This window comes from Sphingomonas sp. PvP018, assembly GCF_017876865.1.
In the GTDB taxonomy this organism is placed as follows: Bacteria; Pseudomonadota; Alphaproteobacteria; order Sphingomonadales; family Sphingomonadaceae; genus Sphingomonas; species Sphingomonas aerolata.
Map to the genome: position 1 here is coordinate 1,042,501 of NZ_JAGIOU010000001.1, position 115,343 is coordinate 1,157,843.

87 protein-coding genes and 1 tRNA gene (2 of these 88 only partly in view) are annotated in these 115,343 nt (G+C 65.1%); 45 read left to right on the forward strand and 43 right to left on the reverse strand.

The features are described 5' to 3' along the window. The 9 genes from bamA to rpsB form a co-directional block, all read right to left on the reverse strand. Positions 1–2,569: the 5' portion of an outer membrane protein assembly factor BamA gene (gene bamA / locus J3A66_RS04345; protein ID WP_209570392.1), read on the reverse strand. The gene continues 152 nt to the left of window position 1, outside the view; only the first 2,569 of its 2,721 coding nucleotides appear in the window; its start codon is at positions 2,567–2,569; its stop codon lies off the left edge, out of view. 118 nt (positions 2,570–2,687) lie between these two features. Next, positions 2,688–3,821 (reverse strand): RIP metalloprotease RseP, encoded by a 1,134-nt coding sequence (gene rseP / locus J3A66_RS04350; RefSeq protein ID WP_209567405.1) that lies wholly within the window; start codon positions 3,819–3,821, stop codon positions 2,688–2,690. Beyond that, complete coding sequence (locus J3A66_RS04355) at positions 3,818–4,975, reverse strand: 1-deoxy-D-xylulose-5-phosphate reductoisomerase (RefSeq protein WP_209567407.1); 1,158 nt, start codon at positions 4,973–4,975, stop codon at positions 3,818–3,820. The genes rseP and J3A66_RS04355 overlap by 4 nt, the downstream gene beginning before the upstream one ends. Further along, complete coding sequence (locus J3A66_RS04360) at positions 4,972–5,727, reverse strand: phosphatidate cytidylyltransferase (protein ID WP_031394215.1); 756 nt, start codon at positions 5,725–5,727, stop codon at positions 4,972–4,974. The genes J3A66_RS04355 and J3A66_RS04360 overlap by 4 nt, the downstream gene beginning before the upstream one ends. A gap of 65 nt (positions 5,728–5,792) precedes the next feature. Continuing rightward, entirely contained in the window at positions 5,793–6,485 is a 693-nt protein-coding gene (locus J3A66_RS04365) for an isoprenyl transferase (RefSeq protein WP_037533279.1), read from the reverse strand. A gap of 71 nt (positions 6,486–6,556) precedes the next feature. After that, entirely contained in the window at positions 6,557–7,114 is a 558-nt protein-coding gene (gene frr / locus J3A66_RS04370; protein WP_031394213.1) for a ribosome recycling factor, read from the reverse strand. Position 7,115: 1 nt separating this feature from the next. Beyond that, complete coding sequence (gene pyrH / locus J3A66_RS04375; RefSeq protein WP_031394212.1) at positions 7,116–7,844, reverse strand: UMP kinase; 729 nt, start codon at positions 7,842–7,844, stop codon at positions 7,116–7,118. A gap of 409 nt (positions 7,845–8,253) precedes the next feature. Beyond that, entirely contained in the window at positions 8,254–9,186 is a 933-nt protein-coding gene (gene tsf / locus J3A66_RS04380; RefSeq protein ID WP_056405630.1) for a translation elongation factor Ts, read from the reverse strand. A 90-nt stretch (positions 9,187–9,276) separates the two neighbouring features. After that, positions 9,277–10,128 (reverse strand): 30S ribosomal protein S2, encoded by an 852-nt coding sequence (gene rpsB, locus J3A66_RS04385; protein WP_031394210.1) that lies wholly within the window; start codon positions 10,126–10,128, stop codon positions 9,277–9,279. 325 nt (positions 10,129–10,453) lie between these two features. On the opposite strand from rpsB, the gene J3A66_RS04390 reads away from it, so the two are divergent. Beyond that, positions 10,454–10,696, forward strand: coding sequence for a hypothetical protein (locus tag J3A66_RS04390; protein WP_244651776.1), 243 nt, complete (start codon positions 10,454–10,456; stop codon positions 10,694–10,696). Between the two features lie 138 nt (positions 10,697–10,834). Here J3A66_RS04390 and pssA read toward each other — a convergent pair whose 3' ends face one another. Continuing rightward, positions 10,835–11,623 (reverse strand): CDP-diacylglycerol--serine O-phosphatidyltransferase, encoded by a 789-nt coding sequence (pssA, locus tag J3A66_RS04395; protein ID WP_209570393.1) that lies wholly within the window; start codon positions 11,621–11,623, stop codon positions 10,835–10,837. 143 nt (positions 11,624–11,766) lie between these two features. Next, a complete protein-coding gene (locus J3A66_RS04400) occupies positions 11,767–12,495 on the reverse strand; it encodes a phosphatidylserine decarboxylase (RefSeq protein ID WP_031440639.1) in 729 nt (242 codons plus the stop codon). A 196-nt stretch (positions 12,496–12,691) separates the two neighbouring features. On the opposite strand from J3A66_RS04400, the gene J3A66_RS04405 reads away from it, so the two are divergent. Further along, entirely contained in the window at positions 12,692–13,912 is a 1,221-nt protein-coding gene (locus tag J3A66_RS04405; protein WP_031394019.1) for an NADP-dependent isocitrate dehydrogenase, read from the forward strand. 607 nt (positions 13,913–14,519) lie between these two features. Then, the gene (locus J3A66_RS04410) at positions 14,520–16,298 is read left to right on the forward strand and encodes a cation:proton antiporter (protein ID WP_209567431.1); all 1,779 of its coding nucleotides are present in this window, start codon (positions 14,520–14,522) and stop codon (positions 16,296–16,298) included. A gap of 7 nt (positions 16,299–16,305) precedes the next feature. On the opposite strand, the gene J3A66_RS04415 is transcribed toward J3A66_RS04410, so the two are convergent. The 7 genes from J3A66_RS04415 to J3A66_RS04445 form a co-directional block, all read right to left on the reverse strand. After that, the gene (locus J3A66_RS04415) at positions 16,306–17,898 is read right to left on the reverse strand and encodes a long-chain fatty acid--CoA ligase (protein WP_209567434.1); all 1,593 of its coding nucleotides are present in this window, start codon (positions 17,896–17,898) and stop codon (positions 16,306–16,308) included. An 18-nt stretch (positions 17,899–17,916) separates the two neighbouring features. After that, positions 17,917–21,474, reverse strand: coding sequence for a DNA polymerase III subunit alpha (gene dnaE, locus J3A66_RS04420; RefSeq protein WP_209567435.1), 3,558 nt, complete (start codon positions 21,472–21,474; stop codon positions 17,917–17,919). Positions 21,475–22,151: 677 nt separating this feature from the next. After that, positions 22,152–22,628, reverse strand: coding sequence for a glutathione peroxidase (locus tag J3A66_RS04425; protein WP_209567437.1), 477 nt, complete (start codon positions 22,626–22,628; stop codon positions 22,152–22,154). Further along, the gene (locus tag J3A66_RS04430; RefSeq protein ID WP_209567439.1) at positions 22,625–23,221 is read right to left on the reverse strand and encodes a GNAT family protein; all 597 of its coding nucleotides are present in this window, start codon (positions 23,219–23,221) and stop codon (positions 22,625–22,627) included. The genes J3A66_RS04425 and J3A66_RS04430 overlap by 4 nt, the downstream gene beginning before the upstream one ends. Next, the gene (locus J3A66_RS04435; RefSeq protein ID WP_042467156.1) at positions 23,218–23,931 is read right to left on the reverse strand and encodes an ABC transporter ATP-binding protein; all 714 of its coding nucleotides are present in this window, start codon (positions 23,929–23,931) and stop codon (positions 23,218–23,220) included. Before J3A66_RS04435 ends, J3A66_RS04430 begins: the two co-directional genes overlap by 4 nt. Next, complete coding sequence (locus tag J3A66_RS04440; protein ID WP_031396032.1) at positions 23,924–25,174, reverse strand: lipoprotein-releasing ABC transporter permease subunit; 1,251 nt, start codon at positions 25,172–25,174, stop codon at positions 23,924–23,926. Before J3A66_RS04440 ends, J3A66_RS04435 begins: the two co-directional genes overlap by 8 nt. Before the next feature lie 478 nt (positions 25,175–25,652). After that, positions 25,653–28,127: a TonB-dependent receptor gene (locus tag J3A66_RS04445; RefSeq protein WP_209567441.1), complete on the reverse strand. Its 2,475-nt coding sequence runs from the start codon at positions 28,125–28,127 to the stop codon at positions 25,653–25,655. A gap of 242 nt (positions 28,128–28,369) precedes the next feature. On the opposite strand from J3A66_RS04445, the gene J3A66_RS04450 reads away from it, so the two are divergent. Continuing rightward, the gene (locus J3A66_RS04450; protein ID WP_209567443.1) at positions 28,370–28,834 is read left to right on the forward strand and encodes an Hsp20 family protein; all 465 of its coding nucleotides are present in this window, start codon (positions 28,370–28,372) and stop codon (positions 28,832–28,834) included. Positions 28,835–29,331: 497 nt separating this feature from the next. On the opposite strand, the gene J3A66_RS04455 is transcribed toward J3A66_RS04450, so the two are convergent. Then, positions 29,332–30,966, reverse strand: coding sequence for a CTP synthase (locus J3A66_RS04455; RefSeq protein WP_031395051.1), 1,635 nt, complete (start codon positions 30,964–30,966; stop codon positions 29,332–29,334). A gap of 84 nt (positions 30,967–31,050) precedes the next feature. Next, the gene (gene secG, locus J3A66_RS04460; RefSeq protein WP_031395050.1) at positions 31,051–31,443 is read right to left on the reverse strand and encodes a preprotein translocase subunit SecG; all 393 of its coding nucleotides are present in this window, start codon (positions 31,441–31,443) and stop codon (positions 31,051–31,053) included. Positions 31,444–31,678: 235 nt separating this feature from the next. Here secG and J3A66_RS04465 point away from each other — a divergent pair, with 235 nt between their 5' ends. The 8 genes from J3A66_RS04465 (at position 31,679) to eda (ending at position 39,213) form a co-directional block, all read left to right on the forward strand. After that, positions 31,679–31,996, forward strand: a complete 318-nt coding sequence (locus J3A66_RS04465) for a MarR family transcriptional regulator (protein ID WP_031395049.1) — start codon at positions 31,679–31,681, stop codon at positions 31,994–31,996. After that, the gene (locus J3A66_RS04470) at positions 31,935–32,366 is read left to right on the forward strand and encodes a hypothetical protein (protein ID WP_236559043.1); all 432 of its coding nucleotides are present in this window, start codon (positions 31,935–31,937) and stop codon (positions 32,364–32,366) included. The genes J3A66_RS04465 and J3A66_RS04470 overlap by 62 nt, the downstream gene beginning before the upstream one ends. After that, entirely contained in the window at positions 32,363–33,292 is a 930-nt protein-coding gene (argC, locus tag J3A66_RS04475; RefSeq protein ID WP_209567446.1) for an N-acetyl-gamma-glutamyl-phosphate reductase, read from the forward strand. The genes J3A66_RS04470 and argC overlap by 4 nt, the downstream gene beginning before the upstream one ends. A 23-nt stretch (positions 33,293–33,315) precedes the next feature. Continuing rightward, positions 33,316–34,779: a glucose-6-phosphate dehydrogenase gene (gene zwf / locus J3A66_RS04480; RefSeq protein ID WP_037528659.1), complete on the forward strand. Its 1,464-nt coding sequence runs from the start codon at positions 33,316–33,318 to the stop codon at positions 34,777–34,779. Between the two features lie 251 nt (positions 34,780–35,030). Beyond that, the gene (pgl, locus tag J3A66_RS04485) at positions 35,031–35,735 is read left to right on the forward strand and encodes a 6-phosphogluconolactonase (protein ID WP_031396120.1); all 705 of its coding nucleotides are present in this window, start codon (positions 35,031–35,033) and stop codon (positions 35,733–35,735) included. A 1-nt stretch (position 35,736) separates the two neighbouring features. Then, positions 35,737–37,551 carry a phosphogluconate dehydratase gene (gene edd / locus J3A66_RS04490; protein ID WP_209567448.1) on the forward strand — a complete coding sequence of 605 codons (1,815 nt, stop codon included), beginning with the start codon at positions 35,737–35,739 and terminating at the stop codon, positions 37,549–37,551. Between the two features lie 88 nt (positions 37,552–37,639). Further along, complete coding sequence (gene glk, locus J3A66_RS04495; RefSeq protein WP_056681283.1) at positions 37,640–38,608, forward strand: glucokinase; 969 nt, start codon at positions 37,640–37,642, stop codon at positions 38,606–38,608. Next, complete coding sequence (eda, locus tag J3A66_RS04500; protein WP_031440818.1) at positions 38,605–39,213, forward strand: bifunctional 4-hydroxy-2-oxoglutarate aldolase/2-dehydro-3-deoxy-phosphogluconate aldolase; 609 nt, start codon at positions 38,605–38,607, stop codon at positions 39,211–39,213. The genes glk and eda overlap by 4 nt, the downstream gene beginning before the upstream one ends. 251 nt (positions 39,214–39,464) lie before the next feature. Here the strand turns inward: eda and mltG are convergent, their stop codons facing one another. The 6 genes from mltG to fabD form a co-directional block, all read right to left on the reverse strand. Beyond that, a complete protein-coding gene (mltG, locus tag J3A66_RS04505; RefSeq protein ID WP_209567450.1) occupies positions 39,465–40,433 on the reverse strand; it encodes an endolytic transglycosylase MltG in 969 nt (322 codons plus the stop codon). A 100-nt stretch (positions 40,434–40,533) separates the two neighbouring features. Beyond that, entirely contained in the window at positions 40,534–41,796 is a 1,263-nt protein-coding gene (gene fabF / locus J3A66_RS04510) for a beta-ketoacyl-ACP synthase II (RefSeq protein ID WP_031440820.1), read from the reverse strand. 121 nt (positions 41,797–41,917) lie between these two features. After that, positions 41,918–42,154, reverse strand: coding sequence for an acyl carrier protein (locus J3A66_RS04515; RefSeq protein WP_031393971.1), 237 nt, complete (start codon positions 42,152–42,154; stop codon positions 41,918–41,920). A 161-nt stretch (positions 42,155–42,315) separates the two neighbouring features. Further along, positions 42,316–43,053 (reverse strand): 3-oxoacyl-[acyl-carrier-protein] reductase, encoded by a 738-nt coding sequence (fabG, locus tag J3A66_RS04520; protein ID WP_031440821.1) that lies wholly within the window; start codon positions 43,051–43,053, stop codon positions 42,316–42,318. Between the two features lie 13 nt (positions 43,054–43,066). After that, a complete protein-coding gene (locus tag J3A66_RS04525) occupies positions 43,067–43,486 on the reverse strand; it encodes a GxxExxY protein (protein ID WP_209567452.1) in 420 nt (139 codons plus the stop codon). Between the two features lie 33 nt (positions 43,487–43,519). Continuing rightward, on the reverse strand, positions 43,520–44,479 hold the full coding sequence (fabD, locus tag J3A66_RS04530; protein WP_209567454.1) for an ACP S-malonyltransferase: 960 nt from the start codon (positions 44,477–44,479) through the stop codon (positions 43,520–43,522). Positions 44,480–44,673: 194 nt separating this feature from the next. Between fabD and J3A66_RS04535 the strand changes: the two genes are divergently transcribed. From J3A66_RS04535 to J3A66_RS04575, 9 genes are all read left to right on the forward strand, one after another. After that, positions 44,674–45,030 (forward strand): RcnB family protein, encoded by a 357-nt coding sequence (locus J3A66_RS04535; RefSeq protein WP_031440824.1) that lies wholly within the window; start codon positions 44,674–44,676, stop codon positions 45,028–45,030. Between the two features lie 301 nt (positions 45,031–45,331). Further along, a complete protein-coding gene (rpsF, locus tag J3A66_RS04540) occupies positions 45,332–45,766 on the forward strand; it encodes a 30S ribosomal protein S6 (RefSeq protein WP_031393977.1) in 435 nt (144 codons plus the stop codon). Between the two features lie 2 nt (positions 45,767–45,768). Then, entirely contained in the window at positions 45,769–45,993 is a 225-nt protein-coding gene (gene rpsR, locus J3A66_RS04545; protein ID WP_031393978.1) for a 30S ribosomal protein S18, read from the forward strand. Positions 45,994–46,004: 11 nt separating this feature from the next. Next, positions 46,005–46,601, forward strand: a complete 597-nt coding sequence (gene rplI, locus J3A66_RS04550) for a 50S ribosomal protein L9 (protein ID WP_209567456.1) — start codon at positions 46,005–46,007, stop codon at positions 46,599–46,601. Between the two features lie 379 nt (positions 46,602–46,980). Further along, positions 46,981–47,292, forward strand: coding sequence for a hypothetical protein (locus J3A66_RS04555; RefSeq protein WP_031393980.1), 312 nt, complete (start codon positions 46,981–46,983; stop codon positions 47,290–47,292). Between the two features lie 76 nt (positions 47,293–47,368). Further along, positions 47,369–48,169 (forward strand): hypothetical protein, encoded by an 801-nt coding sequence (locus J3A66_RS04560; RefSeq protein WP_209567457.1) that lies wholly within the window; start codon positions 47,369–47,371, stop codon positions 48,167–48,169. Further along, a complete protein-coding gene (locus J3A66_RS04565; protein WP_042466865.1) occupies positions 48,166–48,528 on the forward strand; it encodes a Rap1a/Tai family immunity protein in 363 nt (120 codons plus the stop codon). Before J3A66_RS04560 ends, J3A66_RS04565 begins: the two co-directional genes overlap by 4 nt. A gap of 268 nt (positions 48,529–48,796) precedes the next feature. After that, a complete protein-coding gene (locus J3A66_RS04570; RefSeq protein ID WP_209567459.1) occupies positions 48,797–51,877 on the forward strand; it encodes a TonB-dependent receptor in 3,081 nt (1,026 codons plus the stop codon). A gap of 206 nt (positions 51,878–52,083) precedes the next feature. Further along, complete coding sequence (locus J3A66_RS04575) at positions 52,084–52,395, forward strand: hypothetical protein (RefSeq protein WP_031440198.1); 312 nt, start codon at positions 52,084–52,086, stop codon at positions 52,393–52,395. A gap of 135 nt (positions 52,396–52,530) precedes the next feature. Here J3A66_RS04575 and J3A66_RS04580 read toward each other — a convergent pair whose 3' ends face one another. Both J3A66_RS04580 and mutL read right to left on the reverse strand, forming a co-directional pair. After that, the gene (locus J3A66_RS04580; protein ID WP_209567461.1) at positions 52,531–52,833 is read right to left on the reverse strand and encodes a hypothetical protein; all 303 of its coding nucleotides are present in this window, start codon (positions 52,831–52,833) and stop codon (positions 52,531–52,533) included. Positions 52,834–53,367: 534 nt separating this feature from the next. Then, positions 53,368–55,182 carry a DNA mismatch repair endonuclease MutL gene (gene mutL / locus J3A66_RS04585; protein WP_209567463.1) on the reverse strand — a complete coding sequence of 605 codons (1,815 nt, stop codon included), beginning with the start codon at positions 55,180–55,182 and terminating at the stop codon, positions 53,368–53,370. A gap of 149 nt (positions 55,183–55,331) precedes the next feature. Between mutL and J3A66_RS04590 the strand changes: the two genes are divergently transcribed. From J3A66_RS04590 to J3A66_RS04640, 11 genes are all read left to right on the forward strand, one after another. Then, a complete protein-coding gene (locus J3A66_RS04590) occupies positions 55,332–56,375 on the forward strand; it encodes a rod shape-determining protein (RefSeq protein ID WP_031439534.1) in 1,044 nt (347 codons plus the stop codon). Between the two features lie 101 nt (positions 56,376–56,476). Then, the gene (gene mreC / locus J3A66_RS04595; protein WP_056405613.1) at positions 56,477–57,364 is read left to right on the forward strand and encodes a rod shape-determining protein MreC; all 888 of its coding nucleotides are present in this window, start codon (positions 56,477–56,479) and stop codon (positions 57,362–57,364) included. A 46-nt stretch (positions 57,365–57,410) separates the two neighbouring features. Further along, positions 57,411–57,932, forward strand: coding sequence for a rod shape-determining protein MreD (mreD, locus tag J3A66_RS04600; RefSeq protein ID WP_031440173.1), 522 nt, complete (start codon positions 57,411–57,413; stop codon positions 57,930–57,932). Positions 57,933–57,945: 13 nt separating this feature from the next. After that, positions 57,946–60,018 carry a penicillin-binding protein 2 gene (mrdA, locus tag J3A66_RS04605; protein ID WP_209567465.1) on the forward strand — a complete coding sequence of 691 codons (2,073 nt, stop codon included), beginning with the start codon at positions 57,946–57,948 and terminating at the stop codon, positions 60,016–60,018. Continuing rightward, positions 60,015–61,124 carry a rod shape-determining protein RodA gene (rodA, locus tag J3A66_RS04610; RefSeq protein WP_031392826.1) on the forward strand — a complete coding sequence of 370 codons (1,110 nt, stop codon included), beginning with the start codon at positions 60,015–60,017 and terminating at the stop codon, positions 61,122–61,124. Before mrdA ends, rodA begins: the two co-directional genes overlap by 4 nt. Before the next feature lie 117 nt (positions 61,125–61,241). Beyond that, positions 61,242–61,317 (forward strand) — tRNA-Lys (locus J3A66_RS04615). Positions 61,318–61,758: 441 nt separating this feature from the next. Beyond that, positions 61,759–64,731 (forward strand): type I restriction endonuclease subunit R, encoded by a 2,973-nt coding sequence (locus J3A66_RS04620; protein WP_209567468.1) that lies wholly within the window; start codon positions 61,759–61,761, stop codon positions 64,729–64,731. 37 nt (positions 64,732–64,768) lie between these two features. Further along, the gene (locus J3A66_RS04625) at positions 64,769–66,028 is read left to right on the forward strand and encodes a restriction endonuclease subunit S (protein WP_209567470.1); all 1,260 of its coding nucleotides are present in this window, start codon (positions 64,769–64,771) and stop codon (positions 66,026–66,028) included. After that, positions 66,025–67,167, forward strand: a complete 1,143-nt coding sequence (locus tag J3A66_RS04630) for an AAA family ATPase (RefSeq protein ID WP_209567472.1) — start codon at positions 66,025–66,027, stop codon at positions 67,165–67,167. Before J3A66_RS04625 ends, J3A66_RS04630 begins: the two co-directional genes overlap by 4 nt. Then, the gene (locus J3A66_RS04635; RefSeq protein WP_209567474.1) at positions 67,164–68,798 is read left to right on the forward strand and encodes a type I restriction-modification system subunit M; all 1,635 of its coding nucleotides are present in this window, start codon (positions 67,164–67,166) and stop codon (positions 68,796–68,798) included. Before J3A66_RS04630 ends, J3A66_RS04635 begins: the two co-directional genes overlap by 4 nt. A 131-nt stretch (positions 68,799–68,929) precedes the next feature. Beyond that, positions 68,930–71,347 carry a DUF4062 domain-containing protein gene (locus J3A66_RS04640; protein WP_209567476.1) on the forward strand — a complete coding sequence of 806 codons (2,418 nt, stop codon included), beginning with the start codon at positions 68,930–68,932 and terminating at the stop codon, positions 71,345–71,347. A 309-nt stretch (positions 71,348–71,656) separates the two neighbouring features. Here the strand turns inward: J3A66_RS04640 and J3A66_RS04645 are convergent, their stop codons facing one another. Beyond that, entirely contained in the window at positions 71,657–72,064 is a 408-nt protein-coding gene (locus J3A66_RS04645) for a hypothetical protein (RefSeq protein ID WP_209567478.1), read from the reverse strand. A gap of 347 nt (positions 72,065–72,411) precedes the next feature. Here J3A66_RS04645 and J3A66_RS04650 point away from each other — a divergent pair, with 347 nt between their 5' ends. The 3 genes from J3A66_RS04650 to J3A66_RS04660 are packed head-to-tail and all read left to right on the forward strand — an operon-like array spanning position 72,412 to position 78,606. Next, on the forward strand, positions 72,412–73,644 hold the full coding sequence (locus J3A66_RS04650; protein ID WP_209567479.1) for a DUF6361 family protein: 1,233 nt from the start codon (positions 72,412–72,414) through the stop codon (positions 73,642–73,644). Beyond that, entirely contained in the window at positions 73,637–75,436 is a 1,800-nt protein-coding gene (locus J3A66_RS04655; RefSeq protein ID WP_209567480.1) for a phospholipase D family protein, read from the forward strand. Before J3A66_RS04650 ends, J3A66_RS04655 begins: the two co-directional genes overlap by 8 nt. Next, positions 75,400–78,606: a helicase-related protein gene (locus tag J3A66_RS04660; protein WP_209567482.1), complete on the forward strand. Its 3,207-nt coding sequence runs from the start codon at positions 75,400–75,402 to the stop codon at positions 78,604–78,606. The genes J3A66_RS04655 and J3A66_RS04660 overlap by 37 nt, the downstream gene beginning before the upstream one ends. 365 nt (positions 78,607–78,971) lie before the next feature. Here J3A66_RS04660 and J3A66_RS04665 read toward each other — a convergent pair whose 3' ends face one another. The 4 genes from J3A66_RS04665 to J3A66_RS04680 form a co-directional block, all read right to left on the reverse strand. Next, positions 78,972–79,181 carry a helix-turn-helix domain-containing protein gene (locus J3A66_RS04665; protein WP_209567484.1) on the reverse strand — a complete coding sequence of 70 codons (210 nt, stop codon included), beginning with the start codon at positions 79,179–79,181 and terminating at the stop codon, positions 78,972–78,974. A gap of 197 nt (positions 79,182–79,378) precedes the next feature. Next, positions 79,379–80,527: a site-specific integrase gene (locus tag J3A66_RS04670; RefSeq protein WP_209567486.1), complete on the reverse strand. Its 1,149-nt coding sequence runs from the start codon at positions 80,525–80,527 to the stop codon at positions 79,379–79,381. A 97-nt stretch (positions 80,528–80,624) separates the two neighbouring features. Next, positions 80,625–81,080, reverse strand: coding sequence for a hypothetical protein (locus tag J3A66_RS04675; protein ID WP_209567488.1), 456 nt, complete (start codon positions 81,078–81,080; stop codon positions 80,625–80,627). A 266-nt stretch (positions 81,081–81,346) separates the two neighbouring features. Next, the gene (locus tag J3A66_RS04680; RefSeq protein ID WP_209567490.1) at positions 81,347–81,673 is read right to left on the reverse strand and encodes a hypothetical protein; all 327 of its coding nucleotides are present in this window, start codon (positions 81,671–81,673) and stop codon (positions 81,347–81,349) included. 549 nt (positions 81,674–82,222) lie between these two features. Between J3A66_RS04680 and J3A66_RS04685 the strand changes: the two genes are divergently transcribed. Together J3A66_RS04685 and J3A66_RS04690 are read left to right on the forward strand one after the other, a co-directional pair. Then, entirely contained in the window at positions 82,223–83,851 is a 1,629-nt protein-coding gene (locus J3A66_RS04685) for a DUF5906 domain-containing protein (protein ID WP_209567492.1), read from the forward strand. Between the two features lie 155 nt (positions 83,852–84,006). Then, positions 84,007–85,188 carry a hypothetical protein gene (locus J3A66_RS04690; protein ID WP_209567494.1) on the forward strand — a complete coding sequence of 394 codons (1,182 nt, stop codon included), beginning with the start codon at positions 84,007–84,009 and terminating at the stop codon, positions 85,186–85,188. Positions 85,189–86,332: 1,144 nt separating this feature from the next. Here J3A66_RS04690 and J3A66_RS04695 read toward each other — a convergent pair. Beyond that, positions 86,333–86,509: a hypothetical protein gene (locus J3A66_RS04695; RefSeq protein ID WP_156363390.1), complete on the reverse strand. Its 177-nt coding sequence runs from the start codon at positions 86,507–86,509 to the stop codon at positions 86,333–86,335. A 374-nt stretch (positions 86,510–86,883) separates the two neighbouring features. Between J3A66_RS04695 and J3A66_RS04700 the strand changes: the two genes are divergently transcribed. Next, positions 86,884–87,393 carry a DUF6265 family protein gene (locus J3A66_RS04700; RefSeq protein ID WP_209567496.1) on the forward strand — a complete coding sequence of 170 codons (510 nt, stop codon included), beginning with the start codon at positions 86,884–86,886 and terminating at the stop codon, positions 87,391–87,393. Between the two features lie 626 nt (positions 87,394–88,019). Here the strand turns inward: J3A66_RS04700 and J3A66_RS04705 are convergent. The 4 genes from J3A66_RS04705 to J3A66_RS04720 all read right to left on the reverse strand — a co-directional run bounded on the left by J3A66_RS04705 (position 88,020) and on the right by J3A66_RS04720 (position 91,834). Continuing rightward, the gene (locus tag J3A66_RS04705) at positions 88,020–88,712 is read right to left on the reverse strand and encodes a hypothetical protein (protein WP_209567498.1); all 693 of its coding nucleotides are present in this window, start codon (positions 88,710–88,712) and stop codon (positions 88,020–88,022) included. A 102-nt stretch (positions 88,713–88,814) separates the two neighbouring features. Then, the gene (locus tag J3A66_RS04710; protein ID WP_209567500.1) at positions 88,815–89,588 is read right to left on the reverse strand and encodes a hypothetical protein; all 774 of its coding nucleotides are present in this window, start codon (positions 89,586–89,588) and stop codon (positions 88,815–88,817) included. Between the two features lie 485 nt (positions 89,589–90,073). Continuing rightward, a complete protein-coding gene (locus J3A66_RS04715; RefSeq protein WP_192140123.1) occupies positions 90,074–91,291 on the reverse strand; it encodes a hypothetical protein in 1,218 nt (405 codons plus the stop codon). A 288-nt stretch (positions 91,292–91,579) separates the two neighbouring features. Next, positions 91,580–91,834 (reverse strand): hypothetical protein, encoded by a 255-nt coding sequence (locus tag J3A66_RS04720; RefSeq protein WP_209567501.1) that lies wholly within the window; start codon positions 91,832–91,834, stop codon positions 91,580–91,582. A 254-nt stretch (positions 91,835–92,088) separates the two neighbouring features. Here J3A66_RS04720 and J3A66_RS04725 point away from each other — a divergent pair, with 254 nt between their 5' ends. Continuing rightward, the gene (locus J3A66_RS04725) at positions 92,089–93,081 is read left to right on the forward strand and encodes a glycoside hydrolase family 5 protein (RefSeq protein ID WP_209567504.1); all 993 of its coding nucleotides are present in this window, start codon (positions 92,089–92,091) and stop codon (positions 93,079–93,081) included. A 62-nt stretch (positions 93,082–93,143) separates the two neighbouring features. Here J3A66_RS04725 and J3A66_RS04730 read toward each other — a convergent pair whose 3' ends face one another. Next, the gene (locus J3A66_RS04730; protein WP_209567506.1) at positions 93,144–94,352 is read right to left on the reverse strand and encodes an ROK family transcriptional regulator; all 1,209 of its coding nucleotides are present in this window, start codon (positions 94,350–94,352) and stop codon (positions 93,144–93,146) included. A gap of 395 nt (positions 94,353–94,747) precedes the next feature. Here J3A66_RS04730 and J3A66_RS04735 point away from each other — a divergent pair, with 395 nt between their 5' ends. Both J3A66_RS04735 and J3A66_RS04740 read left to right on the forward strand, forming a co-directional pair. After that, on the forward strand, positions 94,748–96,226 hold the full coding sequence (locus tag J3A66_RS04735; RefSeq protein WP_209567508.1) for a glycoside hydrolase family 125 protein: 1,479 nt from the start codon (positions 94,748–94,750) through the stop codon (positions 96,224–96,226). A gap of 35 nt (positions 96,227–96,261) precedes the next feature. After that, positions 96,262–98,574: a GH92 family glycosyl hydrolase gene (locus J3A66_RS04740; protein ID WP_348633989.1), complete on the forward strand. Its 2,313-nt coding sequence runs from the start codon at positions 96,262–96,264 to the stop codon at positions 98,572–98,574. 21 nt (positions 98,575–98,595) lie between these two features. Here J3A66_RS04740 and J3A66_RS04745 read toward each other — a convergent pair whose 3' ends face one another. Beyond that, positions 98,596–99,834 (reverse strand): amino acid deaminase, encoded by a 1,239-nt coding sequence (locus tag J3A66_RS04745; RefSeq protein WP_209567512.1) that lies wholly within the window; start codon positions 99,832–99,834, stop codon positions 98,596–98,598. 121 nt (positions 99,835–99,955) lie between these two features. Here J3A66_RS04745 and J3A66_RS04750 point away from each other — a divergent pair, with 121 nt between their 5' ends. From J3A66_RS04750 to J3A66_RS04760, 3 genes are read left to right on the forward strand one after another with little or no spacing between them, the layout of a single operon-like run. After that, positions 99,956–101,401, forward strand: a complete 1,446-nt coding sequence (locus J3A66_RS04750; protein WP_209567513.1) for a D-aminoacylase — start codon at positions 99,956–99,958, stop codon at positions 101,399–101,401. A 12-nt stretch (positions 101,402–101,413) separates the two neighbouring features. Then, complete coding sequence (locus J3A66_RS04755) at positions 101,414–101,806, forward strand: RidA family protein (protein WP_192070096.1); 393 nt, start codon at positions 101,414–101,416, stop codon at positions 101,804–101,806. Further along, entirely contained in the window at positions 101,807–103,144 is a 1,338-nt protein-coding gene (locus J3A66_RS04760; protein WP_209567516.1) for a gluconate:H+ symporter, read from the forward strand. A 1-nt stretch (position 103,145) separates the two neighbouring features. Here J3A66_RS04760 and J3A66_RS04765 read toward each other — a convergent pair whose 3' ends face one another. The 3 genes from J3A66_RS04765 to J3A66_RS04775 form a co-directional block, all read right to left on the reverse strand. Then, complete coding sequence (locus tag J3A66_RS04765; protein ID WP_209567518.1) at positions 103,146–106,622, reverse strand: LamG-like jellyroll fold domain-containing protein; 3,477 nt, start codon at positions 106,620–106,622, stop codon at positions 103,146–103,148. A gap of 30 nt (positions 106,623–106,652) precedes the next feature. After that, positions 106,653–109,238 carry a glycoside hydrolase family 3 protein gene (locus J3A66_RS04770; RefSeq protein WP_209567520.1) on the reverse strand — a complete coding sequence of 862 codons (2,586 nt, stop codon included), beginning with the start codon at positions 109,236–109,238 and terminating at the stop codon, positions 106,653–106,655. Positions 109,239–109,308: 70 nt separating this feature from the next. Next, positions 109,309–112,341, reverse strand: a complete 3,033-nt coding sequence (locus J3A66_RS04775; protein WP_209567521.1) for a TonB-dependent receptor — start codon at positions 112,339–112,341, stop codon at positions 109,309–109,311. 540 nt (positions 112,342–112,881) lie between these two features. On the opposite strand from J3A66_RS04775, the gene J3A66_RS04780 reads away from it, so the two are divergent. Beyond that, positions 112,882–115,343, forward strand: the 5' portion of a protein-coding gene (locus J3A66_RS04780) for a TonB-dependent receptor (RefSeq protein WP_209567522.1). 778 nt of this gene lie beyond the right edge of the window; only the first 2,462 of its 3,240 coding nucleotides appear in the window; its start codon is at positions 112,882–112,884; its stop codon lies beyond the right edge, outside the window.

Genomic DNA, 115,343 nt, shown 5'->3' on the forward strand with positions numbered 1-115,343 from the left:
CAAGGAAGGTCTCCTTGAACGGCGCAATCGCGCTGGTCGCAATGACATTGGCCTCGGCACCCGCGCAGGCGCCGCCGAGCGTATCGGAATAGCCCGTCTGACACGTCGTCGCCCGCTGCGCCGTTTCGGTCGCGCCGGTCGGCGTGTAGGTGTTGAAATAGAGCTGGCGGCCTGCGCTGTCGAACAGCGGCGTGTTGATCGGCAACACGGTGACATTGCCGGCCGCGTCGACCGACGTTGGGAAAACCGCGGTTGGCAATGGCTTGGTGATGCCGAACAGGCTGCCGATCTGCGCGTAGATGGTCGGGCGAAGCCCCAGTTCGCGCGCGCCAGAGCCCAGCGGAATCTCGATTTCGGCACGAGCCAGATAATAAGCCCGGCCGCCGAGCGCGTCGTCGACGATCTGATTGCGATCGGTCACCACGGTCTGCGTACCATCGGCCGCAGTGACATATTGCTGGCGCAGGACCCGCGGACCGACGCCGCGAATGTCGAAACCACGGAATTGCGGCTCGCCGAGATAGAAGCGGTCGGTGATACGGACGCGATCGACGCCTTCGCCACGGCTCTTCTCAAGCGAGTGGATATAGCCGCCCTCAGCGATGATCGAACCGATAAAGCCGCTGCCGAGGTTCCAGAATTTGGATCCTTCGGCGCGCGTACGGATATACTTCACGTCGCCGCCCAGACCGGCAAAGTCCTGGCTGAACGAGAAGCGCTGCCCGGCGGTCGGGCGCAAACGGCTGTTCAGCGTATCGTAGATCAGCGAATAGCCGATCGACGACGTCCAGCGATTGCCAAGTGCCTCACAGAGGTAGCGCCCGGCCTTGAGCGGGTCGCAGACGCCGTTGGTGAAATAGGAGGCCTGATCGAGGCCGACCTCGTCATAGGACAGGCCGTAGCGGCCCGACAGCGACCAGAACTCCGTCAGCGGCACGCCGGCACGGATCTGGAAGCCCGTCGAGACCTGTGAATAGGTCGTCTGGCGGTCGTTCCCGACATAGTTGAAAGAATTGTAATCGCGCCGGAATATGTCGCCACCGAGCGCGATGTTCTTGTCGAACAGATAGGGCTCGGTGAAACCAAGCTCGATCGACTTGGAATAGCTCGAATAGTTCACGCCGGCGCGCAGTTCCTGGCCCTTGCCGCGGAAATTGCGCTGCGTGATGTTCGCCTGAATGATGAACCGCTCGAGACTCGAATAGCCCGCCGACAGCTGCAATTCGCCCGTCGAGCGCTCTTCCAGATTGGTTTCAAGGATCACGCGATCGGGCGCGGAGCCCGGCGTCTGCTTGATCTCCATCTTGTCCTGGAAATAACCGAGCGAGTTGATGCGATCCTGCGAGCGCTTCACCTGGAAGCTGTTGAACGCGTCGCCCTCGGCAAGACGGATCTCGCGACGCACGACCTTGTCCTGCGTCTGCGAATTGCCGTTGATCTCGACCCGCTCGACATAGGTGCGCTTGGCTTCGGCGATGTTGAAGTTGATACCCATGGTCAGGGTATCGACGTCCTTCTGGAACTCCGGGTTCACCTCGGTGAACGCATAGCCGAACAGGCCCGCGGTCTGGCTCAGATTGTCGACCGAATCCTCGACGAGCTTCGCGTTATACCACTCGCCCTTCTTGAGCGGCAGCGTCGAGGCAAGTTTCTTGTTGTCGAAGTCGCGGATCTGGCTGTCGACGGTGACGTCACCGAACTTGTAGCGCTTGCCCTCCTCCACCACGTACGTGATGATGAAGTCCTTCTTGTCCGGCGTCAGCTCAGCGACCGCGGACGTGACGCGGAAATCGGCATAGCCCTCGGTCAGGTAAAACTGGCGCAGCTTCTGCTGGTCATAGCTCAGACGATCCTGGTCGTAGCTGGTCGCCGAGGACAGGAGGCGGAACAGCCGCGCCTGCTTGGTCGCCATCTGGCCGCGAATCTTGTCGTCCGAGAACACCTCGTTGCCGAGGATGTTGATCTGGCGGACCTTGGATTTCGGGCCTTCGCTGATCTCGAACACGACATCGACGCGGTTCTGGTCGAGATTGACCATCTTCGGATCGACCACCGCGGCGAAGCGGCCCTGCCGGCGATACAGCTCGATGATCCGCGCGATGTCCTGGCGGACCGCGGTCCGCGTGAAGATCTGCCGCGGCGCGAGCCTGATCTCCTTGGTGATCTTGTCCGCCTTGAGCGCCTTGTTGCCCTCTAGAATCACGCGGTTGATGATCGGATTCTCGCGAATACGCAGGACGATATTGCCGTCCTCGACCCCGGCGATCGAATAATCCGCAAACAGGTCGCTGGCCTGCAGGTCCTTGAGCGCCTGATCGAGCGTCTCGGCCGTGTAAGGAATGCCGACGCGCAGCTTGGTGTAGCTCAGCACCGTCTCGGGCTCGATGCGCTGCGAGCCTTCGACACGCAAAGTCTTGATCAGAGTCTGGGATACAGGCGCCGCTACGGGCGTTGTAGGAGCATATGCAGGGGCAGCCGCCTGTGCACGCGGCGGACCGGATCGTGCCTGAGCCGCGGGCGCGGCCCCCGTAGGCGCGACCTGTGCCCAGACCGGCACGCCGGACAGCATCGTACCTGCCAGGAGCAGGGCGCCGTTACGCGCCAAAGTGTAACCGTTGATTGCTGTCACCAAACCCACCCCAAGAAACTTGCATACGCAAGGGCGCGCCCGCCCTGCCCTAACCGCGTCAGCCGATCAAGCCGGCCAGATTCTTCCACAACCCGAAATTGCCGAGATCGTTGAAGGTCACGAGAAGCATCAGTGCGAGGATCGCCGCAAGACCGCCGCGATACGCCCATTCCTGAACGTCGGGACCGACTGGCTTTCGCCGGACTGCCTCTATCGCATAAAATAGCAAATGTCCGCCATCAAGCATCGGCACTGGCAGCAGGTTGATGAACCCCAGATTGATGGACACCAACGCAATCAGAAAGACATAGGCATCAAGGCCGAGCGACATCTGCTCGCCCGAGACCTTGGCGATACTGAGCGGTCCGCCGAGTTCCTTGACGGAGCGGCGGCCCGAAATCACCTGGCCAAGCGTCTCGACCATCATCGAGACGATCTCGCCCGTCCGCTTCACCGCGACGGCCGGTGCTTCGAGCAAGCCGACGCGAACGACGATGGGTTTGCCACCGGCGATCCCGAGCCGGCCGATCCGATATTCATTCCCGAACCGGTCGCGCTGTAGCTCGGTACCGATCACGACATCGCGCGACACCAGTCGTCCATCACGCAGTACATCAATGCGGGTGCGCTCTCCCGCACGGATGCGGGCGTAGCGTGCCATGTCGTCGAAGGTTTCGACCGAACGCCCGCCCAGCGCGGTGACCCGGTCGCCCTGTTGCAGACCGACGAGTGCCGCCGCGCTGCCCGGAACGGTCGCCCCGATCACCGGCGGCATCCGGACGTCACCATAAGCGAGCGCGAACCCGGCGAGGATGACGATTGCGACGACGAAATTGACCACCGGGCCTGCGGCAACGACGATCGCGCGCTGCCAAACCGGTTTCGACTGGAATGTCCGCTGACGTTCCTCGGCAGGCAAGGCAAGCCACTCAGCGGAAGGCTGGCTTGCCGGGGTCATGTCCCCGGCGAATTTCACATAACCACCCAGCGGCAGCCAGCCGAATTTCCAGCGTGTGCCGCGACGATCCGTAAAGCCCGCGATCTCGCGGCCGAACCCGATCGCAAAGGCGTCGGCCTTGATCCCGAATATCCGTCCAGCGAGATAATGGCCCATCTCGTGAACGAACACGAGCGGTCCGATGACGAGCATAAAGGACAGGATCGTCAACAGGATACCGGGCGTTTCGATCAAACCACGCAATCCTTCACACGCTCGCTCGCAAGGCGCCGCGCGTCGGCGTCGATGGCCAGAACGGCATCGACGCTATCCGGTGCGGCCGGATCGTAGCGTATCAGCGTATCCTCCACGATTGCGGCAATTTCGAGGAAGCCGATCCGGCGGTTGAGAAAGGCTTCGACCGCCACCTCGTTCGCCGCGTTGAGGATCGCCGGGCGCGCCCCGCCCGCGTCCAGTGCTTCGCGTGCCAGCCGCAATGCGGGAAACCGGACCGGATCGGGCGCTGCGAAATCGAGTCGGCCGATGCCGACGAGATCGAGCGGCGCCATCGGTGTCGCCATCCGGTCGGGCCAGGCCAAGGTATGTGCGATCGGCGTGCGCATGTCGGGCGGGCCGAGCTGTGCGAGAACCGAGCCATCGACATAGTCGACCAGGCTGTGGATCACCGACTGCGCATGGATGACGATCTCGATCCGGTCGGGAGCGATCGGGAACAGCCGGGCGGCCTCGATCAGTTCGAGCCCCTTGTTCATCATCGTCGCCGAATCGACCGAAATCTTGGCGCCCATCGACCAGTTGGGATGCTTGACCGCCTGTTCGAGCGTCACGCCGCGCATCTGATCGGTCGTCCAGTCGCGGAAGGGCCCGCCGCTGCACGTCAGGATAATCCGCCGCACGCCTTCGGGCCGCGCGGCATCAAAGCATTGGAAAATCGCGTTATGCTCGGAATCCGCCGGGAGCAGGGTCGCGCCGGACCGCGCAGCTGCGCGCAAGATGACGTTGCCCGCGGAGACCAGCGGCTCCTTGTTCGCGATGACGACCGTCCCGCCCTGCTCGATTGCCGACAGGACGGGCTTGAGGCCCGCACAGCCAACGATCGCCCCCATCGTCCAGTCGGCGCCCGATGCGGCGGCTTCGGCGATCGCGTCGGGGCCACCGCTGGCGCGGACACCGGTGCCCGCCAGTGCCGCCTGCAACTCTGGCAGGCACTGCTCGTCGGCAACCACCGCGAATTCGGCGCGGGTCCGGATCGCGGCCGCGGCGAGCCGCGCGACGTCACAATTTGCGGTCAGCGCGACGACGCGAAAACGATCGGGCTCGCGTTCGACGAGATCGAGCGTCGACGTACCGACCGACCCGGTCGCACCGAGTATCGTGACGCTTTTCATGAGTATAAGCTCGGCAACATGATGAGTAACGCCGCGACCGGGGCGACCGGGACGAGCCCATCGAGACGGTCCATCACGCCACCATGCCCGGGCAGCGTATTGCCGCTGTCCTTGACGCCTGCGACGCGCTTCAACCAGCTTTCGTACAGGTCCCCCATCTGCGCCAGCGCCGCGAGAAACGGCGTGGCGAGCGCAAGGTGGAACGGCAGCGCATATTCAACGTGAAGGATCGCCGCAACGATGCCCGCGAGCACCACGCCGCCAATCAGGCCCGACCAGGTCTTGTTCGGGCTGATCACGGGAGCAAGCTTGGGTCCGCCGAGCGAGCGTCCGGTGAAGAACGCGCCGATATCGCACGCCCATACCAGCGACAGCGCCCAGAGCGTCAGCAGCACGCCGTCCTCCTGACGCCGGATGATCATCAGCGCGAGCACGGGTAGCCCGCAATAGATAATTCCGAGCGCCAGCGGAGGCTTACGCGTGGTGATGACGACGAAGAACGCCGCCCCGGCAAGCAGGCCGAGCGTGAAGAAGTCGTGCACGACGAGGATCAGCGAGGCCGGCGCCATCAGCGCGAGCGGCACGGACAACGCGAACTGCGTCATGCGCCTGGTTTTCGCGTCGGCGCCCTGCAGCATCGCCCATTCGGCCATCATGAACAGCGCGGCCACCACGCCGAGCAGCCAGAAGGCGATGCCGCCCAGCGTCAGCGCGATGCTCGCGACGACGATCATGCCGACGCTCGCGATCATCCGGAGCTTGAGGTTGGATGGTGTGCGAAGCGCCTGATCGGGAGCCCGTTCGGGATCGGTAAGCGTCACAGCCCACCGTAGCGGCGTTGCCGCACGCCAAAGGCCGCAACGGCCTCGGCCAGCGCGTCGCCATCGAAATCGGGCCAGAGCGTGTCGACGAACAGCAGTTCGGCATAAGCCGCCTGCCACAACAGGAAATTCGACAGGCGTTGTTCGCCCGAGGTGCGGATCATCAGGTCCAGCGGGGGAAGATCGCGCGTGTCGAGTTCGCCCTCGACCATCGCCGCGTCGATGCTTGCCGGATCGAGCACCCCGTCGCGCGCGCGTTCCGCAAGCCTGCGGGCCGCGAGCACGAGTTCGGCATGGGCGCCATAGTTGAGCGCGATCGCGAGCAATGGACCGGTATTGGCCGCGGTCCGCGCGATCGCATCATCGACCATCGCGACCAGATCGGGCGAAAAGGCATGATAGTCACCGATGACGCGCAGACGGACATTCTCGCGCGTCAGCTCATCGAGATCGCTGCGGATGAAATGCCGCAGCAAGCCCATGAGATCGCTGACCTCTTCCGCAGGACGGCGCCAGTTTTCGGACGAGAACGCATAGAGCGTCAGCGCCTCGATCCCCATCGCCCGCGCCGCGCGGGTGACGTTTCGCACCGCATCGACGCCCGCCTTGTGGCCGGCAAAGCGGGGGAGGAAGCGCTTCTTCGCCCACCGCCCATTGCCGTCCATGATGATCGCGACATGACGCGGCACCGCGCCGCCCCCAGGAACGGCGACGAGCGACGCAGCCTGGGAGGCTCCGGCCGAAGCAGCGCCAAGCGGCCTCACTTGCCCAGGATTTCCTTTTCCTTGGCGCCCGCGGTCGCATCGAGATCGGCGATCGTGCTGTCGGTGAGCTTCTGCACCTCGACTTCGTGACGCTTGCGCTCGTCCTCGCCGAACACGCCCTTCTTCTCGTCGACCTTCAGCGAATCCATCCCGTCGCGGCGGACGTTACGGACTGCAATACGGGCCTTTTCGGCATATTGGCCGGCGAGCTTGGCGAGTTCCTTGCGACGCTCCTCGGTCAGATCGGGAATCGGCAGACGCAGCGTCTGACCGTCGACGATCGGGTTGAGACCCAGCCCAGCGGAGCGGATCGCCTTGTCGGTCGGGCCGACATTCGACTTGTCCCAGACCTGCACCGACAGCATCCGCGGCTCCGGCGCCGACACGGTCGCGACCTGGTTGAGCGGCATCGACGAGCCGTAGACCGTGACCATCACCGGATCGAGCAGCGCGGTCGACGCGCGGCCGGTGCGAAGCCCGGCCAGATCATGCTTCAGCGCTTCGACGGCACCCGCCATGCGGCGTTCCAGGTCGCTCTTGTCATACGCTGCCATCTTAACTCTCCTGCTCGTTCTGGACGATCGTCGACACGCCATCACCCGCCAGCACCGCGGCAAGATTGCCGGGTTCGCGGATGTTGAAGACGACGATCGGGATATCATTGTCACGGCACAGAGCGATCGCGCTCGCGTCCATGACCTTGAGGTCCTCGGACAGCACCGTGCTGTACGAGATCGTCTCGTAGCGCGTTGCGTCCGGGTCCTTTTTCGGATCGGCGCTGTAGACGCCGTCGACCGACGTGCCCTTGAACAGCGCGTCGCACTTCATCTCGGCAGCACGCAGCGCGGCGCCCGAATCGGTGGTGAAATAGGGGCTGCCGACACCGGCGGCGAAGATCACGACACGGCCCTTTTCGAGGTGCCGTTCGGCGCGACGCCGGATGAAGGGTTCGCAGACGCTCGCCATCGGGATCGCCGACTGGACTCGCGTGTCGATGCCGATCTGCTCGAGCGCGTTCTGCACCGCGAGCGCGTTCATCACGGTCGCGAGCATGCCCATATAATCGGCAGTCGCGCGCTCGAAGCCCTTGGCGGCAGCGGCGAGGCCACGGAAGATGTTGCCACCCCCGACGACGATGCAGATCTCATAGCCCTTGGCGCGGACGTCGGCGATCTCGCCGGCGACACGTGCGGTGACGGTGGGATCGATCGAAAGACCGGCGGGTCCCATCAGGACTTCGCCCGACAGTTTGAGCAAAATGCGTTTGAAGCGCGGAGGCGTCATAAATCTCGAATTGTGATTGGCGGGGCGGCGCGGACCTTAGGCGGCGAGGCCGGGGATGTGAAGCGCTGCGACGTGCCTGTGTGGACTCTGAGCGGTCAGGAGACGGAAAATCGTCGACCGCAGGAGGGCGCGCGAGGGGAAATGCCGTCATTTCCGCGGAGATGGAGGCCCGGAAGGGGGCGGCGTCGCGAACGAACACCGATTGCATAGGGCCTGGATCCCCGTCTGCGCGGGGATGACGGGGTAGTACGCGGTTACTCCGCGATCCTTCTCCCCTCGGGGAGACGGTGGACCAGAGGGGACGGATGAGGGGCGTGAGGTTCGAGACCTCGCCACTCCCCTCACCCTTCCCACGGCCGAGTGGCCGTGGGCCCCTTCCCTCTCCCCGGACGGGAGAGGGAGGGCGTTGTTACGCCTGCGGAACGCCCGAGGCGGCAGCGACTTCGGCGGCGAAGTCGGACTGTTCCTTCTCGATGCCTTCGCCGAGCTGGAAGCGGACATAGTCCACCAGCTTGATCTCGGCGCCCGCATCCTTGCCGGCCTTGGCGACGACGTCGGAGATCTTGGTCTTGCCGTCCATCACGAACAGCTGGCTGACCAGAGCATGCTCCTTGCGGTACTTGGCGATGCCGCCTTCGACCATCTTGGCAATGATATCAGCAGGCTTGCCCGATTCGGCGGCCTTCTCGGTCGCGATCGCGCGCTCACGCTCGATCTCGGCCTCGTCGAGATCGGCCTCGTTCAGCGCCTTCGGGAACGCCGCTGCGATGTGCATCGCGAGCTGCTTGCCGAGCGTCTGGAGCACTTCGTCCGACGCCTCCGATTCGAGCGCGACGAGCACGCCGATCTTGCCGAGGCCCGGCGATGCCGCGTTGTGGATGTACGGAACGACCGCACCCTTGCTGACTTCGAGCGTGCGCGAACGGCGCAGCGACTGGTTCTCGCCGATCGTCGCGACGTTGTTCGTCAGGACTTCCTCGACGGTCTTGCCCGATGGCATCGGCTGCGTCTTGAGCGAGTCGATGTCGCCGCCGGTGGCGAGCGCGATCTGCGTCACGTCACGGACAAACGACTGGAACTGATCGTTCTTTGCGACGAAATCGGTCTCCGAGTTGACCTCGACCGCAGCACCCTTGGTGCCCGAAACGGCGACGCCGACGAGACCCTCGGCCGCGGTGCGGCTGGACTTCTTGGCGGCGGCGGCAAGACCCTTGGTCCGCAGCCAGTCCATCGCCTGCTCCATGTCGCCGGCGTTCTCGCTGAGCGCCTTCTTGCAGTCCATCATGCCCGCGCCGCTCTTTTCGCGCAGATCCTTGACCATTGCTGCCGTGATATCAGCCATGTCCGTAAATCCTCTTTAGTCTGAATGTAGTTGCGGGCGAGGTAAGGCCAGATGCCCTACCCCGCCCGCATGACGGTTCGGCGACGACGCTTATGCGTCGATCTGGCGCTCACCCTCGGCCGCGAACTCTGCGGCGGTCTCGGCATTCGCCGCAACCTGCGTCGTGTCGGCGGTCGGCTCGACGGTCGGCTCGGCGATCGCCTCTTCCTTCGGCGGCTCGACCATCGCACCGATGTCGGCACCGGTCCGGCGCTGCTGCTCCTGGCCACCACGAGTCGCTGCGATTGCAATGGCTTCGCAGTAGAGGCGGATGGCGCGCGCGGCGTCGTCGTTCGCGGGAACCGGGAAGGCGATGCCGTCCGGCGAGACGTTCGAATCGAGGATCGCGACGACGGGAATACCCAGCGTGTTGGCTTCCTTGATCGCCAGCTCTTCCTTGTTCGCGTCGATCACGAACATCACGTCAGGAATGCCGCCCATGTCGCGGATGCCGCCGAGCGAAAGCTCGAGCTTGTCCTTCTCGCGGGTGAGCTGGAGGACTTCCTTCTTGGTCAGGCCGACGGTGTCACCCGACAGCATTTCCTCAAGCGTCTTCAAACGCTTGATCGAACCCGAGATGGTCTTCCAGTTGGTGAGCATGCCGCCCAGCCAGCGATGGTTGACGAAGTGCTGACCTGCGCGACGCGCGGCGTCGGCGACGGGCTCCTGCGCCTGGCGCTTGGTGCCGACGAACAGGACCTTGCCACCGCCGGCGACGGCCGACGAGACGAATTCGAGCGCGCGCGCGAAGAGCGGCACGGTCTGCGAGAGGTCGAGGATGTGGACGCCGTTGCGGTCACCGAAGATGTAAGGCTTCATCTTGGGGTTCCAGCGATGCGTCTGGTGACCAAAATGTGCGCCCGTTTCAATGAGCTGCTGCATCGAGACGACTGGTGCCGCCATAGGATATGTCCTTCCGGTTGTGCCTCTGGGAAGCGGATGACGTGCCGGCCGAATGACCGAAACGCACCGGGCTATGATGCCTCCCATGCGGGGTTAGAGGCGCGGCCCTTAGCCGGGGACCGCGCCAAATGCAACGGCTTACCGCCGACTTGACAAAAGAACGCAATAAGAACATAACGGGGCCAGAACAGAACAGAGGTTCGACTCGGCGCAGAATCACCCCGGAACGGCGGTGATCCAAATGCGACGAACGGAACGATGTTTTCGACCGGGTGTTGCGAACCTTAACACAATGTTCGCATTTGCAGGGAAGGCGAGCGGGAAGATGAGCGGGATGATGATAGTGAGCTTCATGGTGTTCTCGGGGTCGTTCGCAGTCGCGACCGCGGTGATCCTGTCGTCGATCGCACCGCAATGGTCGCGCATCGTCAGCCTGGCATCGGGCAATGTCGAGCCGGCCTTCGCCCCGCTGCAGACGCTCGCGCGCGCCGAGCGCCGGATCGCGGTCCGCCGCTGGTCTTCGACCGGCATGCCGCAGCCGTCGCAGCGCTGGAATGCCGCCGCCTGAACTTTGGCGGTTTGACTTGGGCGCCTGATCGACAGGCGCCTTATTGATCCGCGGGCGTGGCCGGCTTTGTGGATTACACGGGGTCCGCCTGGCGATCGCCCGCCCCGGGCCAGCAGTCCCGGGGCTAGATCGGCCGGATCAGAGACCCGGTTTGTTGGATGTTTCGCCGCTACGGACGCCGGCGCGCTGACGGCGGACCCTGGCATAGCTGGCGATGCTAAACGGCATCGACACAATATAGAGAAGGCAGATGAGGCTGAGCGTGTGCCAGGGGGCGCTGACGAGCGCGGCACCGAGCAGGACGACGAGCGCGATCGCCTCGAACCGGACGTTACGACGCAGCTTGAGCGAACTCCACGACCAGGTCGCGATACTCGACACCATCAGCAGCGCGACGAACGCGATCCAGGGTGCGACGATATAGGGCGAGGCGAAGAACGGTTCGTCGGTCCAGAACCAGAAGAACATCGGCATGAGCGCGAGCCCTGCCCCGGCGGGCGCGGGCACACCGGTCAGGAAGCCCGCGGACTTGTGCGGCTGATGGCTCTCGTCGATCTTGGCATTGAAGCGCGCGAGGCGGAGCGCGCAGAACACGGCGAAAATCAATGCGCAGATCCAGCCCATTCGGGGCAGCGCGGCGAGCGACCAGAGATAGACGATCAGTGCAGGCGCAACACCAAAGGAGATCGCATCGGACAGCGAATCGAGTTCCGCGCCGAACCGGCTTTCGCCATGGAGCATGCGCGCGATCCGGCCGTCGAGCCCGTCGAGCACGCCCGCGACCATGATCATCGCGACCGCGCTTTCCCATTGGCCGCCGATCGCGAACCGGACGCCACTGAGACCCGAGCAGAGGGCGAGTGCGGTGACCGCGTTGGGTGCGACCGCGCGGAGCGGCAGACCGCGACGCGGCCGGCGCGCCCGCATCGCGCGGCCCGCCGCCTGCGACTCGTCCGCGCGGCTGGCGGATCCGTAAGACGTCCCGTCCCGATCGTTCACCGGACCATCATTCAAAGGACCATCATGCTCTGGTCGATCATTCGAAGGACCATCGATCGCAGGACCATCGATCACTGGGCAATGCCGCCGACGGGCACGCCGCCGACCCGGCCGAGCACGGTCTCGCCGGCAATGCTGCGCTGGCCGAGACAGACCTGGGGGACGACATGATCGGGAAGATAGACGTCGACGCGGCTGCCGAATCGGATGAGCCCGATCCGCTGGCCGACCGCGACCATGTCACCCGCCTTGACGAAGCCCAGGATGCGCCGCGCGACGAGCCCGGCGATCTGGGTGAAGCCGATCCGCATGCCGTTGCGATCCTCGACCACGAAATGCTGGCGCTCATTTTCCTCGGACGCCTTGTCGAGATCGGCATTGAGGAACTTGCCCGAGATATAGACGACTTGGCGGATCGTCCCCGCGATCGGCGTGCGGTTGATGTGCACGTCGAACACCGACATGAAGATCGACACGCGCACCAGCGGTGCATCGCCCAGACCATTCTCGCCGGCGAGTTCGCGCGGGATGGGGACGCGCTGGATCATCGTGATCAGCCCGTCGGCGGGGGCGACGATCAGCCCCTCGCCCTGCGGCGTGGTGCGGACGGGGTCGCGGAAGAAGGTCGCGACCCAGATCACGACGCCGACCATCGGCCAGAACAGCACATGGCTGAGCATCGTCAGCAGCAATGTGATGCCGGTCGCGATGGCGACGTACTTATAGCCTTCCGGATGGACTGCGGGAAATCGCCATTTGACCGTGGAGGTCGTGACGGGCGGCTTGTCGAGCGATGCCATAGCGTGCGGGTCTATCCGTGCCGGACGCGCGATACAACGATGAACAGCCTTTTCCCGACAGGACCGGGGGTTGCGCGAGGTTGCTCAAGGTTGCTTCGCGCGACATTCGGCAGTCGATCGGGGCGCGCCCGACGGTTGATCGGCGGGGCCGGCTCCCCTAGACGCTCCCCCAACCCCCTCCCCCGAAGGACGATATATGGCGAAGATCAAGGTTAAGAATCCGATCGTGGAGATCGACGGCGACGAGATGACCCGGATCATCTGGGAATGGATCCGCGAGCGCCTGATCAAGCCGTATCTCGACATCCAGCTCGATTATTACGATCTCGGCGTCGAGCATCGCGACGCGACCGACGACCAGGTGACCATCGACAGCGCGCTCGCCACGCAGAAGCACGGCGTCGCGGTCAAGTGCGCGACGATCACGCCCGACGAGCAGCGCGTGACCGAATTCGGCCTGAAGAAGATGTGGAAGTCGCCGAACGGCACGATCCGCAACATCCTGGGCGGGACGATCTTCCGCGAGCCGATCGTGATCAAGAACGTCCCCCGCCTGATCCCGGGCTGGACCCACCCGATCGTCGTCGGCCGCCATGCGTTCGGCGACCAGTATCGCGCGACCGATTTCCTCGTCCCCGGCCCCGGCAAGCTGCGCCTGGTGTTCGAAGGCGATGACGGCGCGACGATCGACCGCGAAGTGTTCCAGTTCCCGTCGGCGGGCGTCGCGATGGCGATGTACAATCTCGACGACTCGATCCGCGATTTCGCGCGCGCGTCGATGCATTACGGGCTGAACCTGAAGTGGCCGGTGTACCTGTCGACCAAGAACACGATCCTGAAGGCCTATGACGGCCGCTTCAAGGACCTCTTCGCCGAGGTTTTCGAGAGCGAATTCAAGGACAAGTTCAAGGAAGCGGGCATCGTCTACGAGCATCGCCTGATCGACGACATGGTCGCGTCGGCGCTGAAGTGGAACGGCGAGTTCGTGTGGGCGTGCAAGAACTATGACGGCGACGTCCAGTCGGACCAGGTCGCCCAGGGCTTCGGCTCGCTGGGTCTCATGACCTCGATCCTGCTGACCCCGGACGGCAAGACCGTCGAGGCCGAAGCCGCGCACGGCACGGTCACGCGCCACTTCCGCATGCACGAGCAGGGCAAGGCGACCTCGACCAACCCGATCGCGTCGATCTTCGCCTGGACCGGTGGCCTGAAGTATCGCGGCAAGTTCGACGACACGCCCGACGTGACGAAGTTCGCCGAGACGCTCGAGCGCGTCTGCGTCCAGACGGTCGAGAACGGCCACATGACCAAGGATCTCGCGATCCTGATCGGGCCCGACCAGCCCTGGATGACGACCGAGCAGTTCTTCGAGCAGGTCCGCTCGAACCTCGAAGCCGAAATGGCCAACTGGGCGTGACGGACGGCCCCTCCCGGAAACGGGAGGGGCCTTTTTTTTTGGGTGCGGGTTGGGGTGGTGGCGGCCTTCCGTGACGCCGCGCGCTCACGGCGCTGCGAGGCTCGGCCGGCCCGGCGTCCAAGGCCCGCCCGGCTCTCCAACTCCCCTGCTTTAGCTTTCCGGTCCCAGCCCTCTCCGCCGTCATCCTGACGTTAGTCAGGACCCAGGGTTACGCGCGCCGCGCTGCTTGGCTCTGGATCCTGACTTTCGTCAGGATGACGGTTGGGGGGTGGGGCGTGGGAAGCTGCGGACGGGCTCTGCTTGGCTTGCACAGCTTCGGTCCGCGCTGGTCAATCGCTGCTTGCTCCCGCCCCGCCCTGTGCCCCGCCGCCGCCGTCATCCTGACGAACGTCAGGACCCAGGGTTACAGGCGGCGCGCGGCTTGGCTCTGGATCCTGACTTTCGTCAGGATGACGGTCGGGGGTGGGTGTCGGTGTACCATGCCCGGCATTGCTCGGCCCGGCTCGCCCCCCCCCCCCGCCCGCCGCTCTCAGGAGCACGAACCGCGCGGGCGGTGGGGCGGTATTATTCCCTGACGAATCGGGGAGGCGTCGCCTAAGGTCGGGGGATGGCATTACGGCTCGACAATCAGGGTTTCAGCGACACACTCGTCATTCTCGGGGCGGCGGGGCTGGTGATCCCGGCGTTTGCGCGGTTCAGGGTCAGTCCGGTGATCGGGTTCATCCTGGTCGGGCTGCTGGTCGGGCCGGCCGGGCTGGGGTCGCTCACCGGGGCGGTGCCGTGGCTCTATTACCTGACGATCTCCAACCCCGAGGCGATCGAGCCGTTCGCCGAGTTCGGGATCATCCTGCTGCTGTTCTCGATCGGGCTCGAGCTGTCGTTCCGACGGCTCTGGTCGATGAAGCGGCTGGTGTTCGGGACCGGGGCGGCCGAGCTGATCGGGTCGGCGATGATCATCGCGGTCGCGCTGCATTTCATCGGGCAAGGCTGGGCGGGCGCGATCGGGCTGGGCTTCGCGCTGGCGCTGTCGTCGACCGCGCTGGTGCTGCCGCTGGTCGGGACGACCGGCGCGGTCGGGCGCGGCGCGTTTGCGATGCTGCTGTTCGAGGATCTGGCGCTGGTGCCGCTGATCTTCGTGCTGGGGGCGCTCGCCCCGACCGCGACCGCGGACGGGTGGAGCAACCTGGCGGGCGTCGCCTTGCGCGGCGCGGCCACGGTGGTGGCGATGTATGTCGGCGGGCGGCTGATCCTGCCGCGGCTGTTCGGGCAGGCGGCGCGGACCAAGAGCCCCGAGCTGTTCCTGGCGGCGTCGCTGCTGGTGGTGATCGTGGCGAGCGTGGCGACGACCGCGGCGGGGCTGTCGCCGATCGTCGGCGCGCTGCTCGCCGGGCTGCTGATCGCGGAGACCGAATATCACAGCGAGGTCGAGGTGATCACCGCGCCGTTCAAGGGGCTGGCGCTGGGCGTGTTCCTGATCACGGTGGGGATGAGCCTGGACCTGCGGCTGATCGCGCAGAACTGGCCGTCGCTGCTGCTCGCGGTGACGGGGGTGGTGGCGACCAAGGCGGTCGTGACGTTCCTGTTCCTGCGCGTCGCCAATTCGCGGCGCGGGGTGGCGGCGGAGACCGGGCTGCTGATGGGCAGCCCGTCCGAGACGACGCTGATCGTGCTGGCGACCGCGGCACAGGCGCAGCTGATCCTGCCGTCGACCGCGAGCTTCTGGCAGACGGTGACCGCGATCGGGCTGACGATCACGCCGCTGCTCGCCAAGCTCGGCCGCACCGTGTCGCGTCAGCTGGAAAGCCGGTCGACCGCGGATGCGGGCGATATCGAGATCGACGAGGAGGGTCCGGGGACGGTGGTGATCGGCTTCGGCCGGGTCGGGCGGATGGTCGCGGACATGCTCGCGGTGCACGGCCAGCGCTATGTCGCGGTCGAGGCGGATATCGATTCGGTCGAGGCCGCGCGAGCGCAGGGGCATCCGGTGCTGTTCGGCGACGTCGCGCGGCCCGAGCTGGTCGACCGGCTGAAGCTCGATACCGCCAAGGCGCTGATCCTGACGATGGACGACCCGGTGCTGACGGTGCGGCTGACGCGGCGGGTGCGGCTGCTGGCGCCCAATTTGCCGATCGTCGCGCGCGCGCGCGATACCGCGCATGCCGCCGAGCTGTACCGCGCAGGCGTGACCGATGCGGTGCCGGAGACGCTGGAGAGCTCGCTGCAGCTGGCGGAGGCGGTGCTGGTCGACCTGGGCGTCGCAATGGGGCCGGTGATCGCGTCGATCCACGAGAAGCGCGACGAGCTGCGGCAGGAGATCAAGGCCGCGGCGGACATGCTGGTCGAGCCGCGGGTCCGCAAGGCCAAGCGGACGCCGCGGAAGGTTTAAGGGGGCGTCAGGCGTCGGTGAGGGTGAAGTCCCTGAACCGTTCGCGCAGTGCGGTTTTCAGAAGTTTTCCCGTCGCGGTGTGGGGCAGTTCGTCGACGAAGACGATCGCGTCGGGGAGCCACCATTTGGCGACGTGCCGGGCCAGATGATCGCGGATCGCGGTGTCGGTGACGGTGCTGCCGGGCTTGCGGACGACGATCAGCAGCGGGCGCTCGTCCCATTTGGGGTGGTGGATGCCGATCGCCGCGGCCTCCGCGACGCCGGGGCAGCCGATCGCGGCATTTTCGAGATCGACCGAGCTGATCCATTCACCGCCCGACTTTATGACGTCCTTCGACCGGTCGGTGATCTGCATCGTGCCGTCGGTGTGGAGCATCGCGACGTCGCCGGTGTCGAACCAGCCCTCCGCGTCGACCGCGTCGGCATCCGCGCCGAAATAGCGCTGCACCACCCAGGGGCCGCGGACCTGGAGCGAGCCGGCGATCGAGCCGTCGCGCGGCAGCACCTGCCCCTGATCATCGATGATGCGCAGTTCGATGCCGAAGGGGACGCTGCCCTGCTTGGTGACGAGATCGAGCTTCTCGTCATGCGTCATCATGTCCCAGTGCGGCGGCGCGAAGCCCGCGGTGCCGATCGGCGAGGTCTCGGTCATGCCCCAGAGATGCTTGACCGACGCGCCCATGGTCATGATCCGGTCGATCATCGCGCGCGGGGCCGCGGCGCCGCCGATCGTCACCAGATTCAGATGCTCGGGTGCCTCGCCGGTCGCGTCGATATGCCCGAACAGCGCAAGCCAGACGGTCGGCACGCCCGCCGAATGCGTCACATGCTCCTGGTTCATGAGCCGGCACAGCACGCCCGGATCGTTGATCGCCGAATAGACCACCTTCGCCCCCGACAGCGCGCAGGCGAAGGGCAGCCCCCAGGCGGCGGCGTGGAACATCGGCACGACGGGCAGCACGACCGCGCTGGGGGACAGATCGAACACCCAGGGCGCGACCTCCGCCATCGCGTGGATCAGCGTCGAGCGGTGCGTGTAGAGCACGCCCTTGGGATTGCCGGTGGTGCCGCTGGTATAGCAGAGCATGCACGGATCGCGCTCCGGCCCCTCGACCCAGACATAGTCGCCGTCCTGCTCGTCGAGCAGCACGCGGAAGCCGTCGGGGCCGAGATCGTCGAAACAGACATAATGGCGGATGCTGGACCAGTGGCCGCGCAGCCGGTCGACGATCGGCTGGAAGGCCTTGTCGTAGAGCATCACGCGGTCTTCGGCGTGGTTGGCGATATAGACGAGCTGTTCGTCGAACAGCCGCGGGTTGATCGTGTGGATCACCCCGCCCATCCCGATCGTGCCATACCAGGCGACGAGGTGGTGTGCATGGTTCATCGCCAGCGTTGCGACCCGGTCGCCGGGACGGACGCCAAGCTTCTCAAGCGCTTGCGCGAGCTTCTTCGCGTCGCGTGCGATGCCGGACCAGTCGGTGCGGGTCTCGCGGCCGTCCGCCCAGTAGCTGACGATCTCGCGCCGCCCGTGCTCGCGCGCGGCATGGTCGATCAGCCGGGGGACGCGAAGCTCGAAGTCCTGCATTCCACCCAGCATTCCCGCTCTCCCAAGCTGTTATCCGACGAGAGCCAGCCGCGTTTCCGAGGTCTTGAGCTCCACCTTTGTCACACCGTGCAACGACTCGATGTGCTCTGCAAGCTCGCCGTCGAGCAGGAAATCGCGGCCGAGCAGGATGCTGACCTCGCCGTCGGGGAGCATCGCGCGGACGCGCACCTCGCCGCGCGCGCCGCGGTGATCGGCGAGCAAGGACGCGAGCCCGGCGAAGGCGGCCATGTCCGAGATGGTCACGACGACCTGGAAGCGCGCGATATTGGCGAGCCCCTCGAACGGCTGGATCCGCTTGATGCTGACGCGCGGCGTGTCCTCGCCGGGCTTGCGGTCGAGCTCGACGGTGATGAGCCCGCAGCCGCCCGCCTTGGCGGCGTCCTCGAGATCCTTCGAGACCTGATCGTCGAAACAGGTCGCCATGAACTGGCCGCTGGCGTCCGAGCATTGCGCCATCATGAAGCGCTTGCCGCGCGCGGAGGTGCGATAGCGCGCATCCTCGACCAGCACCGCCATCGTCGCGCCGGCGCGGCTGCCGTCGTCGGGAATGTTGAGCTCCGACAAGGCGGTATAGGCGCGTGCGCCGTGGCTGTTGGCGATGTGGCGGTGGCGGTCAACCGGGTGCGCGGAGAAATAGAAGCCGAACGCCTCCTTCTCCTGGTCCATGCGCTGGCTGAGCGTCCAGCGGACCGAGGGCGGCAGCTTGATCGCGTCGCCCGCGGGCTCGGCATCGCCGAACAGACCGCCCTGCCCGCTGGTCTTGGCGGCGTGGGTGCGGGCGGCGATCGCGAGGATCGTCTCGGCGGTGGCGTGGATGCCGGCGCGGTTGGGCTCGAACCCGTCGAACGCGCCCGCGGCGGCGAGCGTCTCGAGCTGGCGCTTGTTGAGCAGGCGCGGGTCGACGCGCTTGGCGAGATCGTCGAGCCCGGCAAACGGGCCGTTCTGGACGCGCTCGACGATGAGCTTCTCCATCGCGCCTTCGCCCACGCTCTTCAGCGCGCCGAGCGCATAGCGGACCGCCAGATTGGTTCCCCGCGAAGGCGGGGACCCAGTCTGGGCACCCGCCTTCGCGGGTGAACAGTCTTCTTCCTCGGTGTCGGGCAGCACCTCGACGTCGAACTCGGCCTGGCTGGCATTGATGCAGGGCGGCAGCGTGGCGATGCCGAGGCGACGCATGTCGTCGGTGAAGATCGCGAGCTTGTCGGTCTGGTGCAGGTCGTAGCACATCGACGCAGCGAAGAATTCGTGCGGGTGATGCGCCTTCAGCCACGCAGTCTGATAGGCGAGCAGCGCATAGGCGGCGGCGTGGCTCTTGTTGAAGCCGTAGCCCGCGAACTTGTCGATCAAATCGAACAGCTCGTTGGCCTTCGCCTTCGGGATGTTGTTCACCTTGGCGCAGCCCTCGACGAAGATCGCGCGCTGCGCGTCCATCTCGGCCTTGATCTTCTTGCCCATCGCGCGGCGCAGCAGATCGGCGCCGCCGAGCGAGAAGCCCGCGAGGATCTGCGCGGCCTGCATGACCTGTTCCTGGTAGACGAAGATCCCGTAGGTCTCCGACAGGATCGATTCGAGCGCGGGGTGCGGATATTCGATCGTCTCGGTGCCGTTCTTGCGGCGGCCGAACGACGGGATATTGTCCATCGGGCCCGGTCGGTAGAGCGAGACGAGCGCGATGATGTCGCCGAAGTTGGACGGGCGCACCGCGGACAGCGTGCGGCGCATGCCCTCCGATTCGAGCTGGAACACGCCGACCGTGTCGCCCTTCTGAAGCAGCGCGTAGACGCCGGCGTCATCCCATTCGAGCGCGTCGAGATCGACCTTGATCCCGCGCTTGGCGAGCAATTGCACGCCCTTCTGCAGCACCGAGAGCGTCTTGAGCCCGAGAAAGTCGAACTTCACGAGGCCTGCGCCCTCGACATATTTCATGTCGAACTGCGTGACGGGCATGTCCGAACGCGGATCGCGGTAGAGCGGCACGAGCTGCGCGAGCGGGCGGTCGCCGATCACCACGCCCGCGGCGTGGGTCGACGAGTGCCGCGGCAACCCCTCCAGCTTCATCGCCAGATCGAGCAGCTTTCGCACGCCATTGTCGTTGGCATATTCCTTGGCGAGCTCGCCGACGCCGTTCAGCGCGCGCTCCAGCGTCCAGGGATCGGTCGGGTGGTTGGGGACGAGCTTTGCCAGCCGGTCGATCTGGCCATAGCTCATCTGCAGCACGCGGCCGGTATCCTTCAACACCGCGCGCGCCTTCAGCTTACCGAAGGTGATGATCTGCGCGACCTGGTCGCGGCCGTATTTCTCCTGGACGTAGCGGATCACCTCGCCGCGGCGGGTTTCGCAGAAGTCGATGTCGAAATCGGGCATCGACACGCGTTCGGGGTTCAGGAAGCGCTCGAACAGCAGGCCGAGCTTGATCGGGTCGAGATCGGTGATGGTCAGCGCCCAGGCGACGACCGAGCCTGCGCCCGAACCACGGCCCGGACCGACCGGAATGTCGTGATCCTTCGCCCATTTGATGAAGTCGGCGACGATCAGGAAATAGCCGGGAAAGCCCATCTGGACGATGACGTCGACCTCGAAGGCGAGGCGCGCGCGATAGACGTCGCGCCAGCCGTCCTCGGCCTCTCCGTGGAGTTCGGTGATGCGCGCGAGACGCGCCTCAAGCCCGGCCTCGGCGTCGTCGCGGAGCAGTTTCGCCTCGCCTTCGATATCGCCGGCGAGGCTGGGGAGGATCGGCTTGCGGTAGGGCGCCATGACCGCGCAGCGCTGGGCTACGACCAGCGTGTTGGCGATCGCCTCGGGCAGGTCGGCGAACATCTCGTGCATCACCGGCGCGGGCTTCATCCACGCTTCGGGGCAACTGCGGATGCGGTCCTCGGTCTCGACATAGGTCGAATGCGCGATGCAGAGCATGGCGTCGTGCGCGTCGCCAAACGCGCTTTCGGTGAAGCAGCACGGGTTGGTCGCGACGAGCGGCAGGTTGCGGTCGTAGGCGATGTCGATCAGCGCGTCCTCGGCGGCGATCTCGGTCGCGTCGCCGCGGCGTGAGAGTTCGATGTAGAGACGGTCGTCGAACAGGTGCTGGAGGCGGTCGAGATAGGCGCGGGCGCGGTCGGGCTGACCTTCCGCGAACAGCCGGGCGAGACCGCCCTCGCCGCCTGCGGTCAGCGCGATCAGCCCGTCGGCATGGCGTTCGAGGGCGGCGAAATCGACATGCGCGGGCATCTCGATCGGGCGATCGAGATGCGCCATCGAAACGAGCGCGCACAGATTGTCATAGCCCTTCGCGTTCTGGGCGTAGAGCGCGATCCAGTCGAACGGGGTGGCGATGCCGTCGGGCATGTCGGGACGGCTGAGGCCGAGCATCACGCCGATGACGGGCTGGACGCCGTCCTTCTTGGCGGCGTCCGAATAGGCCATCGCGGCGTAGAGCCCGTTACGGTCGGTCAGCGCGGCGGCGGGGAAGCCGAGCGCGCGCGCCTGCTTGGCGATCGCCTTGGGATCGATCGCACCGTCGAGCATGGTGTAGCAGGAAAAGACGCGGAGCGGGACGTAACCGGAATGCATGGGTCAGAGGTAGGCGTTGCGGCGTGATTCGACCAGACGCGATGGCGGGGGGTGCGGGGTGGGACGCGATGAGTTGAGGTGGGGGTGTGGGTTTGTGGTTCGAGGCTGTTCTCCCGCGAAGGCGGGAGTCCAGTCTGGGCCCCCGCCTTCGCGGGGGAACAGTCTTGTGGTGCGGGTGCTGCCTACAAATACCACCCCGGCGGAGGCCGGGGGCCAGGTGGGGGACGTTGCTGACTGAGGTCTGCGCTTCGTTACTGCGACCTTTCCAACTGGGCCCCGGCCTTCGCCGGGGTGGTAGGAAAGGAGGTGGGAGTCCGGGCTGAGTCCCTGCCTTCGCGGGGGAACAGTCTTGTGGTGCGGGTGCTCCCCACAAGCACCACCCCGGCGGAGGCCGGGGCCCAGTTGGGGGACGTTGCTAACTGAGGTCTACGCTTCGTTACTGCGGCCTTTCCAACTGGGCCCCGGCCTTCGCCGGGGTGGTAGGAAAGGAGGTGGGAGTCCGGGCTGGGTCCCTGCCTTTGCGGGGGAACAGTCTTTTTGTGCAGGCGCTGCCTACAAGCACCACCCCGGCGGAGGCCGGGCCCAGGTGGGGGACGTTGCTGACTGAGGTCTGCGCTTCGTTACTGCGACCTTTCCAACTGGGCCCCGGCCTTCGCCGGGGTGGTGGAAAGGGCGCGTTAGAGCAGCTTTTCGATGTCGGTGCGGATGTCGGCGGGTTTGGTGGTGGGGGCGTAGCGGTCGACCACTTTCCCCGCGCGGTCGATCAGGAACTTGGTGAAGTTCCATTTGATCGCCTTCGAGCCGAGCACGCCGGGGGCGTCCGATTTCAGGCGGTCGAACAGCGGGTCCGCCTCGCCGCCGTTGACGTCGACTTTCGCGAAGACGGGGAAGGTCACGTCGTAGGTGAGCGTGCAGAAATTCGCGATCTCGGCGGCGTCGCCGGGTTCCTGCGCGCCGAACTGGTTGCAGGGGAAGGCCAGCACCTCGAACCCGCGATCGGCATAGTCGCGGTGGAGCGCCTCGAGCCCCTCATATTGCGGGGTGAAGCCGCATTTGGAGGCGGTGTTGACGATCAGCAGCACCTTGCCAGCATAGGTCGCGAGCGACGCGGGGGTGCCGTTGGCGGCCTTCACGGTGAAGTCGGTGATGGTCATGCGCGGTCCTCGTGTCGGGCGAGCAGATAGGTCAGGTTCTGACGGACGCCCGACCATTCGTGCGCCAAAATGCTGTAGACGATGGTGTCGCGCAAGCGGCCGTCCGCCATCACCTGATGCCCGCGCAGCACGCCGTCGCGCTTGGCACCGAGCCGCTCGATCGCGGCCTGTGAGCGTTTGTTGAGGCTGTCGGTGCGGATCTGGACGCATTCGCAGCCGAGCGTGTCGAACGCGTGGGCGAGTAGCATCCGCTTGGCCTCGGTGTTGACGCCGGTGCGCTGGACCGCGGTGGCGTAGAAGGTGCCGCCGATCTCGAGCCGCCGGTTCGCCGCGCTCATCCGCATGAAGCGGGTGCTGCCGCGGACGATGCCGTCCACCACCACCGCGAAGACCCGCGCGCGGCCAAAGTCCTGTTGCTCGAACGCCGCCGCGAGCCAGCGGTCGGGCGCCTTCATCAGCGCGACATTGGCGTAGAACAGGTCCCAGAGATTATCCGCAGACGCGGCGGCAACGAGCGCGTCCTTGTCCTCCGCGACCAGCGGGCGGAGCGTGACGTGACGCCCGACGAGCGTCGGTGTCGCGTCCCAGCTCAAGCCAGCCGGCCCTCGTGCAGCCGGAACACGCGGTCCATCCGCGCGGCGAGGCGTTCGTTGTGGGTCGCGACGAGCGCGGCGGTGCCCTGTTCGCGGACCAGCCGGACGAATTCGGCAAAGACGATGTCGGCGGTATGCTCGTCGAGATTGCCGGTCGGCTCGTCCGCCAGCACCAGCGCGGGCTTGTTGGCGAGCGCGCGGGCTACCGCGACACGCTGCTGCTCGCCCCCTGAGAGCTGACTGGGGCGGTGCGTGAGGCGGTGGCCGAGCCCGAGCTGGGTCAGGAGTTCGGCCGCACGCGCATCCGCCTGCGCGCGCGTCGCGCCGTGGACGAGCTGTGGCAGGACGACATTCTCGGTCGCGTTGAAATCGGGGAGGAGGTGATGGAACTGATAGACGAAGCCGAGGCTGTCGCGGCGCACTACCGTGCGCTCATGCGCGTTGAGCTTCGACGCCTCGGTGCCCGCGATCTTGATCGATCCCTGGAAGCCACCTTCCAGCAGCCCGACCGCCTGGAGCAGGGTCGACTTGCCCGAGCCCGAGGGGCCGAGCAGCGCGACGATCTCGCCCGGTGCGATTCCGAGGTCGATGCCGCGCAGCACGTCGATCGTCGCGCCGCCCTGCGTGAAGCTTTTGGTCAGACCGCTGGTCTGCAGGACATAGTCGTACGCCTGCGCGCTGCGCCGCTCGATTGGAAGGCCATTATTCATAACGCAGCACCTGCACGGGGTCGGTACTCGCCGCCTTCCAGGCCGGATAGAGCGTCGCGAGGAAGCTGAAGATCAGCGCCATCAGCGCGATCACGATGATCTCGACCGGATCGGTCTTCGACGGGAGTTCGGTCAGATAGCGGATCGAGGGATCCCAGAGATTCTGGCCCGTCACGAGCTGGACGAAGTTCACGACGCCCTGCCGGTAGAACAGGAAGACGAAGCCGAGCCCGAGCCCGGCGAGCGTGCCGAGTGCGCCGATCGTCGTGCCGACGACGATGAAGATCCGCATCAGCCCGCCGCGCGTCGCGCCCATCGTCCGCAGGATCGCGATGTCGCGCGTCTTGGCGCGGACCAGCATGATCAGCGACGACAGGATGTTGAACACCGCGACGAGGATGATGATCGACAGCACGGTAAACATCGCGACACGTTCGACCGCCAAAGCCTCGAACAGCTGGGCGTTCATCGTCCGCCAGTCCTGGATAACCGCGCGGCCGCCGATCTTCTCGGCGAGCGGCCGCAGGATCTCGCCGACCTTGTCCGCATCGACGGTCTTCAGCTCGACCATGCCCGCGGCGTCGCCCATCAGGAGGAGCGTCTGGGCATCCTCGATCGGCATGATGATGTACGCCTTGTCATAGTCGTAGACGCCGATCTCGAAGATCGCGCCGACCTTGTAGCTGACGATGCGGGGCACGGTGCCGAACGGCGTAGTCTGACCCTGCGGGCTGAACAGCGAGATGTCCGAGCCGACCTGCGCGCCGAGCGACTCGGCGAGCCGCGAGCCGATCGCGATCCGGCCGGACCCTTGCGTGATCGACTGGAGCGACCCCATCAGGACCTTGTCCTGGATCGTCGAGTTGCGGCGGATGTCGTCGACGCGCATGCCGCGGACCAGCACCGCCTCCGCGCGGCCGTTATAGGTGGCGGCGAGCGGCTGTTCGATCAGCGGCACCGCACTGGTGACGCCGGGGGTGGCGCGCGCCTGTGCGACGATCTCGCGCCAGTCGGGCATCCGGCCGCCGAGCGGCTGGACCACCGCATGGCCGTTGAGCCCGACGATCTTGTCGAACAGCTCGGCGCGGAAGCCGTTCATCACGCTCATCACGATGACGAGCGCGGCGACGCCGAGCATGACGGCGACCAGGCTGATCGAGGCGACGAGGAAGATGAACGCCTCGCCCTTGCCCGGCAGCAGATAGCGCCGGGCGATCATCCGTTCATAGCGTGACAGGATCATGGGTGCGGGGGTTCGATCGTTAGAAGAGATGTCCATCGGCTCTAGGACGCGGCCCCGCGCGAGGCAACCATGGCCGCGTCTGGATTGGTCTGTTGCGGATTCGACACAGCCCCCTGCCAATCGTGTGGCGCGCCCCGCAAACAGGGTGACAAACACCACGCAATTACTTAGCAAAAACCTCGCTGAGACACAGGCAACGGCCGTGGTTCGGGGAATGCTTTGACGCCGCACCGAAGGTGCAGAGCGGAAGCGACAAAATGGGGGCTGACGAGCGATCGTCACGCAGGCGCCCGGATCGGCAACGGTCCGGGCGTTTGCTTGTCCGGGCCATTTTCCTTACAACGAATACACTATTCGCCGCTCCCGGAACCCCCGAAGTGCAACAGGCACCGGACGAAGAGTGGGAGCTTCCAATTCTCACCCTTCGCCCGGATCTCTCTTTATAGCAGATAGAGTAGAGCAGCGTTTGTGAACCGTATCAGAACGAGCGCGAGATCGTGACGCCGTAGGTGCGCGGATCACCCGGCTGGCCGACGACCAGCCCCGTGCTGCCCGATTGCAGCGCGAGCAATTCGTAATAATCCTTCGCGAAGACGTTGCGGACCCAGCCGAAGACGTTCAGCCGGTCCTCACCGCGGAAGCCCAGCCGGACATTGCCGAGCGCATAGCCCTTGATGTTCGTATAGGCCGAGGCAGACGGGTTGGACGAGAAGGTCGAGCGGTAGCTGCCGTCATAGCCGAGATACACCTGGCCATCGAGACCGCCAATCCGTGCGGGCAGGTCATATTCGGCGCCGTAGGAGAAGGCCCATTTCGAGATGCCCGGCAGACGCTGGCCCGAGATGTCGCAGTTTGCGGGGCTGATCCCGCCCGGGGTCCCTGCCGGGCTTGGGCTCTGGCCAGCGGTCGCGGTGGTGCCGCCCGACAGCTCGGGCGGGCATGGCGCATCGACGAAGCGGACGTATTTCGCGTCGGTATAGGCTCCGTTGACGTAGAGGTTGAAGCGCGAGGTCGGGCGGAACGCCGAGTCGAATTCGAACCCGCGCGTCCGCACCTTGCCCGCATTCGCCAGATAGCCGCGCAGCACGCCGAGCTGGCCGTTGGTGACGGTCGCCTGGTAATCGTTGATCTCGGTCCAGAAGCCGGCGAGGTTGAGCGTCACGCGGCGGTCGAGGAACTGCGTCTTGAGGCCGAGTTCGTAATGGTTGACCGTCTCGGGCTTGACCGTCGCCGAGGCGAGGATCGGGTTGTTCGCGCCGTCGAGCGGGAGCCCGGACAGGTTGATGCCGCCCGACTTGTAGCTGCGCGCATAGGTCGCATAGGCGTGGATGTCGGGCGCCACGTCATAGGCGAGTGTCGCGTCGCCCGACACGTTCCAGTCGTCGAAGGCGGGGGTGTAAACCTGGGGCGCGAGCGTGCTGCACCGGTCGCGGGTGACCGAGCTGGCCGCCTGCGCGGTCGTCGAGCAGTTGAGCACCGCCCCTGCCCCCGCCCCCGCCCCTGTCGTCACGACCGAGACATAGGAGCCGGTCTTCTTGTCGTAATTGACGCGGAGACCGGGGGCGAAGGAGAGGGTGTCGGCGATGTGCCACGTCACCTTGCCGAACCCGGCCGCGGACGTGTTCTTGAAGCCGATCGTGTTGGTCGCGGTCAGGCCGTCGAGTACCGCGGGGTTGGATGCGTTCGCGCTGGTCGGGTTGAGCAGATAGCGGCTCGCGGCGGCGCCCTGGACCTGCAACCCCTGCGTGTCGATCGTCTGGTGGAAGTAGAACAGCCCGGCGACGTAATCGACCGTGTTGCGGCCGTTCGACGAGAGGCGGACCTCCTGACTGACCTGTTCCTGCTGCGACGGGTTGGCGGAGACCGAGGTGATCGGCAGGCCGATGAAGTCGCGGTCGTTCGACGGTTTCCAGTCCCAGATGCGCCATGCCGACACCGAAGTCAGCGACACGGGTCCGAGATCCCATTCGGCGAGCAATGCGGCGCCGCCCAGCTCCTGCCGTGCGCGCAGCGGGGTGTCGAGATCGGTCACGCGGTCGAACGCGTCACGCGACGGCGGGGTGTAGTTCAGTGCGGCGGCGAGCGCGTCATATTGCCGCGACACGGGCCGCTGCGTGGTGCCGACGCGTGCGAAGATCTGCGCGCAACAATCGGGGTTCTGGTGATTATAATCGCCCGACAGCGTGAGATCGAGATTGCCGGTCGCGTGCCAGAAGAGCTGGCCGCGCAGGCTCTGATTGTCCTGCGCGTTGACGTCCTTGCCGGTGCGGAGATTGCGGATCGTGCCGTCGCGCCGGGTGATCGACGAGGACAGCCGGATCGCGAGCCTGTCGTCGACCAGCGGGCCCGACACCGACGCCTTGGCCTGGACGAAGCGGAGATTGCCGGTGGTGAGCTCGATCCGTGCCTCGGGGGTGAAGCTGGGTTTGCGCGTGTAGATGTTGATCGCGCCGGCGGTGGTGTTCTTTCCGTAGAGCGTGCCCTGCGGCCCGCGCAGGATCTCGATCCGTTCGGTGTCGGTGAAGTCGAACGTCGCAGACGCGATGCGGCTGTAATAGACCTGGTCGACATAGATGCCGACGCCCTGTTCGATGCCGTCATTGGTGAGGCCGAACGGCGCGCCGAGCCCGCGGATGTTGGCGGCGGAGTTGCGCGGGTTGGTCGAGTAGAATTGCAGCGTCGGCTGAAGCTGCGTGATGCGGTTGACGTTGTACGCGCCGGTGTCGGCGATCGCCTGGCCGCCGATCACCGACATCGCGATCGGCACGCTCTGGATCGTCTCGGCGCGGCGGCGCGCGGTGACGACGATGTCTCCCCCGCCCTGCTGTGCCGCGCCGAGTCGGCCGGTGTCGCGCTGTGCGTCCTGCGGCGCGGGTGCGGCCTGATCGGCGGGTGCCGGCAGCGGTGATGCGGCCGCCTGCGCGGCGACCAGCATCGCGAAAATATGGGCCATGATCGTCTCCCTTGAACCTTGGCGCTAAAAGTCCATTGATTTGGTGGGAGTTCAATCTGGAACGGCTTTGCGGGGGCAAAGCTGCGCTATCGGGGGCCCGGAAAAAATCTTGGCGGGGCGATCTTGAAGGTTTTTGCGGGGTGACCAGATCACTGCCGCACGGCGCCTGATGGGCCGTGTGCCCGGGCCGCGCACAAGCGGGCCAGGGCTGATGTTGGATTGCTCAAGACGAGGATTTGACCATGCGACTCGACCTTACCCCCTATCGCCGCTCGACCGTCGGGTTCGACCGGCTGTTCGACATGATCGAGACGAACGCGCGCGGCGCGACGTCCGACAATTACCCGCCGTTCAACCTCGAGCGGATCGCGCAGGACCGTTACCGCATCACACTGGCGATCGCCGGCTTCTCGCGCGACGAGATCGCGATCACCGCGCAGCAGAACCTGCTGCTGGTCGCGGGCAAGAAGGAGGAGCGCGCGCCCGAGGGCCAGCTGCTCCATGTCGGCATCGCCAACCGCTCGTTCGAGCGGCGCTTCGAGCTGGCGGACTTCGTGCTGGTGGAGGATGCGCGGCTGAACGACGGGCTGCTGGTGATCGACCTGGTCCGCGAAGTGCCCGAGGCGATGAAGCCGAAGAGCATCACGATCAAGACCGGCGCGCCGCTGGCTGCGGTCGATACGGTTGCTGTCGATCAGGCTGCCTGATTTCTGGTCAGCGCTGTGGGGCGTCCGGATCCTTGGGGTCCGGGCGCCCTTTTGTGTCTGGGGTTCGGAGGGTAGAAGGGTTTGTTCGCGCGGAGGCGCGGAGGCGCAGAGATTTTCTTTGCCGCGTTGCGGCCCTCATGAATTCCTGCGCGAACCTGAGTGAGGCTAGCTACGATAGGCCACGAATGCACTCCGCGTCTCCGCGTGAACCACTTCTTCTGTTCGGACTCTGCGGAGAGGGTTTTTGTTCGCGCGAAGGCGCGAAGGCGCTAAGATTTTGGGGTGGCGCCGGGGTTTGGGTCCCTTTGCGCCTTTGCGCCTTCGCGTAATCGATATTTCACTTCGCCGGGCGGTGGGATGGAGGCGGCAGGTTTGCCGGTCTGGATCCCCGCCTTCGCGGGGATGACGGGACTCCCTGAGGGCGGAAGGCCCTGCCCCGGCTCTGGCGCGTGGCGCTCGCGGGGGATGCGGGCGCCCTTTGGGGGCGCCCGGTTGGGTCAGACGAGGCGGCTCTGTTTGACCGCGGCTTCGATGAAGCTGGCGAACAGGGGGTGCGGGTCGAAGGGTTTGCTTTTGAGTTCGGGGTGGAACTGGACGCCGACGAACCAGGGATGGTCGGGACGCTCGACGATCTCGGGCAGCGTGCCGTCGGGCGACATGCCGGAGAAGACCAGACCGCCCTGTTCGAGCACGTCCTTGTACCCCGTATTCACCTCGTAGCGGTGACGATGGCGTTCCGAGATGTCGGTGCCGCCATAGATCGCCGCGACGACGCTGTTGCCGTCGAGCTTGGCGTCATAGGCGCCGAGCCGCATCGTGCCGCCGAGATCGCCCTCGGCCGCGCGCGTCTCGAGACCCTCGCGGCCCATCCATTCGGTGATCATGCCGACCACCGGCTTGTCGGTCGGGCCGAATTCGGTCGACGAGGCGTCGGGGACGCCGCCGAGACCGCGCGCGCCCTCGACGCAGGCCATCTGCATCCCGAAGCAGATCCCGAAATAGGGGATCTTGCGTTCGCGCGCGAACTTGACCGAGGCGATCTTGCCCTCTGCGCCGCGTTCGCCGAACGCACCGGGGACGAGGATCGCGTCGCAGGGCTCGAGCTGGCCGGCGATGTCGCTTTCGGCATTCTCGAACAATTCGGCGTCGATCCAGCGGACGTTGACCTTGACGCGGTTGGCGATGCCGCCATGGACCAGCGCCTCGTTGAGCGACTTGTACGCGTCCTGCAGCCCGACATATTTGCCGACCACGCCGATCGTGACCTCGCCCTGCGGATTGGTCAGCCGGTCCATGATCTCCGTCCAGCGCGACAGATCGGGCGCCGCGGCGGGTTCGATCCCGAACGCGCGCAGCACTTCGATATCGAGACCCTCGCCGTGATATTGCAGCGGCACCGCATAGATGCTCTTCGCGTCGAGCGCGGGGATGACCGCGCTGGCGGGGACGTTGCAGAACAGCGCGATCTTCGCGCGCTCCGACGGCGGCAGCGGGTGTTCGCAGCGGCAGACGAGCACGTCGGGCTGGACGCCGAGGGCGGCGAGTTCGCGGACAGAATGCTGGGTCGGCTTGGTCTTCAGCTCGCCTGCGGCGGCGATATAAGGGACGAGCGTGACGTGGATGCTGATCGCCTTGCCGCGCCCTTCCTCGTTCTTCAGCTGGCGAATCGCCTCGATGAAGGGGAGCGATTCGATGTCGCCGACGGTGCCGCCGATCTCGCAGAGCACGAAGTCGACATCGTCGGTCTCGGCCCGCGCGAACGCCTTGATCGCGTCGGTGACGTGCGGGATGACCTGCACCGTCGCGCCGAGATAGTCGCCGCGGCGTTCGCGGGCGATGATCTGCTGATAGATGCGGCCGGAGGTGACGTTGTCCGACTGGCGCGAGGGCACGCCGGTGAAGCGTTCATAGTGACCGAGGTCGAGATCGGTCTCGGCGCCGTCGTCGGTCACATAGACCTCGCCGTGCTGATAGGGCGACATCGTGCCGGGATCGACGTTCAGATACGGATCGAACTTCCGGATCCTGACGCTGTAGCCGCGTGCCTGGAGGAGGGCGGCAAGCGATGCCGCCATGAGACCTTTACCGAGCGACGATACCACGCCCCCGGTGATGAAAATGTACCGAGCCATGGGAAGAGTCTCGTAGCGTGTGTTGGGGACGAACGACAAGCGCCCGCGGATCACGCAGGGCGCTTTTGTCGGCGAATGGAGTGTTTAGCGGGCGAGCGGGACCGCGCCATTGTCGGCGGGTGCCGGTGCGGCGGCGCCGGCATTCTCTGCACCACCGGCAAACGGTGCCGCATCGCCCTTGGGCTCCGCGGTCGGGACCGCGGTGGCGGCGGCCGCCGGCGTGCGGGCGAGCGACGTGTCGATGTCGGTGCTGCGGTGATTCGCCGCGAGGATCGCGAGCAGGATCGAGAACAGCACGAACATCGTCCCGAGCACGCCGGTTGCGCGCGTCAGGAAATCGGCGGCGCCGCGGGCCGACATCAGCCCCGAGGGACTGCCGCCCATGCCCAGACCGCCGCCTTCCGACCGCTGCATGAGGATCACGGTGACGAGGGCGGCCGCGATGATCGCGTGGATGACAAGCAGGAAGGCGAACATTGCGCGGAAAACCCCGGAACTTTTACGAAGCCGCGCACATAGGCGAGCCGGCGGCAACGATCAACCGCATCCCGGGCTCCGGATATCGCACGCGACACCGAAACACACGGAAACAAGCCGTGCGGGCGGGCGTTGTGACAGCGTAATGACGTTCCTTAACGGGACGTAGACCCTGAAATTCAGATGGCGGATCAACGCTGTGGCATCAATGGCAGTCAATACTCTATCGACGTGGATGACGGCTCTGGTCGATTATGTCCGTTCGGGTGAACCGGATCTGACCAATCGCCAGATGGCGCTTTTGCTGCTCGTCTATCTCAAACCCGGCCCGCATACGGTGCGCGGTCTGGCGCGTGCACTGAACGTATCGAAGCCCGTCGTCACGCGCGCCTTGAACAGATTGGGTGCCCTCGGCTATCTGCGCCGGCAACGCGACGATAGCGACAAGCGCAACATCTTCGTCGCGCGGACGAGTGAAGGGGCAGACTTTCTTGAAGAATTCGGGCAGTTCATCGGCGATAACGACGCCGCGCCCCGCGCCGCGACAGCCTGACGGCGTCATTCAGCCGCGTGATTCTGCCGACTCGCGTCGCCAGAGTTTCGCGCTGACCGGGCGTTCGGTCGATCTCGACCTGCGCACGCACGCGGTCCGCCGCGACATTGCCGACATCCGCCTCGCCGAGCATGTCTTCGCGCCGCATTATGCGGTGCCGATGATCCGGCTGGTCGCGCGCACCGCGACGCTGCGTGCAGGCCGCGACACGGCGAGCGAGCCGGTCACCGCGCTGGCGGTCGGCGACACGATCGAAGTGCTCGAGATCGCCGGCTCGTCCGCCTGGGGCGTCGCGCAGCCGCACGGCCTTGTCGGCTATGTCGAGATCGACGCGCTCGACCTGCCGGACGGCAAGGCGGTGGCGGCATGACCGCGACGGTGTTCATCGACGGTGCGGCAGGCACCACCGGGCTCGAGATCCGCGACCGGCTCGCCGGACGGTCCGACATCCATATCGCCTTGCTCGACGAGGCGAACCGCAAGGATCCGGCGGCACGCCGCGCGGCGCTCAACGATGCCGATTTCGTCATCCTCTGCCTGCCCGACGATGCCGCGCGCGAAGCCGTCGCGCTGATCGACAATGACCGGACGCGGGTGATCGACGCGTCGAGCGCCCACCGCGTCGCGCCGGGCTGGACCTATGGGTTCGCCGAACTGCCGGGCCAGGCGGCGCGGATCGCCGCGGCGACGCGGGTGTCCAACCCCGGCTGCTATCCGACCGGCTTCCTCGCGCTCGTCGCGCCGCTGGTCGCGGCCGGGCTGCTGCCGGCGGGCCACCCGCTGAGCGTCAACGCGACGTCGGGCTATTCGGGCGGCGGCAAGGCGATGATCGCGGAGTTCGAGGGGGCCGGCGCCACCCCGACCGCGTTCCGCGCCTATGCGCTGGGCCTTGCGCACAAGCATATCGCCGAGATGACGCAGCATGCCGGGCTGACGCATGCGCCGATCTTCGCGCCCGCGGTCGCCAACACCTATCGCGGGATGGTCGTCGAGGTGCCGTTGCACCTTCATGCCCTGCCCGGCCGGCCGACGCTGGCGGCGGTCGAGGACGTGCTGCGGCAAGCCTATGACGGCGCGGCGCTCGTGACCGTGGCGGCGGGCGATGCGGCGGCGATCGCGATCGAGGAAAATGCCGGAACCGACCGGTTGACGTTGCGCGTCTGCGGCAACGATGCGACCGGTCACGCGCGGCTGGTCGCGACACTCGACAATCTGGGCAAGGGCGCCGGCGGCGCCGCGGTCCAGAACCTCAACATCATGGCCGGGGTCGACCCGGTCGCCGGTCTGGTTTCGTAAGACCGACTGACCCAGGAGCTCTCATGCACCGTAATCCCGTAGCCAAGCTGCTCCTGTTCGGCGCGACCGGCGATCTCGCACAGCGGATGCTGTTGCCCTCGCTCTATGGCCTGCACGCCGACGGGCTGCTGCCCGAGGGGCTGACGATCACCGGCGCGGCGCGTCACGATCATGACGACGCGGCGTATCGCACCTTCGCGAGAGCCGCGCTCGACGAGTATCTGAAAGACGATCGCAAGGATGCGGGGACGATCGACGCGTTCCTCGAGCGCGTGCATTACCAGCCGACCGACCTGTCCGATCCGGCGAGCTTCCAGCCGCTGGCGGACAAGATCGGCGACATTTCGGGCGGGCTCGCCATCTATCTGTCGACCGCGCCGTCGCTGTTCGAATCGGCGATCGAGGGGCTGCACAAGGTCGGGCTGGCGGGCGAGACGGTCCGGGTCGGGCTCGAGAAGCCGCTGGGCTATGACCTGCCGACGAGCCGCGAGATCAACGACGCGGTCGCCAAGGCGTTTCCCGAGAACCGGACCTACCGGATCGATCATTATCTGGGCAAGGAAACCGTCCAGAACATCCTCGCGCTGCGTTTCGGCAACTCGTTCTTCGAGCCGGTGTGGAATGCGCAAGGGATCGACAACGTCCAGATCACGATCTCCGAGACGGTCGGCCTCGAGGAACGCGCGGGCTATTACGAGAGCGCGGGCGCGCTGCGCGACATGGTCCAGAACCATATCCTGCAGCTGCTCGCGCTGATCGCGATGGAACCGCCGGCACGGTTCGAGGGCACCGACGTGCGCGACGAGAAGTCGAAGGTGTTCCGATCGCTGCGGCTGATCAAGCCCGAGGAGGCGCCGCACGTCACCGTGACCGGGCAATATGCCGAGGGCGCGGTCAACGGGAAGTTCGTGAAGAGCTATTCGGAGGAGCTCGGCCAGACGTCGACCACCGAGACGTTCGTCGCGATCAAGGCGCATGTCGACAACTGGCGCTGGCAGGGCGTGCCCTTCTACCTGCGCACCGGCAAGCGGATGGCGGCGCGCGGCAGCGAGATCGCGATCCAGTTCAAGGCGGTGCCGCATTCGATGTTCGCAGGGCGCGGCGGGCTGCTCCAGCCCAACATGCTGATCATCCGCCTGCAGCCCGAAGAGCATGTCCAGCTGCTGGTGATGGCGAAGGAACCGGGGCTCGACCGCGAGGGGGTGCGGTTGCGCGAGGTGCCGCTGAACCTCAGCCTCGACGCCGAGTTTGCGGGTACGCGCCGGCGGATCGCCTATGAGCGGCTGCTGCTCGACCTGATCGAGGGCGACCAGACATTGTTCGTGCGGCGCGACGAGGTCGAGGCGCAGTGGACATGGATCGATGCGATCCGCGAGGGCTGGAAAGCGAACGGAATGAAGCCCAAAAGCTATCCGTCGGGCAGCTGGGGCCCGTCCGCCGCGATCGCGCTGACCGAGCGCGACGGCGTGACCTGGCAGGACGACTGAGCATGTTTTCTTCCGTTCGTCCCGAGTAGCCGTCGAGCTTGTCGAGATGGCGTATCGAGGGATCGGCCCGGTTGTGGCATTGTACCTCGATACGGGCTCTCGGCTTCGCTCGATCCCTACTCGGCACGAACGGGACTGGTTGGTACGAACGGGCCGCTGAGTAGGAGCGGGACTGCTGGGTACGAACGGGACTGGCGGACACGACCTGAACTGTTGGGCACGAACACTAATTTCTAAGTGAGTTTGAGCATATGACCGAGATCGAATGGTGGGATTACGAGGACACCGAGGAGCTCGCAGCCGCGGTTGCCGGCGACATCCAGTTCGTCATCGAGAGCGCGCTCGACGCGCGCGGCTCGGCGGTGATCGCGCTGGCGGGCGGCAAGACGCCGATGGCGGCGTATGAGAAGCTCGCCCAGGCCAAGCTCGACTGGAAGAAGGTCACGATCATCCCCGGCGACGAGCGGATCGTGAAGCTGGGCGATCCGATGTCGAACGTCACCGCGCTCGCCAAGATCTTCCTGCCCAAGGGTGCGCGGGTGAAGCCGATCGTCCCCGATGCGATCTCCGACTACAAGGCCGCTGGCCGCTCGGCGGATGCGCTGATGCAGGACCTGCACTGGCCGCTCGACTTCTGCCTGCTCGGCATGGGCACCGACGGCCATACCGCGTCGATCTTCCCCGGCCCCGATTTCGACGAGGCGCTGAGCGGTCCCAAGGAACGCCGCGCGGTGGGCGTGATGCCCGAGCCGCTGCCGCCGGAGGCGCCGGTCGCGCGCGTCACCCTGTCCGCCGCGGCGATCGCTTCGTCCAAGGCGCTGATGATCATGATCACCGGCGAGGAGAAGAAGACGCTGCTCGAACAGGCGATCGAGCAGGGCCCGTCGTCCAAATATCCGATCGGGCGTGTGCTGGCCGAGGTCGAGCTGCCCGTCGACATCCACTGGGCCGCCTGAGATGCTGAACGCCGTCGTCTCCGCGGTCACCGACCGGATCATCGAACGGTCGCGCGACAGCCGCGCCGCCTATCTCGCGCTGATCGACCGCGAGGGCGAGGCGCAGGTGCGCCGGCCGTCGCTGGGCTGTGCGAACCTCGCGCATGCCTATGCGGGGACCGAGGAGGACCGCGATGCGATGAAGGCCGATGCCGGCATGAACATCGGCATCGTGACGGCGTATAACGACATGCTGTCGGCGCATGCGGTCTATTACCGCTATCCCGAACTGATGAAGGTCTGGGCACGCGAGGCCGGTGCCACCGCGCAGGTCGCGGGCGGCGTGCCGGCGATGTGCGACGGCGTGACGCAAGGCTATCCGGGGATGGAGCTGTCGCTGTTCAGCCGCGACACGATCGCGCTGAGCACCGCGATCGCGCTGAGCCACGGCACGTTCGAGGGCGCGGCGCTGCTCGGCATCTGCGACAAGATCGTGCCGGGGCTGCTGATGGGCGCGCTGCGCTTCGGGCATCTGCCGATGGTGCTGATCCCGGGCGGGCCGATGCCGACCGGGCTGCCCAACAAGGCCAAGGCCGCGGTGCGCGAGAAGTTCGCCGAGGGCCTGGTCGGGCGCGAGGAACTGCTCGAGGCGGAGATCGGCGCCTATCATTCGAAGGGCACCTGCACCTTCTACGGCACCGCCAACACCAACCAGATGATGATGGAGGTCATGGGCCTCCACATGCCGGGCGCGGCGTTCGTCAATCCGGGCACGAAGCTGCGTCAGGAACTGACGCGCGCGGCGGTGCATCGGCTCGCGAAGATCGGGGCGCGCGGCGACGATTACCGGCCGCTCGGCCGCTGCGTCGACGAGCGCGCGATCGTCAATGCGGCGGTCGGCCTGCTCGCGACGGGCGGCTCGACGAACCATCTGCTCCACGTCCCCGCGATCGCGCGTGCGGCGGGGATCGTGATCGACTGGGAGGATTTCGATCGCCTGTCGGCCGCGGTGCCGCTAATCGCGCGTGTCTATCCCAATGGCTCGGCGGACGTGAACGCGTTCGAGGCGGCGGGCGGCATGCCCTATGTGATCCGCGAACTGCTGGGCGAAGGGCTGCTCCACGGCGACATCATGACGATCGGCGGGCAGGACCTGTCGGCCTATGCGAAGACCGCGGTGGTCGCGGACGGCGCGCTCGAATGGCGCGACACGCCCGACAGCGGTGACGAGACGATCCTGCGTCCGGCCAGCGCGCCGTTCTCGGCGGATGGCGGCATGCGGATCCTCGCGGGCAATATCGGCCGCGCGTGCATCAAGGTGTCCGCGGTCGAGCGCGATCGCTGGATCGTCGAGGCACCCGCGATGGTGTTCGACGACCAGCTCGACGTGATCGAGGCGTTCAAGCGCGGCGAGCTGGAAAAGGACGTCGTCGTCGTCGTCCGCTTCCAGGGGCCGCGCGCGAACGGCATGCCCGAGCTGCACAAGCTGACCCCGCCGCTGGGCGTGCTGCAGAATCGCGGGTTCAAGGTGGCGCTGGTCACCGATGGGCGCATGTCGGGCGCGAGCGGCAAGGTGCCGTGCGCGATCCATTGCTCGCCCGAAGCGCTGCTCGACGGCGCGATCGGCCTGATCCGCGACGGCGACATGATCCGCGTCGATGCGGTCAACGGCACGCTGGAAGCGCTGGTCGATGCAGACGTGTGGGCGACGCGCGAGATGGTGACGCTGCCCCCCGCGGTCAGCGGCATGGGCCGCGAGCTGTTCGGCATGTTCCGCGGGCTGGCCGACGAGGCCGAAAAGGGCGCGTCGGCGATGCTGGCGGGCGCGGGGCTCTAGAGCCCGCGCCTACCGTTCGTTCCGGGCGATGTCCTTCGACGTCGCCCAGGACGAACGGCGATAAGAGATCAAGGATCGGGAGAGACCAATGGAAATCGTAGCGGCAGATATCGGCGGGACGCATGCGCGCTTTGCGATTGCCGAGGTCGAGAATGGCCGCGTCGTCAAGCTGGGCGAGCCGGTGACGATGAAGACCGCCGACCACGCGTCGCTGCAGACCGCCTATCAGGCGTTCGAGGCGGGGCTGGGACGGCCCCTGCCCCGCGCGCTGGGCATCGCGGTCGCGTCGCCCGTCGCCAACGACGTGATCCGGCTGACCAACAATCCGTGGATCATCCGCAAGTCGCTGATCACCGAGCGGCTGAACGCGGACCAGTGGGTCGTCGTCAATGATTTCGGCGCGGTCGGCCATGCCGTCGCGCAGGTTCCCGACAGCGACTTCATCCATCTGTGCGGCCCCGACACGCCGCTGCCGTCCGAGGGGATCACGACGATCTGTGGGCCGGGCACCGGCCTGGGCGTCGCACAGCTGCTGCGCAACCGCGACCGGTACCAGGTGCTCGAGACCGAGGGCGGTCACATGGACTTCGCCCCGCTCGACGGGATCGAGGACGCGCTGCTCAAGCGGCTGCGCAAGACCTTCACGCGGGTCTCCGCCGAGCGCGTCGTCGCCGGGCCGGGGATCGTCGCGATCTACGAGACGCTGGCCGAGATGGAGGGGCGTTCGGTGCCCAGCCGCGACGACCGGACGATCTGGACCGAAGCGATCGACGGCACCGATTCGATCGCGCTCGCAGCGCTCGACCGCTTCTGCCTCGCGCTCGGCGCGGTGGCGGGCGATCTTGCGCTCGCGCAAGGCGCCAAGGCGGTGGTGATCGCGGGCGGGCTCGGCTTCCGAATCAAGGACCGCCTTGTCCGCTCGGGCTTCGACCAGCGCTTCGTCGCCAAGGGCCGGTTCCAGACGATGATGGCGGCGATGCCCGTCAAGCTGATCACCCATCCCCAGCCCGGCCTGTTCGGCGCCGCGGCTGCCTTCGCACAGGAACACACGCAATGACCGCAACTATCGCAGACATCATGCAGACCAGCGCCGTCATCCCGGTGCTGGTGATCGAGGACGCGGCGCTGGCCCGTCCGCTCGCCGAAGCGCTTGTCGCGGGCGGGCTGCGCGTGCTCGAGGTGACGCTGCGCACCGGTGCCGCGCTCGAGGCGATCGCCGAGATGAAGAAGGTCGAGGGCGCGATCGTCGGTGCGGGCACCGTCGTCAACACGCGCCAGTTCGCCGAAGTGATGGACGCGGGCGCCGAGTTCATCGTCTCGCCCGGCCTGACCGAGCGGCTCGCGACGCCGATCATCGAGAGCGGCGTGCCGTTCCTGCCGGGCATCGCCAATGCGGCGGACATCATGACCGGGCTCGACCTCGGCCTCACGCATTTCAAGTTCTTCCCGGCGGAGGCGAGCGGTGGGCTGAAGGCGCTGAAGGCGCTGGCGGCGCCGTTCTACCAAGCGCGGTTCTGCCCGACCGGCGGGATCACCGAGGCCAGCGCGCCCGAGTGGCTGGCGTTCAAGCCGGTGCTGTGCGTCGGCGGGAGCTGGGTGACCGGCGGCACGATGGCCGAGATCGAGATGAAGGCGCGCGCGGCGAACGCGTTGCGGGGGTAAGGATCGGACGTGCGGCACTGGTGCCCACGTCCCCCCTCCCCGTTCGTGCCGAGTAGAGACCGAGTAGCCCCGATGGGGCATATCGAGGGCTCGTATCGAAGCACCGCTTATCCGAAGAGGGGGTATCGACGGAGGGGGCCCGTGCGCCAATTGTCCCTCGATACGCCGCTTCGACTTCGCTCAGCAGCTACTCGGGACGAACGGGGTGGCTGAGCGACCCGGCGCCATGCTGTCAGGCGCCGAGGGGGCGATCACATCTCGCCGCGGGCCTTGCGGATCGCGTACCATTTGCGGACGTTGGCGTTGTGCTGGTCGAGCGTGTCGGCGAACACATGGCCGCCGGTGCCGTCCGCGACGAAATACAGCGCCTGGGTCTGCGCCGGGTCGAGCACCGCGTCGATCGAGGCGCGGCCGGGATTGGCGATCGGGCCGAGCGGCAGGCCGGGGCTGGCATAGGTGTTGTAGCCGTTCTTCGCCTGCAGTTCGGAACGCAGGATGCGGCGGCCGAGCGGGCGACCCTTGGTGATCGGGTAGATGACGGTCGGATCCGCCTGGAGCGGCATGCCGACGCGCAGGCGGTTGCCATAGACCGCGGCGACCATGCGACGCTCGGACGGCTTGCCGGTTTCCTTCTCGACGATCGAGGCGAGGATGATCGCCTGTTCGGGGGTCGCCACCGCGATGCCCGGCTTGCGCGCCGCCCAGGCCTTGGCGAGATAGGCGGTCATCGCCGACTGCATCTGCGCGACGACCGTGGCGCGCGTGTCGCCGCGTTCGAACGCATAGCTGTCGGGCAGGATCGAGCCTTCGGCGGGGACGGGCACGGTGCCGGTCAGCCCGTCGGCCTTCATCAGCGCGTCGTGGACGAGGACCGAGGGATAGCCTTCGGGGACCGCGACCAGCCGCTGGACGACCTTGCCGCCCTGCATCAGCTTCAGGATGTCGGACGGGCTGGCCTTTGCGGGGATGCGGTATTCGCCCGCCTTGATCGGATCGCCCGAGCCGAAGATGCGTGCGTAGAGGCGGAAGCGGCTGGCGGAGCGGATCGCGCCGGCCTTTTCGAGTTCGGTCGCGGCGGCGGCGAGGCTCGACCCCTGCGGCACCTGGACGGTGAGCGTACGCGCGGCCGGCCCGGCGCCGCCCCAGCCCTGGACGACGAGGAACAGCGCGACGATCGCCACGAGGGCGAGGATCACTCCGAAACAGCCGACCTTGCGCATTAAAGTTCCCCGGCGGAGGCCGGGGCCCAGTTGGGCGAACGGCTCGCTTCTATCGATAGACCATTCCAACTGGACCCCGGCCTTCGCCGGGGCGCAGCGGTTACTTTACCAGCGTCATCACAAGCGAGGCGTTGGTGCCGCCGAAGCCGAACGAGTTGTTCAGCACCGCGCGGACTTCGCGCTTCTTGGCGACGTGCGGCACGAGGTCGACGCCGATGCAGCTGTCGCTCGGATTGTCGAGGTTGAGCGTCGGCGGCACGATCTGGTCGCGCAGTGCGAGGATGCAGAAGATGCTCTCGACCGCGCCTGCGCCGCCGAGCAGATGGCCGATCGCCGACTTGGTCGACGACATCGACAGGCCCGAGATCGCATCGCCGAACAGCCGGCGGACCGCGCCGAGTTCGAGCTCGTCGCCCATCGGCGTCGAGGTGCCGTGCGCGTTGATGTAATCAATGTCCTCGAGCTTGAGGCCCGACTTCTTGATCGCCATCTGCATCGAACGGAACGCACCGTCGCCTTCGGGATGCGGTGCGGTGACGTGATAGGCGTCGCCCGACAGGCCATAGCCGATCACCTCGGCATAGATCTTCGCGCCGCGCGCCTTGGCGTGTTCATATTCCTCGAGCACGAGCACGCCCGCGCCCTCGCCCATCACGAAGCCGTCGCGGTCCTTGTCATAGGGACGCGAGGCCTTTTCGGGCGAATCGTTGAAGTTGGTCGACAGCGCGCGCGCCTGGGCGAAGCCGGCGATGCCGAGCGGGCAGACGGTGCCCTCCGCGCCGCCCGCGAGCATCACGTCGGCATCGTCCATCGCGATCATCCGCGCGGCGTCGCCGATCGCATGCGCGCCGGTCGAGCAGGCGGTGACGACCGCATGGTTGGGTCCGCGCAGACCATATTTGATCGAGACCTGACCCGAGATCAGGTTGATGAGGCGGCCGTGGACGAAGTGCGGCGAGACGCGGCGTGGCCCCTTGGTGTGGAGGACGATCGATTCGCTCTCGATACCCGGCAGCCCGCCGATGCCCGAGCCGATCGACACGCCCGCGCGCCAGCTCTCCTCGACCGTCATCTCGGTCAGGCCGGCGTCTTCGAGCGCCTGGCCCGCGGCGTCGATGCCGTAGATGATGAAGGGATCGACCTGGCGCTGGACCTTGTGGTCGACGCGCTTGGCGGGATCGAAGCCATATTCATGGTCTGCGGGCTTCACCTCGCAGGCGATGCGACAGACCTGGTCCGACGCATCGAACCGGGTGATCGGGCCCGCCCCCGACTTGCCGGCGAGAATGTTCGCCCAAGCCGTTTCAACATCGGCCCCCAGGGGGGTGACCAGGCCTAGCCCGGTTACGACGACACGCCGCATGACCTCAAACTCCACATGCTTCCAAAACGAAACGGCTCCCCGCCCTCTTAGCCCAAGGACGGGGAGCCGCTCAGATCATAGCCACCAGGGCAAGCCCGACGGATCGGACCTCAAGCCCTGATCAGGCCTTGTGCTCGTCGATATAGGTGATCGCGTCCTTGACGGTCGCGATCTTCTCGGCCGCGTCGTCAGGAATCTCGACGCCGAATTCTTCTTCGAACGCCATGACCAGCTCGACGATGTCGAGGCTGTCGGCACCCAGATCGTCGATGAAGCTCGCATCTTCGGTCACCTTGTCGGCTTCGACGCCGAGATGCTCGACGACGATCTTCTTCACGCGGTCTGCGGTCTCGCTCATGTTCGTTCCCTCTATCTTTGGGGGTTTTTACCAGTTCCTGAACGCCCGTAGAACGGGGTCCGTTTCGTGGCAAGGGTCAGTTCATCGCCTTGCCGGGTCGCTTTGCGCGATTGCGGGCGAAAACCGGGCGTTAGCCCGGCTCATGCCGCGGATCCGTGACGTCAGATCATCGCCATCCCGCCATTCACGTGCAGCGTCTGCCCGGTGACATAGCCCGCCTCGCGGCTGGCGAGATAGACGATCGCGGCGCCGATGTCCGCGCCCTCGCCCAGCCGGCCGGCCGGAATCTTCGTCGTCAGCGCGGTCTTCTGCGCGTCGGGGAGCGCGTCGGTCATCGGCGAGGTGATGAAGCCGGGGGCAACGCAGTTGACGGTGATGCCGCGGCTGGCGAGCTCCTGCGCCATTGATTTCGACATGCCGATCAGGCCCGCCTTCGACGCGGCGTAATTGGCCTGGCCGGGATTGCCGGTGACGCCGACGATCGAGGTGACCGAGATCATCCGGCCGAAGCGCGCCTTCATCATCGGCTTGGCGGCGGCGCGCATCAGGCGGAACGCGGCTTCGAGATTGACGCGGATGACGCTGTCCCACTCGTCGTCCTTCATCCGCATCGCGAGATTGTCGCGGGTGACGCCGGCATTGTTGACGAGGATGTCGATCTTGCCGAGCTTTTCGACCGCCTGGGGGACGAGCGCGTCGACCGCGGCGGGGTCGGACAGGTCGCAGGGCAGCGCAACGTGATCGCCGCCGAGGGTGGCGAGGAAGGCGTCGAGCTTGGCGGCGTTGGAGCCGGATATAGCGAGGCGCGCGCCCTGTGCGGCGAGGGCCCGGGCGATCTCGGACCCGATCCCGCCCGATGCGCCGGTGACGAGGGCGGTCATGCCTGTGAGGTCGAACATTCTAACTCCGATTCTATATTGGTTCGCGCAGAGACGCGGAGGACGCAGAGGGGCGGTGGTTGTTAACGAGGCGGCGGACGCCCTCTTTCAGGGTAGCGCCGCCGAAGTTGATGAGCAGCCCGACGGGCTGTCTGGTCAATCTGAGATAGGTCAGCAGTTGCTTTGCGTGCACGGGGAGAAGGCGCTCGACCGATTTGATCTCGACGACCAGGCGGTCGTCGACAAGAAGATCGATCCGAAATGCGGCCTCGAAGTGCAAGCCTTCGAACGCGATGTCGATTGGCCGCTGGCGGACCACAGCATAGCCCATCGCCGCCAGCCGACCGGCAAGCACCGCTTCATAGACGCTTTCGAGCAGGCCCGGTCCAAGATCACGATGCAGTCGCAGAGCGACATCCAGGACATCGCCGCTGACCACATCGATATCTTTCATGGGCTCTGCGTCCTCTGCGCCTCTGCGCGAAATCTACAGTAGCTTAATCAACGCCTCGATGTCGTCCATCGTGATGACGCTGGTGGTTTCGGCGTCGGGGGCGGTGCGTTTTACCATGGGGGCGAGGACCTTGCCGCCGAATTCGACGAAGTGGCCGACGCCGGCTGCGTGCATTGCGAGCACCGATTCGCGCCAGCGGACCATGCCGGTAACCTGCTGGACGAGCAGGTGGCGGATCGCGCCGGGGTTGGCGACGGCGACCGCGTCGACATTGGCGAACACCGGCACCAGCGGCGCGCGGAGGTCGGCGTCGAGGAGCGCGGCTTCCATCGCCTCGGCGGCGGGTTGCATCAGCGGGCAGTGGAACGGCGCGGAGACCGGGAGCAGGACCGCGCGCTTGGCGCCGAGATCCTTGGCGAGGCCGATCGCCTTCTCGATCGCGAGGCGGTGGCCCGAGATCACGACCTGCGACGGGTCATTGTCGTTGGCGACGGTGCAGATAAGCTCCGCCCCGCCCTCGGCGAGGATCGAATCGACCGCGGCGCCCGCGATCAGCTGCGCCTTTTCGAGGTCGGTGCCGAGCAGCGCGGCCATCGCGCCCTCGCCCACCGGCACCGCCGCCTGCATCGCCCGGCCGCGCAGCTTGAGCAGCCGCGCGGTGGTCGACAGGTCGAGCGCACCCGCGGCGCAGAGCGCGGTATATTCGCCGAGGCTGTGCCCGGCGACATAGTCGGCCTTGTCGGCGAGGCGCAGGCCGCCCTCCTTCTCGGCGACGCGCAGCGTGGCGATCGCGTTCGCCATGATCGCGGGCTGTGCATTCTCGGTGAGGAGCAGCTCGTCGGCCGGCCCCTCGCTCATCAGCCGGAACAGATTCTGGCCGAGCGCCTCGTCGACTTCGGCGAAGACCTCGCGCGCGGTGGCGCTGGCATCGGCGAGCGCCTTGCCCATGCCGACAGACTGGCTCCCCTGGCCGGGGAAGATGAACGCGCGCATGACCTCTCCTCTTTGAAGCGGGCGGACTAGAAAGGTGTGGCCCGAGTTGCAACCGCGCGAACCTGAACGAAGCTGGCGGGTTTGCGACAAAATGCGACCAATTCGCGACCCCTGCGACAAGCGCCTGCGACAAGCGGCCCCCAGATTATGGAGGACGCCGCAGCATCGGCGCCGTGTTTCAACGGGAGAGTATCATGAAGAAGTTCATCCTCAGCGCGCTTGCCGCCACCCTCGTCGCCAGCCCGCTGCTGGCCGCCGCTCCGGCCGAGGCGCAAGCGCGTCGCGAAGTGACCACCGTGCGCCAGAACAACAATGGCCGCACCGTCGTCACCAAGCGGACCACCGTCCGCCCGAACCAGTATCGCAATTTCCGCACCGGCCAGCGGTTCGACCGCCGCTATGCGCAGAACTACCGGGTGATCACGACCTACCGCAACTATCGCCTCGCCGCCCCGCCGCGTGGCAGCCAGTGGGTCCGTTCGGGTCGTGACGCGCTGCTGGTCAACGGCCGCGGCAATGTGGTCCAGGTGCGTGGTGGCGCGTTCCGGTAAGGATTGAGGCCCGGTAGCTTCGGTTGCTCCGTCATCCTGACGAACGTCAGGACCCAGAGTAACCGAGGACCGCCCTGCCTGACCCTGGGTCCTGACTTTCGTCAGGATGACGGTTGAGGGGTGGATGACGGGGAAACAGACGGACCACCGACACCTTGCCTTTCCCCGCCAATCGGGTAAGGGCCATCGCAACCGGGGTGAGGGATTCGCGTCCCTTGCCCCGGTTTGCATTCTAGACGACAGCCGGAGGGGTGCACGCATGGGGCGTGTATCAGCGATCGGCCAAGACGAAGGACAAGACATGGCTCTTTACGAGCACGTGTTCCTTGCGCGCCAGGATCTGGCACAGGCGCAGGTGGACGCTCTGGCGGAAATCGCCACCAAGATCGTGAACGACAACGAAGGTCGGGTCGTAAAGACCGAGAACTGGGGCCTGCGTTCGCTGGCGTACAAGATCGCCAAGAACCGCAAGGCGCACTATGTGATGCTCGAGATCGATGCCCCGGGCAACGTGATCGCAGAGCTGGAGCGCCAGACGCAGATCAACGAAGACATCATCCGTTACATGACGGTCAAGGTCGACACGCTCGAAGAGGGCCCGACCGTGATGATGCGCAAGTCGGACCGCGACCGTGAGCGTCGCGGCGACCGCGAAGGTGGCCGTGAAGGCCGTCCTGACCGCGGCGATCGTCCGGACCGTGGTCCCCGTCGTGACCGCGAAGAGGGAGCTGAATAATCATGGCACGTCCATTCTTCCGCCGCCGCAAGAGCTGCCCGTTCTCTGCCAAAGACGCTCCCCGGATTGACTATAAGGACGTCCGGTTGCTGCAGGGCTTCGTGTCCGAGCGTGGCAAGATCGTCCCGTCGCGTATCACTTCGGTGGCCGCAAAGAAGCAGCGCGAACTGGCCCAGGCCATCAAGCGTGCGCGTCATCTGGGCCTGCTGCCCTACATCGTTAAGTAAGGAGCGCCCCCATGGACGTCATTCTGCTTGAGCGCGTCGAAAAGCTCGGCGCCATCGGCGACGTGGTGAAGGTCAAGGACGGCTATGCCCGTAACTTCCTTCTCCCGAACAAGAAGGCGCTTCGTTCGAACGAAGCCAACCGCAAGGTTTTCGAAGCGAACCGTGCGCGGATCGAGTCGGACAACGCATCGCGTCGTGCCGATGCCGAGACCGAAGCGAAGACCTTCAACGACGCGAGCGTGACCCTGATCCGTCAGGCGTCGAACACCGGTCAGCTCTACGGTTCGGTCGCGGTTCGCGATCTGGTCGATGCGCTGGTGGCCGATGGTCACAAGGTCGGCAAGTCGGCGATCGTGCTCGACAAGCCGATCAAGGCGATCGGCGTGTACACCGTCAAGGTTGCACTCCACCCCGAGGTGTCGGTGTCCGTCAAGGTCAACGTCGCCCGGTCGCCGGAAGAAGCCGAGATGCAGGCTCAGGGCGTCGACGTCATGTCGTCGATGTTCGAGCGTGACGAGGCTGGCTTCGTCGAGGATTACGATCCGAACGCAGAGCCCGGCGCGACCGCCGAAGCCCCGCGCGACCAGGAGGAAGAGGCACAGGGCTAACCCCCTCGCCTTTCCTGGCCAAATCGAAAAAGGCCCGTCCGGAGCGATCCGGGCGGGCCTTTTTCATGTCCGCGGCAGGAACGCCAGCGGCTCAGGGGCAGGTGACGCAGGCACCGACCATCGCGGCGAGGGGCACGAGCGCGAAGATGACGGGGAGGATCTGTTTCATGGCCGGCAAACTCTATGAAAAGGGACGCGGCGATAATGCCCAAGGCCGGTGAAAGGTTGCGGGCAGATGAACCGCGCGGCGCGGCGGACCGGCGGCATTCACCCCGCCCCCTGCTCCACCGCAGAAGACGCACATTCTGGCCAAAATCGATTGTCAGCGCGCGATTGTGATCGCTGAGTGCAGGTTCCAGTTTTTGGAAAGGTTAAAATAATGCGTACGAGTCTCCAGAAATATCCGACGGTTGCCCTCCTGCTGATCGGGTCGATCGGGCTGGGCGGTTGCGCCACCAAGGGCTTTGTCCGCGAGCAGATCGCGACCGTCAACACGCGCATCGACGGCATGGACGGCCGCCTGCGGACCGTCGAGGGCACGTCGGGCGAGGCACTGACCCAGGCACAGGCCGCAGCCGGCCAGGCGCAGCAGAACGGCCAGCGGATCGACCAGATCAACGGTCGCGTCGACGGCATGGAGCAGAAGATGCAGCAGCAGATGCAGCAGCGCCAGCGCAAGCCGCGCGGCTGAGCCTGACCCTGCATCCATGCCAATACCCGGGACGGCTTTCGCCGCGCAGGATCGCAATCGTGAGAGGATCTTGCGCGTGAGAGGGCCGTTACCGGGACGGTACCGGGCGGCGGCGCTTGCCGGCCTGGCGCTGGCGCTCGTCGCCGCGCCGGTGCCGCTGGCGGCCGCTGCCGGCGCCAAGGTCGCCGCGAAGACTGGTGGCAAGGCGGGTGGCAAGACGCGCGCGAAGCCGCGGCGCGGGGTGGCGGTGGCCGCCCCGGTCGTGCCGCTCGCGCTGCCGCTGCTGTCGCCGGCCGCGGACCAGATCGTCGCCTGGGTCGCGGCGGCGAAGGACAATGCCGGCCTGCCCTATGCGGTGATCGACAAGCAGGCGGCGTCGCTGCTGCTGTTCGATGCGAAGGGCGCATATCTCGGGCAGACGCCGGTGCTGCTCGGCGTCGGAATCGGTGACGATTCGTCGCCGGGCGTCGGCGCGAAGGATCTGGCCGAGATCGGGCCCGCCGAGCGGACCACGCCTGCGGGCCGGTTCGTCACGAAGTTCGGGCGCGCGTTCGGACGCCAGTCGGTACTGTGGGTCGACTATGCCAATTCGGTCGCGATCCATGCGGTGATCACGACGCATAAAAAGGAACGCCGGGTCGAGCGGCTGGTGTCGCCGAGCCCCGACGACAACCGGATCAGCTTTGGCTGCATCAATGTCGGCAGCAAATTCTATACCGGCGAGCTGAGCCCGCTGTTCCGCCGCAAGGGCGGCGTGGTGTATATCCTGCCCGAGAGCCGGACGCTCGACGACGTGTTTCCGCGGGCCCGGCTGCTGCCCTATCTGAAGCCGACGCCGGTCGCGGCGACCCCTGGTGCGGAAAGCGAACCGACATGATCCTGCTCTGGCTCGCCGCGGTGGCCGCTGCCCCCGCTCCTGCCCGCACCCCCGCTCGCGCCGACCGCCCCGTGGTGGTGAGCGCGCTGACCACCGAGGAGCTGATCGCGCAGTGCCGCGGCAAGGATGCGGACCCCGCGCCGAGCTTCTGCACGGGCTATATCCTCGGCGCGTTCGACACGCTGTCGATGGCGCGCGAGATCTGCCCGTCGGCGACCAAGGGCTCGACGATCGACGCGGTGGCGACGACGCGCAAATATCTGCGCACCAAGGGGAAGAAGGCGAAAGCCGCGCCGATCTTCGTGGTCCGCGATGCGCTGCGCCGGTCCTTTGCGTGCAAGCGGAACGCCAAACGCTAGCCTGCCCGCCGTACCGGTAGCGGTACGGCCCTATGACAATCCGCCGAAGTGCCACCCGCGACGATTCGTCGGCGGGCGGAATGGCAATGTGCAACGCCATGGTGAACGGCGGTGGCCTTCGATAACCGAAATAGTGCCTATTCTGAACGTCGTCGCAACATTCGTATGAATCGGTCATATTTGGGTATTGTCATATAAGTCATAATGGAGAATTCATGTCCCCGGAACCGGACCAAGCGCGAACGCGCAGCCGGACAAGGGGGCCTTCATGAACTTCAGACATACCACGTCCTATATTGCACTTGCCGGATCGCTGTTGCTGACGGCGATCCCCGCTGCGGCGCAGACCGCGACGGACAGCCCGGCGACGCCGGCCCAGGCCAAGGTCGAGGCCGATGCGCAGACCGCGTTCGCCGCGGGCGATACGGCCAAGACCGTGTCCGACGACATGATCGTCGTCACCGGATCGCGGATCCAGCGCCCCAACATGACATCGGCCGCGCCGATCACCTCGGTCACCGCGCAGGACATCCGCGCACAGGCGGCGATCACCGTCGAGGACGTGCTCAACCGCCTGCCGCAGGTGTCGCCCGACAGCCAGCAGACCTATCAGGATTCGGACGGCCGCCAGCGGATCAAACTGCGCAGCCTGGGCTTCGAGCGGACGCTGGTGCTGGTCGACGGCAAGCGGCTGGGCACGCAGAACGGCCAGGACGTCGGCATCATCCCGCCCTCGCTGCTCGAACGCGTCGACGTGCTGACCGGCGGCGCGTCGTCGGTCTATGGATCGGACGCGGTCGCGGGCGTGGTGAATTTCATCCTGAAGAAGGATTTCGAGGGGATCCAGCTCGACGGCAATTACAGCTTCTACAATCACGAGAACAAGGACACGATCGTGTCGCCGCTGGCGCGCGCGAACGCGTTCGAGGCGCCGCGCGGGCTGACCAATGACGGCGGCCGGTCCGACGTCACGCTGACCGCGGGCACCAAGCTGTTCGACGGCGCGCTGCGCGTGTCGGGCTTCGTCAATTACCGCCAGGCCAATGACGTCCCCTATGACGCACGGTCGAGCTCGGCATGCCAGTTGGTCCAGACCGGCAAGGACGGCCCGCTGTCCTGCTCGCTGTCGACCTATTCGCCGAGCGGCTATATTTCGCCGCGCAGCGGGGCGAACAGCGGCGTCGGCTATGTCAACGATCCCGCCGGCACGCGGACGTTCGTGCCCTACGGCGCAGGCGCGGGCAACGCGGCCAACCCCTATGACGGCTATTCCTACCAGCGCGAATTCGAACGCTATACCGCCGGCGGCTTCGTCAGCGCGAAGATCGCGCCCGAGCTCGAGCTCTATGGTTCGGGGATCTGGTTCCGCGACAGGTCAGTGAACCCCTATCCGACGCGCGTCTACAGCTACACCGCCTATGGCGACACGCCGTATCAGGTGAACTGCAACAACCCGTTCCTGTCGACGTCGCAGGCCAGCACGATCTGCGGTGCGCAGGCGGGGACGTCGGCGCTCGCGCCGCTCGACGTGCGCTATCGCTTCAACGACCTGCCCTTCTCGCCCGACGTCTATCTGAACAAGGGGATCCGCGCGACCGCGGGCATCCGCGGCACCGTCGGCGACGCGTGGACCTATGATCTGGGCGGCGTGTTCTCGCGCAACCAGCAGGACATCACCTTCGGCAATTTCGCCGATTTCGACCGGGTGAACCGCTCGCTCAACGTCGTCAGCGTCAACGGCACGCCGACCTGCGCGGCGACCGTGTCGGGGGTCGACCCGGCCTGTGTCCCGTTCAACGCGTTCAGCGCGGGCACGCTCGGCGGACCGCTGGCCGATTACCTCTTCACCGCGCGCAGCGGCACCTCGACCGGCGTCGCCAAATTGTGGGACATCGTGTCGTCGGTGACCGGCGACCTCGGCAAATACGGAATCACCTCGCCCTTTGCGAACCAGGGCGTCGCGATCGCGCTGGGCGGCGAATATCGCAAGGACAGCTATGCCTCGTCCGCGGATGCGATCTACCGCGAGCAGAATGGCGGCGAGGATTTCAACCTGAGCCAGGACGTGTGGGAATCCAACATCGAGGTCCAGGCGCCGCTGATCGAGGAGCGCCGCTTCGCGCATCTGCTGCAGGTCACGGGCGGCTATCGTGTGTCGAAATACAGCAGCAATCCCAAGACCTTCAACACGTGGAAGCTCGAGGGTACCTATGCCCCGGTCAGCGACCTGACGTTCCGCGCGTCGTTCAACAAGGCGCAGCGCGCGCCGACGGTGTTCGAGATCCGCCAGGCGACCGCGATCAACTATAGCCGGCAGGGCGGATCGCAGAACGACTTCTGCGCCCCCGTGCCGCGCCAGATCGCGGACCCCGCCAATCCCGGCCGCACGATCACCACGACCACGCCGATCGCCTCGCGCGAAGTGTGCGCGGCGACCGGACTGTCCGACGCACTTTATGGCAGCGCGACCCTGCTGTGCCCGAACGACCAGTGCACGGTGCGATCGGGCGGGTTCACCGCGGATCCGGAAACCGCCTATACCCAGACCTATGGCCTGGTCGTGAAGCCGAGCTTCCTGCGCGGGCTGGTCTTTTCGGTCGATCGCTACCGGATCAAGATCAACAACTCGCTCGGCTATAACGACGACAGCTATTATACCGATGGCTGCCAGCGGTCGAACGGCGACCCGTTCTTCTGCTCGGGGATCGTCCGCCAGCCCGGCACCGGCATCCTCTACGCCGCCGCCGCGAACAACCCGACCAGCGGCTTCATCCGCGCGGGCACGACCAATTATTATTTCTCGATCGCGCGCGGCTGGGACTTCCAGAGCCAGTATACGCTGGGTCTGGGCGGGGCCGGCAAGATCGACTGGAACTTCAACGGGTCGCTGACCACCTTTGCCGGCGGGCAGGATTCGCCGCTCCAGCCCAAGCGCAATTGCGCGGGCTATTACGGCAATGGCTGCGGCCAGCTGCTGCCGAAATGGTCGCACGGGCTGCGGACGACCTATACGACGAGCGACGGCATCTTCAGCACCTCGTTCAACTGGCGCTATGTCGGGTCGCTGACGAGTGCGGACAATTCGGGCGATCCGGCGATCGGCGGCACGCCCGACCGCGCGCGGACGACCTTCTACAGGATCGCGCCGGTGAATTATTTCGACCTGGCGCTGACCTTCGCCGTGTCGCGCGACTTCTCGCTCCGGCTGATCGCGAACAACCTGCTCGACAAGACGCCGCCGATCCTGGCGAATTCCTACGACATCAGCCTGGCGCGCAGCAACACGATCCCCGCGCGCTACGACGCGCTGGGCCGCAACCTTGCGGTCGGGGCGACCGTGCGGTTCTGATCGAACCGGGGTGTATCGGGGGGCTCGTCGTTCGCGACGGGCCCCCTTTTTTTTGGTGCGGGAGCCGGCGGCGTCCGTCCGTCGCGTTGCGCTTAAAACGCGATAAGTTCCGCGTGCCGGGCGCCGGCGATTTCGACGTCATGACGCAAACGGAACAAGACTGCGTCGAGAGTGTTCGAACCTGTTGTAAGTACAGGGAGAGTTAAATGTCAGATTATCGGGGCGGCGAGCCAATTCGTCAGAAGAGCGGCGCAGGCAAGACGATCGTCATCGTCCTTGTCGTCATTGCGGCCATCGTCGGTGTCCTCTTTGCGACCGGGTTCTGGAGCGCCAACGTGAAGGAAGGTTCGCTTCCGGAGGTCTCCGTCAAGGGCGGCGACATGCCGAATGTCGATCTCGACTCTAAGGCGGTCGTCGTCGGCACGAAAAAGACCGAAGTCGAGGTCCCCAAGGTCAAGACCGAGACCGAAACGGTCGACGTGCCCACCGTGGGCGTCAAGGACAATGGCGAGAAGTAAGACTTCGCCTGACGTCACGAGCCCTCACCTGACGGTGGGGGCTTTTTTTTTTGTGACGCGGATGTGAGGGCGTTATCGCCGGGCACCGGGCAGCCGGTGTCAACGGCTCAACTTGGTGGAAACTCGACTTTCAGCCTATAAAGCGAGCATGAGAATCCTCATGCCGAGAAGGTGCAACGCCGGCAGTGCGAGCGCAGTGACGAAGCGCCATTTCGTCAATCGGCGATAGCAGAGAAAGCCCGCCGTCACAGCAGCGACGAGCATGACAGGCTGAGCGAGCAAGAACAATACCAGCGCCCACGCGCCGACGGACTGTCCATCGCCATCGGCGAAACTAACGCGAGCATTGCCGCTCGACCCAATAGAGTGCCAGACAGCAGCGATGCCGCGAGCGGAAGCATACGCGTCACGGTAATTGCCAGATGTTTTGCCGGGCATGAACGCTCCTTTGCTTCCAACCTCGCTAAGCTTCGAATGTCTGCAATTACGCGAAGGTGGAAGTGTCAGCTTAATCCATCTGCCAAGTTAACCTGTTACTAACAAGGTTGACAATGGCCATGGACGACGCTCGCAGCAGATAGCATTCCTGCCACGAAAGTACTGAAGTATCTCGTCGAATCAGGGTACGCAGAAGCACAAAGAAGTCGATCTCAAAACATAACTTATGTTATGCATTCTGTGATTTATCCATGTCCGCATTAGCCGTGAGGTACGTCTTAAAGGCGTATTTTCCATAAATCGTAGTATCAATAGTTAATTGTGGATACTGGGATCAAACTTAACAATAGTCCTGAGCAGCCTGTTTTATTACACGCCGGTGCGTTCGGCAGGCGGTTCTGCTGGGGGGGGGTACCGTGAGCAGTGCCTGTCGAACACTATCGTTGGTCAAAGCTCTTGTATCTACGATAAGCACGAACGGGAGTGTGGGGGGCCGTGGGAGATGGCGCCCGCCCCCCCCCCTCGCCGTACCGTTTACTTGCGGCCGAACAGTTTCTCGATGTCGCCGTGCGCGAGTTTTACCCAGGTGGGGCGGCCGTGGTTGCATTGGCCCGAATGGGGGGTGATCTCCATTTCGCGGAGCAGCGCGTTCATCTCGGCGACCGAGAGGATGCGGCCGGCGCGGACCGAGCCGTGGCACGCCATTGTGCCGGCGACCGCGTCGAGCCGTTCCTTCAGTGACAGCGCCTCGTCGAACGCGGCGAGTTCGTCCGCGAGGTCGGTGACGAGCCCCTTGGGATCGCTCTGGCCGAGCAAGGCGGGGGTCGCGCGGACCAGCATCGCGCGCGCGCCGAAGCGTTCGAGGTCGAGCCCGAAGTCTGACAGCTCGGCGGCGCGTGCCTCGAGCCGGTCGCAGGCGGGTTCGTCGAGCTCGACGACCTCGGGGATCAGCAGCGCCTGGCTCGCGACCGTGCCGCCGGCGAGCGCAGCGCGCATCCGTTCGAGGACGAGGCGTTCATGCGCGGCATGCTGATCGACGAGGACGAGACCGTCCTCCGCCTCGGCGACGATATAGGTCTTGGCGACCTGGCCGCGGGCGACACCCATCGGGAAGGATGAGGTTTGCGGCGGGGGTGTCCAGGCGGGTTCGGCTCTGGCCTGTGGGGGCGCGGCGAAGAAGGTGGGGCGGGTGTCGTTGACGCTGGCGTAGCTGCGGGATTCCAAGGGTAGCCTTTGGGGCGTGCCCTCACCTTCCCACCCGCTTTGCGGGCGGGCCCCTTCCTCTCCCCCGGGGGGAGAGGAGTTTTCTGGCTGCCACATCGACAGGGCGGACTCGGATGCGCGCTGGCTGCGGTGGCCGGCGGCGTCGAGCGCGCGGCGCAGGCCCGAGACGATGAGGCCGCGGACCATCGCGGGGTCGCGGAAGCGGACCTCGGTCTTGGCGGGGTGGACGTTGACGTCGACCTGGTCGGTGGGGACGTCGAGGAACAGCGCGACGACCGCGTGCCGGTCGCGCGGGAGCATCTCGGCATAGGCGCCGCGGATCGCGCCCATCAGCAGCCGGTCCTTCACCGGCCGGCCGTTGACGAACAGATACTGGTGATCGGCGATGCCGCGATTGTAAGTGGGGAGACTCGCGACCCCGCCGAGCACGAGCATGCCCGAGTCGACCGGGCGTTCGAGATCGATCGTGACCGCATTGTCAGCGAGTGCGCGATCGGTGAGCGTCGCGACGCGGCCCGGCCGGTCCTCGACCTGCGTCGCCGCCAGCGTGCGGCGGCCGTCATGCTCGATCGTGAAACCGATATCGGGACGCGCCATCGCGAGCCGGCGGACGACGTCGAGACAGGCGGCATATTCGGCGCGTGGGGAGCGAAGGAACTTGCGGCGGGCGGGGACGCGCGCGAACAGATCCTCGACGACGACGCGCGTGCCGGGGGGCAGCGCGGCGGGGCCCTCGCGCTCGACGCGGCCATTGTCGACGATCCGCGACCAGCCTTCGGCCCCCCTCACCCGGCTTTCGATCGTCAGCCGCGCGACGCTGGCGATCGAGGGCAGCGCCTCGCCGCGAAAGCCGAGCGTCACGACCGATTCGATGATCTCGTCGGGCATCTTCGAGGTTGCGTGCCGTTCGAGCGCGAGCATCATGTCGGCGGGCGTCATGCCGCATCCGTCGTCGGCGACTTCGATGCGCGATGTCCCGCCTTCGACGAGGAGAATCGCGATGCGTCCGGCGCCCGCGTCGATCGCGTTCTCGACTAACTCCTTCAACGCGCTGGCGGGTCTTTCCACCACTTCACCGGCGGCGATACGATTGACGAGATGCTCGGGGAGACGCCGTATTGACATGGGTTTGCGTCTAGACCAAGCGACGGCATCCCGCGACCCGCAAACGCCCGCTTATTAGGCACCCGGTGCTCGAAAACACCGGCGGGGCCCGCGAGATGATGTGCGAAATGCCGCCCGTCCGGCGGCCAGGATTACGGGACCCTGATTGAATGGCCTTCTACTCGCGTTTCTTCAAGTTCATGTCGCACGACATGGCGATCGACCTCGGCACCGCGAACACGGTTGTCTATGTCCGTGGCCGCGGCATCGTCCTGAACGAGCCGTCGGTGGTCGCGGTCGAGACGATCAACGGCATCAAGCGCGTCAAGGCGGTCGGTGACGACGCGAAGCTGATGATGGGCAAGACCCCGGGCAATATCGAGGCGATCCGCCCGCTGCGTGACGGCGTGATCGCGGACATCGACGTCGCCGAGCAGATGATCAAATATTTCATCCAGAAGGTGCATGGCCCGCGCCGCTTCGCGCGCTGGCCCGAAATCGTGATCTGCGTGCCGTCGGGGTCGACCAAGGTCGAGCGCCGCGCGATCCGCGACGCCGCGTCGAACGCGGGCGCGAGCACGGTCTGGCTGATCGAGGAGCCGATGGCGGCCGCGATCGGCGCCGACATGCCCGTGACCGAGCCGATCGGCAGCATGGTCGTCGACATCGGCGGCGGCACGACCGAGGTCGCGGTGCTGTCGCTGCGCGGTCTGGCCTATACGACGTCGGTCCGCGTCGGCGGCGACAAGATGGACGAGGCGATCGTCAGCTATGTCCGCCGCAACCACAATCTGCTGATCGGCGAAGCGACCGCCGAGCGGATCAAGCAGGAGGTCGGCATCGCCAAGCCGCCGGTCGACGGCATCGGCACGATCATCCACATCAAGGGCCGCGACCTGGTCAACGGCGTGCCCAAGGAAATCCAGATCAACCAGGGCCAGATCGCCGAGGCGCTGAGCGAGCCCGTCGCGACGATCGTCGAGGGCGTCCGCGTCGCACTGGAGAACACCGCGCCCGAGCTCGCCGCGGACATCGTCGACCAGGGCATCGTCCTGACCGGCGGCGGCGCGCTGCTGCAGGGGCTGGACGAGGTGCTGCGCGACGAGACCGGGCTGCCGGTGACGGTCGCCGAGGACCCGCTGACCTGCGTCGCGCTGGGCACCGGTCGCGCGCTTGAGGACCCGCTGTTCCGCGGCGTGCTGATGAGCGGCTGAGAAGCGTGTAGGTGGGAATCGGGTCAGTGGAAATCGCATCGACCGAGTCGCGGGGATAGGGCCCCGGACCCGGCGATGCCCGAGAACGAGGGGACAGGCGCATGGCGCCAGCCCGCGACCGCCGGACGGGGTTTTCCCGACGGCGTCAATATGGGGTGTTCGTAGGCTATGTGCTCGCCATCGCCGGTGCGGTGGTGGGCGCAGCGTTGCTCGTCGTCTCGACCTTCAACCCGCCCGCCTTTGCCGGCGCACGGATGGGTGTGGCGGGCCTCACCGCGCCGGTCTCGTCGGGACTCGCCTGGGTCGTGGGCGGGGTCGCCGCGGTGCCCGAGGCGATCGGGACCTATTTCTTCGTCCGCCAGGAAAATGTCGCGCTGCGCCGCGAGCGTGAGCAGACGCGCGCGCTGCTGATGCGCGCGCGGACGATCGCCTATGACAATCGCCGGCTGCGATCGCTGCTGAAGGTCCGCGACCGGATCGCCGAACCGGTCGTCACCGCGCGACTGGTCAGTTCGAGCGCGTCGAGCGGGCGCCGCTTCGCGCTGCTCAATGCGGGCCGCTGGAGCGGGGTGCGGCCGGGCATGGCGGTGCGCGGCCCCGACGGGCTGGTCGGGCGCGTCGTCGAGACCGGCCCCAATGCGGCGCGGGTGATGCTGCTGACCGACGGCGACAGCATCGTGCCGATCCGCCGGACGCGCGACGGGCTGCCCGCGATCGCGGTCGGGCGCGGCGACGGCATGCTCGACGTCCGGTCGGTCAACGCGACCAACGTCAAGTTCAATGCGGGCGACCTGTTCGTCACGTCGGGCGTCGGCGGGCTGTATTCGCCCGGCATCCCGGTCGCGCGGGTGATGACCGCGGGGGCGGATTCGGTGATGGCACGGACCTTCGCCAATCCCGACACCTTCGATTTCGCGGTGGTCGAGCCCGGCTTCATGCCGGTGCCGCCGCCGCGCCCCCTTGCGCCCTCCGACAATAGCGCCAAGTGACTGCCAAACCACCCTATCCCGTCTTCCCCCAGATGATCGACCAGCCGTGACCACCCGCAACAGCGTCGACTACAAGCCATTCGAACCGAAGGTCGCAGGCGGCCGGGCGCGGGCGATCCCGTGGCTGACCGTCATGGCGGGATCGCTGATGACGATCGTGCCGCTGATCGCGACGATCCCGATCCTGCCGCCGTTCGGGTTCGTCATGCTGCTCGCATGGCGGCTGCTCGCCCGTTACGCGCTGCGCCCCTGGGCGGCGGCACCGCTCGGGCTGTTCGACGACCTGCTCAGCGGGCAGCCGCTGGGCAGCGCGGTGCTGCTCTGGTCGCTGGCGTTCGTGGCGATCGACATGATTGAGCAGCGGCTGGTGTACCGCGATTTCTGGCAGGACTGGCTGATCGCAAGCGGCGGGATCGCGTGCTGCGTGATTGGCGGGCGATTTCTAGGCGTACGGGTCGGCACGCATGTCGACACCGTGCTATTGGCGCAGATCGTGATCACCATGATGCTCTTCCCGCTGGCGGCGCGGATCGTCGCGACGATCGAACGACGCAGGGTCCAAGAATGAAGCGGGTTTCCGAATGAGACGGCCGCCGCGTGTCGTGACCGAGATGTCGCAAGCCTATAGTTTCTCGCGGCGTGCCTGGATGCTGGGCGCGGTGCAGGGTGGCGTCGGGCTGATGCTGGCCGGGCGGATGGCCTGGCTGTCGATCGCGCAGAACGAACGCTACACGATGCTGTCCGAGAGCAACCGCGTGAACATGACGCTGTTGCCACCGCGGCGCGGCTGGATCGTCGACCGCCACGGCGTGCCGATCGCGAACAACCGCACCGATTTCCGCGTCGACATCATCCCCGACCGGTTGCGCGACAAGGAGCGCGTGCTGCCGCTGCTCGGCCGCATCCTCCAGCTGCCGCCCGAGGAGATCGAGCGGATCGCGATCGACCTCGACCATGCCGCCGGGTTCCAGCCGGTCCAGGTCGCGGAGAATCTCGACTGGGAGCGGTTCGCCGCGGTCAGCGTGCGGCTGCCCGAGCTGCCCGGCGTCGCGCCGACGCGCGGCTTTGCGCGCAACTATCCCGCGGGCGCCGCGGTCGCGCATCTGACCGGCTATGTCGGCGTGCCCAATGCCGAACAATACAAGAAGACGCGCGACCCGCTGCTCGTCACCCCCGGCTTCAAGCTCGGCAAGGACGGGCTCGAGAAGATGCTCGAACCCGCGCTGCGCGGCGAGGCGGGCGCGAAGCGGGTCGAGGTCACCGCGCGCGGCAAGCTGGTCGCCGAGCTCGCGACCAAACCCGACGTGCCGGGCAAGACCGCGCGGCTGACGATCGACGCGGGGCTGCAGGAATATGCCGCGCGCCGGCTGGGCACCAATTCGGGGTCGGTCGTCGTCATCGACTGTCGCACCGGCGAGATGCTCGCGATGGTGTCGATGCCCGCCTATGACCCCAACAGCTTTTCGGACGGGATCAGCCATCTCGAATGGCAGATGCTGAGCGACGACGATCACGTGCCGCTGATGAACAAGGTCACGCAGGGGCTGTATCCGCCGGGTTCGACGGTCAAGCCGATGAACGGGCTCGCGCTGCTGCATGCCGGCGTCCCGGCGGACGCGCGGGTCAATTGTTCGGGCGCGATGCGGCTGGGGACCAGCGTGTTCCATTGCCACAAGCGCGGCGGGCACGGGCCGCTCGACCTCAAGAACGCGATCATGCAGAGCTGCGACATCTATTTCTACGAGATGGCGCGGCGGGTCGGCTATGCCGCGATCGCGCCGATCGCGCGGACGCTGGGCATGGGGCAGAAGTTCGACCTGCCCTTCTTGACGCAGCGGTTCGGGACGATGCCCGACCCCGACTGGAAGCTCACCAAGTACAAGCGGCCGTGGACGGTCGCGGATTCGCTCAACGCGTCGATCGGCCAGGGCTATGTGCTCGCCAACCCGTTGCAGCTGGCGGTGATGGCGGCGCGGATCGCGTCAGGCCGCGACCTGCAGCCGAGCATTCTCGCCAGCCAGGTCCACCGCGACGCGCCCGCGCTCGCGATCGATTCGGAAAATCTGGCCCGGGTGCGCGAGGCGATGTTCGGCGTGATCAACCAGGGCGGCACCGGCGGCGCGGCCAAGCTGCTGATCCCGGGCGTCGCGATCGCGGGCAAGACCGGCACCGCGCAGGTCCGCCGCATCACCATGGCGGAACGGCGCTCGGGCGTGCTCAAGAACGGCCAGCTGCCGTTCAAGCTGCGCGACCATGCGCTGTTCATCGGCTTCGCGCCCGCGGACAACCCGCGCTACGCGCTCGCCGTGGTGCTCGAGCATAATGGGCATACGGTGCGCAACCTCGACACGCCGATGATCGGGCGCGACATCATGACCTACATGCTCGACCGCGAGCGCGCGCTGAAGTCGCTTGCCGAGGTCGAACCGACCTGGGGCGGCGACATCAAGACGCGGATGGCGGCGACCGCGGCGACCTATCGCGCGGCGCAGAGCGCCCCGCCCGCCGCGATCGCGACCAAGACCGACGCGACCGTGCCGAGCGACGCGCCGGCGGTCGAGAACGCCACCGACGTCGCCAACCGGACCCAGGCGGATCTGGCCACCGCGGGCGGCGGGGTCGCGGAAGACGGAACCACGGAGCGCGGCCAATGACATCGCGGATCATCCCCGAACAGCTTGCCACCCTGCCCTGGCGGACCTTGCTGCTGGTCACGGCGATCGGGACCTTCGGGCTGGTCGTGCTCTATTCGGCGGCGGGCGGCTCGCTGCGCCCCTGGACGCTGCCGCAGGGCATCCGCTTCTTCATCCTGCTGGCGGGGTCGGTCGTGCTCTCGCGCATCCCCGAGCGCGTCTGGAAGGCGGCGGCGTGGCCGACCTATGGTGCGCTCGTCCTCGCGCTTGTGCTGGTCGAACTGCTGGGTGCGGTGCGCGGGGGCAGCCAGCGCTGGCTCGACCTCGGCTTCATCCGGCTCCAGCCGTCCGAATTGATGAAGCCGGCGATCGTGCTCGCCTGTGCGCGCTTCTACGACATGCTGCCGCCCAACGAGACGCGGCGGTTCGCAGCCGTCTGGCCCGCCGCGGTGCTGATCGGCATCCCCGCGGCGATCGTGATGAAACAGCCCGATCTGGGCACCGCGCTGATGATCTGCGCGGGTGGTGCGACGGTGATGTTCCTGGCGGGCATTCCGCTGAGGCTGTTCGTCGGCGGCGCGGTGGCCGCGTCGGTCGCGATCCCGCTCGCGATCAACTTCGCGCTGCACGATTATCAGCGCAACCGCATCCTGATCTTCCTCGATCCCGAAAGCGATCCGCTGGGCACCGGCTATCATATCAGCCAGTCGAAGATCGCGATCGGATCGGGCGGGCTGTGGGGCAAGGGGTTCCTCAACGGCACGCAGAGCCATCTCGACTATCTCCCCGAGGGGCATACCGACTTCGTCTTCGCGACGATGGCGGAGGAATGGGGGCTGGTCGGCGGCTGCCTGCTGATCCTCGCCTTCCTGCTGGTGATCCGCTGGGGGATCGAGGTCGGCCAGCGCGCGCAGTCGCGGTTCGCGCGACTGGCCGCTGCGGGGCTCGCCACGACGATCTTCTTCTATGTCGCGATCAACCTGATGATGGTGATGGGCCTCGCCCCCGTGGTGGGCATCCCGCTGCCGCTGTTCAGCTATGGCGGGTCGTCGCAGATGACCGTGCTGCTGTGCCTGGGGATATTGATGTCGATCGACCGGGAAAATCGCAAGACGACCCGCTGGTAAGCAGAAAAAGACAGCAATTTGGACGAAAGGGGGTTGCGGCCCCCGATGAGTCTGCTAACAGCGCGCCTCCAGCAGCGGGGCGCCACACCAGGGCGCCACTCAAAACCGCCCCGGAATGGACGCATAGCTCAGTTGGTAGAGCAGCTGACTCTTAATCAGCGGGTCCTTGGTTCGAGCCCAAGTGCGTCCACCAGAGTTTCCAACGGCCTCGCAGCGATGCGGGGCCGTTGTGCATTCGACGTCCCCTAAATTTCCCCTTTTCGGTGGTCAACGCAGCCTTCCGGCCCTCGCTTTACTCCACCGACGACAACTTAAGGGGCAGCCCTCGCCCGCTCCGTTTCAGGCTACGAGATAGCCGCGTTTGGTGGAAGCCAGCCTGTCCACTCTCCGGTGCTTCTAAGGCTAAATAGCCCTTCGTTCAGACCACGCGGGTCGGCAACCCACGCCCTGAGGGCAGCCTTTCCGTGCGCCACCATGCAAATACCAAAGCAGCCGGGCTTCAGCTGTGTCAGCCCATAAGTCTGAGATGCTTCGCTGTCGATAATCTGATCCAGACTCCAACAAACGGCGGGGGCCGGACGAAGATTTCATCGTACCCCTTGAAAGCGCTGCCAATCATCGGCACGAGCACCCCATGCTTAGACCAGAAGCGCAGATTGAGCACGACCTGATCCAGAAACTGCGGGAGCTGAAGTATGAGCATCGCGGCGACATCAAGGACCGTGTGGGACTGGAACGCAATTTCCGTGCGAAGTTCGAGGAGCTCAACCGGGTCAAGCTTTCGGACGCCGAGTTCCAAAGGCTCCTCGAAAAAATCGTGACCCCGGACGTTTTCGCCGCCGCCAAATCGCTGCGCGATCGTGACTCCATCGAGCGTGACGACGGTACCCCGCTCAATTACACGCTTGTCAACATTCGGGACTGGTGCAAAAATACTTTCGAGGTAATTGATCAGCTGCGGATCAATACCGACAACAGTCATCATCGCTATGACGTCATTCTGCTCATCAACGGCGTGCCGGTGGTTCAGATCGAGCTGAAGGCGTACACCGTCAACCCGCGCCGGGCGATGCAGCAGGTCGTCGAATACAAGAACGAACAAGGCGGCGGCTATCGCCGAACGTTGCTTTGCTTCATCCAGGTGTTTGTCGTTAGTAACCGCAATGATACCTGGTATTTCGCAAACAACAATGCGAAGCATTTCAGCTTCGACGCCGACGAGCGCTTTCTTCCGATCTATCAGTTCGCAGCCGAGGACAACAAAAAGATCGTTCACCTCGATCATTTTGCTGAAAAGTTTCTGGCGAAGTGCACACTGGGGCAGATGATCAGCCGCTACATGGTCAGCGTTGCCAGCGAGCAGAAGCTGCTGATGATGCGGCCTTATCAAATCTATGCAGTCAAGGCGATCGTCGACTGCATTCAGCAGGACGTCGGCAATGGCTATATTTGGCACACCACTGGCAGTGGCAAGACGCTCACGTCGTTTAAGGCGTCGACGTTGCTGAAGGACAATCCAGACATCGATAAATGCCTGTTCGTAGTCGACCGCAAGGACCTCGACCGGCAGACGCGCGAGGAGTTCAACCGTTTCCAGCCGGGCTGCGTCGAGGAAAATACCAACACTGAAACGCTGGTCCGCCGTCTGCTATCGGACGACTATGCCGACAAGGTGATCGTCACCACGATCCAGAAGCTCGGCCTCGCGCTCGATGACGGCAACAAACGCAATTACAAGGCGCGACTAGAGCCCTTGGCGGGCAGGCGCATCGCCTTCATTTTCGACGAATGCCACCGCTCGCAGTTCGGCGAAAACCACAAGGCGATCCGGGAGTTTTTCCCCCGTGCGCAGCTCTTTGGCTTTACCGGCACGCCGATCTTCGAAACGAACGCACGGTACGAACAGGTCGAGGGTGAGCAGGCCAGTCTCCGCACCACCGAAACGCTGTTCGAGCGTTCCCTGCACGAATACACGATCACGCACGCGATCGAGGACCGCAATGTGCTGCGGTTCCATATCGACTATTACAAGGCGGAAGGGGAGCGGCTCCCCAAGCCCGGCGAGGGGCTCAAGAAGGCGAAGGTCGTCGAGACCATCCTCGCCAAGCACGACGCCGCGACCGCCGAGCGCAAGTTCAACGCGATCCTGGCGACCAGCTCGATCAATGACGCAATCGAGTATGTCGAAAACTTCAAGGCCATCCAGGCCGCGCGCGCTGCCGCCGATCCGGATTTCCACCCTCTCAATGTCGCCTGCGTCTTCTCTCCGCCTGCCGATGGCAACCCAGATGTGCGCCAGTTGCAGGAAGACCTGCTGCAAGAGTTGGAGGACAACAAGGTCGATCCGGACGCCAAAAAGAATGCACTGCGGGCGATCATTCACGATTACAACGCGCAGTACGGCACCAACCACCGCATCGGCGAATTTGATCTCTATTATCAGGACGTACAGAAACGTATCAAGGACCAGCAATGGCCGAACGTCGATCTGCCCCACGCACAGAAGATCGATATTACTATCGTCGTCGATATGCTGCTGACCGGCTTCGATTCAAAGTTTCTGAACACGCTCTACGTTGATAAGAACCTGAAGCATCACGGCTTGATCCAGGCGTTTTCGCGCACCAATCGTGTGCTCAACGATACCAAGCCCTATGGCAACATTCTTGATTTCCGGTCGCAGCAGTCCAATGTCGAGGAGGCTATCGCCCTGTTCTCGGGCGAAAGTGTCGATGCGCCCGCGACCATCTGGCTAGTTGATCCCGCGCCCAAGGTTATCGCTAGCCTGACCGAAGCGGTCAAACGGCTCGACGATTTCATGGTGTCGCAGGGTCTTGAGGCGCGGCCGGACGAGGTGCCGAACCTTAAGGGCGATGCGGCGCGCGGGCAATTCATCGAGTTGTTCAAGGGTGTGCAGCGGCTGAAGACCCAGCTCGACCAATATACTGATCTGGAGGGCGCGCAGAAGGCCGCAATCGATGAGACCGTGCCGCCAGAGACGCTTCAGGGCTTCCGCAGCGCGTATCTGGAGACCGCGCAGCGGCTGCGCGAGAAGCAGCAGCGGCAGGGCGACGATGCCGACCCCGATCTGCAACAGCTCGATTTTGAGTTCGTGCTCTTCGCGTCCGCGGTGGTCGATTACGATTACATCATGGGCCTGATCGCTAAGATGACGCAGGCCCCCGCGGGCAAACGGACGATGAACCGCGACCAGCTGATCGGCCTGATCCAAGCCGATGCCAAGTTTATCGACGAGCGTGACGACATCGCCGAGTACATCCGCGGGCTCCCGGTTGATCAGGCGCTCGAGGAAAGGGATATCAAGGTTGGATACGACGCATTCAAGGCCGAGAAGAAAGCGGCGGAGCTGACCGCGATCGCGACGGTGAACGGGCTGGAGATCGCGGCGCTCCAGGCGTTCGTCGATGAAATCATCCGCCGCCGCATTTTCGATGGCGAGCAGTTAAGCGACCTGATGGCGCCCCTCGGCCTCGGCTGGAAAGCGCGGACGCAAAAGGAACTGGCGCTGATGGAGGCGCTCACCCCGCTGCTATACAGGCTAGCGGAGGGGCGCGAGATCTCGGGGCTGAGCGCGTATGAGCAGTGATGGGACTAATGCTGTAACTGCTCAGGGGGATAAGCGAATGCCGAAGTTGCGCTTTCCAGAGTTCCTAAACGCAGGCGAGTGGAAGCTGCGCGAGTTAAGCGAGCTGCTAACCGAACCGAAAGCGAAGAACCGTCAACTAAAATACGGACACGAGCAGGTGCTCTCCGTTTCGGGCGAGCACGGCTGCGTTAACCAGATCAGTTTGTTGGGGCGGTCCTACGCAGGAGCGAGCGTCAAGGAATATAACGTCGTCGAAACGGGTGACATCGTTTACACGAAGAGTCCGCTTAAGGCGTGCCCCAATGGCATCATAAAGGCCAACAAAGGCCCGGCAGGTATCGTATCTGTTCTATACGCAGTCTATCGTCCGATAGAGGCGGCGACATCAGAGTTCATTGATTACTATTTCTCTAGTCACTGGAATCTGAACGCCTATTTAGAACCTTTAGTAAAAAAGGGTCCCAAGAACAGCATTCTGGTCAATAACTCCGATGTCTTGAAGGGGCGCATCGGTGTGCCGGAGCACGACGAACAGCAGAAGATCGCCGACTGCTTGTCCTCGCTCGGTGCCGTGATCGCCGCGGAGGGGGAGCGGCTGGCAGCGCTTAGAGATAACAAAAAGGGCCTGATGCAAGCGCTGTTCCCCGCCCTAGGCCAAGCCACCCCCCGCATCCGCTTCCCCGAGTTTCGGGACGCGGGTGAGTGGGCAACAGTCAATTTGTCAGAAGTCGCGTTCTTTCAAGAGGGGCCCGGAATCATGGCTGTTGATTTTTGTGACATAGGGGTGCCGCTTATTCGGCTATCTGGAATTAGCGGAACGTCAGTAACACTTGATGGCTGTAACTATATTGACCCCATGAAGGTAAGCGATAAGTGGGAGCACTTTTGCCTTGATCTCGATGATCTCGTTATTTCCACTAGCGCGACCTTTGGCCTTGTTGCTTCCGTTACTGAAGAAGCTGCTGGTGCAGTTTTCTACACGGGCTTGATCCGATTTCGGCCGCGTAGTGGAAATTTGGAAAGTAGCTACTTGAAGACGTTCTTAGGAAGCGAGCCCTTTGCCCGCCAAGTTCATAGCGCTGCGGTCGGCGGAGGGATCAAACACTTTGGTCCGACTCATCTAAAGCAGATGACAATGCCACTACCTTCGATAGCTGAGCAAAAACTGGTCGCAGATTGCTTGAACGCAATCGACGATCTGATCGCCGGAGCCGTTCAACGGCTTGAAGCTTTGAACGTTCACAAGTCCGGCCTGACGCAGCAGCTCTTCCTGTCGCCCGCTCAGGTGACGGCATGATCCCCGCTACCCCCCACGCCGACCTGCCCGCCCTCGCAACGCATCTGCGCGCGGTGCTGAACGGCACAGACGCCGCGCCGGGAAAGAAGTGCATCCTGCTCTACGCCTATAACGGCACTGGCAAAACGAGGCTGTCGATGGCGTTCAAGGATGTCGGGAAGCAGGGCGATGCGCGCGATACGCTCTATTTTAACGCCTACACGGAAGACCTATTCACGTGGGACAATGACCTTGATGGTGATGCCAACCGCAAGCTGCGCCTGAACACTAGTTCACGCTTCTTCAATGGGCTGGACGAGCTGGAGATGGAATCAAAGATCGGGCCGCTGTTGGAACGATACGCCGATTTTACCTTCCGGATCGACTATGCCGAAGGAAGCGTCACCTTCTCGCGCGATGTTGTAATCATCGGCGCCGATGGCAATCTGCGGACTGAGATACTTGACAACATCAAGGTGTCGCGCGGCGAGGAGAACATCTTCGTCTGGTGCTTTTTCCTTGCCATTGCCCAATTGGCGATCGCGACGACCGACGATGCCGAGCCCTATGCTTGGGTCAGACACATTTACGTCGACGATCCCATATCCTCGCTCGACGAGCATAACGCAATCAGCGTCGCCTGCCATATCGCCGCCGTGCTGAAAGGCCAGGACCGCGTGAAGGCCATCATCTCGACGCATCACACGCTGTTTTTCAATGTGCTGTGCAATGAGCTCGGGAATGCCGACAAGCGCTTTCTGACGAAATGCGCCGACGGCACATTCTTGGTGCGCGGAACCGGCGACACGCCCTCGTTCCACCACGTCGCGCTGTTGACCGAGCTCCAGAAGGCGGCCGACAGCGGCGACCTTTACACCTACCACTTCAACATGCTGCGCTCGGTGCTCGAAAAGACGTCGAGCTTTCACGGGTTCGGTGGCTTCAAAGCCTTGATCGACCGGGACGACGACGACCCCGACGGCATTGTGCACGGCCGGCTGCTGAACGTCATGAATCACGGAAACTATTCGCTTTACGAACCCGTCGAAATGGTGCCCGAGAACAAGGAAGCATTCCGCCGCATCCTAGCTAACCTGCGGGCGCGCTACACATTCAACCCGGAACTTTTCGACGACCCCCAACAGGCAGCCGCAGCATGACCGACCAGGAACAGAAGAAGCTCGGCCAAACGCTGTGGAACATCGCCGACCAACTACGCGGCGCGATGAACGCCGACGATTTTCGTGATTACATGCTGGCGTTTCTGTTTCTACGTTACCTGTCCGACAATTACGAATCGGCGGCGGCGAAGGAGCTAGGGCCGGACTACCCTGCGCTTGGGGCTGACGACAGGCGCGCGCCGCTCTTGGCTTGGTACGCCGCCAACGCCGCCGACGTCGCGACCTTCGAAACGCAGATGCGTCGCAAGGTGCACTATGTCATCCGCCCCGAACATCTGTGGACCAGCATCGTCGAAATGGCGCGCGTCCAGAATGGCGACCTTCTCGACACCCTGCAAAAGGGCATGAAATTCATCGAGGAGGAGTCGTTCCACAGCACGTTCAAGGGGCTGTTTTCCGAGATCAACCTGTCGTCGGAGAAACTTGGCAAGACTCTGCCGGATCGTAATGCAGCTCTGTGCAAGATCATCACTGAAATCGCTAAGGGGCTGAGACAATTCTCCACAAACAGCGATACGCTTGGCGATGCGTACGAATATCTGATCGGGCAATTCGCCGCCGGGTCCGGCAAGAAAGCCGGCGAATTCTACACGCCGCAGCTCGTCAGCGACATCCTGTCGCAAATCGTCGCGCTTGACAGCCAAGACCCTACCCAGGGCAAGCGCCATCATATCGACAGCCTGCTCGACTTCGCCTGTGGCTCGGGATCGTTGATCCTGAACGTCCGTAGCCAGATGGGGCCGCGTGGCATCGGCAAAATCTACGGTCAAGAGAAGAACATCACGACCTATAACCTGGCGCGCATGAACATGCTGCTGCACGGGGTGAAGGACAGCGAGTTCGAGATTTTCCACGGCGATACGCTGACCAACGAATGGGATTTGCTAAGAGAAACGAACCCGGCGCGGATGCCGCGTTTCGACGCCGTCGTTGCCAACCCGCCATTCTCGTATCGGTGGGACCCGTCGGGTTCGATGAGCGACGATGTGCGCTTCAAAAATTACGGCTTGGCCCCCAAATCGGCCGCCGACTTCGCGTTCCTGCTTCACGGCTTTCATTTCCTGAAAGACGACGGCGTGATGGCGATAATCTTGCCGCACGGTGTCCTGTTCCGCGGCGGGGCCGAAGAGCGCATTCGCACCAAGCTCCTGAAGGACGGGCACATTGACACCGTCATCGGCCTCCCCGCCAACCTGTTCTATTCGACCGGTATCCCGGTTTGCATCCTCGTGCTGAAGAAGTGCAAGAAGCCGGACGACGTGCTGTTCATCAATGCTGCCGAGCATTTCGTCCGCGGAAAACGTCAGAATTCACTTGGCGATGGCAAAAACGGTCAGCCGGATCATATTGGCAAGATTGTTTCTACTTATCAGCACCGTCACGAAGAGCCGCGCTATTCGCGCCGCGTGCCGATGTCCGAAATCGCCGACGAAAAGAACGGCTACAGCCTCAACATCAGCCGCTACGTCAGCACCGCTCAGGCCGAGGTCGAGATCGATCTTGCTGCAGTACACGCGTCGCTTGTCGAGATCGACAAGCGCTCGAGACAGGCGACAACGCGACATAACGGATTTCTCAAAGAGCTTGGGTTGCCACCGCTGCCGTCCTGATGGCGGGTCGGTTTGTTGCAGGCGACGCCAAGTACCGCTTCTTATCGAACTTTTCGACGCCCACCTGTGTCCGGAAGCGAAAACCGCGAGACGCATCTTGTCCCCTGCGTCACCGGCTCTAAGCCATCACCATGAACATTAGGCAGATCAGGGTCTTTATCGCCTCGCCCGGCGGATTGGAAGACGAGAGGAAGGCGGCGTTTGAGGAGGTCGAGCGGATCGACCGGAGCATCGCCGTCCATCTGAGAGGCAACCTGCGGCCCTACGGGTGGGAGCGCTCCATGTCAGGTCTCGGACGCGCACAGGAGCTGATCAACCGCGAGATGGAGACTTGTGACCTCTTCATCGGGATCATGGGGCAGAAGTGGGGCACGCCACCCGGCCTTGACGACCGCTTCAGCTCAGGGTTCGAGGAAGAGTGGGAGCTCTCCCTCGAGCGCAGCATTCAGACCGGCAGTCCCGTCATGACCATGCTCTTCAAGGCGATCCCAGAGGACCAGCAGAGCGATCCGGGTGCGGAGGTCCAGAGGGTGCTGGAATTCAAGAGGCGGCTCCGCGACGGGAAGATGTTCTTCTACAAGGAGTTTGCTTCAACCAGCGAGTTCCTGGATCTTGTTCGGGAGTTCCTGTCGAGGCAAGTCATTGAAATGCTGCATCATGACGTGCGTCCGCCGGAGCAGATTCCAGCGACAGCGTCTTCTACCCAAAGCGTCGGCAGGTCAGCGAACGACACCGTGACACCAGGCGCAGCAGAATCGGCTGCCTTCCTGGAAGCGGTCTCACGGCAGGTTCTCACTAAACACGGGCCGGACGCCGCCCACGTCGCCCGTCTGCGGCTTGTCGCCGCCGCAGCCGGGGTGTCGGGCAACGATGCGCAAGTTGTAGGCGTGCACGACGCCAATCTCCTGCATGCGCATCGGTCGACATTCAACTTCACCTTCGCCGAGCGTCGAACGCTTCTGGGGGCGGGGCTTTCCAGCATACAGAGCGAGAACGTGCCGCTGTGGTCCTGGCTTGCCAGCGTCGGCGGAGGTCAAGCCGAAAGGCTTCAGTTTCTGACAGTCTACGGCGAGGAGGCGGAGCGGGTTGGGGCGATCGTGGCCATGCGCCTGATGCATCTTCCCGTTGTCATCAATGACACCTTCGGTGTGGAGCGGATAGAAGCGGGGTGGCTGGGTACGGAGACCGAGGCGGCGGTTAGGGTTGCGGCGTTGCGCTACCTCGCGGAAATTGGTTCGCGCGAACAACTAGACATGGTCCAGCGCGAAGCGAACCTTGCCGACAAGGACACGCTCCCGCTTGCGATCGAGGCAGCGCTGTCCATTCTACTGCGGACCGACGAGGTGCAGGCCGCCCGACATATCCTCGTCACACCATTTGAAACGCTTGACGCGCAGCTTCTGCGTCGAGTTCTGGCCCAGTTCGATCAGTTGGGGACCCAGGAGCTGCTCGCTGGCCTAGACCATCGCTCAGGAGCGGTCCGCGCTGTGGCGCTTGAGAAGCTGAGCGATCGTGGCGCGCTCGATCGAGGAGTGCTGGTCCGGGCGATGGAGGACGAAGACGCCTCCGTCCGCGTCTCGGCGCTCCGTGGTGTTGAGCGAAACGGGAAACTGTCTAATCTCGACGAGGCCTACGAAGTACTTAGCAAGCCAGCCGGGAAGCCACGCGGATTGTTCATGACGATCGGTGGCGTCGATTTCGCGGGAGTCCGCGCATTTGAGCGTTACCGCTGGAGCCGATTACAAGCTATGGCAGCCGATGAGCTGAAGGGCCTTCTCGATGTTCCGCTCCACCGAGATGCCGCCTACCGCGCACTGGCGGCCCGCCGCATTGAAGGGTTCGCCTCGAGCTTGCGAAGCGACCTCCTCGACGGCTTCGAAACATACTTCGCCCGGCACTGGCCGCATGGCATCAAGCCTACCCAGCAGAGCGGGTTGCTGTTCTCGTTGAGCTACGATCCCGAGAAAGCGAAAAAAAGGGATTTAATTTACGAGGCAACCGAGGTCGTTTTGACGCAGCGTGATGCCGCTGATCTCGATCTAGTACGTGAGCTAGTCGACCGAAAGTTGGTGGAACCGGGAAGCGCGCTAGTGTCTTATCTTAGCGTCTTGGGAGACAGTGGTGACATCTCGCGCCTTGCGAGCGTGAGCCCCTTCAATTGGCTGAGGTTTCAGGATTTTGAAGGGTCAGATGTGGAGAAGGAGGCCGCTCGCGCTATTCTACGGATTTATCATGGCAGCTTCGACGAGTTGATGGCGATAGATTTGCCCGTTGGAATGCGAGCTAAATTGATCGACGAAGTGCCGCCTTCTAAGTTTGCGAAACTGACGGACGATCAGATTCTCCAACTGCTGCAGTCCGCGGACAAGGTGCGCCGGGCTGCAGCTCGCAAGGTCGCAGGCTGCGTCGAACGAGATCGGATCGGGCGGATTGAAGCGGAATACCGCACGCGCGAGGACACCTACTTCTACCAAGTGATCCACTGGCTGGATCTCGGATTGGCATTAGATCCACCGAAAGTGAGACAGGTCTTGGCAACCAAGCCGTGAGGCGACGCGGCCGCTTCATACCGGGCAGAGGCGAGCCTCTGTGGTACGCAGGGCTTCCGAGCAGGAAATGCTTACAATGCGTCAGTCATACAATCCGCTCAATCCCGAGCTGCCTAGGGTTACATGAACCAGCGACTAGCTTTAGGTAGCGCTTAAGCCGCCGTGAATGGCTCCTAGGTCGTTTTTCCGATAGCCTCTCCTGAGTTGCGAACTACGGAACTGCGCTGAGGAGGTTTGTTGCGATGGTCCGCCCCACCCGCTCATCTCCAAAAAAGGTCCGGGTGACCCGGCTGCCACGCGGCAGCCCGGTCAATCAACGTGATCTACAAATCTCATTTCAACGCTCGTGCATACGAAGCTGACCCGTTCAGCGACATGTCGAGGCACAAGGTATTGAGATCCGCCATCCGCCGTCTCGATCGTGACGAAACGAGCAAACCGGCCCTCATCAACCCACTCCGCCACGTCGAACGCGCTAGAGGCCGCATCCGCCAGCGACAATCGCCGGCCGTCCACCTCATCGAACGATAGAACGGCGCTGAGATCTTCTACCTGCTCTATAAGGTAGGCCGGCGCACCAAACAGATGCGTAAAGCTCGCCTGCTCGATTGGTCCGTCGATGTAGTCTTCCATGTCGGTCAAGACCTGCTCTGTTGGAACACATGCACCTTCCGGCAGACAGGCACGCATGGCAGCCAGATTGTCGAATATCTTCATCAGCGTGTCCCGTACCTTGATACGGGCCAATAATATTTGTGCGACGGGCGGGGCTGATGCGGGCCCGCAAAGACGGTCAACGTAAAGGCGTATTGCAAACCGCCGCAGAAGCCGTGAAACCCTCCCTTGCCTCCATGAAAGTGGGGGTGGGGCGAAGTCAAAGTCGGATTGCGATCGCACGTAGGCGACTCTAAAGAGGGAAAAAGTATGCAGGAACGGGCACCAGCGCATCCCGCGTACGGGGCGAAAGGTAGCTCGTCCATGGACACGCGTTACGACGCAGCGTCGGGAACCGCGCGGGCCAGCCTGGCGATGCGTCCCCTACGCGACGATCACGGAGCGGCCGCTTGACCTTCCTGGGTTGGGTCGACCACGACAGCTCCCGCGAGGAGGCGATCCTGCGCGCGCTCGGCGCCGCGAAGGGGAGCGACGCGCGCGACGAACTTGGCCTTGGAACGATCCGGGACAGCTTCGCGGACCTATTTTTCCCCGGCATCTCAACGATCCAGCAGCGCGTCCGCTACTTCCTTTTCGTCCAGTGGTGCTGCGAGCTCGCCGCGTCGCAAGGCGACTCCGACAGGATCGTCGCACGCCTGCGGGCCAACGAGGAAACGCTCATCGGATCGCTGAAGCACCTCGGCGAGGGACACGGCGTCATCGGCATTCTCAGCCAAGACGACCTCGAGCGCATGCCGAGCGAGATATACTGGAATGGGCTGGCCGTCTTAGGCATGCGGCGGATACGCGGGGGTCGGCCGCGATGGGCGCGCCAAGTCGCCGCCTCCCGCTGGGCGGCAAAGGAAAGCAACCTGCTCGACGAGGGCCGGAAGCCGGCGGTCGACCTCGGCTTCGATGCCGAGAGGCCCGATCCGCCCAAGAACTTCCCACGGATCGAAGACCTCGACTTTGGCCTCACCCGGGAGGAGGGAGACTTCCTGCGATCTAGGCTTTCGGCGGCCTGCATCGACGATGATCGGCTCGGCCACCGCTACAATCTCTTTGGCACCTTCTCGCGCCACCGCCGCGCGACCCGGGCGGCATGGCTGTGGGACCACCCGCGGGTGGGAGCTCTGAAACCCGAGGTGCGCGACATGGTGAAGCTCGCCGCCGCCTTCGCCCGCATCATGCAAGGGGCCGCTATCCTCTACAACGTATGTGTGACGCGGCTGCTGCCGCCCACTCCGGATGCGACGAGGCTCGTGGCGCAGCACTCGCGGGGCTTCACGGAGTGGGCTGCGGCACTCAGCGCGGCCGACGTCGATCTCCTCGTACGCCGCCTGCCCGAAATCCCCCGCCTCGGGGCGCTGACCCGACACCGGGTCGACGAGCGCACGCTGGGCTTCGTGCGCCGCTGGACTGAACTCGCGGCTGGCGGCGCCGGCCTGCTGGATCACGCCGGGGCGCTCGCGCTCGTCAGCGAACGCGAAGTCTACCTCAAGGCCGGGGGCGGAACGTCGCGCATCCGGTCCGCCAAGCAGCGCGAGCGTTGGAACGGGAATTCTGGCAGCCAGATGATGGACTTCCGCTGGTTCCGGGCGCGCAGCTGCCTGAACGACCTAGCGGCCAAGCCCAGTGCTTGAGCCCCAGCGTCGTTCCTCGCTCTACGACATCCTGCGCGCGCCCGGCGGAATGGAGCTCGACTGCCTAGTCGCCACCACCTACTCGGCGTCGCTCGACACCGTACTCTCCCTGCCGGCGGCCATGCTCGTCGACGGCGCAGGCGGCCGCATGCGCAAGGCCGGCACCTTCAGCGCCGCCGACCTCGCTGCGCTGCGGCGCGTCGTCTCGCGCACCATGGTCTTCTGCCAGGGCGGCGCCATCCATCCCGCGGAGCTCGTCCCGCCCTCGATCATCGAGGCGGAAGGAATGGTCCACCAAGTTGCCGCTCCCAATGGCGGCAGCTTCCACCCCAAGGTCTGGATCATGCGCTTCCGCCGCGAGGACACGTCCCGGACCCTGCTTCGCGTCGCCGTTATGAGCCGCAACCTCACCGGCGACGGCTCGTGGGACGCGGGCGTGGTGCTCGAGGGCGGTGCCGCGCTTGCCAGGCGCGAGCGCAACGACCTCGGCGACCTGCTCAGGCTGCTGCCCGGCCTCTGCATTAACTCCCTCCCCCGCGATCGCACGTCCCTACTGAACGAACTCGCCGGCGAAGTGGAGAGCGTGCGCTGGAAGCTGCCACCCGAGGTCGGGCGCCCGGCGTTCCACCTGGTCGGCGGCGGCCCCGGCGCGGGCTGGTCGCAGCCAGCGAGCGAACGCCTCGCCATCATATCCCCGTTCCTGTCGGCCACGGCGATCGACAGGCTGACGGAGACGACGAAGCAGACGCCGCTCATCGTCTCGCGCAAAGACGCTATCGAGGCGTGCTGGCCATCGCTCGACGGCCGCTTCGCCCGGACGCTCGTTCTGTCGCCGCCCGACGGCACGGGTGACGGCGACGCCGCCGACGAGGCCGTCACCGCGGGCGGCCGCAGCCCCCAGCTGCACGCGAAGATTCTGATTTGGGAGGACCGCGGTCGCGTCCGCATGGCCATCGGCTCGATGAACGCGACGGCGGCGGCGGTGTTGGGCAAGAACGTCGAGTTCATGGTTAGCCTGGATTGCACGAAGGCGATGGGGGACGCGGGCGTAGAGGGGCTGCTCGAGCGAGGGCATCTCGGTTCCGTGCTTGAGGACTTCGCCCCCGAGCCCAACGCGGAACGCATCGCGCCTCGCTTCGACGACCGGCCCGCGCGCTCCTACCTGCTAAATGCAGGGCTGCATCTTCACTGCACGGCTGCGGCGGATGGCTGGCACGTCGACCTCGTGCCGGGCGCTCCCCATGCCGACATCGTCACCCTGTTGCCGGGGCTCCGCTTCCGGCCGGTCACTCTCGCATCGATCCGCGCCGGCGCGTGCGCAACGGAACTGGCGCGCGGGGAGCCCGCGCGGCTTCCCGGTACGCTCGACCTGTCGGAGATCACGGGTTTCGTGTTCTTTGAGGCGGACGGCCCGGACGGCCCCATCGCGTTCACTCTAAACCTCCAGGTGCGCGGCGTCGCAGAGGAGGAGCGGCGACACGCCGCGCTCCGATCGCTCTTGCCCGATGACCGCAGCCTCACCTTGTTCCTGCGCGTCCTACTCGGCGACTTCGACGCGCTCGATACGGTGAACGGCCCGCCCGGCGACGGCGCCGGTCCCGCCCAATCGGGTGCGGCGGGTCGCTCCGGCATCCTTGAATTGCTCGTCCGGTGCGCCGCCGACGAGCCCGCCCGGCTGCGTTCGGTCGAGCAGACCCTCTCCGCCTTTAGCGAGGCCGAGCTCCATATGGTAACGTCAACTGAGTTCCGTGCGCTATGGGCAGCGATCCTGCAAGCGGCCGCGACAAAGTGACCGAAAACCGCAGCGAGCCCACCCGCTTTCAGAAGCGGACGATCGACTACGTCATCCGGCGCTTTTGGGACGATGCCGAACCCGCGCGCCGCTTCCTCGTTGCCGACGAGGTCGGCTTGGGCAAGACCGTCGTCGCGCGGGAGGTGCTGGCCGAGGCGCTGCGCCGGCGGCCCGGCGAGAGCGTCGACATCGTCTACCTCTGCTCGAGCCAGCCGGTAGCAAGCCAGAATTTGAAGCGGCTAAAGGTTCGCGGGCACGGAGGCACCCGCAAGGCGACGCGTCTCACCATGCTGGCGCTCGAGCCGGCCACTCCCGGCGGCGTCCGGTATTTCGCGCTGACGCCCGACACCTCGTTCAAGGTCTCGGGGAAGTCGGGCACGGTGCGCGAGCGCGCGCTGATCCACGCCTGCCTCCGCAGGACCCTGCGCGGCGATCGCTTCGACGCCGTCATCCGACAAGTCTCGGAATGGAGCTGGGAGCGCGAGACGGCGAGAATGGCAGCCATGACGCTCGACCCGCGCGTCGTCGACGCGTTCCGCGAGGCGGTCCGCGCCGACGCCGACCTGCTGGAGGACGTCCGGCGGGTCGGACGGGACATACTGGAGGCCCCCAAAGACGAACGGCTCGAACGCGGTCTAAAGAGGCGGCGCGACGAGGTCGTCGGGCGGCTGCGTCGGCACCTGGCCATCCACAGCGCCCAAGCGATGGCCAGCAACGGCCTCGTCATAGTCGACGAGTTCCAGCGGTTCGCAACGCTGTTCGACACGCGCAGGATCGATACCGACATCGCGGTCAGGCTGGTGGACAGCCTACTCAGCCGTTCGGTGCCGGACCGGCGGGTGCTGTTGCTGTCCGCCACCCCCTACAGGATACCCGGCGCCGAGACCGTCCCCGGCCAGACGCCGTACGCCGACTTCGTCACCCTCGTGCGCTTCCTGGCGGACGAGCCGACCGCAGTGGACCTCGCGGAGGCGCTCGACCGCTACGCGCAGGCTCTGCGGTCCAATCCTCCAGAGGTGGAGGCGATCGTTGCCGCGCGCAACGACGCGCGCGCGATCCTCCGACCCATCATGTGCCGGACCGAGCGCACCGGCGCCGCGTCGAACCCCAACGCCATGGTCCGCGAGGAGACGCGAGCTCTCGATCCTGGAGATGGCGATCTCGCGGGCGCGGTGTCCGCGCGACGCATCGCGCGCCGGCTGAAGGTGCGCGATCCGGTAGAGTATTGGAAGTCTGCGCCCTTCCTCCTCGACTTCATGCGCGACTACCAGTTCCGCACTTCAGTGAACGACGCCCCCGAGGGAGACCGCCCGTTCGTCGGCAGGCAGGCGCGGCATGGCCGGCTGGTGCTGGACAAGCCGGCGCTCAGGCGCCTCGATCCCCTCGCCGTCCCGTCCGCGCGCCTGCGCGACCTCGTGGACGACGCGATGCCGGCCGGGTCCGAGCGCCTGCTTTGGACGCCGCCGTCGCTCCCATACGTAAAGCCAGGCGGCGAGTACGCGCGGACGCCGAACGACCTCAAGCGCCTCGTCTTCACGGAATGGCGGCTCGCTCCCGACGCCATCGCGGCGCTGACCTCCTACGTCGTCGAGCAGAGGCTGGACGCCGGTCTGCGCGCCTCCCACGCCAAGCGCACACGCCGCTCCGACGGCGGACAGGGCCTGCGCCACAAGCGCTTCGGCGACCTCGGGAACATGCTCCGGCTGGGACGCGCCAACCAGGGGGCGGACGAGCCGACCCTCGCCATGCTGCCGCTCCTGCTGCTGCTCTCGGGCCAGCGCATGGCGGACTGGGGCGACCCCCTGCCCCACGCGATCGAGGCGGGCGGACCGGCGGATCCGGCGACGGTACTGCGCGCCGCCGCGGCGCACGTCCGATCTGCGTTGAGGCGGCTTCCGCCGAGCACCTCCACCGGAAGGGTCGACGAGCGGTGGTACTGGGCCGCGCCGCTGCTCATCGAAGGGGCGCCGTCCCTCCATCGGTGGCTGGCGGACGACGACCCGTTCCTCGCATCCAGCGAGACGACGCCGCCCGACCTCGAGCGCGTGCGCGCCGCGATATCGGCGGTGGTCGAGGATCCCGGCTCGCTCGGCCGGCGGCCGCGGGACCTTGCCCAAGTCGTCGCCAAGACCGCCGTCGCCGCGCCCGGGGCGTGCGCGTACCGTGCGCTCAGACGCACCGCGTCGGGTCCGGTAACAGAGGCGCAGCTGCGACGTTCGGCCTTCCACGTCGCGCGGGGCTTCCAGAGCCTGTTCAACCAGAGCGAGGCGGCCGCCGCGGTCCAGCTCGAGCAGCCCGGGCGCAAGCGCGTGTTCTGGGACCAGGTCCTCGACTACAGCCTCTCGGGCAACCTCCAGGCGGTCCTCGACGAGCACCTGCACTTCGAAGCCGACGGGCTGGCCATGTTCGACGGTACCAACGCCGAGAAGCTGCAGATGGCGGCAAAGGCGGTGCACACGGCGCTGACGCTCCGTCGGGCCTCGATCGACGTGCACGGCCTCGGACGCCGCCGCGCCGCCGGGTCGGAGGACCGCGACCTAGTGCGCCTTCGGTGCCGACACGGCGCCAGGTTCGCGGAGGTCAAGGAGCCCAATGGGGAGGTCAGCCGCCTCGATGTCGTGCGGGGCGCGTTCAACTCGCCGTTCCGCCCCTTCGTACTCGCGTCGACCGCCGTCGGCCAGGAAGGGCTCGACTTCCATCCGTGGTGCCACGCGGTCGTCCACTGGAACCTTCCGAGGTCGCCGGTCGAACTGGAGCAGCGTGAGGGCCGCGTCCACCGCTACAAAGGCCACGCGGTGCGCCTCAACGTCGCATCCGCGATCGGCCTCAGCGGCCTTACGACGAACGCTGCCGCGGGCGACCCATGGCAGGCACTGTTCGACGCGGCCGCCCTACAGGACAAGGAGAACGAGCTGTCCCCATGCTGGCTCTTCGAGCCGACCCCGGAAGCTGTGCGCATCCGGCGGATCGTGCCGTTTCTCCGCTACAGCCGCGAGGAGGAGGCCTGGCCCAGGCTGCGCGCGAGGCTAGCGACCTACCGCCTTGCGTTGGGCCTGCCGAGGGCGGACGACCTCCTCGAGGCGCTCGAACGCAACGGTGTCACCGCGGAGCAGTCGGCCGAGTGGAAGATAGATCTCCATCCGCCGCCCGCGCGCGTTAGGAACGCCTGAAGTCGCGTTTCGCTGGAGCCCCGGCGTCGACAGCGACGCTATGACCAGCGGACCGCGCACCGGCCGCCGCGCTTCACCGCCGATGTGGAAAGCCGAAAACCGGCGGACGTGGCGCCCGCATCTAAGTAGCAACGCCGACCGCTTCTTCTAGTCAGCCCTGATAACCACAGTATCGTGCTAATCGGCAATGACCCGGCAAGGAGCGCATCGTTCGACAAGCGCCTTGCGGCGGACATACCTCTCAGAAAGCCTGTCGATCAGGCGCCGAGCTTTTAGACTATCGTCACAAGGAATAGTGTCACCGATCGCTTGATGCGATCGGTGACACTTAAGTCATGCGGTGCCAACTGGGCTCACCGAGCGTGTCATTGCGAAGTGTTCGCCTTGAGCCGCACCGCAATGAACGCGGCAACGTCGGTTGCGGAGTAGCGCACCGTGCTTCGGCTCAGCTTCGCGTAGCGTGGCCCCTCGCCGATTATGCGCCAACGCTCCAGTGTCCGCTCCGTGAGCCCGAGCATCTCGCCGACCTCCTGCGGCGTCAGGAGGCGGGGCATGTCACCTGCGGCTTGGTCCATCGCCGCTACCATTGGGTCTATGACGAGGGGCCCGGGAGCGGCGGCCGGTGCGGCGCAAGAGGGCGCCGGGGAAGCTGACGACAACCTGCGAGAGGCCAGCGTGAACTTTTGACTGCGGTTCATGGGAGTATCTCCAAAAAAGAACGGCCCCGGGATCATCTCCGTGGGGCCGCAAGGTGGTCGATAATGACTGCCGATTAACAGTCGGCAGGAAGGGCGAGATTGGCCGCTTCCATGAGCCGCGCCGGGGCGAGGTGAGAATACCGGGCGGTCATCGCAGTAGAGGCGTGGCCAAGCAGTTGCCCCACCTCGTAAAGGCTACGCCCCTGCCCTACCAATCTGGATGCATAGGTGTGACGCAGCTGGTGGAGCACAAAGCCGGGATCGATGCCTGCCCGCTCTTTCACCCGCACCCACACTTTCTTGAGATCGCTGATCGGCTTGGCCGGATCAGAGCCGGGGAAGACCCAAGGGCTGTCGCAGCGAGGCACCCGGCGGAGGATGCGGATCGCCGCGTCCGACAGCGGAATGTATCGCGTGCGACCGCTCTTGGACGAAGCGGCTGGCACCGTGAGAATGTGCCGATCAAGGTCGATCCGTTCCCACCTTGCACCGAGAACTTCTCCCCGGCGAGCTCCAGTCGCCGCCAGCAGCGCGATGGCGCACGCCGCTGTCTGACTAGGCTCGACGTCGAGCGCTTGGAACATCGCAACTAGTTCGGCATCGGTAAGGAACTGCTCGCGTCCGTGCTCGCGTTGCATTTGGGCTCGCTGAGCGGGATTGCGCCCCTCGTACACCTCCCAATGTAGAGCAATGTTAAACACGCGTTTGATAAACGCGGTGTATCGATTTCGCGTGGCGCCAGAGAGACCTTCGCGAGCGAGCCGCTCCTGAAACTCCGCAACGTCGCCGGAGCGTATCTGGTCAAGATAACGGTGCCCCCATGCCGCCTTCAGCCGCAAACGAAAGAAACTTTCCTGATCACGGTAGGAACGCAGCTTTCCTTTCACGTACGGCAGATAACGCTCCTCAACGAACTCTCCGAAGGTCGGCACTGCTCGCAATCTGTCGCGGTCGGCGGCGGGATCACCACCGAGCGCCGCCGCCGCCTTGATCTCCTGAGCCCTTTTTCGAGCTTGATCGAGCGTCACGTCTCCGTGACGGCCAATCCGCACTTCCCGCTGGCGACCGCGGGGGTCGTTGTAACGGCAATAGTAGGTGACCTTCCCGGAGGCTCTCACCTCCATAAGAAAGCCGATAAGCTTGTCGTCGCACAGGCGCAGCTTCGCTTTGCCCTCCGGCACAGCCGGCGGATTCGACGCCAAGCCGCGGGTTAACGCGGGCATGGCAATATTCTCCGATGTTAGGTGGGGCCGCTCGGCGATCAGCGCGGGGCGACAATGGACTGTTGCGGGCCGCCGGCGTCCTTTGCGGCTGAGGGCGTCAGAACATTGGGTGCGCGTGGATCAACCAGCGACCGTTATGTCCCGGCAGGTGTGCGCCGAGCTCCTCATCGAAGCTCGGCGATGCGATCAGTTCAAGATCGAGGCCAAGGAGGCAAGCTGTCGATGCAGGTAGACCTCGTACAACGTGATCAAAGCGCCAGACCGGCATAAGAAAAGCGGGTGCCGGGCTGGCCGCAACGTTCCTTGTATCCCGACTGCCGTCGAATGGCAGGCTTCCGATAAGGGAGCGGAGCTCAACAGCAAAGTCTTGGACCGTGCCACCCCCTATATCCTGAATGCTGAAGCTGGCGACGTGCCCGAGGTTGCGCAGATTGAGCAACGTGCAATTGATATGCTTCCTTTCCCTCCGGGTGATCGCCAACCGCCACGCCTGTACCTCCGCGCTGTGAGCGAAGGCGATCGCAATGATGCTCTCGGCGCGCACCGCCGTCATGGCTTCCTCCAGTGAACCTGCCGGGCGCCCGGCAGTACTATCACCAAGCGGAACAGCGTCACTTCTACGGCTGAGACCTTTGGGTGGCCGCCGGGCGTCCGTTGATATGCGAAACGCCGCAGGAATGCGGCAACCAGTGAGAGCGCCGGTCCTGCAAAACGTGCGCGGCTCAGCATGTCCGCTCGCCGACTGCGAGTGATGGATGATATGCCTGCTGAAACAGTACGCGAATGGTCGAGAACCAGCAGCCTGGCGTGGTCGTTCTCTTAAGCATCGCGGCTCTCGCCTGGCTTAAGCTTGCCGCTGCATAGGCTGGGGAGCTTCAGTTCGCCTTCGGGAAGAAGGAGCCACCATCCATCACTGGCGTGCGCGACAGCCACGCCCTCTCGGCAGCGATATGCCGATAGCTCCTCTTCCTCCGGACAGGTCGCAATGGCGTCGAGCACATCCTCGGAGGTTTGAATGCACGCTCCATGCTGCTGCAGGTAGCGAACGAGGCGAATCACTTCCTCCTGTCTCTCCGTGATTGGGACGGGAAACCCGCCGGTTCGATGACGGAGTTCGTCGAAGGTATGTCCAGTATGTATCGGCATGCACAATCTCCTGCTGCTGGCAGGATTGCCAGCGAAAGAATGACATGAGTTCGATCGGCGATGCTGTGACGGGGAGAGGACGACTGATCGTCCGCGATCAAGCGCAGTATGATGAGCCGATACCGACCTCCCAAAAAATTTCCCGCTAAATGCACGAGGCGGGAAGGCCACTCTCGCCCTCCAGGATGCGCTTGACGATCGGGGGCTTACCGCTGCCAAGGTCGCTCGTGGGGCGGCCGCCCTGGCGCCTGAGAACAGGCTTTATGGCGTCAGTATAGAGACCCACTAGCGGGACTAATTTCATATATCCCCAATATCGGCATCTCCCGCATGACATTTTATTTTTCCAGTTGACAGTAAAAGTCAGCTTCAATAGTGCCCGGCACGCCAACGAGCGACGCGCAAACTGCGCATTGTTTGCTGGATCTTTGACATTGCTGGATTACGATATGACTACCACACGAGTGGTGCTTTGCAGCTGCGTATTACGCTTACCGCAAAGCGCCGCGGTGTCGGTCGTACTTCACGGTGTCTAGCTGTGGAGGACGAATGAACGACATCGACGATTATGACGGCGAGGGCGAACGGACGCCGTTGCAAGAGGCCATGGACGCGATCAACGCGCTCTGTGACGCCTTCGACATACCTGCTTTGACACACATCATAGGCAAATCACTGCACCGGCTTGAAATGGCCGAGGCTGAGATCCTCTGTGACTTCGTAAAGGCTAAAACAGGGATGAGCACTACAGCGGCCCGCGCTCTTCTGCGAGGTGCCAAATGCTACCGTGAAGGACACGGTACACTCCAGACCCCCAGGCAGGTAGCGAATGCCTACCTCAGTCTCCTCGATAGCGACTACGGACAAGTCGTCTTCACCGGTTCAAGCTTGTACGTCTACGAAGACGTCATGGTGCCGCCGGATGACGAAATCGAAGGAAGCGCGGATGAGGGCTTCTTCGAGCGTGTCCCGTTCGACGCTCTCGAAAAGGACTTGGTGGAAACCTTCGACGACCTGCCCTTGCTTCGCAGCTCGGCGGGCCGAAAGGAGGTCCTTTCCCAGTTGCGCCTGATGCGTGGCCAAGACGACTTTTTTGTCGATGCCCGTGCCGGCGTGAACCTCAAAAACGGCTTTCTCCATCTCGATGGGGACGGCCAGCTCCACCTCCTTCAGCACGCGCCCGAGCATAAGGCACGTTTGCGGCTTGAGGCGGCCTACGACAGCGCGGCCAATTTCAACTGGCTCGAAACTGCCTTCGCACGCACACTGCCCGATCCCGCGGCACGTTTGGCGTTGCAAGAGGTGGCAGGCTCTATCCTCTTCGGGATCAAGCCCGCCCGCGACAATGTCCGAGGCATGTTCCTTCTTTGGGGCGCCTCAGGCTCAGGCAAGTCCACCATCATCGAAATGCTGGTTAGACTGCTGCCACCGGAGGTCGTCGGTTCGGTGCCACCCGAGCACTGGAACGACCCGATCTTCCGCGCTTCGCTTGAGAACCTGCTCCTCAACGTCGTCACTGAATTGGGTGGCACGGTGAGGATCCGAGGTGACCAGATGAAGAAAATTGTGTCAGGCGAGCCCACGACTGGCCGCCGGATGCGAAACGATCCGTTCAGCTTCACGCCGGTCGCAAAACACCTGCTGGCGACCAATGAGCTGCCCAGGATCCTCGACAAAACCGATGCGTTCGCGCGTCGCATCCTCGTCCTGCATTTCCCCGAAACACTCGTTGGGGATCAGGTCGACACCGGCTTCATCGACAAGGTCGATGCAGACCCGAACGCCCTGATCGCGTTCGCCGCCGCGGGCGCCGCCCGTCTCATGAGGCAAGGCGCCTTCACGACGCCTGCCAGCCACCATCTCGCAATCGCTGAGATGCAGTATGGAAACGACCCCGCTGAGCTCTTCGCGCATACGCAGGTTGAGCGTTCGCCAGGTTGTCGCATCACGACCATTGAGTTGCGAAGTGCGCTCAAGACCTTCTACGATGAGCGCGGTTTCGAACAGAACTCGATCAACGACCAGACGATCGCCAAGGTCGTCGGCGTACTTCAGAGCAAATGTGGCGCAACGCGCCACAAGTTGAACGGACAACCATTCTACAAGGGCGTAGCCCTGACCCGCGCCGATCGCCCCCGCGACGACGGCGCCTTACAGGTCGACCTGAACGACCTGTGACACCGCGGGGCGGCACGCGCCGCCCCACCCCTCCCGCGAACATAACGAGACTTCTTTTATCTCGCGAGCGCGTCGGGGCACGCGACACAGCGCCCCTTCCCCCCTCGACCTGATCACGCGGAAGCCTCTGGCATTCCGCTTATGAAAGATGACAGATGCAGACGAACACGAACAGCTCGGGCGCGTGGATCGACGCGTGGAAGTACGGCTGGACGGGACGCCGGGAAGGCTTCTTCAATGAGGAGGACAGGAACGTCGCGATGGCAATCCAGCACATTGGACGGATCACGACACCAGCATCGAGAGATCACGACGGCTACGAACAGATGACGATTGACCTGGAGACGGATGGGGACCACCCGGCCGGCAGCCTCCGAATAGAAGTGCACGCCCGGCGCGACGGCAACGACCTGATTTTCGGAAACCGGTGCTCGGTCAGCGGCAACGGCATGAGCACGATGAGGGGTTTCCTGGGGTCGTACGACTGCGGGGAACTGGGCTACGATGGTCGCGACAACGTCCTTGGTCGTCAACATCGCGTGCTGTCCCCGCTAGAAGCCCAGCTACCAATCATCCTTGAAGCGGTTGAGCACGCAATGGATGCCCTAGACTCCGCCTTTCCCGGTTGGCAGCCCGGCGAACTTTGGCTGAAGGGCGCAGAAGCCTGCCGCGATCTCGATAGCAAAGATGCGATCGGGGACGTTCGTGTAGTGCAGCATGCCGCGCTTTGCGGCGCGACGGATAGGAGGCTCGATCTTTACCGTCGCATCGCACATGCGGAAGTAACGCGGGTGCCGACTATCCGGTATTTGGAGCTTGCGCGCGGCCCCGAAGACAAGGTGTATGCGAAGCGTAACGACACAGTGAGGCTCGAAGTCTCGTGCCGTGGTCGCCACACCATCGCGTCGTTGGTTGGCAGGGACCGCTCTAGTTTTTGTCTAGAGGGAGCTAAAATGTTACTGCTGAACTTCCTCCACAATGCTGGAGCGCGATTGGATAGGCTCGAACAGCATGTGAGAGCTGCGATTGCGGGAGAGGAGACGATTACTTCTTTGCTTATACACCTCAAGCCACTGATCGATCGCGCTGCGGGAACTGTCCGCTCGAAAGGACCGCCTTCGGAAACAGCTGAGCAGATGGCCAAACAGGCGCTCGAGGCTCTCCTGTCCGTAGGAATGTTCGACGCGGGTGGGCTGCACGCCCGACACGCCATCCGTCGCGAGCTCGAAGCGTTGACCGACGTAGCAGGTCCCCTGGAGCGACACTCATCCCGCGCCAGATACTATCTTAAGGCTAGGTTCGCTCGCGCATGCGGCGCCCTTCGCTTATCGGAGTAATAGGAGAATACTACCGTACGGCTGCGAAGACCCTGTAGGAGAAGCCCGGCCGCAAAAATCGGTCGGGCTTTTTCCGTGTGACGTTTTAGGTTGATCGACCTTGGCGAGTCGATCGTTCCCTGTCGTGGTTGCAGGCAAACGCGTTGGCGATTCCTCTCTTTCCTCCCTGTCTGGCGCGCGCCCCCCTTTTCCCCTCCCCAGCCCCTGCGGTCGGTTGCGGCCGGAACGTCCGCCCGAGGGCGAATGACGCCCGCCCGTTGTCTACGGTCCGTGTAGAAGAGGTTGAAAGCGTTGTGAAACGGGTAAAAAGGGGCCATTCAGCGAGAACGAAGCAGGACCTCTTAATCAGCGGGTCCTTGGTTCGAGCCCAAGTGCGTCCACCATTCTCCACCGCAGAAAACAAACGTTTTTCACTGCGGCGGAGTCATGTCTGTTCGACATGGTCCGATCTGTCTTCCGACAGATACTCTCCCAACTGAATGATATGCGTCCGCCGGGCGACCGCGACCTCTCGCGCCTTGTCCGCGATTGGCTCGCTGCGGATCCCCATGACGTTGAGCATTGCGTGACCGGAGATCGGCCGCACGACCGGGTTGCCCGTCTTCGACTGTATCAGGGCGATCTGCTCGCCTAGCTGCGCCCCTGCCCGCGCGATCGCGCGGCACCCGGTGCCTGTGGCATTCTCGAAGCCGAATACGTCCCAGACGCGCCGGCAGCGGTCGGCAGGACTCGCTCATTGGGTCGCAGTCCCTGCCCGTCCCAGCTGGGGCGGCATCATGACGAGCAGGGAACCCTTGCGGGGAGGCGAGGCCTCATCTGCCGGGTGAGGCTTTGTGGTTAAGAAATGGTTAACGCCGTGGATCGTGGCGTCGTTTGTACGAATAACGAGGCTGGTCGAAGGCCACGGCACCTCGGCACGGATCGACTTCGGTGACGTCCCGACCATGACGGGACAAATGATGTGGAGCGATAAGCTCCTGCGCAACGCTCATCGGGCACGCCTTGCGGGTGGTCGCAAGCATGCGTGCATGTTCGGCAACCGCGATGGCCGAACCGCTTGTACGGCCCACCATCGCTGACCTTGCCGACCTCTCAGATATGCGCCCGACGTCTGTTGCCAGTGACAGCCGAGCTGGACTTTGACTTAGATATAGGCCGGCGTCGTACCATGTCCCTGGTATTTCTCGCCTTTCACGCTGCTGCGATTGAACATGCCGAGATCTCGGTTGCCCGCCTTCACACTGCTCGGCATCCGCTGGCAGTAACCACGATCCTGGTTTGCTGATCCAGCACCATGTGGTGTCGAGGCCTTGTCGCGCATCGTGAACTCCTATTAACCCTATTGTTTAACTCTTTTCACATTCGCGTTAATTGCGACGTAACTGAGTTCGTGAGAGTCCAAGAATTGAGCGGCGCATTGGTTCCGACCCAAAATTCCGGTAAATTTTGCGAGCAACCAAAGTACCATAGTGCCCTTGGTGCCGTGATACCCAGGACTGAGGATGTGGTGGGCCGAGCAAGGCCGAAAGGTCGCAACGACCGCCTGTTCGGGCAGGCCGAGCATGCCGCGATAGACCCGGGGACAAATTTTCACGTGATCGTGCTGGTCGACGCGGCCGCGTTCCAGGCACGAAAGACACGGTGGATTCCGTCGGCCGAGGCGCTAGGCTGCGCCTGATCACAGGGAGACGTGCCGTGATACGGACCTTGGCCGCTATTGGTCTTGCGATGGCGGTTCCAGCGACCGCGCAGCACACGCGCTCACTGGGGACCGGCACGTCACCACCCGCGTCAATCGATCAACTGGCCTGGCTGGCTGGCAGCTGGGTCGGCACGGGAATGGGTTCCGATGTGACGGAAACCTACTCCGCGCCGCTGGGAGGCCGGATCACGGGCCATTTCGCGATGGCCGACGGCAAGGGCGGCGTATCGTTTACCGAACTCGTGGATTACGTCCCGCTCCGGGGATCGCTGGCCTATCGGGTTCGTCACTTCAGCCCGGACATGACGGGCTGGGAAGATGGGACGGGCAAGCCCGTAATCTTCCCGCTGGTGGCGGTAGAGAAGGATCGATGGTTTTTCGACGGCATGACGATCGAACGCACGAGCCCGAGCGCGCTCACTATGTGGGTAAGGATCACCGAAAAGGGCACGACGAACGAGGTTCCCTTCAGACTGGTCCGGACGCGCTCGGTGGCTCGATAGGTGAGCGGGATTGGTGGTGAGGCGTCCGCGATGTGAATTTGACCGATGTCTGCATTCGGGTCGGAGGCGGAATGGCCGGAGTTGGTGGGAAGCGGACGTTAGGAAGGCGCTTCTAAGCGTTTGTGAACAATGCCGCGAAGAAGGCTGCACATAGAATTAGAGCCACAAAGAAAAGAAAGTCTATTGAGCCGCTTTTGGTGTTTCGTGATCGCTGATGGAGGAGGACGAGTGCAAGCCAAACTAGAGAAATAATAACCGCGGCAATGAACCATCCCGACCTAAAATGATCATTGGCTATACCGGCTGCATGCGGCAGAAGAACAAGCATATACAGAAAAGATACTGCGACAACGCTTACGAGCGAGAGCCAGCCGAATCTTTGTATCAGCACACGCCCCTCCTCTAGAAGCGCACTTTAGAGAAACGAGCGACTTCCGCTAGTAGGCGTAAGCGGACAAGCAGGCAGGTATGATCCATCTCTGGATTCGGCTGACCATATTACGGCCTGCCGGTGCATCGGTAAGCTCCATCGCGGCATAGGCTGCTTGCCGATCACGAGTTGCTGTGGGCTGTGATCGGCCGCGGCGGAGGGGGTTTCCGCCGCCACGGAGGGGAATGGCGCGCGATCAGTCGCGACGTCGGCGTGTCAATTTTCTCAGCTGGGCTTGATTGAGTTCCCGGGTCCGCTTGCGATCGGCGATCAACGCCCGCCGAAGCGCTGCACCGTGCAGAGGCTGTGCAATCCACCTTGACGACCGCGCGCGCGCAGGCCGCACCTTTCGTTTCGCGGATGAAAGCCTTCGTGCCTTTTTGGGCATTGACGGTCGAGCCTGGCTCGGTGCGGCATTGGCCTTTTGCGCCACCGGAATGTTGCCACCTTCAGCTGGAACTGCGGTCGAGATAGCGGCCGGCTGCGGCGTGACAGGCGGTGCGATGGGGGCTTTTGGGGTTTGGGCGACGGGAGCCTTGACCAGAGCCGGGCGGGGATCTGCCTGGCGGGTGTAATAGGCTGCGCCAACCGTGCTCATGATCCCCAGAACGACCGCGGCGATCGCCGAATATCGTGCCGTACGGATGCTTCGTTGGTTACGGGCCGTGAGGACCGCCAAACGTTTGTCGATGTCCTGACGCTGGTTCGCGAGCGCCCAGAGCGCCGCGTTGCTCCCGATCCTTGCGCCGTAGTGCGAACCCGGAATCGTGCTCGCGGCGACCAGATATTCTCGATCGGCCGGCTCGATGGCCGGCGGTTGCAGGGGAGGATCGTCGGGGAGTGCTTCCGCAGACCGGGTTGCCGTTGAAGGAGATTCGCTGCTTGCCATGGAAACGCTACGTATCAGATTGAATTAGGTTTTATGCAGCCAATCGGTCCCGACATAGCACACCGACGCCTATACTCCCCGGATGGCAGGCCGGGTCCTGCTTCAGGCCGCGAGCGTTCCTCGTGGCGCGGGGCCATTCGGTCGCGACGGCTGGGGCTTGGGCGCGGTTGCGGCCATATAGCCGACCAGCATCCACAAGGGGGCGGCGACCTTCATCGAGAAGATCGCGGTGCCGCCGATCATCATGTTGGCGAAGAGATAGACCGCGGTCGCCCAGGCGCAGCGCTTCGAGGCGGTGTCCGTCGCGCGCTGGCCGAGCGAGAAGAACAGCCAGATCGCGATCAGCCCGAAGATCGAACTCGACGCGGTGACATAGCCGAAGCCGGTGTCCATCAGATGCCGCGCCTTCATCGCATTCGCGCCGAATATGGTCGGAATGTCGAGCTTGCGCAGCGCCTCGGTGGTGATGCCCAGCCGGCCGATCAGATCGTCGGTATGCTCAACATTGTCACCGACGACGAGAAACGCCAGCAGGACCAGGACCGGTGCAATCAGGAGGGTGAACCACCGCGACAGATGGGGAAATATGAAATATCCCATCATCGTCACGACCGCCAGCGCCGACGACGTCCGCGTGTTGTTCGAGAGCAGGATCAGCAGGATCGTCGCCACCATCGTCGTCCGGATGGCGACGCTCAGCCGCCCCCATGTGGCGACGAGGAACACGCAGAGGATACCAGCGAAGTTCGCGTTCGAAACCTGCTCCAGGAACACCGACGAGGTCCGCGCGCCCGAAAACACCCCGAAGGAAAAGCGCGATTCGAACCCCGCCGCGTTGTTGAACAGGCCGGTCTCGTTGAACTCGCCCACCTCCATGCCGCGCGTCGCCGCAACGCTCTAGAAGATGGATGACCTCGCGACGCGTCAAAGCATGCATTCCCAGGTTCGGAATTCGTATCTAAACCATAGGTACCGTGACTGATAGATATGTCGCCCGCTTTAACACCGAAGATACAATCCTATGCCGTAAGCTTATCGTCAAAAGGTCTTGTCAATTTTTATTCGGCATGCGTGCAAAAAATACTGAAGGGATGCATGTTGCATATTCCAGTAATATCCGCCTTGATTACACCACGGACGATTGCTTCATATTGCACTGCGTGCTGAGGAAGGTGCTGCCGGATCGGGCGCAGATAGTTATGCTCTCCCCAGAGCTACACTGATCACCCCGGCAAGATTTTTGCGATACGGCGGGTCACCATTCGTTCTTCCCAAGTCAAATCCTTTGACTGAGCTGTTTGGTGCACAATTTTCGGTATCATCGCCATTTCCCGTTGGTAGGCAGCACCCGCCCGAACCAACTAAGACATTGCCGCCGCCGGCTTGATCGCAACCGTCGCTGACGGCTTACTCAGACAACCAATGAACGACCATAACAGTGCTGCAGTTTTTATCGAGAATGTCGCGGTTCCGCCCACGGTTAGCCAGGCAAGGATATAAATCGCGAGACTCCACGAAGCCCTTCGCTGCTCGTCGGTTTCATGCCTTGGATAATACACCAAAAACAGAAGGTAGGCAAAACCGCCAAACAAGCCGATTGAGGCCATGATAAAAGCATAACCACTATCAAACGTTTTCTCTACCACGAGCGGATTTCCTGCAAACAGGTCTGTCAACTTAACGTTGTCGAGAAGGCGATACGTGACACCTAGCCGGCCAGTTATATCGTCTCCAACAGCATTCTGAAGGTAAGAGGATAATGCGAATATTGTACCTACAATTACGAACGGTATTGCAAATATAAAATTACGATTAAGCCACGGAAATACAAAATATCCGATTGGCATAACCAGGCACATCAACGCGCCCATTCTCGCATTATTACTGGTAATAATGAGAATAATAGTCGCAATCTGCAAAGCCTTTTCCGCAAACGTCAGGCGACCCCACAAACCATTCAAAAATGCCATGCAAACGATAGCGTATGAGTTGATTGAAACCTGCTCAAGAAATATTGACGAGGTGCGGCGTCCAGAGAAAATCCCCAGACTGAAACGCCCCTCGAAAACGATAGTCCCTACACTAAGGCCGGATTCGTCAAATTCGCTTCTCGCGGTCCCCCGCGTCAGCTCGTAATAGAGCGCTGGCGAGAAAAACGATGCATAGCTTTCCACGGATGCAATTTCCCATATCAAAACAACAAGGGTCATTGCAGATGCAATAAAAAAGGCCTTTCGAATGAAATTCATATCCATTCTCTGACCCAGCATGCCAAAGACAGCTATCAGCGCGAAGTTTCGAATACTACCAATGTATATCTTATTAAAAGATATCGATGCAATTAAAGCAAGCGCGACAATAAACCAAAGCAGAGCGAGTGGCATAACGTCACGACTAGAAACACCAGTCGAAAGCGAAAGTGCCAAACAACTGAACGTTATCAAAACCTCAACCGCTGCTACACTGGAGTAGCCTAACGGCACACCTCGCGCGACCAATGTTGCTAAAACCGCATTGTATAAGACAGCTACCAGAATCAGCGCCACGGCGACATAATTGCCCTTGACGCTAAGCGGCATAGATTCGGCTGCAACCGTGCTGCCAACCGACACGTTTGATTGGACGCGCCCTGCCCTCACCATGGGTCGCACTCGACGGAAAGCCTTTTACCCTTCGACTTTTCCTGTCCACGGTTACAGGTTTCCGATCCGATCGGCGCGCGATCGTCCGCAGCATTCTTATCAGAGAGTTTTCCGGGCCATAGGAACACCTTTCTGACCATTTCTCGGAATAGCATACCGGTCTCCAGCTGAGCCTAAAACACGCAAAGCGCTGTCCCCACCCCCTATGCCCTCCCCGTCTGCAGATCAACGACGCGACCCGATGGTCGCCAGAATACCCGCTCCTGACCAAGATGGTGAATGAGGCGAAAAGCCTCCGGCCTGGCAATCGCGTGTTGGCTGATAAAACGCTGGCATCGCCATGGGCCGCACCTCTTTGATCGTATCGACAGCTGCCGCGATGCGCAGCCACTCAAGGTGGCTGTAGATTATCTCATGAATTTTAACCAACCTGGACATCACGCGCGCCTTCATCGCAACAGGTGCCACAACAAAGGCCACGGCTTTCCGCTTGGGTCACGGTCGCTCATCATCGAGGTATTCCGCGCGGGTCCTGCCACGCGAGAACACTGTCGGCATGGTTAACTTTAAAGCCTAAGTCATCGCCCTCCCCGTATGAGCATCTCTGACCTTAAATTCCGCGCCAACGTCTTGTTGCGGAAGAAAAATTTAACACAAATTGGCTATTTGAAGGATCGCACTGTGCTTCACATCGAGAGCACGGCATTCCATCCAAACCTCGTAGGTGAAGTAAGATGATTCTTCCTCGCGTCATCGCCGCTGCCACGGCCCTGCTGTCCTTCGCCACGGCCGCCGAGGCCGCGCCGCGGTTCGGCGTCAATCTCGCGGGATGTTCGTTCGTCGCGAACGGCGCCCTGTGCCCGACCGTGGCCGACGTCGCCTGGTACGTCGACAAGGCCGGGTTTCGCAGCATCCGCCTGCCGTTCAACGGCAGCCAGATGAATGACCCCGTCGTCCTCCAGCGGGTGATCGACGTGGTTAAGGCGGCCAGCGCCCGCAACGTGCCCGTGATCCTCGACCGCCATGACTATAAATGGCCGACGCCGGCCGAGCAGATCGCATTCTGGCTGCCGATCCTGCGCAAGCTCGACAATTCCGAAATGGTCATGATCGACCTGATGAACGAGCCGCGCTTCTTCACCGATCCCGTGGTGACGAACGACTGGATGCAATGGGTTCGCGATACCAACCAGATCGTCGCGGGCATTCGCAAGGCTGGGTTCAAGCACCGCATCCTCGTCGAATGGCCGCAATGGTCCGCGTCATTCCGGTTCGACAAGAACGAACCGGCCAGCCGGGACTGCGAGAGCGCGGCGTGCGCGATCGATCGCTCGGGTGGCCTCATCGACCCGCTGAACCGCATCATCCTGTCGCCGCATCGCTATTTCGACACCGGCTCCAGCGGTACTAATGCGGAGTGCGTCAGCGAACCGGCGGGCGACGGCGGACTGAAGATCTTCGCCGCCGCTGCCCGGAAGCGGGGATATCGGGCGATCCTGGGCGAATATGCACTGGGAAGCTCGAAGGGGCTGCCCGCATCCTGCACCGCGATCGCGGCGAACGTCGTCAAGTCGATCAAGACCGACAGCGACGTCTGGCTCGATGCGATGGCCTGGGGTGGCGGTCGCGCGTGGACGGAATCCTATTTCTTCAAGATCGAACCGACCAAGGGCACGCGGGACTCGGTGCCGGTGGCCGCCTACACGAAGCTGATCGCGGGCCAGTAAGCCGCGGGGGCACCTTCCCCGCAGACGCTGCGTGAAGGGCCGTATTCCGGCTCTTCACGCCCCTACCGGCCGACCTGCATCAGGATGGCGTCGGAGGGGAGCAGCTTGTCGAGGAAGGGCAGCAGCGCGGCGCCGATGACCGGTGCGTCGGCGGCGAGAGCGCCGCGGATGATCGTGGTCATCGGGGGCTGTACGGTGACCGCCAACGCGCCAGCGAGGCGGGCGATCAGGCGGTCGAGCAGCGCGGTGTCGAGCCGGCCGCCGATGACGATGGCGTCGGGATCGATCAGACAGGTGATATTGATCAGCGGTGCAATCAGCGCCTTGGCGGCGAGATCGACCCAGCGTTCGAGCACGCGGTCGGTCTGCGGATCGGCGGGCCGGATGTCCTTCTGGCTTTCGACATCGAGGCCGGCGTCCTTCAGCATCTGCAGCAGCGCCGAGATCGAGACGATGTCCTGCACGACCGCGCCCGGCGCCGGGTTGGTCGCGTCGGGCAGCAATCCCAGTTCGGCGCTGCGCTTGTTCGCGCCCTCGACGAAATGGCGGTCGATCATCAACCCGCCGCCGAGCCCGGAATTGATCAGGATATAGAAGAAGCTCGCCAGCGGTGACCCCGCGCCCGCCTGCGCCTCGCCGATCGCCGCCGCCGCGGCGTCGTTCTCGATCACGGTCGGCCAGGGCATGACCGGGGCGAGCAGCGCGGGGATCGAGAGGCCCGCCCAGCGATCATAATCCGACGGCCGCCCGGGCAGCGTGATGACGCCCAGATCATTGGGCACCGCGACCCCGACGCCGATCACGCGGTCGCGTCCGACCCCGGCCTCCGCGAGCAGCGATTCGAGGTTGTGCGCGACGAACGCGACGACGTCCTCGGGCATCGCAAAGGCGATATCCTGCGCGATCCGGCTGCGCACCTGACCCGCGAGATCGAGCACGACCAGCGTCAGGTGATCACGATCGATGTTGAGGCCGATCGCGACGCAGCCCAGCGGCTCGATCGTCAGCTGGATCGCGGGCTGGCCGCGCGGCCCCTGAAGGCGGCCGACCTCCTTCACCAGACCCGCGTCGATCAGGCGGCGCGTGATGTTGGCGATCGTCGGCGCGGTGAGCCCGGTCGTCCGGCTCAGCTCGACACGGCTGGTCTCCGGGCTGAGCCGGATGGCCTGCAGAACCACGCGCTGATTATAGTCGCTCGCACGCGCCAGGTTCGTGCCCGACAACGACACTGCGAGGCGCGCACCGCGCGCTTCCCGTATCGGTTTGTCCATCGTGATATGCCCCTCCGACGTATTCTTACACGTCCGGCAAAAGAAAAGTCGATGGGCCCGGCCGGGATCATCGATCCGCCCGGGCCCTATCACGCGCCACCCCGCTGCAACCGCATGGAAAACCGACCGCGTGAAAGAAAATTAAATTTCTTAATCTGCTTGCGCCCCGGTACGTCGGCCCCTAGCCTTCACCCCAGCACATCATGTCGCGCCGCCGTTCAATGGTTCGACAGTATCTTTCCGGCAATCCCGACGAGGACGCCGGCCCCGGACGTGTATTGGAGAGGCGCATTGGCAGCATCACGAGGCATCGCCTGCAAGGACACCGGGCGATTAGTGAAGCGTGTACGGAGCAATGTTCTTCCCGGACTTGCGGGTGCGGAGATGTCGGCCGCATGATCGGGGTGTCATCTGCTGCACTACTTCGCCGCGACATGCTGAAGGCCGGCGCTGCGGCGCTGTGCACGGCAGCGGCGACGCCCGCGTTCGGCTTCGCGGCGGCGGCGCCCGTCGCTGGCGGCGCCCGGCCGCCGCGCGATCAGCGTCGCTTCGTCAGCCCGGCGGTCGAGCAGGAGATCGTGCGGGTGAAGGCGAGGATCGCGGATCCCGCGCTGCGCCATCTGTTCGAGACCTGTTATCCCAACACGCTCGACACGACGGTCCGGTTGGGGATCGTCGACGGCAAGCCGGACGGGTTCGTCATCACCGGCGATATCGAGGCGATGTGGCTGCGCGACAGCTCGGCGCAGATGCAGACCTATGTCCATCTCTGCCGCCGCGACCCGGCGCTGCGCCGCCTGTTCCACGGCGTCATCCAGCGCCAGGCGCGGTGCATCCTGATCGATTCCTACGCCAATGCCTTCATGGCGGATCCGCAGGCCAAGTCGAACCTGGGCGCGATCGACGACCTGACCGAGATGCGCGCGGGCGTTGCCGAACGCAAATGGGAGCTCGATTCGCTCTGCTATCCGATGCGGCTCGCCTATGGCTACTGGAGCGAGACGCGCGATACCGCGCCGTTCGATGCGCTCTGGGCCAAGGCGATGGCGCGGGCGGTGGCGACGATGCGCGAGCAGCAGCGCAAGACCGATGACGGCCCGTACCGGTTCGAGCGCGTCAATCGCCACGCGACCGAAACGCTGATGCTGAAAGGCGTCGGTGCGCCGACACGCAAGGTCGGGCTGATCCATTCGATGTTCCGCCCGTCGGACGATGCCTGCACGCTGCCCTTCCTGATCCCGTCGAATCTGTTCGCGGTGTCGGCGCTGCGCATGCTCGCCAAGGTTCATGTCGAGGCGCGGCACGACAGCGCGGCGGCGGCCGAGTGCATCGCGCTCGCCGACGAGGTCGACGCGGCGCTGCGCACGCATGGCCGGATGGCGGATCGCGCAGGCGGCACGGGCGGCACGGGCGGGGACGTCTGGGCGTTCGAGGTGGACGGGTTCGGCAATGCGATCTTCATGGACGATGCGAACGTGCCGAGCCTGTCGGCGCTGCCGCTGCTCGGCGCCGCGTCGCGCACCGATCCGCTGTACCGCCGGACCCGGGCAGCCGCCTGGAGCGCGCGCAATCCGTATTTCTTCACCGGCAGCGCGGCGGACGGGATCGGCGGCCCGCACAAGGGGCTGGGCATGATCTGGCCGATGTCGATCATCGTCCGCGCGATGACCAGCGACGACGATGCGGAAATCCGGCAATGCCTGCGCTGGCTCAAGACCACCGACGCGGGCACCGGCTTCATCCACGAATCGTTCGACAAGGATGACCCCAAGCGCTTCTCGCGGCCATGGTTCGCCTGGGCGAACGGGCTGTTCGGCGACCTGATCCTCGATCTCGAGCGGCGCCGCCCCGCCCTGCTGCGCGAGACCTTCTAATTCCCCCGACCGCCCGACCTTTAGGAGACCACAGCGTGATCCGCGCCACCCGTCGCGAGCTGCTTGCCGGCTCGACCCTTGCCGCGTTCGGCACGGCCCTTCCCCTTGCCGCACGCGCGCAGCCGCCGGCAGTCACCAGGCCCGACCTGTTCATCGGCACGGGCGGGCATGGCCATACCTTCCCCGGCGCGACCCTGCCGTTCGGGATGGTCCAGCTTTCGCCGGATACCAACAATCATGGCTGGGATGCCTGTTCGGGCTATCACCAGTCCGACCGCTCGATCATGGGCTTCTCGCACACGCATTTGTCGGGGACCGGGATCGGCGACATGCTCGATGTGCTGCTCGTGCCGACGCGCAAGCCGCTGAAGCTCGTCGCGGGGCCGCGCGAGACGCCGTCCGACGGCTATCGCCAGCGCTATACCGACGAACATGCCGAGCCGGGCTATTACCGCGTCAAGCTCGAGTCGGGCGTGCTCGCGGAGCTGACCGCGACCGAGCGGACCGGGCTGCACCGCTACACCTTTGCCAAGGGTCCGGGGCATATCCTGATCGACCTGACACACTGCAAGCAGGAGACCGCGGAGGAGGCGATCCGGATCGAGGACGCGTCGCTGTCGATCGGCGAGGACGGCCTGCTGACGGGCAGCCGCCAGGTCTTTCGCTGGGCGGAGGGGCGCCGCATCCATTTCGCGATGCAGCTGTCGCGCAAGCCCGACCGCGTGCAATTCTATGGCGACGGCGACACGCCGGTCGCAGGCGGCGGGCGCGGCGTGACCGGGCACCGGCTGAAAGTCGCGCTGTTCTTCGACGATGCGGGCGCGGCCCCGATCCTGGTCAAGACCGGCATCTCGGCGGTCGACGTCGCAGGGGCGCGCGGCGCGCTGGCCGAGGCACCGGGCTGGACGTTCGACGCGACCTGCGCCGCCGCGCGGCGAATCTGGGCGAAGGAACTGGACATGGTCCGGGTCGCGGGCGGGACGCCGGCGCAGCGGACGATCATGGCAAGCGCGCTCTACCACACGCTCATGGGCCCGACCTTGTTCAGCGACCGCGACGGTCGCTATGTCGGGCTCGACCAGCAGGTCCACACCCTGCCCGCGACCGAACGCGCGTACAGTGCCTATTCACTGTGGGACACGTATCGCGCGCTGCATCCGTTGATGACGCTGGTCCGTCCCGACATGGCGGAGCGCTTCGTCCACGATCTCATCCGCCAGACGCAGCAGAGCCCCTATGGCCCGCCGACCTGGCCGTTGCAGGGGTTCGAGACCGGGTGCATGAACGGCTGGCATTCGGTCGCGGTGCTCGCCGAGGCGCATGCCAAGGGGATCAAGGCCGATTATGCCGCCGCGTGGCCAAATATCCGCCGGCGTGCCTTCGACCCGCAATACAAGGACAGCCTCGCGACGCTCGGCCGCGATCATTACATGCGGCTCGGCTATATTCCCGCGGACAAGATCAAGGAGTCGGTCAGCCGGACGCAGGAATATGCGTATGACGATCATGCGATGGCGCTGCTCGCCGACGCGATCGGCAAGACCGACGATGCGGCGCTGCTCCGGAAGCGCAGCGGCAACTGGCGCAACGTGATCGATCCGAAGATCGGCTTTGCCCGGCCGCGCTTCGCCGACGGAAGCTGGTGGGCGGCCTATGATCCGATCCAGCTCGGCCACATGCCGCAACCGCGGTGGCGGGACTATACCGAGGCGAATGGCTGGCAGGCGACGTTCCTGAATCAGCACGACATTTACGGGCTGATCGCGCATTTCGGCGGCGATGCGGCGTATGACGCGAAGATCGATTCCTTCTTCAACGCACCCTCGACGCTGCCCGCCAACGCGCCACCCGACATTGCCGGGCTGGTCGGGCAATATGCGCACGGCAACGAGCCCGGGCATCATGTGGCGTATCTCTATGCCTATGTCGGGACGCCGTGGAAAACCCAGGCGATGGTCCGCCGCTTATGCACCGAGATGTACAAGGACGATCCCGACGGCGTGATCGGCAATGACGATTGCGGCCAGATGAGCGCGTGGTTCATCCTGTCGTCGCTCGGCTTCTATCCGGTCGATCCGACGACGGGAATCTATGTCCTTGGGTCGCCGCTGTTCGACAGCGGCGAGATGCGCGTCGGCGCGGGCAAGACGCTCCGGGTGCGCGCGATCGGCAATGCGCCCGACCGGCCCTATGTCCAGTCGGTGCGCTGGAACGGCAAGCCCTGGACCCGCAACTGGATCGCGCATGCCGACCTGATCCAGGGCGGCGAGCTGGAATTCACGATGGGCGCGAAGCCGTCGCGCTTCGGCACGCGCGCCGAGGACCGTCCGCCCTCGGCGCCGCGCTGACGCCCGCTGTCGAGGTCGGGATCAGAAGAAGGTCTCGACCACCTCGACGCAGGTGAAATCGCCGTCGACCACCAGCACCCGCCGCCATTTGTCGAAGGTGAGGCAGGGGTGCGAGATGTCGAAGGCGATGACGTCGCCGACCGCGATGTCATCGCCGGGGGTGATCGCCAGATAGGCATGCTGGTCCATCAGCCCGGTCACCGCCCAGTGCGCGGGGGCGTCGACCGGGCGGCGGTCGCGCGCCTTGCGGAACAGCGTCGCGGGCCGGGGAAGCCCGGCATCGAAGGCGACGTCGCGCTTGCCCATCGCGATGACCGCGCGCGCCGGATCGGGGATCGACTGCACCACCGCCCATACGCGCAGCGCGGGCAGCAGCGCGTCGCCAAAGCTCGGCGCGACCGGATTGCGTTTCAGGATCTGTTCCTGCGCGATGCGGTACAGGCCGTCGTCATGGCTGATGTAACAGCCGGGGCGCAGCACGACCTGGACATCGCCGGCCTTTGCCAGCGCGGCGGTTTCCTCTGCGACCACGTCGTACCAGGCCGAGCCCGCCCCCGACAGGATCGCGGGCATCCGCGCGATCCGCCCCGTCGCGAGCAGATCGCGCGTGATCGTCACCGCACGACGGATGAACCGCCGGACCTCCGCCTCGTCGCTCAGCACCCCTTCGTAGAATTCGACCCCGGCGAGATGGAGATGCCCCGGCCAGCACGCGATCGCGTCGAGCACTTCAGCAAGCGCGGCGGCATCGCGGACGCCGGTGCGGAAGCCCGACTGGTCGGGTTCGGGGGCAAGTTCGACGAGCAGGTCGAGCGCCACGTCGGCGGCGCGGCACGCCTCCCCGAGCAGCGCCACCCCGGCGGCGGAATCGACGATGCAGATCAGCCGCAGCGCAGGATCGGCGAGCAGATCAACGATCGCGGCGATATTGGCGTCGCCGACGATCTGGTTCGCGATCAGGATGGTGTCGATGCCATGCGCCGCCGCGACCTGCGCCTGCTGGCTGGTAGCGACCGTGATGCCCCACGCGCCGGCATCGATCTGGCGCTTGAACAGCGCGGGCGCCATCGTCGTCTTGCCATGCGGTGCGAGCGACACGCCATAGGCATCGATGAACGCGCGCATCCAGTCGAGATTATGCTGCATCCGCCGCGCATCGAGCACCGCCGCCGGAAACATGACGTCCCCCGCGAGCAGGTTCCAGCGCGCGGCCGCATCCCGACCGATACCCTTGTGCAGCTTCACACCGACGTCGCTCACGGCAGACCTCCCAGATAAAGAAAATTGTTTACATTATTTTGACCCGCGGTGACAGTGTCGATCCAGCCCGGCCACGACTGACGCGTGGCACTGACCTCTGGAACCTCTGGGAGGTGAAATGATGGCGACAGTCATTGCCGGTGTCGACGTGTATGACGGCAGCGGCGGCGCGGCCTTCCGCGCCGACGTCGAGATCGGCGACGGGATCATCGCGCGGGTCGCGGCAGCCGCCGCGTCGCCGCCGCCGGGCGCGATCGACGGGCGGGGCCTGGCGCTCGCACCCGGGTTCATCGACGCGCATACGCATGACGATCTGGTCGTGATCGCGGCGCCCGCGATGACCGCGAAGGTGACGCAGGGCGTGACGACGGTGGTGGTCGGCAATTGCGGGATCAGCGCAGGCAGTGATCTCAGCGCGCATGCCCCCCTGCCCGACCCGCTGGTGCTGCTCGGTGGCGCGGACGAATTCCGCTATTCCGATTTCGCGGCCTATGCGCAGGCGGTCGACGCCGCGGTCCCGGCCACCAATGTCGTCGCGCTGATCGGCCATACCGCGCTGCGTGCGCGACACATGGACGGGTTCGACCGCGATGCGAGCGACGGCGAACGCGCGGCAATGCGCCGCGACCTGGAGGACGGGCTGGCGGCGGGCGCGTTCGGGCTGTCGACCGGGCTCGCCTATGCCAATGCCAACGCCGCCTCGACCGCGGAGGTGATGGCGATCGCCGAGGCGTTGCGCGGTACCGGCGCGCTCTATTGCACGCATCTGCGCAGCGAGGCGGCGGCGATCGTCCCCGCGCTGAACGAGGCGTTCGCGATCGGCCGGCACGCCTGCGCGCGCGTGATCGTGTCGCATCTCAAATGCGCGGGCGCGCCGCAATATGGTCGCAGCGGCGAAATCCTCGCGATGCTCGAGGACGCCGATGCGCATCAGCCAGTCGGGTGCGACTGCTACCCCTATACGGCAAGCTCCTCGACGCTCGATCTGAAGCAGGTCGTGCCGGAGACGCCGATCCGGATCACCTGGTCGGACGCCGAGCCCGCCCAGGCGGGACGGATGCTCGCGGACATCGCGGCCGAATGGGACGTCGACCTGCGCGCCGCCGCAACGCGGCTGCAACCGGCGGGTGCGGTGTATCACTGCATGACCGACAGCGATGTCGACCGGATCCTCGCGCATCCGCTGACGATGGTCGGGTCGGACGGCCTGCCCTGCGATCCGCGGCCGCATCCGCGGCTATGGGGCAGCTTCCCGCGCGTGCTCGGCCATTATGCGCGCGACCGCGGCCTGTTCCCGCTGGCGACCGCGATCCGCAAGATGACCGGGCTTCCCGCCGATCGCTTCGGCCTGCACGACCGGGGCTATGTCCGCGCAGGGTTCGCCGCGGATCTCGTCCTGTTCGATCCCGCGCGGATCGCCGACCGTGCGACCTATGACGAGCCGACGACCGCGGCCGATGGCGTGATCGGTGTCTGGGTCAACGGCGTCGCGACGCTCGCGCTCGGCCGACCGACCGGCGCCCGCGCGGGCCGCCTGCTGCGCCGCGCAAACCCCATTACCCAGTGAAGGAATGATCAGATGACGGACGGACTCAAGCGTTATGGCGTCGAAGGCGGCAGCGGCACCGGTGGCCAGCATCTGCCGTTCGCGCGCGCGGTCGGCGCGGATGGCTGGCTGTTCGTATCGGGCCAGGTGCCGATGGTCGATGGCGAGGTGATCGACGGCGGCATCATCCCGCAGACGCATCAGGCGATCCGCAACGTGCTGAAGATCCTCGAGGAAGCCGGATACGGTCCCGAGCATGTCGTGCGCTGTGGCGTATGGCTGGACGACGCACGCGACTTCATGTCGTTCAACCGCGTGTTCCAGGAATATTTCGGCGCGCATCCCCCCGCGCGTGCCTGCGTCGTGTCGCAGATGGTCGTCGACTGCAAGGTCGAGGTCGACTGCGTCGCCTGGAAGAAACCGTAAATGCAGCCGGGCGGCATGCTGCTGACCGCGGCGGCGATCGCCGTCGCCGCGCTCATCGTGCTGATCGTGCGGGTGCGGCTGAGCCCGTTCATCGCGCTGACGCTGGTGTCGCTCGCGCTCGCGCTGGTCGTCGGCATCCCGCTCGGATCAATCGTCAAGAGCTTCGAGGCGGGCGTCGGTGGCGCGCTCGGGCATATCGCGCTGGTCGTCGGGCTTGGCACGATCCTCGGCAAGATGATGGTCGAAAGCCGCGGCGCGGAGCGGATCGCGGACAGCGTGATCGGCTTTTTCGGCCCTGCACGCGCCGACTGGGCGATGATGACGGTCGCGCTGATCGTCGGCCTGCCGGTGTTCTTCGAGGTCGGCTTCGTCCTGCTGGTGCCGATCGTCTTCACGCTGGCGCGGCGGCTCGGGCAGCATCCGATGCGGATGGGGCTGCCGATGGCGGCGGGGCTGTCGGTGGTGCATGCGATGGTCCCGCCGCACCCCGCAGCGTTGCTAGCGACGCAGGCGTATAATGCGGATGTCGGGCTCACCGTGCTGTTCGCGTTAATCGTCGGCATCCCGACCGCCGCGATCGCCGGACCGCTTTATGGCCGGCTGGTGATCCGGCACCTCGCACCGCAGCCGATCGCCCCCGCCGCGGTCGTCGAGGCCGAGGACACGCGGAGCCTGCCCGGCTTCGGGATCACGCTTGCGACATTGCTGCTGCCCGTCGTGCTGATGCTCGCCGGCAGCCTCGCGACGATGATCGCGCTGCCCGGATCGCGGCTCGACGGCATCCTCCGCTTCGTCGGCACGCCGGTCGTCGCGCTGCTCGCCGCGGTGCTCGTCAGCTACTGGACGCTGGGGCTCGCGCGCGGGATGAACCTCGGGACGATCCAGAAGTTCACCAACGACTGCCTCGCGCCGACCGCGATGATCACGCTGGTGGTGGGCGTGGGCGCAGGATTCGGCCGCGTTTTGATCGACAGCGGCGTATCCGACGCGATTGTCGCCGCGGCGACCAGCGTCCACATGCCGATCGTGCTGCTCGCCTGGCTGATCGCGGCGCTGATGCGCGTGGCGACTGGGTCGGCGACAGTGTCGATGGCAACCGCCGCGGGGATCATCGCGCCGCTGGCCGCGGCCAATCCCGGGATCAGGCCCGAGCTGCTGGTGCTCGCGACCGGTGCGGGATCGGTTATTCTCAGCCACGTCAACGATGGCGGCTTCTGGCTGGTAAAGGAGTATTTCGGGCTAAGCGTCGCCGACACGATCCGCAGCTGGACCGTGTGCGAGACGCTGATCTCGGTGGTCGGGCTATTGCTGACGCTGCTGCTGTCGCTGGTCGTCTAGCCTATTTGCCCCCGATCGTCGTCACGGGGCTGTTCCACCCGCGCAGCCGCACCGTGGCGACGCCGCGGTCGCCCGGATAGGCGACGGTGACGTCACGCGTCTCTCCGGGCAGCAGCGAGACATAGTTGTCGCTGAAATAGGCCGGCAGGATCTGTACACCCTTGCCGTCGAACAGCGTCAGCTTGGTCTGCAACGCGGGTGTCGTGCCCGGATTGGACAGCGTGACGCGGAGCGATCGCTCGCCCGCCGCCGCCGTTCCTGCCGCCACATCAGCCCGAAGCGTGGCCTGCGGCATCGCCGACAGCGCGCGCAGATCCGCGGGGTTCGCCGCCTGCCAGTAGAAATTCTCCGACACGCGGCTCCCGTCGGCGGCGGACGCGTCGAGCCGGACCAGCACTGGCCCCTTCGCGAGAGCGGCATCGAGCGCCAGCGGGAAGAGCGCGACCGTGGCGTTGGCGGGCAGGTCGACGGTCTGCGCGTGGGTCGCGACGGTCGCGCCGGTCAGATCGGTGACCCGCGCGGTCGCCCTGACGCCGGTCAGCGGCCGGCGCGTGGTGTTGACCATCACGACCTGACGGCCCGGCTGGTTCATCTGGATATGAACCGGCTCCGCCCCCTTCTTGGTGCCGTAGAACGCGGCGTGCGTGTCATAGTCCGACGAGTAGATCTGGAAATCGCTCGAGGGCCAGGCGGGGTGCGTCATCCACAGCATGCGGGCGCTGTTGGTGGTCCACAGCCCGGCATTGAACCCTTCGAAGATCGCGCGGTGCGATTCGTAGTTGAGCATCTGCGCCTTGCGCTCGAAATCCGCGAGATCGCGGGCCGGACCGAATTCGGTGTCCATCGCGCGCACGAAGCTCGCCATCGAGACGCCGCGTTCCTGGTGCCAGTCGTGATAGACCCAGGTGTCGCTGATCGGCCAGCGATCCTCGACGGGAACGGTGCGCTGCCACGATTCCAGCGTCGGAAAGCTTGCCGTGCCGACCTCGATCGCAAAGCCGTGCGGATAGCCGGTGAAATAGTCCTCCGGCGGGTGCCATTCATAGGGCCCCGATCCGCCCAGATTGATGACACGCGAATTGCCCTTGTAGAGCCGGGTGCCGTCCTCCTGCCAGACCATGTCCTGCAAGGCGGTCTGCAGGATCGGCTGCGGCACGCCTTCGTTGCGGCCGAACCAGAGGATGATCGACGGGTGGGTGCGATAGCGCCGCACCACGTCACGCGCATTGGCAACGAACAGCGGCACGTCCTGCGCCTCCGCGTCATTGTCCTGCGTCGATTCCCAGAAGTCGTTGAGCACCATCAGCCCATGGCGGTCAGCGAGCGCATAGAACGCCTCTTCGGTGCTCTGCCCCATCCAGTTGCGGATGATGTTCATCCCCGCCTCGCGGTGAAGCCGGAAATAGGGGGTCAGCCGGTCGGTGCCGACCCGCTTCATCATGTCGTCCATGCCCCAGTTGCCGCCGCGCGCGGCGATGCGGACGCCGTTGACGCGCAGCACCATCTGCGGCGACAGCGGATCGTCGGGCAATGCGGTGACCGCAGGCGATGTCTCCGCCCCCGGCATCAGCGAATTCGCCCAGCCGCCGCGGACCTTGCGCAGCGCCGGGTGGCGTTCGTCGATCACCGGCGTGCCGAGATCATGCGCGAGCGCGGTATCGACCAGCACACGCCGCAACGCCCCCGCGGTGTCGAGCGACGACAGTTCATACGTGACGCTGCGCATCCCGAAATCGAGACTGCGGCGGTCCGACACGACCCGGTCGCTCGCCACCGTCAGATCGAGCCGGTGCAGCGCCGGGTCGCCATAGCCGTTGGGCCACCAGAGTTTCGGCTTCTGCACCGCGAGCTGCGGGAAGCTGCTCGGGGTGAAGCGCACGACCTGGCTGGCACCGGCCGGAAGCGTCACACGCTGTTCAACCGCAACATCGTCGAACGCCGCGCGCACGGTCGCCGAGGCCGGCGCGGTGCCGTGGTTCGTCACCGGGACCTCGATCGAGACCTCGGCGACCGCATTGTCGGGCCGCGGCAGGCGGGTCGAGACCGCCGGATCGCCGATCGTCACGAACCCGGTCGCGGCGAGATCTACACCCTGCCACAGCCCGGTGTTGCGATCGCGCACGCCGGGGATCCAGTCCCACCCCTCGCTCGCGCCGAAGGTCGGACCGTCGCTCATCAATGCGCCGCCATTGTCACCGCGCCCGCCGGCGAGCGACTGTTCGTGCGCGATACCGGGATGCGGCGGCGGCGCGACGAGCACCGCGATGCTGTTGCGCTGCCCGGGCCGGAGCCGGTCGGTCACGTCGAACCGCCCGCGGATAAAGGCGCCCTTCACGTCGCCGATCGCGGTGCCGTTGACCCACACCTGCGCCGCATAGTTGACGCCGTCGAACGTCAGCGTCAGCCGCTTGGCCGGGGTCGCGGGCAGTGTGAATTCGCTGCGATACCACCAGGATTGCCGCGACAGGCTTTCTGGGATCGCCATGTTGTTCAGGCCGATCGTCGGATCGGGATAGACGCCGCGATCGACGAGCGTCGTCAGCACCGTGCCCGGCACGGTCGCGGCATGCCATGAGCGGGCATCGAACCCCGGCTGCGAGATCGCGGCCCCGTTCGCCGCCACGGTCGGCGCCGCGACCAGGCGCCAGGCGTTGACGGCATAATGCCCCTCGCGCGTCGGCGCGAGCGCGGGGGCAGTCGATACGGGGCTTGCGACGGGCTTCGAGAAGGGCGCCTTGCCGGTCGGGAGTTCCCAGGCCGGTTGCGGGGCGGTCAGACCATATTGCGTCTTGACCTGCAGCGGCCAGGACGGGCTGGCATCCTCGAACCGGATCAGCGCCGCGTCGGGCTGACGCCGGGCGAGCGTGGCGATCGCGGGTGCGGCGAGCAGCAAGGGGTCGAGCGCGAACGCGGCGATCCGCCCCGCAAACCCGGCCTGGCCGGGCAGGCGCGGTCCGAGCGCGACGACGCCGGTCGCCGGCGGCATCGCCTCGGCGGTGGCGGTGCCGACGAGCCGCCCGTCGACGAAGAAGCGCACCCGGCCCGCATCCGCGGTCGCGGTCAGCAGGTGCCAGGACTCGCGGGTGATCGGCGCAGCGGCGCGGATCATCGTCGCGCCCATCTGGAAAACGGGCTTGCCATCGTCGAGCGCGAACATCCGGGCGGCCGCGCCGGCGGGGTTGCCGATCGCCGCGACCGGCACGCGCCCCTTGGGCAGCAGCGTCGGGTTGATCCATGCGCGCATCGTCCATTGCGGCATCGGCGGCAGCGCCTCGTCGGCGGCATAGCCCTGTACCGGACGTTCGAGACCGTCGGACCCGGCGAGGAACACCGCGTTATACGGCCCGATCGTCGCCCGCTTCGGGTGCGCGATCCGCGACGACGGCCAGTCGACCTGCTGTGCCGCCGCCTGCGCCGGCCCCTGCATGGCGGCGACGCCGGCGCACAGCGACGCCGTATAGATCCTGATGGCACTCATCTCGCAGGCTCCCCTTGGGTGTCGTTCGCGTTATTTCGGCAGCACGGTCCGCGTCCCGGTGATCGTCACGTCCGTCCAGATTCCCGCCGCGTCCCCGGGCTGCCCGCCGCCGACGAACAGCCGGTAGCGACCCGGCACGACGGCATGCGTACCGTCATGCTCGACCATGCCGAGGCTGCGCGGGTCGATGGCGAAGTCGACGGTGCGGGCTTCGCCGGCACGCAGCGGGATCCGGCGGAACCCGACGAGCTGGCGTTGCAGCACGGGAATCGTCCGCCCCTGTTCCTGCGCGTCGACGGGTGCGAGATAGGCCTGGACCACCTCGTCCCCGGCGAGCTTGCCGGTGTTGGTCACGGTGACGCTGACCGCCAGCGGCTGTCCCGCGGTCACCGTCGCGATCGGTGCCGTCCTGGGGGCATAGGCGAAGCGCGTGTAGCTGAGGCCGTGGCCGAACGGGTAGAGCGGCGTACCGCTGAAGAAGCGGTAGGTCCGGTTCTTCATGCTGTAATCGATATAGGCCGGCAGATCGCGCGTCGTGGCATAGACCGTCACCGGCAGGCGCCCGCCCGGATTGATATCGCCCGCCAGCATCCGCGCGATCGCGGTCCCGCCGGACTGGCCCGGATACCAGGCGGCGACGACCGCGTCGGCATGCTCCCTGCTCCACGGATCGGCGATCGCGGAGCCGGTCAGTTGCACGACCACGATCGGCTTGCCGGCGGTGGCGAGCGTTTCCAGAAGCGCGCGCTGCGGCTCGGGCAGTTCGATCGCGGTGCGGTCGCCGCCGAGGAAGCCCGGCACGTCGAGCCGCAGCGCCTCGCCCTCGAGCGTCGGCGACAGGCCGGTGAACACCACGACCACATCCGCTGCGCCGGCGGCGGCGAGCGCCTCGCCGCGCTGCGCGTCGATCGGTGCGACCCAGCGCAGGCCGATCCCGCCGTCCTCGCTTGCGTGCACATAGTCGATGCGGAGGTCGTGCGGTTTGGCGTCGGTGACGGTGACCTCCGCCTCGACTGCGCTATCGCTGCCGTCGTCGGTGATCAGCGGCTTGCCGTCGAGCCACAGCTTAACCGGATCATGGCCTTCGCAGTCGAAGCAGCGGGGGACGTCGAGCCGCAGCCGGTAGCGGCCGGGGCCCGGCGGCGTCAGTTGCCCGGTCCAGCGGACGCCGTAGCCTTTGCCCGACAATCCTGGAACGGGCGGCGCGCGATCCCAGTCGAAGTCGATCGTGCGATCCTGCCTGGTCGCGACCCGCCGGGTCATCGCGCCGTCGCTGAAATACTCGCCTGTCAGCCCCGGCCTGCCGTTCGCCGACAGGGCGGTTTCGGGCACGGGCAAGGCGACGCCCGCCGCCAGCCCGCTGCCCTGCGCATAAGTGACGCGATCGGCGCCGAAACGCGCGCGAATGCCCTGCAACGGCGTGACCGGCGCGCTGGCGGTGCCGTGGTAATTCGCCTCGAGCACGTCGAGCGAGTCGGCATTGGGCCCGATCACCGCGATCCGGGTCCCGGGCTTGAGCGGCAGCCGGTCCTTGTTGGTGAGCAGCACCAGCGACTTTTCCGCCGCGGTCTGCGCGAGTGCGCGGTGCGCGGGCGTGTCGACCTGCGACGGCGCGATGCGCGTCCAGGGGCTGCGCTGGCCAAAGGCGATGCCGAGCGCCGCGCGCGACGCGAGGACACGACGCAGCGACGTGTCGATCGCGGCTTCGGGTACCAGACCCTTGCGAACCGCGGCGGGCAGCGCATCATAGCTCGGCCCGCAATCGAGATCGGTGCCCGCCTGCAACGCCGCCGCGGCCGCCGAGGGCAGATCGGGGCGGTAATAATGGAAAACGGAGATATAGCCGACCGCATCGCAGTCCGACACGACCATGCCGCCAAACCCCCAGTCGCCGCGCGCGCGGTCGGTCAGCAACGCGGACGACGCGCAGGCGGGTACGCCGTGAAGCGAGTTATAGGCGCACATGATCGACCGCGCGCGGCCTTCGGTCACCGCCATGCGGAAGGCCGGCGTGTAGGTCCCGGCCATGTCGCGCGGGGAGATATCCGCGTCGAAGCTGTTGCGCCCCGCCTCCGGCCCCGAATGCGCCGCGAAATGCTTCGGCGTCGCGATCGCCCTGGGATGCGCGGCATCGGGCCCCTGGATGCCGCGAACGAACGCGACGCCCAGCTTGCCCGTCAGATAGGGATCCTCGCCATAGGTCTCCTGCCCCCGCCCCCAGCGCGGATCGCGGAAGATGTTCAGGTTGGGCGACCAGATGTGCAGCCCCGCGAAACGCCGCCGGTCGCGCGTCGAGCGCACGGCGTTGTACTTCGCCCGCGCCTCGGTCGAGACGACCGTGCCGACCTGATCGAGCAGCGCGGTATCCCAGCTCGCCGCCAGACCGATCGCCTGTGGAAAGACGGTCGCGATCCCGTTGCGCGCGAGGCCGTGCAGCCCCTCGCTCCAGTAATCATAGGCGGGCAGATCGAGCCGGGGCAGCGCCGGCGCGCTGCTGCCGAGCTGCGCGGCCTTCTCCTCCAGCGTCATCGCCGCGATCGCCGTCTCGACGGCGGGTGGCGTCGCTTGAAGATCAGGCGCCTGGACATCGGCGGCCATCAGCAGGAACGGCAGCATCGGCTTTCCCCAGTTAATCGGATCCGATGACCGACCCGGTCATGCCCAACGGCATACCGGGCCGGGGTCATCAGAAGTTCGCGCGCATGCCGACCCGGAACGCGCGTCCGACGACGTCGTAGAGACCGGGGTTGGTGATATCGCTGGGGACGGTGGCGGCGTCCTTGTTGAACATGTTGTCCACCTTGACATAGCCCTGCACCGCGTCGGTGAATTTGTACGAGGCGCTGATGTCGACGTAGAAGGCGCTATCGAGGTGATTGCGATCGATCGTCGGGTGATCGATCGTCGAGACCGGGCAGTTGGTCTGGCAGACGATATATTCGTTGCTGATCACGCCCGCGCTGATCCACCGTTCCTGCAGCGTCATGCTGAAGAGGTCGGTCGTCCAGTCCTGGACCGCGAGGACCTTCCAGCTCGGCGTCGCACCCTGCCCCAGATTCACGCCCGCCCCCTGGATGGGGATCGTGTTGGGCAGGCCGCGATCCGAGACGAAGTTCTTCACATGCGTCGCCAGACCGCGCAGCGACGCCTGGCCGGGCAGGCCGATGCCCGACAACGGAATCTGGTAGCTCGCCTCGATGTCGAAGCCGTCGGTGAAGATCGACGCGAAGTTGAACGGCTGGACGGTGACCGAGGCGTTGTTCGGATCGCTGATGTCGAAGCTGTTGCAGGTGAAGGTCACGCCGGCGAAGCAGAGGTTGATCTGGGTCTGCGCATCGAGCGCCGCGATCGCGCTCTTGATCTTGATGCGGTAGTAATCGACCGAGATGTTCAGCCGCGGCGCCCAGGACGGACGCGACAGGATCACGCCGAATTCGGTATTGCGCGCGACTTCGGGGCGCAGCGCGGTGTTCCCCGTGGTCGTCTGGAGCACGGTGAGCGTGCGACCCGGATTGAACGGATCGGTCGTGCCGGTGCGATTGCTGGTGACCGGCGCGGCGAAGAGCTCGCTCAGATTGGGTGCGCGGATATCGCGCGAGGTCACGCCGCGGAAGCGGATGCCGTCGACCGGCGTGTCCCAGGTCGCGCCGACCTTCCACGTATAGACCGTCCCCGACGTGCTGTAGTTGGTCGCGCGCCCGGCGGCATTGAGGTTCGCCTTGCCGACCCCGTCCGAGTTGAACAGCGGGGCATTCACCTCAAGGAAGGATTCATAGACGCTATAGGCGCCGCGACCGTCGCGGTAATTGCCCGCATACCAGTTGCCGCCCTGCGGGTTCAGCAGCGGGTCGCTGGGATATTGCGCGTCGTAGGCACCGCTGGTCACGACGCCATTGCCGTAGGGATCGGCGTTCACCTGATAGAATTCATGTCGATATTCGCTGCCGAACGCGACCGACAGCGCGCCGGCGGGCAGCTGCAGCGGCTCGCCGCTGACCGAGAAGCTCGCAACGTCCTGGGTCTGGCGCGTATGCTGATATGGTCCGTTGCCCGGAAGGATATAGGCGAGCGCGGCGGCGCTGGGCGTCTGGCCGCCGATGATGTTGAGCGGGACGCAGCCGCTGGCGACCGCGGCGGGATTGGCGCAGGTGATACTGCCATCGGGCGCGCGGACTGCCTGGATCGCGGCATTGTAGCGCGGCATCAGCGGGATATCGCGGACGGTGATGTCGGTGATGCCCGTGCCGTGCTGATAATAGGCATCATAGCGCCAGTCGCCGCCGAACGCCTGGATCTTGCCCTTCGCGCCGGCGACGAAGCGATATTGCTCGCGCTCGGTACGGACGCTGATCGAGTCGGGGAAGATCGCGTTGTCGACGCCGTAGCGGAACTGGGTGATCCCGTTCGCCGCGCAGGCCTCCTGGACCGAGGTAGGGACATAGGGGTTGGCGCACTGGAGCGTCAGGTTGCCGAACTGCGCGGATCCGACATTGGGAATGTTGCCCGTCGTCACCCGGGCGACGTTGACGGTGGTGTAGAGTTCATTGTCGGGATCGATGTCGAAGCCGATCCGGCCATAGCCGCTGAGCCGCGTGATCGTCGACTTGAGCGAATTGGCGTTGGTCACGTTGCCCGACCGGTCACCGCCTTCGCATACGCCGTTATAGCAGCCCAGCACGTTGCCGTTCGCATCCTTCAACGGCACGCCGTTCGAGCCATATTCGAACTGGCGCGGATTGCCGTTCACGTCGAACGCGGTGCCCTGGAGCGGGCCGGCGGTGATCAGCCCGTAGAGCGCCGTGTTGTTCGCCTGGGTGAAGCTGCGATCGAGATATTGCGGGCCGCCGTCATTGGTGATGCCGCGGTTGATCAGGTTGCGCGAGACCAGCCAGTTGCGCCCGCCCGGGCCGCTGCCGTCGGGGTTCGATCCGACGCCGAAGCCGGCCGATCCGATCCCGTCCTCGTGGCTGTATTCGCCGCTGCCGATGAGATGCAGCCGATCGTTGAACAGCGACTTCCCGACCGCGGCCTGGACCGTGTAGTTGCCGTCATCGCCGTAGGTGCTGATGCCCGACTGGAGATTGGCCTTGAAGCCGGTGAAGCGGGTATTGGTCACGAAATTGACCACACCGCCGACCGCGTCGGAGCCGTAGGATGCGGAGGCACCCCCGGTCACGACGTCGACCCGTTCGATCAGCAATTGCGGGAACAGGCTGACATCGGCGACGCCGGTGACGTTCGCGCCGACGACCCGCTGGCCATCGATCAGGGTGAGCGTGCGGATCGGCTGAAGGCCGCGAAGACTGAGCGCGCTCAGCCCCTGCACGCCGGTCGAGGTGCCGTTGGCGCCGACGGTGGCGCCCGTGCTGCCCTGGAGCGAGGGCAATTGCGCGACGGTCGTGAAGACGTTGGGCTGCGCGTTCTTGGCGATCGACTCGGCGCTCAGCACCTGGGTCGGGGTCGGTGCGGTGAAGCCCGACGAGATGATCCGCGAGCCGGTGACGACGATGTCGGACTGCGGGGTGGCGGGCGCGGGAGCCGCTTGGGTTGCAGGCGCGGCGTCCGGGGTCGGGGCCGCCTGCGCCGCGGGGGTCTGGCTCTCGGCGGGCACCGGCTTCGTCGCGTCCTGCAGCACGTCCTGCGCAAAGGCCGGTGTCGCCAGCATCGTCGATGCCGCCAGAACCGAGCGCAGCACTGCAAAATTGATCACTTGGCGCATCACATACTCCCCACAGAAACCGGGGCGCTTGCTGGCCCAATGTCGTTTCGGGGGTCGGCTTAAGTCGATCAATCTCCCTGCGCAACATAAGTTTCATAAAATGTCTTTTTATATTTAGATCCGTCTTTTTAGGCTTTTTTGGTAATATATTGGTACCCTTAACTCGATAGTTGCCTCCAATTAACCTTATTTGTGAGTGGCTTGCATCATGTTATCGATACATAACATGGATTATATATGTTCAGTCCGCTGCGGCGCGCGGTTGGCCTTTCCAGGGGCTGGGTGCGCCTCGAAGGTTCGGAAGATCGGGTGGCACGCTAACGATCAACCGATGTGCCAGACGTGACAGTATCGGGAGGGTGAACCCCATCCTCATCCGTGCGAATGCATCTTCCGCCGAGCGCACCCAAAAAGACCAACAAGAGACATAAACAATACCAGATCGACTCATCTTGATAAAAAGATTATAAAAATATCAATGCCGGTGAGCGTTTCGCAATGTCGCCCGTCATATTAGCGTAATAACAGGGGGGCGAGATCATGGTTGGGCATTCTTTCGGATCGATGTTGGTGCGGACCAGCGTCGTCGCAATCGCCGCGGTGGCAGCCACGCCGCTCGCTGCACAGTCGGCTATGGTCCGCGTCGACGTCGCGCCGCAGCCGCTGGCCCAGGCGCTGCAGACGCTGGCGCAGCAGGCCCGGGTCCAGGTCGTGTTCGATCAGGCGCGGGTCGGCACCCGCCGGTCGACCGCGCTGGCCGGGTCGATGACCGCCGCCGACGCGTTTCAGCGCCTGTTGCGCGACACTGGCCTTGCGGTCTCGCAGACCACGCAGGGCGTGTTCGTGGTGGCGGCGCAGGATAGCGCAGCCCCCGCCCCGCCCACCGGGTCCGCCCCCGTCACGCTCGACCCCACGTCCGAAACGCCAGCGCCGGCGCCGGCGGACATCATGGTCACCGGCACGCGCATCACCCGGCCCAATCTGAAGTCGGCGAGCCCGATCACCAGCATTGGTGCCGCGGAGATCAAGGCGCAGGGCGCGGTCAATCTCGAGGAGGTGACGAACCGGCTGGGTCAGGTGCAGCCCGATGCGCAACAAAACTACCAGCAGAGCAACGGCCAGCAACGCGGCGTCAAGCTGCGCGGGCTGGATTTCAACCGCACGCTGTCGCTGATCGACGGCCAGCGGATCGCCGGGACCGAATCCGTCGACACCAATTTGATCCCGGTCTCGCTGGTCGAGCGCATCGACCTGCTGACCGGCGGCGCATCCTCGGTCTATGGCTCCGACGCGATCGCGGGCGTCGTGAACTATGTGATCCGTCGCGATTTCGAAGGGTTGCAGCTCTCGGGCAATTACAGCTTCTACAATCACGACAACCGCGCCAACGCTTCAACACCCGTCGCGCAGCGTTACGGGATCGCCACACCGACGGGGCTGACCAACGATGGCGGCCGCGCGGATCTGAGCGCGACCTACGGTCACAACTTCCTCGACGACCGGCTGAATGTCTCGGTCTACGGCACCTACCGGACCGCGGACGGCATCTTCTTCCGCGATCGCGACGCGTCGGGCTGTCAGCTGCGCCGCGACACGGGCAACCCGCTGAGGGTCAACAACCTGATCTGCGGCGTGACCGCGGCGTCGCCCAACGGGACGCTGACGGCGAACGGCGTGAATTATTCGAACGTCACCGGCAGCCCCGGCGTCTTCGCGCCCGCATCGACGATTCCGGGCTATGCGAACCAGGCGGACCGGCTCGCGGCGCGTGGTTATGAGCGCTTCAACGGCGGCGGCTTCATCAACTTCAAGGCATCGCCCGCGGCCGAGTTTTCGGCGGGCGTGATGTACCTTCGCGATACATCGGAGAACCTGCTCTACGGCCCCTATGTCCAGGGCAGCTACCGGGTGAACTGCGACAATCCGCTGATGTCCGCATCGCAGGCGCAGACGATCTGCGGCGCGAATGCCGGGACCGGCGCGTCGGCACCGCTCGGTGTCCAATACGGCTTTCCGGGGCTGGCCGGCGACCGCGACAAGGAAAGCTTCAGGAACACGCAGACGCGCATCAACGCGTCGGTCCGCGGCGAGATCGCCGAGGGCTGGCGGTATGACGTCGGCGGCGTGTACAGCACGAGCCGGCAATTATGGGAGCCCGGCGGCAACCCGGTCGCCGCCAAGGTCAGCCGCGCGCTCGACGTCGTCAATGTGAACGGCGTGCCGACGTGCCGGTCGGTGGTCAACGGCACCGACCCCGCCTGCGTACCGCTCAACGTGTTCACCGCCAACAATCCCGGCAGCGCCGCGCTCAGCGACTATCTGTTCGACGAGGGGCTCGGCGTGCAGGACCTGCGCGCGAAATTCTATGACGTGACCGCCAATCTGACGGCGGACTTCACGCGCTACGGCATCCGGTCGCCATTCGCCGAACAGGGCCTGGCCGTGGCGGTCGGCGGGGAATATCGCCGGCAGGAGGAGCGGACGACGCGCAACACGCGCTTCATCGAAGTCTATGGCGGCGTGCCCGACAGCCTGACCACGCAGGACGTCGTCGAGGGCAATGCCGAAGCCCAGCTGCCGCTGGTGCAGAACGTGCCGTTCTTCAAACTGCTGCAGGTCAATGGCGGCTATCGCCTGTCGAAATACAGCACCAATCCCCAGACCTTCAACACGTGGAAGATCGAGGCGGTCTATTCGCCGAGCGAGGACGTCACGTTCCGCGTCGGCCGGAACCGGGCCGCACGGGCGCCCGGCCTGAGGGAGGCCGATCAGGTCGTCGGCTATCAGAATGCAACGATCGTCGACCCCTGTGCCAGCGTCAACGGCGTCGCGCCGAGGGCCAGCATCGAGGCGTGTCGCCTGACCGGATTGCCCGACGCGCAATATGGCAATGGTCTGGCCGCGGGTATTCCGGGCAGCCTGCGCTGCGTCGACGATGTCTGCCGCCAGCGCAACAACGGCACCCCGATCGATCCCGAGGACGCACAGACGCTGACCTATGG

Excerpts from the sequence above, each read along its gene's own strand:
- mrdA (WP_209567465.1), top strand. The coding sequence starts at position 57,946 with ATGAGACGGCCGCCGCGTGTCGTGACCGAGATGTCGCAAGCCTATAGT.
- fabG (WP_031440821.1), bottom strand. The coding sequence starts at position 43,053 with ATGTTCGACCTCACAGGCATGACCGCCCTCGTCACCGGCGCATCGGGC.
- J3A66_RS04435 (WP_042467156.1), bottom strand. The coding sequence starts at position 23,931 with ATGAATAATGGCCTTCCAATCGAGCGGCGCAGCGCGCAGGCGTACGAC.
- J3A66_RS04355 (WP_209567407.1), bottom strand. The coding sequence starts at position 4,975 with ATGAAAAGCGTCACGATACTCGGTGCGACCGGGTCGGTCGGTACGTCG.
- J3A66_RS04665 (WP_209567484.1), bottom strand. The coding sequence starts at position 79,181 with ATGGACCAAGCCGCAGGTGACATGCCCCGCCTCCTGACGCCGCAGGAG.
- mltG (WP_209567450.1), bottom strand. The coding sequence starts at position 40,433 with ATGCGCAAGGTCGGCTGTTTCGGAGTGATCCTCGCCCTCGTGGCGATC.
- J3A66_RS04535 (WP_031440824.1), top strand. The coding sequence starts at position 44,674 with ATGAAGAAGTTCATCCTCAGCGCGCTTGCCGCCACCCTCGTCGCCAGC.
- J3A66_RS04680 (WP_209567490.1), bottom strand. The coding sequence starts at position 81,673 with ATGCCGATACATACTGGACATACCTTCGACGAACTCCGTCATCGAACC.
- J3A66_RS04645 (WP_209567478.1), bottom strand. The coding sequence starts at position 72,064 with ATGAAGATATTCGACAATCTGGCTGCCATGCGTGCCTGTCTGCCGGAA.
- tsf (WP_056405630.1), bottom strand. The coding sequence starts at position 9,186 with ATGGCTGATATCACGGCAGCAATGGTCAAGGATCTGCGCGAAAAGAGC.
- J3A66_RS04400 (WP_031440639.1), bottom strand. The coding sequence starts at position 12,495 with ATGGCATCGCTCGACAAGCCGCCCGTCACGACCTCCACGGTCAAATGG.
- fabF (WP_031440820.1), bottom strand. The coding sequence starts at position 41,796 with ATGCGGCGTGTCGTCGTAACCGGGCTAGGCCTGGTCACCCCCCTGGGG.
- J3A66_RS04695 (WP_156363390.1), bottom strand. The coding sequence starts at position 86,509 with ATGCGCGACAAGGCCTCGACACCACATGGTGCTGGATCAGCAAACCAG.
- J3A66_RS04525 (WP_209567452.1), bottom strand. The coding sequence starts at position 43,486 with ATGAAAGATATCGATGTGGTCAGCGGCGATGTCCTGGATGTCGCTCTG.
- J3A66_RS04455 (WP_031395051.1), bottom strand. The coding sequence starts at position 30,966 with ATGGCTCGGTACATTTTCATCACCGGGGGCGTGGTATCGTCGCTCGGT.
- J3A66_RS04725 (WP_209567504.1), top strand. The coding sequence starts at position 92,089 with ATGATTCTTCCTCGCGTCATCGCCGCTGCCACGGCCCTGCTGTCCTTC.
- J3A66_RS04565 (WP_042466865.1), top strand. The coding sequence starts at position 48,166 with ATGATCCTGCTCTGGCTCGCCGCGGTGGCCGCTGCCCCCGCTCCTGCC.
- J3A66_RS04630 (WP_209567472.1), top strand. The coding sequence starts at position 66,025 with ATGATCCCCGCTACCCCCCACGCCGACCTGCCCGCCCTCGCAACGCAT.
- eda (WP_031440818.1), top strand. The coding sequence starts at position 38,605 with ATGACCGCAACTATCGCAGACATCATGCAGACCAGCGCCGTCATCCCG.
- rpsF (WP_031393977.1), top strand. The coding sequence starts at position 45,332 with ATGGCTCTTTACGAGCACGTGTTCCTTGCGCGCCAGGATCTGGCACAG.
- rodA (WP_031392826.1), top strand. The coding sequence starts at position 60,015 with ATGACATCGCGGATCATCCCCGAACAGCTTGCCACCCTGCCCTGGCGG.
- zwf (WP_037528659.1), top strand. The coding sequence starts at position 33,316 with ATGCACCGTAATCCCGTAGCCAAGCTGCTCCTGTTCGGCGCGACCGGC.
- fabD (WP_209567454.1), bottom strand. The coding sequence starts at position 44,479 with ATGCGCGCGTTCATCTTCCCCGGCCAGGGGAGCCAGTCTGTCGGCATG.
- J3A66_RS04765 (WP_209567518.1), bottom strand. The coding sequence starts at position 106,622 with ATGAGTGCCATCAGGATCTATACGGCGTCGCTGTGCGCCGGCGTCGCC.
- J3A66_RS04405 (WP_031394019.1), top strand. The coding sequence starts at position 12,692 with ATGGCGAAGATCAAGGTTAAGAATCCGATCGTGGAGATCGACGGCGAC.
- J3A66_RS04410 (WP_209567431.1), top strand. The coding sequence starts at position 14,520 with ATGGCATTACGGCTCGACAATCAGGGTTTCAGCGACACACTCGTCATT.
- frr (WP_031394213.1), bottom strand. The coding sequence starts at position 7,114 with ATGGCAGCGTATGACAAGAGCGACCTGGAACGCCGCATGGCGGGTGCC.
- dnaE (WP_209567435.1), bottom strand. The coding sequence starts at position 21,474 with ATGCATTCCGGTTACGTCCCGCTCCGCGTCTTTTCCTGCTACACCATG.
- J3A66_RS04415 (WP_209567434.1), bottom strand. The coding sequence starts at position 17,898 with ATGCTGGGTGGAATGCAGGACTTCGAGCTTCGCGTCCCCCGGCTGATC.
- glk (WP_056681283.1), top strand. The coding sequence starts at position 37,640 with ATGGAAATCGTAGCGGCAGATATCGGCGGGACGCATGCGCGCTTTGCG.
- J3A66_RS04570 (WP_209567459.1), top strand. The coding sequence starts at position 48,797 with ATGAACTTCAGACATACCACGTCCTATATTGCACTTGCCGGATCGCTG.
- J3A66_RS04770 (WP_209567520.1), bottom strand. The coding sequence starts at position 109,238 with ATGCTGCCGTTCCTGCTGATGGCCGCCGATGTCCAGGCGCCTGATCTT.
- pssA (WP_209570393.1), bottom strand. The coding sequence starts at position 11,623 with ATGCGGGCGCGCCGGCCGCGTCGCGGTCTGCCGCTCCGCGCGGTCGCA.
- J3A66_RS04575 (WP_031440198.1), top strand. The coding sequence starts at position 52,084 with ATGTCAGATTATCGGGGCGGCGAGCCAATTCGTCAGAAGAGCGGCGCA.
- J3A66_RS04755 (WP_192070096.1), top strand. The coding sequence starts at position 101,414 with ATGACGGACGGACTCAAGCGTTATGGCGTCGAAGGCGGCAGCGGCACC.
- J3A66_RS04465 (WP_031395049.1), top strand. The coding sequence starts at position 31,679 with ATGACGGCTCTGGTCGATTATGTCCGTTCGGGTGAACCGGATCTGACC.
- J3A66_RS04730 (WP_209567506.1), bottom strand. The coding sequence starts at position 94,352 with ATGGACAAACCGATACGGGAAGCGCGCGGTGCGCGCCTCGCAGTGTCG.
- mreC (WP_056405613.1), top strand. The coding sequence starts at position 56,477 with ATGGCGCCAGCCCGCGACCGCCGGACGGGGTTTTCCCGACGGCGTCAA.
- secG (WP_031395050.1), bottom strand. The coding sequence starts at position 31,443 with ATGTTCGCCTTCCTGCTTGTCATCCACGCGATCATCGCGGCCGCCCTC.
- J3A66_RS04390 (WP_244651776.1), top strand. The coding sequence starts at position 10,454 with ATGAGCGGGATGATGATAGTGAGCTTCATGGTGTTCTCGGGGTCGTTC.
- J3A66_RS04640 (WP_209567476.1), top strand. The coding sequence starts at position 68,930 with ATGAACATTAGGCAGATCAGGGTCTTTATCGCCTCGCCCGGCGGATTG.
- J3A66_RS04635 (WP_209567474.1), top strand. The coding sequence starts at position 67,164 with ATGACCGACCAGGAACAGAAGAAGCTCGGCCAAACGCTGTGGAACATC.
- J3A66_RS04670 (WP_209567486.1), bottom strand. The coding sequence starts at position 80,527 with ATGCCCGCGTTAACCCGCGGCTTGGCGTCGAATCCGCCGGCTGTGCCG.
- J3A66_RS04775 (WP_209567521.1), bottom strand. The coding sequence starts at position 112,341 with ATGCGCCAAGTGATCAATTTTGCAGTGCTGCGCTCGGTTCTGGCGGCA.
- J3A66_RS04735 (WP_209567508.1), top strand. The coding sequence starts at position 94,748 with ATGATCGGGGTGTCATCTGCTGCACTACTTCGCCGCGACATGCTGAAG.
- J3A66_RS04555 (WP_031393980.1), top strand. The coding sequence starts at position 46,981 with ATGCGTACGAGTCTCCAGAAATATCCGACGGTTGCCCTCCTGCTGATC.
- J3A66_RS04675 (WP_209567488.1), bottom strand. The coding sequence starts at position 81,080 with ATGACGGCGGTGCGCGCCGAGAGCATCATTGCGATCGCCTTCGCTCAC.
- J3A66_RS04425 (WP_209567437.1), bottom strand. The coding sequence starts at position 22,628 with ATGACCATCACCGACTTCACCGTGAAGGCCGCCAACGGCACCCCCGCG.
- rplI (WP_209567456.1), top strand. The coding sequence starts at position 46,005 with ATGGACGTCATTCTGCTTGAGCGCGTCGAAAAGCTCGGCGCCATCGGC.
- J3A66_RS04760 (WP_209567516.1), top strand. The coding sequence starts at position 101,807 with ATGCAGCCGGGCGGCATGCTGCTGACCGCGGCGGCGATCGCCGTCGCC.
- rpsB (WP_031394210.1), bottom strand. The coding sequence starts at position 10,128 with ATGGCGGCACCAGTCGTCTCGATGCAGCAGCTCATTGAAACGGGCGCA.
- J3A66_RS04705 (WP_209567498.1), bottom strand. The coding sequence starts at position 88,712 with ATGGCAAGCAGCGAATCTCCTTCAACGGCAACCCGGTCTGCGGAAGCA.
- J3A66_RS04660 (WP_209567482.1), top strand. The coding sequence starts at position 75,400 with ATGGGCAGCGATCCTGCAAGCGGCCGCGACAAAGTGACCGAAAACCGC.
- J3A66_RS04440 (WP_031396032.1), bottom strand. The coding sequence starts at position 25,174 with ATGATCCTGTCACGCTATGAACGGATGATCGCCCGGCGCTATCTGCTG.
- argC (WP_209567446.1), top strand. The coding sequence starts at position 32,363 with ATGACCGCGACGGTGTTCATCGACGGTGCGGCAGGCACCACCGGGCTC.
- pyrH (WP_031394212.1), bottom strand. The coding sequence starts at position 7,844 with ATGACGCCTCCGCGCTTCAAACGCATTTTGCTCAAACTGTCGGGCGAA.
- mutL (WP_209567463.1), bottom strand. The coding sequence starts at position 55,182 with ATGTCAATACGGCGTCTCCCCGAGCATCTCGTCAATCGTATCGCCGCC.
- J3A66_RS04360 (WP_031394215.1), bottom strand. The coding sequence starts at position 5,727 with ATGATCGCGAGCGTCGGCATGATCGTCGTCGCGAGCATCGCGCTGACG.
- J3A66_RS04685 (WP_209567492.1), top strand. The coding sequence starts at position 82,223 with ATGAACGACATCGACGATTATGACGGCGAGGGCGAACGGACGCCGTTG.
- J3A66_RS04690 (WP_209567494.1), top strand. The coding sequence starts at position 84,007 with ATGCAGACGAACACGAACAGCTCGGGCGCGTGGATCGACGCGTGGAAG.
- J3A66_RS04620 (WP_209567468.1), top strand. The coding sequence starts at position 61,759 with ATGCTTAGACCAGAAGCGCAGATTGAGCACGACCTGATCCAGAAACTG.
- edd (WP_209567448.1), top strand. The coding sequence starts at position 35,737 with ATGCTGAACGCCGTCGTCTCCGCGGTCACCGACCGGATCATCGAACGG.
- J3A66_RS04445 (WP_209567441.1), bottom strand. The coding sequence starts at position 28,127 with ATGGCCCATATTTTCGCGATGCTGGTCGCCGCGCAGGCGGCCGCATCA.
- J3A66_RS04710 (WP_209567500.1), bottom strand. The coding sequence starts at position 89,588 with ATGGAGGTGGGCGAGTTCAACGAGACCGGCCTGTTCAACAACGCGGCG.
- J3A66_RS04580 (WP_209567461.1), bottom strand. The coding sequence starts at position 52,833 with ATGCCCGGCAAAACATCTGGCAATTACCGTGACGCGTATGCTTCCGCT.
- J3A66_RS04625 (WP_209567470.1), top strand. The coding sequence starts at position 64,769 with ATGCCGAAGTTGCGCTTTCCAGAGTTCCTAAACGCAGGCGAGTGGAAG.
- J3A66_RS04450 (WP_209567443.1), top strand. The coding sequence starts at position 28,370 with ATGCGACTCGACCTTACCCCCTATCGCCGCTCGACCGTCGGGTTCGAC.
- J3A66_RS04590 (WP_031439534.1), top strand. The coding sequence starts at position 55,332 with ATGGCCTTCTACTCGCGTTTCTTCAAGTTCATGTCGCACGACATGGCG.
- J3A66_RS04715 (WP_192140123.1), bottom strand. The coding sequence starts at position 91,291 with ATGCCGCTTAGCGTCAAGGGCAATTATGTCGCCGTGGCGCTGATTCTG.
- J3A66_RS04750 (WP_209567513.1), top strand. The coding sequence starts at position 99,956 with ATGGCGACAGTCATTGCCGGTGTCGACGTGTATGACGGCAGCGGCGGC.
- rpsR (WP_031393978.1), top strand. The coding sequence starts at position 45,769 with ATGGCACGTCCATTCTTCCGCCGCCGCAAGAGCTGCCCGTTCTCTGCC.
- J3A66_RS04515 (WP_031393971.1), bottom strand. The coding sequence starts at position 42,154 with ATGAGCGAGACCGCAGACCGCGTGAAGAAGATCGTCGTCGAGCATCTC.
- pgl (WP_031396120.1), top strand. The coding sequence starts at position 35,031 with ATGACCGAGATCGAATGGTGGGATTACGAGGACACCGAGGAGCTCGCA.